The following is a 115,343-nucleotide window of genomic DNA, read 5'->3' on the forward strand; positions in this document are numbered from 1 at the left end:
GACCTGGTGAAAGCCGCCTCAATGAGGTTGCCCAAGATTGCCCCCAACCAACTAGACGAGGGCAGCCAGGGCGTTAGCGATCAGAGCGCGGGCGGCCTGCCCGTACACGGCGGCGTCCGCCAGGCCGGTGAACACCCGCACGTAGGCTTCGACCTCGTTTGGCTGCATGAGCTTCAAGTAGCCGGAGATGAGTTCCACCGATACCTGTTCATGGTCGAAGATGGCGAATCCTTCAGCGGGTCTCGCCTGCACACGGTCGGCATCCAGCGGGATAATCCCAAGTGACACCGCTGGAAGCTTCATCACTTCGAGTAGATGGCCAAGTTGTTCGGCGTGCGCGGCCGGTCCTGTAAGGCGGTAGTGGAGCACGGCCTCTTCGAGAATGAAGACGAAGCGGCGGTTGCCCTCCCTCAGGACACGTTGACGGTTCATCCTCTCCGCTACGGCGGCGGCCACGTCGTCAATGTGGACTCCTTGCCGTAGACGTACCTGTTGCAGCGTCGTGGTAGTGAACGCTGCGGTTTGGATCAGCCCCGGGAACGTTCTCGACTGGTAAGCACGAATGACGGAGGCACGCTCATAGATCGGCCTGACCGATCGCTGCGCCTGTTTTAGTCCGGCGCGGTTGAGCTGCTGATAGGTGACCCACATTCCGGCGACTGAACGCTGCTCGGCAAGCAGCTCCTCAGTTCGCTGCTCGGAGACACCACAGATATTGCACCAAGTTTGGACGTCCTCAGCCGAGGCCGGCCGAGTACCGTGCTCGATCTTGCTTACCTTGGAGTTCCCATGCCAGCCCGCACGCTGGGCAAGCTCCTTGGCGGTCAGGCCCGCGCTTTGGCGGATCTCCCGAAGTTGGCCGGCCAATGCCTGGCGGGCCCGCTGAGCGCTGGAGGATGAAGAGGACGGCACTGTTTCGCGAATCAGTCGAGCCTGTAGTCCTCGTGGTCGGTGGCAAGGTCCCATGCCACCGCGAAAGCCGAGGAGCAGAGCGAAGTCACCTCAGGGGCGTCGCTGAACTGGTGGCCTACGACATTTCCGTTTCCATCGAAGATGGAGAAGCGAACGAGTCGGCCGTCAAAGATCCAGAACGGGTTACCGGGGAGCGCCAGCGTGGAGGCGAGTGAACGAGGAAGCCAACGAACAGCTTCGCCTATGGCGATGTTGTGTTCAGCCGTGATGCTGTGCTCCCAGCGCACATACTCGTTTACGGGTTCGGAGACGACCCGGACGCGACGCACCTGCACCCCTTGTGCCACCGCAATCTGGACAGCCTTTTGAAACGCGTTGCCTGTCGGCACCTCCGGTTGGGGACGCCCCTCCTTCCACGCCAGGAACCGTGGGTCGTCCGTGATATGCCAGTCATGGATTTCCAGGTGGAACGCCGAAGACGTGCATTCCCCGATCAGTTCAGCGAAGCTCGGCTTGCTCTCGTCGCGTCCGTACGTCCTCAGCCGGGCGGGGGTGTTTCTCGGGTGTGAAGCGCCGCTTGCCACGCTCGTATTGCCCACTGGCCGCCTCCATGATGATCTGCGCCATTGCGGGGGGAAGCCGTACGACTGACTCCGTGTCCTTGAGCCGACTGTCAGAGTTGATCCACGCCAAGGTGTCGGGCTCGGTGACGGTCTCGCCCTGGAAGTAGAAGTCCCCCGTCTAGGCGTCCACCCACACGGCCGGGCAGTCGTCCAACCGCTTGTAGGGCTCCTACAGGGAGAGCAAGCGTAAGGTCCGCGTTGCCCGCATCGTCGCGCGGTGGGCCGGTCACCGCCCTAGAGGCCCTGGACATCACAGCGGGTTTCACCAAAGACCATGCGGTGTCCGCGGGCGGTGTCCATGTACTCGCGTACGCGGTGGATCAATCCGTCCCGCAGTTCGAAGACGAAGCAGTAGTCATTGACGTAGGTGTTTCCGTTCGCCAGCGTCGCGCTCATCGTCTCCTCCACGATCACACGGTCACCATCTGCGTAGAAGCCGTGGAAGGTGATGGCCACGTCGCGCGCGAAGAGTCGGGGAAAGTCGTCGGCGATGAAGGTGGCGATCGCCTTCCTGCCGATCATGTGGCTGGGGACGTCGAGTGCCACAGCGGTGGCGTTGCCCGGCGGCGCCAACCACTCGGCATCCTCGGCGAAGAAGGCCGATATCTGGTCGGCGTCATGGTCGGCGAAGGCCCGCCAGGCGCCTTGGACTACATCCCGGTTCTCTTGGGTCACATGGGTGACTCTAGGCGGGCTCGACTTGGAGGGCTGGCGGGAATGCGACCTCACCACGCCCCTTCGCGCCCCGGTGCGTGGACGTGGATTTTGAAGAGGTGGGGGTCTGAGGGCGGAGCCCCCGGCTTGCTAGATCTCGGGGGTGTAGTGGCGGAGGACTTCGGGGTTGGCCAGGGAGTCGGGGTTGGCGGCCTGGTCGATCGGGGTGCCTAGGAGGATCTTGCGCACGGGGACTTCCAGCTTCTTGCCGGAGAGGGTGCGCGGGATGCCGGGGACCTCGTGGATCTCGTCGGGGACGTGGCGTGGAGAGAGGGCTGAGCGGAGCTTTGATTTGAGGCGGGTGGTCAGGTCGTCGGTCAGGGCGGCGTTCTCGGCGAGCTGGATGTAGAGGATCAGGCGGCCCTCCTGGCCCAGCCGGCCGGTGTCGATGACCAGGCTGTCGGCGATCTCGTCGAAGGCCTCCACGACGCGGTAGAAGTCGGAGGTGCCCATGCGGATGCCGCCGCGGTTGAGGGTGGAGTCGGAACGGCCGTAGATGACGCTGCCGCCGTCTTCGAGGATCTTGATCCAGTCACCGTGGCGCCAGACGCCTGGGAACGTGTCGAAATAGGACTCGCGGTAGCGCGTCATGTGCGGGTCGTTCCAGAAGAAGACGGGCATGGACGGCATGGGTTCGGTGAGGACGAGCTCTCCGACCTCGTTCACGACGGGTTTGCCGTCGTCGCCGTAGGCCTCGACCTTGGCGCCCAGTCCACGGCACTGGATGACGCCGGCGCGGAGGGGCAGGAGGACGGACGGCCCGACGAAGCCCGTGCAGATGTCGGTGCCGCCGGAGAAGGAGCCCAGGAGGAGGTCTTTGCCGATTGCCTCATAGACCCAGGTGAAACCTTCGGGCGGGAGGGGGGAGCCGGTGGAACCCATGCCCCGGAGGGATGACAGGTCGAGGGTCTTGCCCGGCTGCTCGCCTGCCTTCAGCGAGGCCATGATGTACGGGGCGCCCACACCGAAGTAGGTGACGTTGGTGTCGGCCGCGAGCTTCCAGAGGTCGGTGGGCGCTCCGTCGTACATGACGACGGTGGAGCCCACGAGCAGGCCGCCGATGAGGTAGTTCCACATCATCCAGCCGGTCGTGGTGTACCAGAAGAACACGTCGCCGTGGCCGAGGTCCTGGTGGAACGAGAGCGCCTTCAGGTGCTCCAGGACGACGCCGCCGTGGCCGTGGACGATCGGTTTGGGGAGGCCGGTGGTGCCCGAGGAGTAGACCACCCAGAGCGGATGGTCGAACGGGACGTCCTCGAAGGCGAGCGGGTGGCCTTCGCGAGGAAGGTCGCTGTAGGGCACCCCCACGCGGAGGTCAGCGGCCGAAGAGGCCGGGTCGAGGTACGGGATGAGGACGGTCGCGGCGAGGGTCGGGAGGGAGGCCTCGATCTCCCGAACGGTGTCGAGACGGCTGAAGTGCTTGCCGTTGTACGCGTAGCCGTCGACGGCGATCAGGACCTTGGGCTCGATCTGTGCGAAGCGGTCGATGACGCTGGACGAGCCGAAGTCCGGGGAGCAGGAGGACCAGATGGCGCCGAGCGAGGCGGTCGCGAGGAAGCAGACCAGCGCCTCGGGGATGTTGGGCAGGTAGGCCGCGACCCGGTCGCCCTTGCCGACGCCCAGCTCGGCCAGCCCGGCCCGTACCTCCGCCACGTGGAGGGCCAGCTCGCGATAACTGAGGATGCGGTGGCCGCCCGCCTCCGAACGGAAGACCACGGCGGTTTCGTCCGGGGTCTCGTCAGCGCGGCGAAGGGCGTTGGCGGCGTAGTTGAGGGTGGCGCCGTCGAACCAGCGCAGCCCGTCGACCGGCATGCGGCCCTCGGAGCGGACCGGACCGTCACCGCGGTGGCCGACCACCTTGAAGTAGTCCCAGATCGAGTCCCAGAACGCGTCCACCTCGGTGACCGACCAGCGCCACAGCTCGTCGTACGTCTCGGCAAGAATGCCGCGGTCCCACAGCCAGTGCAGGTAGTGCGTCACCTTGGCGTTGGCCACGACTTCTTCGGAAGGCTCCCAGAGCGGAGCACCCTCGGGGGTCAGTTCGTCTTTCGACATTGGACCGGCCTCCTCATCCCTACCCGCGCCGCACTGCACGGTTCCCCCAGCATCAAGCCAGCATGCACGCCGCCGCAACTCGGCGTGAACTCGGGGTCGCAGATCAGACCACGTGGTCCAGTGCCGCGATGCGTCGAGTCACCCGCGTCCACTCGTTCAAGATCGCCTTCGGCTAGCGCCCTGCCGCCGGCCCTTCGGCAAGGGACGTCACCGCTCGGAGGACCGCGTCGGTGTCGGCAAGGGTCGGTAGGACCACCTCGGCGCCGGCAGCGCGGAGTTCGGTCTCGGTGGCACTGCCGGTGGCCACGGCAATGATCGGTGAACCCGCGATGTGGGCTGCCTGGACGTCACGCGGGGAGTCCGCGATGAACACCGTGGTCGACTCGGTGAAGCGGGCGCCGTGCTTCTCCCCCGCCCGGGTACGGGCCAGCTCCAGCAGGGCGGCTTTGCTGTAGACGCCGTTCTCATAGCCGCCGATCTCCAAGTCGAGAGCGTCGGCCAGACCGAGCTCGAAGACCTTGAGTACGGCGTTCGGCTGGATGGAGCCCGTCAGCACGGATTGCACGGTGCCGGGGAGGCGGGAAAGGGCGGAGACGGCCTCGTAGGCCCCCGGCAGCACCCGGCCCTGGGTCTTGATGTCCGCGCGGCGGGCCGCGAAGGCCTCGGCGAGCGCGGGTATGAACGCCGGCAGGTGATCGTCGGTGGTGACGATGTCGTTGAACGCGAGCGTCTCGAAGATGATCTCCGACTCGGTCCGGCCGGGGGTCGGTGCCAGCCGTACCAGTGGCCGTCCGGTGGTCCGCTGGAACGCCTCGGCGTAGGCCTCCCGGGTGACCCGCCCCACGTCCACCAGCGTGTGATCGATGTTCCACAGCACCAGGCGGTTCAGCGTTGCCATCCCGTTCCTTGCTCGACGTCCGTGAACCCGCGTCATGCGGCTCGCCCGCCGGTGCGGGCGAGCTAATCGTCGGCCCTCAGCCCCGTTCCCCGCAAGCCGACCGGGATCTGACCCATCGCGGGCCGGCGACAGGTCCACCGTCTACCGCGTCCACACAGCCAGGGCGGTGTCACCGTCGCCGCACCCCGGGATGCGGCAACTGCACTACGCACTCATCCGAGTGCTGATAGTAGTGGCAGTCGAACTCGCCGATGGTGGAGGTCACGTGGGCACGACTGTAGGTCAGGTGGTGCGAAGTATCGTCGCCGACGTCGCACCCGAAGAGCTGCCGTTGCTCGACGACCTGTCATGGATGGACGAAGCCCGCTTCGCGCGGCAGCTCAAACGTCAGGGACGGCGTCGGCCGCTGGGCTTCGGAGTCGAACAGACCATCGTTCTGGTCACGCCCATCGTGTGGATCGTGGTCGAGGACCTGGCCGGTCGCGCGGCAGGCTCCCTCATCACCCGCATGTGCGCGCGGACTCGGAACTCCGTCCGCAGACTGCTGCGGAGGCCACCTCCTCCCCCTCCCGCCATCCCGCCCCTGACGCCGCAACAGCTCGACATAGTGCTGAACCAGGTACGCGTGGCGGGAGATGCGGCCGGCCTCGAGCCGCATGTCGCCTCAAGCCTGGCCACCGCCGTGGTGGCCCATCTGGCGATCGACGACGGGCGCCACGAGACCACAGACCGGTAGATCCGCACCTTTGCCCGCGAACATCTCCCGCAGCCACGACTTCATCAGACTCGGCTCGACCCGCCGGTTCCTGCTCCTGCTGCTGTTCGTCCTGGCGTGGTCGCTGCGCATGATGTACGAGCTCGCGCTGGCGGCGAGCGATCCTTCGATCTACACCGAGTGCCTGCGTGCGGCCGGTCCGGTCCCGGGCGAACGGCTCGGCGGTATCGATCTCCAAGTGAAGGCGGAGCGATGCCGGTCGGAGACCTTCCACGCGGCGTTCTCGGCGGCCTTGAACGGTGTCGGAGTCGTGGCCGTCCTGGCAGGCGCCCTGTTCGCCTGCTTGCCGCTGCGGGCCCCGCGCCGCCACGCTCGGCGAGTCCTCCTCGACACGGGGATCACCGAGCCCGCCAACGAGAGGTGCAGGCCAGGAGCGCTGGAAGACCACTTGCGCGCGCTGGTGAAGATCTCCGGCCTCCCGTACTGCCGGATCGTCTTCGTCGCCGACCTGTCGGCGCGCCGGTCCTGTTCCGGCCGGACGTACCGGCGGCCGAGCCGGTACGTGGTGTGCCTGGATCAGGCGTTGGTCCTCAGCCGCCTCAAGCATCCAGAGCTGTTCCAGGCAGTGGTGCTGCACGAACTGGCGCACATCCGCAACCGCGATGTGAGCGTCGGCTACGCAGCCCAGGCCCTGTGGCGGACGTTCGTGGTTGCCGTACTAGCGCCGTACACGGCGCTGCAAGGGTGGGCAGTCCTGAACGGTGGCTTTCCCGGAGCCCACGGCGTCCTGGGGTCAGCGCAGCCCATGAACGCGGCTGCACTCGGCGTACTTGCCGCAGCACAGACCTACCTGCTCTACACCGTGGTGCTGCGGATGCGTGAGCATCTCGCCGACTTCGACGCGGTGCGCCTGGGCGCCGCTCCCTACGTGTGGGGCATCGATGCCCCGGCCCGCGGAGCGCTGTGGGCGATGATGCGGCGCGCATGGCAGACACTGACCGAGCCGTGGCGGGTGCACCCCAGTAACGCCTGGCGGCGACGCATGCTGGCCGATGCCGGATCGGTCGGCAAGGGCAGGAGTCAGCTGTTTCCGGTTCTGCTGGCCATCGGCGGAGCCATCGTCTTCGCCATCACGTTGCCCAAAGGTTCCGGATCCCAGTCGTGGCCCGTAGTCGTCCTCTTTTCGATGTTCTTCGCCGTCTTGGCGATGGCCGACGAACTCGGGCGCCCGAATCATCCAGGCAGGCACAAGTGGTCAGGCCATCATTCTCGAGGGTGCGCGGAAGGCTGCCAGCCCGAAGCCCTGGGCAAACTCAACCTTCTCGATGTCGAAAAGACCGTTAACTGCCGCCGATGCGAAGTACCCATCTGCCCTTACTGTTACGCTCCGCTGCCGGAAGGCAGCATATTCCTGTGTTCTCGGTGTGGCAGCGTCCCCGATGCGCGGCGCATCGACATCAACCTCTGGAACGAACACCGGGCCAGGTGTGCGAACGGCTGTTCGATCAACGGCACCTTCGGCCAGCCCCGCGAACCGACCAGCAGCTGCGACCGTTGTGGCCAGCTGCTCTGCCTCGGCTGCTCCCGCCGGTCATCTCCCAACATCTGCTTTCTCTGCTCCATGGGTCTGCCCAAGGAGCCGATGCCCATCATGAGCGACTCGAAAATCCAGTCCGGTCGCACTGCCCCTGGCGAGGGCTGGCGAATCCAGGGCCCAGGCATAATGTCGATCCACGTCGACACCTCGGTCGCAGGCTTCACCGGCACTCCCGTCTACTTCTGGGCCATATGCAACGCGCCACGCGACCTGAACGGTCGAGCAATCGTCAAGCACGAAACCGAAACCGGCTTCACTCTGTCCATCTTTTTCCGGGACGCTGACATTTCACTCGCGCAAGCCGATGCCGCAGAGAACGGCTGGTATGTCGAGTGGACGGCCTGCGATTCACGGCCTTAGACGGCGCGCGACGGCTCCGCTGGAAGAGGCGTTTGAGCGGAGCTGGTCCCCCGGCCCGCTGCCGGGGCCGGGGAACCAGTGGGTGACCACGGCGGGCGCGGGGGTCAGCCCATGTGGGGGTAGCGGTAGTCGGTCGGGGGAACGAATGTTTCCTTGATCGAGCGGGTGTTGATCCAGCGGATCAGGTTGAAGATCGAGCCGGCCTTGTCGTTGGTGCCGCTGGCTCGGGCGCCGCCGAAGGGCTGCTGGCCGACGACCGCGCCGGTCGGCTTGTCGTTGATGTAGAAGTTGCCCGCCGCGAAACGCAGCTTTTCGGTCGCGGCGGCCGCCGCGGCCCGGTCCTGCGAGATCACCGCGCCGGTGAGCGCGTAGTGCGCGACGCTCTCCATCTGGTCGAGCATCGTGTCGTAGTCGCGGTCCTCGTAGACGTGCACGCCGAGGATGGGGCCGAAGTACTCCTTGGTGAAGAGGTCGTCGGTCGGGTCGGCGGACTCCAGCACGGTCGGGCGGACGAACCAGCCCTCGGAGTCGTCCAGGCCGCCGCCCGCCAGGACCTTGATCGAGTCGAGGGCCTGGGCGCGTTCGATCGCCTCCCGGTGCTTGGCGAACGCCCGTTCGTCGATGACCGCGCCCATGAACGCCGACAGGTCCCCGGCGACGTCTCCCATGGTGAGCGCCTCGACCTCGTCGCAGAACTCGTCGCGCATCCGTTCCCAGATCGAACGCGGGACGTACGCGCGTGAGGCGGCCGAGCACTTCTGGCCCTGGTACTCGAACGCGCCCCGCACCATCGCGGTCCTGAGAACCGACGGGTCGGCCGACGGGTGGGCCACGATGAAGTCCTTGCCGCCGGTCTCGCCCACGAGGCGCGGGTAGCCCTTGTAGCCCGAGATGTTCTCGCCGACGGTCCGCCAGAGGTGCTGGAACGTCCCGGTGCTGCCGGTGAAGTGGATGCCGGCGAGCTCGGGATGCGTCAGCGCCACGTTCGACACCGCCTGGCCGTCCCCGGTGACCAGGTTGATCACGCCGGGCGGCAGGCCTGCCTCTTCCAGCAGCCGCATCGTGAAGTGCGCGGCGAACTGCTGCGTCGGCGACGGCTTCCAGACCACGACGTTGCCCATGAGCGCGGCGGACGTGGGCAGGTTGCCCGCGATGGCGGTGAAGTTGAACGGGGTGATCGCGAGCACGAAGCCCTCGAGCGGGCGGTACTCCATCCGGTTCCACACGCCCGGGGAGGAGCCCGGCTGCTGGGTGTAGAGCTGCCGCGCGTAGTCCACGTTGAAGCGCCAGAAGTCGATCAGCTCGCAGGCCGAGTCGATCTCCGCCTGCTGCACGGACTTGGACTGCCCCATGATGGTCGCGGCGTTCAGCGTCGCCCGCCACGGCCCCGACAGCAGCTCGGCCGCCCTGAGCAGGATCGCGGCCCGGTCGTCGAACGCCATCGCACGCCAGCCGGGGGCGGCCTCGCGCGCGGCGTCGATCGCGGCCCGCACGTCGTCGTCGGTCGCGTTCTTCAGCTGACCGAGCACATGGCCGCGGTTGTGGGGCTCCACCACGTCGATGGGCGCGCCGCCGCCGAGGCGCTGCTCGCCGCCGATCGTCATGGTCAGGTCGATCTGCTCGCCGCCGAGTTCCTTGATCTTGGCCTCGAGCGCGGCCCGCTCACCGCTGCCCGGCGCATAGGTCTTGACCGGCTCGTTCACCGGTACGGGCACGTTCGTGACGGCATCCATGTGATCGCTCCCAGAGAATCCGACATCGTTGTCGATACGCACGCATCGTCGCACGGGACGGGTGCCGCATCGCGGGGCTGACGACCGAGATCTACCCGTTGGGCGACGATGCCTACCAGGCACCTTAATCACCCATTTCGGGGATTAAGCGGTCAGATCACCCAGCTCCTGTGTGGCGTACCACATCAGTTCGTGCCCCTCCGCGCCGTCGACGGTGAACCGGGCGTCCTCGTCGCCCGCGTCGGCGGCGGCCAGGGCCTCGACGGCCGCGCGGACGTCGGCCTCGGCGTCGGCATCGTCCATATGCCCGGAAGCGATCTTCTGCCACGGAACGGCGGCGGTCACCCGTACCAGCGCGCGGGAATCGTCCGCCAGGGACACGCCACCGCGGGCCCATTCGACCTGCTGGTCGGGCACCTCGGCGGCCAGCACCACCCGGCGGGCGGGCACTTTGGGATCGTCGGCGAGCAGCCGCAGCGACGCCCTGGCGGCGGCGGTCATCGCCGCGTACTCCAGCTCCTCCAGGTCGCCGCCGGCGTACCACTCGCGGAGCGCGGGGGTCACCGCGTAGGCGGTGAGCGGCGCGGGACCGGCCTCGCGGGCCTCCAGCAGGCGGGCGAGTCCGGCGAGGGTGGACGGCAGGTAGACGCGCATGACGATCAGCCAGTCTGCCAGACCGGGGATCCCCGGGTCAGACCGACAGGCCCAGTCGGCTGAGGGCGTCGAGGGTCTCCGCCGGGCCGGTGTGCAGGATGCCCCGCATGCCAAGGGCTTCGGCGGCGGTGATGTTGTGCTCGATGTCGTCGATGAAGACGCAGTCTGCGGGCGTCAGGCCCAGGAGGTCGACGGCGTGCTGGAAGATCGCCTCGTCGGGCTTGCGCAGCCCCACCTCGCAGGAGATGACGACCGCGTCGAACAGGTCCGCGAAGAGGTCGCGCGGGTAGTCGTTGCCCCAGGAGTTGGAGAGCAGGGCGGTACGGATCCCGCCGGCGCGCAGAGTGCGCAGCGCGTCGTACATCGGCTCGACCGGCGTGAACGCGGTGAACATGCGGGCGATCATGCCCTCCGCCACGACCGGGCCGCCGTCCACGGTGAGCAGCTCGGCCGCCAGCAGGCGTTCGAACTCGGCAGGGGCGAGCGTGCCGTCCTCCAGGCCGTGGATCGGGTTGGTGCCCTCCCCGTCGTACGCCTGCCTGACCCAGGCGCGCATCACCGTCCGGTAGAGGTCGGCATCGATCTGGTCGGCGTCCAGCCATGTGGCGATGGCGTCGTTGAGTGGCGAGGTCAGGACCCCGCCCCAGTCGGTGATCACAGCTTTGACGGTCACGGCCCGATACTAGAGGCTTCCGGCCGGTCCAACCGAATGGCGTTCTGCCAGACGGCGTTCTGCCAGGTTGGCCATCTGGTCCGATCCGGACGCCCGGTTTGATCATGCAATCGGCGGAGGGATGCCGATCACATGATCACCGGACTGTGGACCTCAGGTCGGGAGCGTTCGGATTCGGGAGCGTTCGGGTCGAGGGACGGTTCGGATCATCGAGGGACGTTCGGATCAGGGAACGCGGAGCAGCGCCTCAGCCGGCACGCGCGCGAGCGCGCGCTGACCAGGCGGGGCTACGCGGATCTCAGACGCTGTAGCGCCTCTCGTACTCCTCCGTGGGACTCCTCCAACGCGACTGTGGCGCGCGCGGCCGGGACCTCGCCCAGGAGCGAGACCAGGGCGACGCGGGTGTCGCCCCCGGCCTCGGCGAGCGCGTTCTCACAGGTGAGGGCGTCCAGTCCGGTCGCCTCGGTGAGAATGCGCACCAGCCGGGCGCGGAGCTTGGCATTGAGCGCGTTCACGCTGACCATCAGGTTGGAGTAGGTCCTACCCAGCCTGATCATCAAGGTGGTGGAGAAGGAGTTCAGCACCAGTTTGGTGGCGGTGCCCGCCTTCATCCGGGTGGAGCCGCTGATCACCTCGGGTCCGGTGGCCAGCCCGATGTGCACATCGACCTCGTCGCCGTACGGTGTGTGGGGATTGCAGCTGATGAGCGCCGTGTGCGCCCCGGCGGCCGTGGCGGCGCGCAGGGCGCCGACGACGTAGGGAGTGCGGCCGCTCGCGGCGATGCCGATGGCGACATCGCCGGGCTGGACCTCGGCGGCGTCCCGGGCGCCCTGCTCGTGGTCGTCCTCGACCTCCGAGACCGCCTGGGACAGTGCGCGCGGTCCGCCCGCGTGGTGTGCGACGACCCGGCCCCAGATGCCGAACGTCGGGGGAAGCTCCGCCGCGTCGAGCGCGGCCAGCCGTCCGGACGTTCCGGCGCCGAAGTAGTGCACTCTGCCGCCCGCCCGCAGGGAGTCCACCGCGAGGTCCACCAGCCGTGCCAGCTCTGGCAGCACGTCCGCCACCACCAGGTGGACCGTGGCGTCCTCGGTGTTGATGCGGCGCAGCACCTCGAGGGTGGGCAGCGTGTCGACGTCAATGGTCCGTGGGTTCCGCCCCTCTGTGGGGAGTTCCAAGTCGATCACCGACGCCTCCGGTCGGGTCGCACGGTCCGCCCACGGACCGCCTCGTACGTGGCCTCCAGGGCCTTGCGGGTCTGCCCGAACGTCCGCTGCGCCACCCCGACGAAGACGCAGTCGACCACGGTCAACTGCGCCAGCCGGCTGGCGGTCGCGCCCGATCGGAACGTGGTCTCCCGCGCCGCCGTCGTCAGAATCAGATCGGCTACTTCGGCTATCGGGGACTTGGGGAAATTGGTCAGGGCTACCGTCGTCACCCCCTTGCTCTTGGCTACCTCCAGCGCGTCGATGGTCTCCACCGTCGCGCCCGTGTGCGAGATCCCGATCGCGACGTCCCCGCTGCCCAGCACCGCGGCGCTGGTCAGCATGATGTGGGCGTCCGACCAGGCGTAGCAGACTCTTCCGATGCGATGCATCTTCTGCTGGAAGTCCTTGGCGACGAAGGCGCTGGCACCGACGCCGTAGACGTCGACGCGTTCCGCGCCCACGACCGCGTCGACGACCTGCTCGAGCACCTTGATGTCGAGTTGGGCCGCGGTCTCCTCGACGGCCCGGGCGTCGGCGAAGGTCACCTTCTCCACGATCTGTTCGAGAGAGTCGTCAGGACTGATGTCGCTGCCGATGACCCGGCCGCCGGAGGCGCTCTGTGCCCTCCCCGCCTCCGTCGCCAGGGTCAACCGCAGCTCTGGGTATCCATGAAACCCGATCGCCCGGCAGAACCTGATGACAGTGGTCTCTGAGGTGCCACAGGTTTGGGCGAGTTCGGTGATGGTGGAGTTGGCGACCCCTTCGGGATCGTCGATGACGCGTTGCGCGACGCGGCGCTCTGCGGGGGGAAGCGATGGAAGCAGTGAACGCACCCTGACCACGGTGCTCAGCGGCGTCGTCTCCTTGACCGCCGCGTCGACCCCGGATGCTCTGGTCTCCCCTATGCCCCCTGGCTCTGAGCCGGTGGGTTTCCTCATGGAAGAAATTTTCTTACTTGTCGGATGTCACGTCAACGGTAGAAAGGGCTACGGTCGCCATGTGTTGACCCATTTGGCCGGTCCTTACGTGATCGGCATAGACGCGGGTGGCACGAAGACCCGCTGTGTCGTACTAACGCTCGGGGGCGCCCTGGCCGGTTCCGGAACCGGTCCTGGAGCCAACCCCAACTCCGGCGGCGATACCGCGGGTGCGCTCACCACCGCTCTCCAGACGGCGCTTGGTGACCTGGATCGTTCTCACATCCTCGCCGGCGTCTTCGGGATCGCCGGGGCCGGGTCGGCCGGCCGCCCCGCCGCCGTCAGCGCGGCGCGGCGCGCCTGGCAGGCCGTCGGGCTGCGCGGCTCGCCCGCCGTCGTGACCGACATCGCGGTGGCCTTCGCCGCCGGCACCAGCGCACCGAAGGGCATCGTGGTGTTCTCCGGTACCGGTGCCGGGGCCGCGGTGATCAGCGACGGCGCGATCGTGCAGCGCGCCGACGGCTACGGCTGGCTGGTCGGCGACGAGGGCTCGGCCGTGTGGCTGGGCCGGGAGGCGGTCCGGGCCGCTCTGGCGGCCTACGACGGACGGGGGTCACCGACCCTGCTCACCGAGTCGGTGCCCCGCGCGCTGCTCGGCGCGGCCGTCGTCACGGAGATCAACTCCAGTCGTCCGCGGCCACGGCACGAACGGCCCCTGGCGCTGGCCGGCGCACCCGCTCTCGCCTCCAGACCCGCACCCAGGAGCACTCCGGCGACCGTCCCCAGACCCGCCCCGCCCGGGGCGGTGGCGGTGACGCTCGATCCGGAGCACGATCTCCCGCCGCCCGCCCAGGCGACGCCGAACCCGCACCTAGCCCAGGCGATCATCAAGGAGGTGTACGGCCGCCCGCCCGCCGCGCTGGGCCGTCTCGGCCCGGTCGTCGCGGCCGCCGCGGCCGCGGGTGATCCGGTGGCCCGGCGGATCACCGAGGAGGCCGCCCAGTGGTTGCTGCGCGACGTCGACGCCGTCCGGCCGGCGCTGGCCGATCCGTACGCCCCGGTCGTCATGCACGGCTCGGTGCTGCGCGACGGCCCGGTGGCCGAGGCCGTCCGCGACGGGCTGCGCGACCGGTTCGCCGCCGATCCGCGGCGGGCCGGCGACGGTGCCGTGGGCGCCGCCGCCCTGGCCTTGCGCCGCCTCGGCCACGCTCTGCCGTAGTCCCGCCATTGGTCTGCGGCGGATCCGACACAGATCCGCCATGGACCGCCCTGGCCTGCGGCAGACCCGAGGCAGATCCGGCGCGTCATGTGCTCAAGATCACCAATTTCGGCATGACGCTGAAAATCCCGCTTCGCCGTGACTAAGCTGTGATCAAAGGTGGAGCGAACTCCGCCGGGCCGATGCGCCTTCGCGGATCCGGCCCCGGTGGTACCACCGGCCACAGACGTGGCATGTACCGATATTTGGCTGCGTTTCTCCGCAGCGTTGCCCGGCCGGTCTCCTCCGCGACCCTTTTTCGCGGCGGGCCTCAGTGTGTCCTCTCGTCATGCCGTGAGGACCCTCGACGCGCCCCAGACAGCCGGGTGACGGCCGATTCCGTACACCCACGTCGAATGAGGCTGCATGCGTCGCCGAACGCCGTCCCGCCATCGCCTGGTGCCCACCCGCTCGTTCCTCCGGCGCCTTTCCCGGACCTCCATCTCCGGCCAGAGGTCCCGCCGGGGATCGGGCCGGGGCTCCCGCCGGGCCCCCCGCCGAGTTCTCAGCCGAGTCTTCCGCCGTCCGGCCGTGCTCTGGGCCAAACGGCCGAGGATGCTGCGCGGCATACGCGGCTTCCTGGCCGCCTGCCTCGCCTTCTGTCTCGTGCTGATCGGCGCGGTCGTCGTCACGTACATCCGGACACCGCTGCCCACGGAGCCCCAGGACGGGGTGACCGACGAGGGCTCGGCGGTCTACTACGCCGACGGCCGTACGCCCGCGTTCCGGCTGGGAGCCAACCGTGAAGTGGTCCGCCATGAGCAGATCCCGGAGCACGTGCGCTGGGCCGTCATCGCGGCCGAGGATCGCGGCTTCTACAGCGGCCACGGCGTCTCGCCCATGGGGATGGCCCGGGCCCTGGTGAAGGGCGCGTCCGGCGGCGAGACCCAGGGCGGCTCCACGATCACCCAGCAGCTGGCCCGCAACTACTTCAAGGGGCTCAGCCAAAAACGCAGCTTTGACCGGAAGTTCAAGGAGATCTTCGTCGCGCTCAAGCTGGACGAGCACCGGAGCAAGAAGGAGATCCTGACGCTCTATCTCAACACCGTCTTCTTCGGCCGCCAGACCTCTGGGATCCAGGCCGCGGCTCGCGCGTACTTCGACAAGGACGTCTGGCAGCTGACCGTGGCCGAGGGCGCCCTGCTCGCCGCGATGATCCAGCGCCCCATGTACTTCCACACCCAGGGCGACACCCCGCCGGCGCGCGCCCTGCGAGCCAGATGGCAGTACGTGATCAACGGAATGGTGACGTTGGGCAAGCTGAGCCGCGCCCAGGCCGATCGGGAGCGGTTCCCGCAGACCCGGGACGAGTGGCGGGGCGTGGACGTCTCCGGGCAGACGCTGCTCGTCCGGCAGCGGGTCCTGGACGAACTGCGCGAGCTCGACGTGCCGATCCAGAGCGTGGTGAACGGGAAGCTGAAGATCTATACGAGCCTCGACCAGCGCTGGATGCGGTACGCGGAACAGGCGATGAAGGCCGCCGGGGAGCCCCGCTGGCCCGGCACCGTCCGCGCCGGGCTGATCGCGGTCGATCCGCGGGACGGCGCCGTGAAGGCGTTCTACGGCGGCGATCCGAAGCGCAGCCAGTACGACAGTGTCTTCAACCCGGTGGCGCAGGCCGGCTCGACCTTCAAGCCGTACGTGCTGGCAGCGGCGCTGCGGCGCGGCTACAGCGCCCGGTCGATCGTGAACGGCAGGTCCCCGCAGAAGTTCGCGCCGGACGGGCAGCTGACTCCGATGACCGCGCCCGGCTATCTGGTGGAGAACGACGAGAAGATCGGCTCGCTCGGCCCGGTCGACCTCGTCGAGGCGACCGCGCAGTCGGTCAACACCGGCTACGTCAAGCTGGGCTTCGAGGCCGGGCTGGACAACGTCGCGCGGACGGCCACCGACCTCGGCGTCCCGGCGGCCGCGCTCGCCCCGTTCAAGAACCAGGCCGGCATCACGCTGGGCACCGCCACCATCCCGGCGGCGGACCAGGCGGCCGGGTACGCGGCGTTCGCCAACGGCGGCCTCGCCGTCCGGCCCCATGTCATCACGAAGATCGTCGACGCGTGGGGCCGGGAGATCCCGCTGCCGTGGCGCCGCCCCGGACGCCGCGTGCTGACCACGGAGCAGGCGGCCCAGGTGACCTATTCACTCCGCCAGACCGTCCAGAAGGGAACCGGACGCCGCGCAGCGCTCACCGACCACGAGGCGGCGGGCAAGACGGGCACCACCGACCGCAACCGCGCCGCCTGGTTCGTCGGCTTCATCCCGCAGCTGTCGACCGCGGTGATGATGACCGACACCAAGGGCGCGCCGCTGAAGGGCCTGTACAAGCAGCGCGGCACGGTCTCCGGGGAGACCACTCCGGCGATGATCTGGCGGGCGTTCATGGCCAAGGCGGGCCGCGATCTGACGTTCGAGCCGCACGCCGAACCGGCCTTCACCGGTCAGGTCAGGAACTGGGCGCAGCCGTCGCCCGACAACCCGGCCGAACTCGCACAATGGTGCAGCCTGCCCGCCAACCGCAAGGCGCCCGCCTGCCTGAAGGCACAGGTCGGCCGTGGAACGTCACCGCTCGGCAGTGCGACAACGCCGCCCCGTGGTGCGACACGGCCGTCCGCTCGCCCGACGCCGACGCGAGTCGACACGCGGCTCCGGAACGGCTAACGTCGCGAGGTCAGATCACAAGACCGTAACGAGCGACCACGTCGGGGAGCCTGGTCCAGTGCGAGCTCCACGTTCATCCGCCATCGCAGTGGCCGCGGCGGCGCTTGCCGTGCCGCTCTTCGCGGGCTGCGGCGGCGACCCCGCGAAGGAGGGCTCGCCGGGCGGTGACCGGGCGACCGGCGGCGCCACGGGCGGGGCGACGGGCGGGTCGGCGGCCCCCGCCCGCCCGCAGGCCTCCTGGATCCCCGGCTTCGTCGCCGGCATGAGCCTGCCCGAGAAGGTCGGCCAGCTCTTCGTGCCGACGTTCTCCACCCAGGCCGCCGCACAGTCGATGATCAAGCGCTACAAGGTCGGCGGGCTCATCTACTTCCCCGGCAACATGCGCACCCCGGCGCAGACGGCGGCGCAGTCCAACGCCCTGCAGAAGTCCTCCAAGGTCCCGCTGCTGCTCGGCGTGGACGAGGAGCAGGGCATCGTCTCGCGCACCCCGTTCATCACCGCGTTCCCCGGCAACATGGCGCTCGGCGCGACCCGCCGCCCCGCCGACGCCCAGGCGGCCGCCCAGGTCACGGGCACGGAGCTGCGCGCGGTCGGGATCAACCAGAACTACGCGCCGGTGGCCGACGTCAACGTCAACCCGGCCAATCCGGTGATCGGCGTACGGTCCTTCGGCTCGGATCCGGCGCTGGTGTCGCAGATGCTCCGGGCCGCCATCGCGGGTTACCAGGCGGCCGGAGTCGCCGCCACCGCCAAGCACTTCCCCGGGCACGGCGACACCGACACCGACAGCCACACGGGCCTGCCGGTGATCAAGCACTCGCGGGCGGAATGGGAGCGGCTGGACGCGCCGCCGTTCAAGGCCGCGGTCGCCGGCGACGTGGACGCCATCATGTCCGCGCACATCGTGGTGCCGAAGCTGGACGGCTCCGGCGACCCCTCGACGCTCTCGCGCAAGGTCCTGACCGGGCTGCTCCGAGACTCCCTCGGCTACAAGGGCGTCGTCGTCACCGACTCCCTCCTGATGGCGGGCGCGCGCAAGAAGTACGGCGACTCGGTGGTCCCCGTACGGGCGATCAACGCCAGCGCCGACCAGCTCCTCATGCCGCCGAGCCTGCCGCGCGCCTACGACGCCGTGCTGAAGGCCGTGCGCGACGGCAGGATCTCCGAGCGGCGCCTGAATGAGGCGGTGACGCGCATCCTGCAGCTCAAGGAGCGGCGTGGCCTGTTCCGCGGCACCCGTGTCGACCCCGGCCGCGCCGACCAGGTCGTCGGCTCCAAGGGCAACAAGGCCACGGTCCGGCAGGTCGCCGAGCACGCGGTCACGCTCATCCGGAACGAGGGCGGCGTGCTGCCGCTCAAGCGCAGGCCCGTCTACGTGTCAGGCCCCCAGAGCGGCGTCCTGGCCGCCGCCCTGCGCCGCGAGGGCGTCCGCACCGTCGGCTCGGTCAACGCCGCCGGCGCCGCCGTTCTCACGACCCTCGACTCTGGCGCCGCCACCACCGCCGCAAGGGTCCGCACCCTCGCCTCCAAGCCGGTGATCGTCGCCGCGCTCGGCCGCCCGTACGACCTGGACAAGGCCGGCCAGGCCAAGGCCGCCCTGGCGACCTACTCCTCGGGCTCGCCCGCCCTCAACGCCCTCGCCAAGGCTCTGGCAGGCACGATCAAACCGACCGGCAAACTCCCTGTCCCCGCCGCCGGCAAACCCCCAGGCACCGGCCTGACCTACTGAGCCCACAGCCCCTACTGAGCCCGAGCACTTACTGAGCCCCAGCACCTACTGAGGCCCCAGCACTTACTGAGCCCGCAGCGGCGGCGCGGCATCCTCGGTGACGGCGGTGAGGCGGCCTTCGCAGGGGCGCCTCACCGCCGGTCGGGCCAGAGTGTGTCCTACAGGCCCAGCTCGGCCAGGGCGGGCAGGTGGATCCGGGCTGCGGCGCGGGCGGCCTGGGCGGTACGGGCGGCGCGGGCGGCCTCGGCGGCCTGGCGGCATTCAGCCAGGGTGTGCCGGGCGAGGGCGGCTCGTACGAGCGGCAGGGACGGAGCGCTCATCGACAGGGACGTGACGCCCAGGCCGGTGAGCACGCAGGCCAGGGCGGGGTCTCCCCCGGCCTCGCCGCAGACGCCGCAGCTCTTGCCCGCCTCGGCGGCGGCCGCGGCGGTGATCGCCATGAGGTCGAGCACGGCGGGCTGCCAAGGGTCCTGCAGGTGCGAGAGGCCGCCGATCTGGCGGTCGGCGGCGCAGGCGTACTGCGTGAGGTCGTTGGTGCCGAGGCTGAAGAACTCCACCTCGGGCGCCAGATCGCGGGCGCGCAGGGCGGCGGCGGGCACCTCGATCATGATGCCGGGGTGGTCGATCCCGGCGTCGCGGCAGGCCTGGGCGAAGTAGGCGGCCTCCTCCGCGTCGGTCACCATCGGCGCCATGACCTCCAGCTTGGCGGACTGGCCCGCGGCGGCCCGGGCGAGGGCACCGAGCTGGGCCGCCTGGAAGCCAGGGTGGTGGCGCATCATGCGCAGGCCGCGTTCGCCGAGGGCCGGGTTGGGCTCCTCACCGGGAGGCGGGAGGAACGCCAGGGGCTTGTCGGCGCCGGCGTCGAGCGTGCGCACGACCACGCGGCCGTCCGGGAACGCTTCGAGGACCTTGCGATAGGCCTCTTCCTGCTCGTCGTCGGTGGGCGGCGTCGAACGGTCGAGGAAAAGGAACTCCGTCCGGTAGAGGCCCACACCCTCGGCGCCGTTGGCCAGGGCGGCCTCGACGTCCTGGGGCCCGCCGATGTTGGCCAGCAGCGGGACCCGGTGGCCGTCCTTCGTGGCGCCCGGACCGGTGGCTTTGCCGAGCGCCGCCGCCTGGGCCGCCGCCGCGGCCAGGGCGGCCGCGACCTCGGTCTCGGTCGGGTCGACCTGAACGGTGCCTGCGGCTCCGTCCACGAGGACGCGGGTGCCGTCGGCGAGGCCGGTGGCGCCGGGCAGGGCGACCACGGCGGGGACGCCCATCGTGCGGGCGATGATCGCCGTGTGGCTGGTCGGGCCGCCCTCCTCGGTGACGAACGCGACGACCAGCTGGGGGTCGAGCACGGCGGTGTCGGCGGGCGCCAGGTCCCGGGCGACAAGAACGAACGGCTCTGCCGACTCCGGTACGCCCGGCATGGGGAGGCCCAGCAGGCGCGCGATCGTACGGTCCCGGATGTCGTCGAGGTCGGTCACCCGGGCGGCCATGTACTCGCCGGCACCGGCCAGCAGCTCCCGGTAGACGCCGAACGCCTCGAAGACCGCACGGGCCGCCCCGACGCCCTCGCCGATCTTGGCCTGGACGCCGTCGGCAAGGCCGGGGTCGCGAGCCATCAGGGCCTGGGCGTTGAGCACGTCCTGACCCTCCTTGTTGCCGGCGTCGGCGGCGCGGACGCCGCGCGACTCCAGGTCCGCGGCCACGGCGGCGAGAGCGCCGAGGGCCCGTTCGGTCTCCGCCACCGCGTCCCCCGCATGGCGGGAATCCCGTTCAGGCTCGGGCACCGCGCCCGCGATGGCGCGTACAGGCCCGACACCGACACCCGGGCTGACTCCGGCTCCCCGCAACACGCTGGGACTCATCTCGCGCACCTTCCGGCGATCGAATTCAGGTTCAGGACGACGTTCAATGCCTGGTCAGGCTTGCTCTCAGGCAGGGATGGCTGGGCCCGAGTCTGCTCAGGTAGGGCCCGAGCCCGCTCAGGTAGCACCCAAGACTGCTCAGGTATGGCCTGTGCCTGCTCGGACGTGGCTGGGGTCAGGGACCGGAGCTCAGACGGGCTCGGGCGTAGGTCGTGTCGGGGATGAAACTCAAGTCTGGTTAGGCCAACTCTGACCCGACCAGGCCCGGTCAAGCCAGCCCTGTTCGGGGCCAGGCCGGGCCCTTCGGGCTGACTCAAACCTGGTCAGGGCTGGTCAGAGCTGGCTAGGGCGGGTCAGGGAGCTGCCCGCCCGACGGAAGGGGGATGATCAGGCCTGCTCGGGCTCGGGCTTGGAAAGAAGGGCTTCGAGTTCGTCCAGGAGGGCGTCTGCGCCGTCACCGTCGGCGGAGATGACGATCTCCTCGCCATGGCGGGCGTCCAGGCCGAGCACCGACAGGATGCTCTTGGCGTTGACCGGATCACCGCCGCCGCGCTTGGCCACCGTGACGTCGCCGGCGGCCCTGGCGGCGGTCTGGACGAACATCGCGGCAGGACGGGCGTGCAGTCCCACCTTGGATTCGATCTTGACATTACGCTGTGTCACTGAAACAACTCCTCATATTCACCCCGTGCCCGGGAGACCCCAGACACGGAGATCGACTTCGGTCATGTCCGCCACCACCCGGTCGGCCGCGGCGAGGGCGGCCGCGGGCTGGGTGGTGGTTATCCCCACGCAGGTCATACCCGCGGCCTTCACCGCGGCCACCCCGGCGGGAGCGTCCTCGAACCCAAGAGCGTCCCGCGGCGCCACATCGAGGGCGTCGCAGGCCGCCAGGAAACCCTCGGGGTCGGGTTTCCCGTTGGCCACGTCGTCGGCCGTGACCAGCACGTCCAGCAGGCCCTTGATGCCGAGCTCGTCCAGCAGGCCCTCCGCGTACCGCCGTACCCCCGAGGTCACCACCGCCAGAGGTACACCCCCGGCGTGCAGCGCCCGGACGAGCTCGACCGCGCCCGGCACCGGCTGGACCGGCGGCATGTCCGGCCCCGTCTCGTACGAGACGACCTCGTGGAACAGGTCCTCGACGGTGCGCCCCGGGAAAAGGTGCAGCAGCTCGGCGAGCACCTCCCGGCCGCGCCGCCCGGCGAATGAGGCGATCAGCGCCTCGTCGTGGGGGATGCCGTTGGCGGCGAACATCCGTGCCCACATCTCGCGGTTGCGCGGCTCGGTGTCGATCAGCGTCCCGTCGAGGTCGAAGACGGCCGCCTTCAGGTCCGTACGGTCGTGGTCGGCGGAACCGGCGGCCCTCAACTCCATGTGAAGAGCTCGGCCCCCTTGTCGACCTCACCGGACTCGACCACGTCGGACAGCGCGTCCGCGTTCGCGTCCAGCGCCACCACCGCACAGATCGGCGAGCGCCCGCCCGCCTCGATCGCGGCGGGATTCCAGCCGACGAGCGGCTGGCCGGCGGTCACCGCGTCGCCCTCGGCGGCCAGCAGCTCGAAGCCCTCGCCCTTGAGCTGGACGGTGTCGATGCCCAGGTGCACCAGCACGCCGTGGCCCTCGCCGTCGACGACGACGTACGCGTGCGGGTGCAGCTTGACGATCGTGCCGGTGACCGGGGCGAGCGCGTGCCCGGGCGCGCGCTCGGGATCGACCGCGGTGCCCGGCCCCACCATGGCCTGGGCGAACACCGGGTCCGGCACGCCGGCAAGGCCGACGACGCGCCCGCTCACGGGCGCCAGAACTCGCGTCATGAGAACACTCCTTGTCCTGCCCGGCCGGGCGTCAGTCGAGAATGTCCTCGATGTCGCTGGCGATGGTGTCGGCCTCGGGGCCCACGACGACCTGGACGACCCTGCCGCTGCGCATGACACCGAAGGCGCCGGCGGCCTTCAGCGCGGCCTCGTCGACCTTGCCCGGGTCCGAGACCTCGGTGCGCAGCCGGGTGGCGCAGGGCTCGATCTCTTCGATGTTGTCGGCGCCGCCCAGCGCCGCGATGATGGCCTCGGCCTTGTCCATGATCAGTTCCTGCTTTCGGTCAGTCCTGTGTGGTGGGGTTCGACGGTCACTATGCCCGGGGCGTGGTGGTCACCGTGCGATGGGGTGTGGCGGTCGGGGTCAGTCGGGTCGGCGGTCGGAATCAGTCGGTCTGGGTGACCTTGTTGAGCCCGCGTGGCACGTCGGGGTCGATGCCGAGCCGGCGGGCCAGGTTCTCGACCAGGATCTGGCCGGGCACGATGAGGCCGAGCGGCGCGACCCACTCGGCCAGCGCGGGGCCGGGCAGGGCGAGCGAGGACGACTCGGCGAGCCCCTTTCCGCCGCCGATCCCGTACGCGCGAGCCCCGGCGGTCGTGACGCGGCGGGCCAGTGCGACGGTGCCGGGCAGGGTCGGGCCCTCCTCGGCGGCGACCAGCAGGGCCGGCGTCTGCGCGTCCACGACGGCGATCGGGCCGTGCAGCAAGTCGGCGTACGAGAGGCCCATGGCGTGCAGGTAGCACGCCTCCTTGATCTTGAGGGCCAGCTCCAGCGCGGTGCCGAACGCGATGCCGCGGCCGGACACCACGGCACCCGGCACCTGGGCGAGCTCCTCGACGATCTCGGGCAGCGCCGGAGCCGACTCGGTGATCGCGATGAGCCGCTGCACCTCGTCCGGCACCGCGCGCAGGTCGTCCAGCTCGACGTCGGCGCCCAGGCCGAGGCCCAGCACCGACAGCGCGGCCAACTGGGTGGTGTAGGTCTTGGTGGCCGGCACCGCGAGCTCGTCGCCCGCATCCGTCACGAGCGCGACCTCGGCGGCCTCCGCGAGTGGCGACCCGGCGCCGTTGGTGATCGCCACGGTGCGGGCACCGTTGCCGGTGGCCCAGTCCAGGGTCTCGACGATCTCCTCGGTCTTCCCGGACTGGCTGATCGCCACGGCGAGCACACCGGACAGATCGACCTTGCGCTTGTAGGTGGTCGCGATGGACGGCGCGGCCAGCGTGGCGAGGCGCCCGGTGTGCGACTCGACCAGGTACCGCCCGTACACGGCGGCGTTGTCGGACGAACCGCGCGCGATGAACAGCACCTGGCGCGTCTCGCGCGCGAGCTGTGCGATGTCGGCCGTCCGTGGCAGCAGGGCCTCGAGAGTGCGGCGCAGCGCCTCGGGCTGCTCGCCGATCTCAGCCCGCATCCGGCTGGTGCTCATGATCCCCCTCAGAAGGCTTTCTGCCCGTTGATCCATGTCGTACGCGCCCGGAGGTCGTCCCCGAGCCAGACCAGATCGGCGGCTGCGCCGGGGGCGATGCGGCCGAGGTCCGTACGTTCGATGAGGTCGGCCGGGACGCGGGTGGCGGCGTCCACGGCGGTGACCAGGTCGATGCCGATCCGCACCGCGTTCCCGACCGCCTCGTCCAGGCGCAGGCCGGAACCGGCGATCGTGCCGTCGGCGCGCAGCGGCGGGCCGGACTCGGGCATCTCGATGGGTTCGCCGCCCAGCTCGTAGGTGCCGGGCGGCATCCCGGCGGCCGCGGCGGCGTCGGTGACGAGCACGACCCGGCCGGGCGCGGCCTGGAACACCAGCTTGCACACCGCGGGAGCGACATGGTGCAGGTCGGCGATGAGGCCGGGGTGCAGCCGGTGGTCGATGAGCGCCTGCACGGCGACGCCGGGATCGCGGTGGTTGATACCGCTCTGGGCATTGAAGATGTGGGTGACCATGCGGGCGCCCGCGTCGGCGGCACGTTCGACCTGCTCGGCGGTGGCGTCGCTGTGGCCGACGCTGACCAGCACGCCGTGGCGGGTCAGGGTCTCGATCGCCTCGGGTGCGCCGTTCCGCTCGGGGGCCAGGGTCACCAGCTTGACCAGGCCGGTCTCCAGCAGCGTCGCGATCGCCCCGGGAGCCGGGTCGGTGAGGAAGCCGGCGTTGTGCGCGCCCTTGCGCTTCTCGGAGAGGAACGGGCCTTCGAGATGGACGCCGAGGACCTTGGCGCCGGTCGCGGGCAGGCCGGGCAGCAGCTCCATGGCGTGCCGCAGGGCCTTGGCCTGGACGTCGACGGGGGCCGTGATGAACGTGGGGAGGAACGAGGTCACGCCGGTCTCGGGCAGGCGGCGCACGACGGTGTGCCAGCCGTCCTCGCCGGCGTCGGCCATGTCGTGCCCGAAGAACCCGTTGACCTGAAGATCGACCAGCCCGGGGGCGAGCACGCCGTCACGAAGGTCCAGGTCAGGGGCCGTTGTCGGCCGCCCTTCGCCGACTTCGGTGATCACGCCGTTCTCGATGCGGACGAATCCCGGAGAGAGTACGCGGGTAGGACCACCATCGGCGGGGGATGTGATCAAGCTGTTCGCGGTGATCAGAAGTGATGCCATGTATGCGTACTCTCCGTGATGCTTGAGCCGCCCTCTGCTGTCGTGCACGTACTGGTCTAGTCCGGACTAGACCAGTACGAACCATACTCCACACATCGGATAGAGCGAAGATGTCGGGCCGAACTTCATGTGATCGGGCCCACTCGGGGGAGGTCATCCGCTCATGAGTTCAACGGCGGCCACGACGGGCGGCGGGGCGCATGGTGCCTGGTCAGCCACGTTCGCGGTCCTGCAGCGCATCGGCCGGAGCCTCATGCTCCCGATCGCGGTGCTGCCCGCGGCCGGCATCCTGCTCCGCCTCGGCCAGGACGATCTGCTCGGCAAGGACGGCCTCGGCCTGTCGCGTATCGCCGAGGTCTTCGCGGCCGCCGGCGGCGCCCTCCTCGACAACCTGGCGATGCTCTTCGCGGTCGGCGTCGCGATCGGCTTCGCCAGAAAGGCCGACGGCTCCACGGCGTTGTCGGCGGTGGTCGCCTATCTGGTGTTCGACCGCGTGACCAAGGTGATGTTCGCGCACACCGAGACGCTGAAAGCCAACGTCGTCCAGACGGTGACGCAGGACGGCGCGGCCAGGGAAGTGATCAACTACGGCGCCAAGAACCCCACGCAGGTGCTGGGCGGGATCGTGGTCGGCCTCATGGTCGCCGTGCTCTACCAGCGCTTCTACAGGATCAAGCTGCCGACCTGGCTGGCGTTCTTCGGCGGCCGCCGCTTCGTGCCCATCATCAGCGCGGGGGCCGCGCTGCTGCTCGGGGTGGTCTTCGGTTTCATCTGGCCGACGCTGGGCGGGTGGATCGACGACTTCGGTGACTGGATCACCGGGCTGGGCGCGGCGGGCGCCGGGGTCTACGGCATGGCCAACCGCCTCCTGCTGCCGTTCGGGTTGCACCACATCCTCAACACGCTCGTGTGGTTCACGTTCGGGTCGTACAGGGCGCCGGACGGGGTGCTCTCGCACGGTGAGATCAACCGCTACCTGGCCGGCGACCCGGACGCGGGCACCTTCCTTGCGGGGTTCTTCCCGGTCCTGATGCTGGGACTGCCCGGCGCGGCGGCGGCCATCTGGATGGCCGCGCCGAAGCACAAGCGGAGCGCGGTGGGCGGCCTGATGGTCTCGGCGGGCCTGACCGCGTTCGTCTGCGGGGTGACCGAGCCGATCGAGTTCTCGTTCATGTTCGTGGCGCCGCTGCTCTACGTCGTCCACGTGCTGCTGACCGGCGTCTCGATGTTCCTGCTGGCCGCGATCGACGCCCAGCTCGGCTTCTCGTTCTCCGCGGGCCTGATCGACATGTTGCTGAACGCGACGAAGAGCAACACCCGGCATCTCTGGGCCATCATCGGCCTGGGCGTGATCTATTTCTTCCTCTACTTCGCGATCTTCTACTTCGCGATCACCAAGTTCAACCTGCCCACCCCCGGCCGCGAACGCGAAGAAGCCGCCGCCGACGGCACCATGGGCGGCCTCATCGACCAGCCCACCGATACACCCGCAGCCGAACCGGGAGCTCCCCGCCAACGCCCCGACTAGAGCGGCCCGCCAGACCGCCGCAGGGGCGACCTCTCGGGCTGGTGGGCCGCGTGATGGAGGTGGGTTTGGGCACTGGTCTAGGAGCTGACCTCGGGAAGCACTGTTCGGAGGGGTGGGGGTGCCGGTGTTTCGCGGTCTCCGGGTTTTTGATCTTCCAGTGGTCTGACCTGCGGCTTTGCTGATCGTGACGTAATCCGGCCGTTATTCATCTGTGCATTGACAGACGTTAATTTTGTGTGGTCTAGTCCGGCCTAGACCAGTACTGACCTGACTTGACCAGTACTACCGACCGGACTCCCCGGCACACGAGGATTTCCGTGACAGCGATCGATCCACACAGTCCCGTACCGAAGTACTTCCAGCTTCGCGCCATCTTGCTCGACCTCATCGAGACGGCGGAACTGCCCGTCGACGCGCCGATCCCCTCGGAGCGGGAGCTGTGCGCGGAGTACGGCCTGTCCCGGATGACCGTGCGCCAAGGTGTCGACCAGCTGGTGACCGAGGGACGGCTCTACCGGGTGCCGGGCAAGGGCACGTTCGTCGCCCGGCCCAAGATCGAGATGCCGTTGCGGCTCGTCTCGTTCACCGAGGACATGCTCAGCCGCGGGCTGCGGCCGGGCGCGATCGACCTGGCCCGGCGCACCGTCGCGGCCGACGCACGGCTGGCCCGCCTCTTCGAGGTCCAGGCCGGTACCGCCATCCATGTGATCGAACGTCTCCGGACCGCCGACGGCGAGCCGATGGCGTTGGAACGTTCACACATCCTCGCCTCCCTCGCCCCCGATCTGCTCGACCGGCGTCTTGCGGACCGCTCCCTCTACGGCGTGCTCGAGGCGGTGTACGGGCTGGTCTTCGACGCCGGAGACCAGACCATAGACGCCGCGGTCGCCGACGCGACGGAGGCCAAGCAGCTCCACATCCCCAGGGGCAGCGCCGTGCTGCTCCTTCAGCGGCGCTCCTATGCCGGGGGCGTCTGCGCGGAACTGGGCGTGTCGACCTACCGGGCCGACCGCTACCAAGTCCACACGGCCCTCGGAAACCCCCCGACGCGCTCTTAGCGCAGCCCCCCGGTAAAACGAGGAGGAAACCCCTGATGAGTTCGACAACCGCCGTGGGCAGCGTGCCCGGCGGAAGCTCCAAGACACTCGCCGTCCTGCAACGCATCGGCCGCAGCCTCATGCTGCCGATCGCCGTCCTGCCCGCTGCCGGCCTGTTGCTGCGCCTCGGCCAGCCCGACGTCATCGGTGTCGACGAGACCAAGGATCCGTGGATCAGCTTCTCCGGCGCCGACCGGGTCGCCGAGATCTTCGCCGCCGCCGGCGGTGCGCTCTTCGACTGGCTTCCGCTGCTGTTCGCCGTGGGTGTGGCTGTCGGCTTCGCGAAGAAGTCCGACGGCTCGACCGGCCTGGCCGCCGTGGTCGGCTACCTGGTGTTCCACTACGTCAGCATGACGATGTTCTTCCACACCTTCGCCGACGACAAGCTGATCTTCCCGAGGATCACCAAGTCGCTGTTCGACCCGGACAACCCGGGCACACCGAAGGTCGTCGTAGACCTGGCCGCCGCAAACCCGACCCGGGCGCTGGGCGGCATCGTCATCGGCATCGTGACCGCGCTGCTCTACCAGCGCTTCTACCGGATCAAGCTGCCGACCTGGCTGGCGTTCTTCGGTGGCCGCCGGTTCGTGCCGATCATCACCTCGTTCGCCGCGATCCTGCTCGGCCTGCTCTTCGGCTGGATCTGGCCGGTCCTCGGCAAGTGGATCTCCAACGGCGGCGAGTGGATGGCCGACCACAGTGAGATCGGCGCGGGTGTGTACGGCGTCATCAACCGCCTGCTCCTGCCGCTCGGCCTGCACCACATCCCCAACAACGTGGTGTGGTTCCAGATCCCCGACTGCACCGTCGGCGGCAAGTCCTACAGCGGCGACCTCAACTGCTACCTGCAGGGCGCGGACGGTGCCGGCTGGTCCATGACCGGCTACTTCCCCGTCCTGATGTTCGGCCTGCCCGCCGCCGCGATCGCCATCTGGCGCGCCGCTCCGAAGCACCGCCGTCCGGCCGTCGGCGGCATCATGATCTCCGCTGCGCTGACCGCGTTCGTCACCGGCATCACCGAGCCGATCGAGTTCGCGTTCGTCTTCATCGCCCCGGTGCTCTTCGGCATCCACGCGATCCTGACCGGCATCTCCATGGCCGTCGCGGATCTCCTCGGCATGAAGCTGGGCTTCAGCTTCTCGGCGGGCGCGATCGACATGTTGATCAACGGATCCAAGGACAACACCCACAAGCTGATCCCATTGATCATCATGGGCCTGATCTACGCGGTCATCTACTACGCGCTCTTCACGTTCATGATCAAGAAGTTCAACCTCGCCACCCCGGGCCGCGAGCCCGAAGGCCAGGAGTCGGTGGCCGCCGACCCGGCCGCCGACCCGGAGCTGGCCGCCGGCGAGAAGAAGAGCCGGTCACGGCGTGAGAGCGAGGCCGCGGCAACGACCACGGACAAACCGGCCACATAGCAAAATCCGGGATCTCCAGCCCACAGGTCCCACCCCGGGTCTTCTCCTGACTCCCTGAGGAGACTCACCCCGCGGCGGGGGGGGGGGGGGGGGCGGCCCCCCCCCCCCCCCCCCCCGGGGCCCGAGCGGCGGGTGTGGGGGGGGGCGGGGGGGGGATCGCCCGCCCACCGGCCCCACCCCGGGTCTCCGCCGGCCGCCGTGAGGAGACTCACCCCGCGGCGGCGGGGCGTCCATCACGACGCCCCGCCGCCGCTCTTTCGTCTCCACGCTTCTTGGCTGCGCGACGCGCATTGGTGCGGGGTTGTGTTACGGCGGTGGCCGTAGGTGGCCATGGTGTATTCGTGCGCGGTGCTGGGGCTCTTGTTGTCGACGCCGGACGACAGGAGGTCTGCAGCATGGCGAGGCGTTACATCCGTACTCCAGCCGTTCAGAGCAGCGGCTATGCGTTCGACGGGGCGCTTGCTCTTCGGCCCGAAGCCGTGCGGGAGATGGGTCGGGTGCCGGGGCCGCCGGGGCTTCGGCATACCGCTGAGGCGACGTTACAGCTGGTCGCCGAGGTGCTGGCCGGGACGCGTCCCGTGCGACAGCTCACCCGGGGTGCACTGCCTGAGGTCTGCCTCGCGATCGCCGCGCATCGGGCTCCGGTGGCGGCGGGAGTGCGGATCGTTCCGCCGCGGATCCTGACGTCGTGGATGCAGCAACCCGCACCGGGCGCGGCCGAGGTGGGAGCGGTCGTCGTCATCGGGGGGCGGGTGCGGGCGTTGGCGCTGCGGCTCGAACTCCGTCGGGGACGCTGGCGCTGCGTCACGGTCGAGACCGCCGACGATGGGAGAACGCGGCGGCAGTTCTCGTGAAACAGCGAAGCGGCCTCCCGGTCCGGGAGGCCGCTTCGGTGTGCGTTACTTGTTGCGCGGGTCGCCGTGGCAGCGCTTGAACTTCTTGCCCGAACCGCAGGGGCACGGGTCGTTGCGCGAGACGCCGGCGTACTCGTCCTCGGGCTCCTCGCTGTGGTGCTCCACGCCGCCCTCACCGTCAACGGTGGGGCCGGAGTAGTCCAGCTTGGACGGGCGCTTGGGCTCGTTCAGGCCCTTCGCCTTGATGTGCGGCGCCTCGTCCTCGGGGACCTCGTCCACCTCGACGTCGTCGACGGGCTCGGCGGTCTTGGAGACCTCGACCGGCGCGGCACCGACGGTGGGCGTCGCGGGCTGGTCCTCGACCTCGACCTCGAGGTTGAAGAGGTAGCCGACCGACTCCTCCTTGATGCCGTCGAGCATCGCGTTGAACATGTCGAAGCCCTCGCGCTGGTACTCGACCAGCGGGTCGCGCTGCGCCATGGCCCGCAGGCCGATGCCCTCCTGGAGGTAGTCCATCTCGTAGAGGTGCTCGCGCCACTTGCGGTCGAGCACCGAGAGGACCACGCGGCGCTCGAGCTCGCGCATGACCTCGGCGCCGAGCTCCTCCTCGCGGTTGTCGTACGCGGCGTTGGCGTCGTCGCGGATCCGCTCGGCCAGCGTCTCGGCGTCCAGGCCGGAGATGTCGCCGCCGACCTCCTCGGTCAGGTCCTCGACCGTGATGGAGATCGGGTAGAGCTGCTTGAACGCCTTCCACAGCTTGTCGAGGTCCCACTCTTCGGCGAAGCCCTCGCCGGTGGCGCCCGCGACGTAGCCGTCCACCACCTCGTTGATCATCCGGCGGACCTGATCGTGCAGGTCGGCGCCCTCGAGCACGCGGCGGCGCTCGGCGTAGATGACCGTGCGCTGGCGGTTGAGCACCTCGTCGTACTTCAAGACGTTCTTGCGCATCTCGAAGTTCTGCTGCTCGACCTGGCTCTGCGCCGACTTGATGGCGTTCGAGACGATCTTGGACTCGATCGGCACGTCGTCCGGGATGTTGAGGCGCGTCATGATCGCCTCAACGCGGGCGGAGTTGAACAGCCGCATCAGGTCGTCCTCGAGGGACAGGTAGAAGCGGGACTCGCCCGGGTCGCCCTGACGGCCGGAACGGCCGCGCAGCTGGTTGTCGATACGGCGCGACTCGTGGCGTTCGGTGCCGAGCACGTAGAGCCCGCCGGCCTCGACGACCTCCTCGTGCTCGCCCTTGACGTCGTCCTTGGCCTTGTCGAGGGCCTCGGGCCACGCGGCCTCGTACTCGTCGGGCGTCTCCAGCGGGCTCAGCCCGCGCTGGTGCAGCTCCAGGTCGGCACGGAAGTCGGGGTTGCCGCCGAGCATGATGTCGGTGCCTCGACCGGCCATGTTGGTGGCGACGGTGACGGCGCCCTTGCGGCCCGCCTCGGCGACGATCGCCGACTCCTGCTCGTGGTGCTTGGCGTTCAGCACCTGGTGCGGGATGCCGCGCCGCTTGAGCATCTTGCTCAGCCGCTCGGACTTCTCGACCGAGGTGGTGCCGACCAGGACCGGCTGGCCCTTCTCGTGCCGCTCGGCGATGTCCTCGACGCACGCCTCGAACTTGGCCTGCTCGGTCTTGTAGACGACGTCGGCGACGTCCTCGCGGATCATCGGCTTGTTCGTCGGGATCGGCACGACGTTGACCTTGTAGGTCTTGTTGAACTCGGCCGCCTCGGTGTCGGCCGTACCGGTCATGCCGGACAGCTTGGAGTAGAGGCGGAAGTAGTTCTGGAGGGTGATCGTGGCGAGAGTCTGGTTCTCGTCCTTGATCGCCACGCCTTCCTTGGCCTCGATGGCCTGGTGCATGCCCTCGTTGTAGCGGCGCCCGTGCAGGATGCGGCCGGTGAACTCGTCGACGATCAGGACCTCGCCGTTCATGACGACGTAGTCCTTGTCCTTCTTGTAGAGCTCCTTGGCCTTGAGCGCGTTGTTGAGGAACGAGACGAGCGGCGTGTTCTCGGGCGCGTAGAGGTTGTCGATGCCGAGCCAGTCTTCGACCTTCTCGACACCGGCCTCGGTGATGCCGACGGTGCGCTTCTTCTCGTTCACCTCGTAGTCGCCGGGGCCGTACTCGTCGACCTGCCCGGCGGTGCTGATCAGCTCGGCGCGCTTGAGCCGCGGGGTGATCTTGGCGAACTCGCCGAACCACTTGGAGTTCTGCTCGGCCGGGCCGGAGATGATCAGCGGCGTCCGGGCCTCGTCGATCAGGATCGAGTCGACCTCGTCGACGATGGCGAAGTTGTGGCCGCGCTGGACGCACTCCTCCAGGCTCCACGCCATGTTGTCGCGCAGGTAGTCGAAACCGAACTCGTTGTTGGTCCCATAGGTGATGTCGGCGTTGTACGCGGCACGTCGCTCTTCCGGCGTCATCTGCGGGACGATGACACCTACCTCGAGCCCCAGGAACTGGTGAATGCGCCCCATCCACTCGGCGTCACGCTTGGCCAGGTAGTCGTTCACCGTGACCACATGGACGCCGTCGCCGGACAGCGCGTTCAGATAAGCGGGGAGCACACAGGTGAGGGTCTTGCCCTCACCGGTCTTCATTTCTGCGATATTGCCCAGATGCAGCGCGGCGCCACCCATGACCTGAACGTCATAGTGGCGCTGGCCGAGCACCCGCTTGGCGGCTTCACGCGCCGTCGCGAACGCCTCGGGCAACAGCTCGTCCAGGGTCTCGCCCTCGGCGATACGCTCCCGGTACTTGTCGGTCAGCTCGCGCAACTCGGCGTCGCTCATCTCGAGGAAGTCTTCCTCGATCGAGTTGACCTGATCCGCGAGCTTCTTGAGCTTGCGCAGGGTCTTGCCTTCGCCCGCGCGAAGGATCTTATCGATGACTGGCGGCACTCTCGGAGGCTCCTTGCAGATCGTGGTTCACCGCGACCAGCGGCACGCACACCACACGTACGATGCCATCGTAGGCGAGTCCAAGGATGGTCTAGCTCACGCGACGGCGCAATCCAGGCCGCATTCTGTTTGACCGGCGCGTTACGCGGAAGATCTAGACGTGCACCTGAGGGGAGGCGCTCGATGTCAGATGAGTCGCTCGGATCGCACGCCGGCAGGGCCAGCTCATGGGTCGCCGTCACGGTGGTCTTCATAGGCTTCGTGGTCGGCGGGGTGGCCCTGACCATTGGCCCCAACTGGATCGTGTTCTGGATCGGCGTGGCGATCGTGGTGATCGGTAGCGTGATCATGGGCGCCGTCCACATCTTCTCCGACGTGGTGGTCGACGCCCCGCGTGTCATCCCGGAGATCGTGGACTACTCGCTTTTCGGCACCCGCACGGAAAGACGCCGCGGCGGCCTGGCGGGCGAAACGCTGGACAAGCCCAAAGCCACCGATCCCCACCAGACCCCACACGGCTAAAGAAGCCCCGCCAGCCCGTCTTGCCACCAGCGCAAGGCGGGCTGTCGCATAGCTGCGCTCAGATACCCATGCTCAGCGGCCGCTGCCTGCCGTTGGGGGCGGCGCGGTCGAGCGGCAGCGTGCGGTGGCGTGGCCGGCAGTCGGCGCCGTGCTCGGTCGACTGGCCGGGGAGATGGGTCAGGTGGTCGGCGACAGGTCGAGGGTGGGGAGGAGGTGGGACGGGTTGAGCTTTTCCACTCGGACGTCGTCGCAGGCGACCCAGGTGGCGGCCTGCCAGAGGGCGGTGCGGAGGGCTTGGAGGGTGGTCTCGGTGCGGGCGGGGGTCGCGGTGGCCCACGGTTCGAGGGAGACCTGGCGGGCGACGAGGGTCTTGCCCTCGCGGGCTGGGTCGACGCGACCCAGGAGCCGGCCGCCGGCCAGGAGCGGCATGGCGAAGTAGCCGTGCACGCGCTTGGCCTTGGGCACGTAGGCCTCCAGCCGGTGGTCGAAGCCGAAAACCCGGGACGTGCGGGCGCGATCCCAGACCAGGGAGTCGAACGGGGAGAGCAGCGTGGTGGTGTGCCTGCCGCGAGGCGGCTTGGCCAGGGCCTCCGGATCGGCCCAGGCAGGATGCTTCCAGCCCTGGACCTCAACAGGGACGAGATCCGTGGCCTCGATGACGGAGGACACCTGGTCGCCCCTCACACGGAAGTAGTCGGCCAGGTCGGCGCGGGTGGCCACGCCCAGGGCGCGGCCTGCGTGGGACACGAGGCGGGTCAGGCACGTCGAGTCGTCCGGATCCTGGGCGAGAAGGTCAGCGGGAACGGCCCGTTCGGCCAGGTCGTAGACGCGCCGCCAGCCCACCCGCTGAACGCAGACCACCTCGCCGATGTCCAGCAGCCACTCGATCGCGATCTTCGCGTCGCTCCACTGCCACCAGTCGGCGCCCGACTTGGCGCCGCCGAGCTCCTTGGTGGTGAGCGGGCCGTCGGCGCGCAGGCGTTCGAGGATGTCCTCGCAGGCCCCGTCGGGGACCTTGTGCCAGCGCACCCCCCGGGCGCGGAACGCGCGGCGGCGGAAGGCGAACGACGGCCACTCGGAGATGGGCAGGATGCTGGCGGCGTGCGCCCAGTATTCGAAGGTCGCTCCGTCGCCCCAGTAGGCGTCCTCGACGGCGGCGCGCCCGACCGCGCCCAGACGGGCGTAGGGAACGAGCTCGTGGGAACGCGCGAGCACGGAGATCGTGTCGAGTTGGACGGCGCCCAGATGCTCGAGAAGAGCCGGCACTCCCCCGTCGCGATGGCCCTGCCCGGCGGCGCCCAGGAGACCCTGAGCGCGCAGCTGGAGGCGGCGGGCTTCGTCGGCTGTCAGTTGAACGTGGCTCACGGCGCGATCGTAGGACACGACACCGACAAAACGCCTTCGGCGGTGACACCGCCGTCCTCGGCCGTTTAATGATCGCCGCCCCGGTGATGGCCCCGCGGCGGGCGTTGCTGCGGCCGCTGGTCGCCGTCCGTTGGCGCTCGCGGGGTGGGTGGCCCCCTGTCGGTTGTGGCCCCGTCGCTGCTCAACGACGGGGATGGGGATGAGCGGCCTTGGGGGGTTGGGCGCTCGGCGGGGGCAGGCCTCGTAGCGGCATCGGTGGACGGGTGTGGTGTGGGGGACGGTGTGGTGTGGGGGCGCGGGCTTTGGCCGCTGGTCGGGGGTCAGGTGATTTCGAGGAGTTTCTCTCGGACTGCGTAGACCACTGCTTCCATCCGGGAATGCAGTTGGAGCTTCTCCAGGATGTTGCGGACGTGGTTTTTCACGGTGTTCTCGGAGATGAAGAGCTCCTTGGCGATCTCCCGGTTGCCCAGGCCGCGGGCCACCAGGCGGAGCACTTCCATCTCGCGTTCGGTCAGGCGGGGTGCCGGTACCTGCTGGGTGCGCTCCTCGCTGCGTTTGGCGAGGGAGGCGAACTCGGTGATCAGCTTGGACGCCATTGAGGGGCTGATCAGGGACTGGCCGCCGTGCACGGCGCGCACCGCCTGCGGGACCTCGTCGATCGAGATCTCCTTGAGCAGGTAGCCGCTGGCCCCCGCTTTGATCGCCTCGAAGAGGTCTTCCTCCTCGTCGCTGATGGTCAGCATCACGATCTTGGCGCTGGGGGCGGCCTCCTTGATCGCCGTGCAGGCCTCGATGCCGGAGCGGCGGGGCATGCGGATGTCCATCAGGACGACGTCGGGGAGCAGGTCGCCCGCCATCTGGACGGCCTCGTGACCGTCGCCGCCCTCTCCGATGACCTCGATGTCGGGCTCGCTCTGCAGGACCATCTCCAGGCCACGCCGGAAGAGCGCGTGATCGTCGACGATCAGGACTCTGATCGGATCGGCCTCGCCCGACGCGGCGGAGTCGCCGGCGGCGGCCTGACGGGGTACCGCCGCGGCGCCGCGAGTCTCGGGATTCTCGCTCACCTGAGTCGCGACGTGGAGGAGACGCCGCTTCCCCCCTTCACTGTGCGTGATCTTGGGTCATGTGGAGCGCGGTGGTGGGGGGGCGGGGGGGGCCCCCCCCCCCCCCCCCCCGGCGGGGGGTGGTGGTGAGTAAAATGGGGTGGGGGGGGTGGGGGGGGGGCGGGCCCCCCCCCCCCCCCCCGCGTCCGCGGCTTGCTTTCTAGATCATGACATGCTCGGCGGGGTGACGTGACGCATGTGCCACATCACTCTTCGACAAGGCGGATGACGCCGTAGTCCCAGCCCCGTCGCCGGTAGACGACGGAGGGCTGTCCGCTGGCCTTGTCGCGGAACAGGAAGAAGTCGTGGCCCACCAGCTCCATTTCGAAGAGGGCCTGCTCAATGCCCATGGGCTCGGCCTTGTGGAACTTCTCTCGGACGACGATGGGGCCGTCGCCCTCCATGGAGATCGGGACAAGATGCTCGTCCGCCGCGAGGTCGGCGGGCTCGTAGCCGTCGAGTTCCGGCTCGGCGACCTCGGTGACGGTGGTCGCGGCCACCGGCTCGGGCAGGGGCTCGGGCGGGAGCTGTTCCATGGTGGCCAGCTTCGCCGGGGACTTGCCGTGATGGGCCTTGTGGACCTTGCGCCGGTCACTGTCGCGGCGCAACCGGGACTCGAGCTTGTCGAGCGCCAGGTCGAGGGCTCCGTATCGATCATCGGCCGCGGCCTCGGCCCGGATGACAGGCCCGCTCTGGTGGATGGTGAGCTCGACACGTTCCCGCCGGTCGGCCTGGCGCGGATTACGCTCCTGCGACACCTCCACATCAACGCGGATGACCTTGTGGTTCAGCTTCTCGATCTTGGCCAGTTTGTTGTCGACATGCCGCCGAAACCTGTCGTTGACGTCCGTACGGCGGCCCTTCACGATGATGTCCACGCGGGACCCCCCTTCTCCCGGAAATAACGGGCTCCCGTTGTTCGGGGTCGCACCCGCCCGGCCGACCTGGTCTTCGTCCCCACATCCGCCTGCTGAGAGGCTCGCGGCGCTCTCGCCACTACTACCCTTCTCTCGCTTCGGGGGATGTCGGATCCCCCGATGAGGCAGGACTTACCTCTAAGGCGCACCGTGATCGGTCGACGAGAAGTCGCCTTACGTGGGCCGTTTCGCCTGCGCCTGGCATCGGCTAGCCGGACCGCCTGTCGTGCCCTCACAGAGCACAGCGATCCGACGCAACCACGGACCCGGGCGGGTGCCATGTCAGGAACGCTAACCCCTTAAGCCACGAATGTCAGGGGGGTGAACGGAGGAAAAACTCACACACCGTCATCGCTCGGGGTCGCATTGCCACTCTCGAACGTCCCGGGGCACCGCTCACGTGCCGTGAATCGCCGCGAGCACAGGGGGTGCGAGCCACGGCCTCGATGCAGGTCACCGGCATCTGACCGCTCGGTGAGTTTGAAAAGATCCGACGGGCGCGATGACGGCACGTGACTGTCGATAGAGCAAGCTTCCCACCCAGACCAGACATCTCGGACAAGACTCTGTGACTGAGGGTAACTAGTTGCCACACCGGCGCCCTTCAGTGAAGAAAGTCACCATCCCCGGCCGGTCACCATTTCCGTGGCGTCGCGGCGACGGTCGCGACACCCACGACGTCAGCACCGGCGGCCCGCAGTGCCCGGGCCGCCTCCGCCGATGTCGCCCCACTGGTGATCACGTCGTCGACCACCACGACCCGCCTTCCGGCCATCGGCGCCACCACTTCGAACGCCCCCACCAGATTGACTGCGCGCGCGGCCGACGACAGACCCGCCTGATCGGCGACCCGCCGTCGCTGACGCAACGCGTCCACCCGCGTGACCCGGACCCCTGCCGCTCGGAGCTCCCGCACCGCGAAGGAGGCCATCCGGCGGGTCGCGTCATGTCCCCGCTCCCGCACCGCCATGGCCGAGGACGGCACCGGCACCAAGACCGCCACACCCAAGCCCTCCACGGCGCTGTGAGAGCCGCTGAAGCCCCTCTCACGGCCCGCCGACCCTGGGGATCCGGCCTCCAGAGCCGCGAGAGCGCTCATGGCGAGTGCTTGGCCCAGCGGACGTGCCAGGCCCGTCCGGCCCCGCTCCTTGTGAGCGACGATCAAGGCCTGCACGGGGCCCTCGTACGCGGAAACGGTCCAGGGCGGCGGAAGCCCAGGTGGAACGGGCACGGGCGCGGCCCTATGGGCGGGGCCGCTCAGAAGGGCCGCGCAGACCGTGCAGATGGGCTGATCAAGGACGCCGCCAGGCTGGTCACGGGTGCCACAGCCTGCGCACCGTTGAGGCAGGGCCAAGTCGAGCAGGGTGTCGAATAAGCGCATGCGGACGACGATGCCCGAAGGCCTCGGGCCAAGGCCAGACCCCGCGCAAACTGTGGATGACTCTCAGCGGTAGTAGTTCGGATCCGAGCCGTTGATCGGGCACGTCCACTCGCTGAACTGGTCACGGGCCGACTGCTGATGGCAGATCAGGTTGTGCGTACCGTTGCGAGTGCCGATGTAGACCGGGGCGCCAGGAGAAGCGGCGATCGAGTTGGGCTCGCCCTGGATGCCGCCGCCCAGCGGGCTGATCGCGCTGCCGCTGACCGGGACGAGGTACGGCAGGACCTGCGATTCGGACCGCCGGCGCCCGAGCACGGCGAGGGTGCCGTAGTCGCGCCAGGACAGGTCGATGGCGTCTACCAGCTCCGAGCTGACCGGCAGGAAGACACCCGCGTCGATGGCGCCCTTGGCGTCGTAGGCGATGCGCCCGAGCTGCACCTGGGTGCGGTTGTCGACCTTGACGATCGCGGCGGCCCGCACGCCGTCGCGGGCCACCCGGAGCGCGAGGACCTCGCGGCCGCCGAGCCCCCAGTGCTCGACCCGCTGGAACGGCTGGCCGCGCTTACGCACCCACAGCCAGGACTTCTTCTTGGCCGTCTCGACGACCCACAGCTGGTTGTTGCGATCCCAGGTGGGCGCGGTGAAGCGCGAGCCGGGCTGCTGATGCGTCAGCAGCGTCTGCACCTCGCGCGCCCCGATCAGGCTCTTGGTCAGGAGCACCTGGCTGCGGTCAGGGCTCAGACCGGCCGCCTCCATTTTGTCCGGCGCGACCGCGGGACGTACGAGCCGATAGGCAAGGCTTTGGGTGAGGGGGTTCGCCTCGCCGGAGGACAACCCGCTCAGCAGGCCCTTTTCCCCGATGAAGTAGGGGGTCTCGACGCTCTGCAGCTCCTCGCTCAGGTTCCCGTCCGGGGCGTACTCCTGCCAGGACCGGATCGGCTGGACGCCCTCGTGGCCATCAGGCGCGACCTCGTCGCCATCGATCTTCAGCCGCCACTGCTTGATCTCGGAGAGCTGCCGCAACGTCCAGCTGAGCTGGGCCGACATGCGTTCGGGATCGCCGCCGGCGGCCTCGCGGCTGATATTGACCGTGGCGACGTCCTTGTCGATGTCGACGCCGCCGCCGAGCAGCTTGGTGTTGGCCGGGAAGGCGCTCTTCACCGCCGGGCTCAGCCAGGACGTCGGACCGGACAACAACGCCCGGACCAGGTGGGTCGCCAGGTGCCGCCGGTTGGCCAGTGGCAGGAAGACCCCGTTGGGCACCAGCCGCCTCTGGTCGGGCGTGAAGAAGTACAGGTTCATCGAACGGAACGCGCGGTCGACGTCGGCCTTGGTGAGCAGGAGGCCGACCTGGCCCTCCGTGGGCAGCCCGGTGATCCGCCACGTTCCCGGCTGCGTCCGGGTGAGCTGGAAGCTGACGACGACATCCCTGGGGTCCGCGGTGTACTGGCCATCGGTGTTGATCGCACCGAGCTGCTTGCCCGCGAGTTTCACGGTGGCCTGCGTGTCGCTCATCTTCTCGATCCGCGGCTCGAACCGGGCGTCGCCGAAGACGGTGACCGCGGGCCGGGTGCCGAGCTTCCAGCCGGTGTTGCCGGCGAGGTACTCGCGGGCCACCTTCTGACCGTCGTCGAAGCTCGCCGAGGCGTACAGGAAGCCCGAGACGATCTGTGCCGGCGACCAGCCCGGCCGCGGCCGGACCGGGATGAGCCGGACATACGGGTCGTCGGCCTGCTCGGCCCGGTCGGCGGACTTGCCGGACACCACCCGGCCACCGCTGGGCACGGTCGCGCAAGCGGTCGCGCCGGCGCTGACGCAGACCATCAGCAGTGCCGCAGTCACGATGGACGGACGGCGCGTGCGGCGGGAGGGTGCGGTCATTCGCCTACCTCCAGCTCCACGAACAGCGGGCGCGACGTGCCGGCACCCGGCGGGACGAGCGGCAGCGGCGAGCCGCGCAACTCGGCCCCGGCGATCCGCGGCAGCGACAGGCGGAACTGCGAGCCCACCCCCGGCTCGCCCCAGGCCTGCAGCCAGCCGCCGTGCAGCTGGGCGTCCTCGCGTGAGATCGACAGGCCCAGGCCGGTCCCGCCGGTGGTGCGTGCGCGGGCGGGGTCGGCCCGCCAGAAACGGTCGAACACCATCTGCCCCTCCCCCGGTTTCAGCCCGACGCCGTGGTCGCGCACGGCCACCGCCACCGCGTCGCGGTCGGCGGCCACCGACACCACGATGTCCTCTCCCTCGCCGTGTTCGACCGCGTTGACCAGCAGGTTTCGCAGGATGCGTTCGACCCGGCGGCGGTCGACCTCGGCCATGCACGGCTCGCCCGGCAGCTGGAGCACGACCTTGCTGCCCTTGCGTTCGGCCAGCGTCTGGGAGTCGCCCACGGCGCGCAGCACCAGGTCGCGCACGTCCACCGACTCGGCGTCGAGCGTCGCCGCTCCGGCGTCGTGGCGGCTGATCTCCAGCAGGTCGGCCAGGAGCGACTCGAACCGTTCCAGCTGGCTCTGCAGCAGCTCCGCGGACCGCCCCACCGACGGGTCGTCGAACGTGTCGCGGTGCTCGTAGAGCATGTCGGCGGCGATGCGGATCGTGGTCAGCGGCGTGCGCAGCTCGTGCGACACGTCCGAGACGAACTGCCGCTGCACCTGCGACAGGTCCTCCAGCTCGCCGATCTTGTCCTGGAGGTTGGCGGCCATGTCGTTGAACGAGGTGGCCAGGCGGGCCAGATCGTCCTCGCCGCGTACCCGCATCCGCTCTTCGAGCCGCCCCGCCGCCAGCCGCTGGGCACCCTGCGCCGCCAGCCGCACCGGGATGACGACCTGCCGGGTGACCAGCGAGGCGATGGCCGCCAGCAGCAGCACCAGGACGGCACCGACGCCGACCAGGGTCCGCTGCACAACGGTCAGCGTCCGCTCTTCCTGGGTGAGCGGGAACAGGTAGTAGAGCTCGAACTGCCCGGCCTTGCCACCCACGATGAGACCGCGCTGCGGCGGACGTTCGGGATCGGTGTACTTCAGCGTCCCGTACGTGCTGGCGGTCGTGAAGCTGGAACTGGCCGTCGCCTGCTTGAGCTGCTCGCGCAGCCGCCGCGGCACGCTCTCCGGCCCCAGCCCGTTGGTGCCCCAGCCGTCGACGAACATGTTGGAGGTGTCGCGGATGTAGACCTCGTACAGCCCGGACGGGCCACTGCGCGCCCGAAGCCCGTTGACCACGCTCTCGACGCGGCCGCCGGTCTCGGCGGAGCTGGCGAGCTCGCGCCGGACCGCGGCGAGGCCCTCGTCGAGCTGGCCGGTCGCCGTCTTGGTCTTGGCCTCCAGGAGCGCGGAGCTGATCCGCAGCTGGAGGAAGGCACCGAGGATCGCCACCACGATCGCGGAGATGACCAGCGTGGACGTGACCACCCGGACCTGGATGGAACGCCGCCAACGCGTGTAGAGACGCCGCGCCACGCCGCGCACGACCCGGCGGAACGTGACGAGCCCGCGCCGCACGTTCCGCCTGATCGCGGTCATGTTGATCGTGGTCATGGCCGGCATGGCCGTGGTTTCCTGCTGCTCACCGGGCGTCCGGATGGGGCCGGGCTATGCCGGACCCGCCTTGTAGCCGACACCGCGCACGGTGACGACGATCTCCGGCCGCTCCGGATCTTTTTCGATCTTGGCCCGGAGCCGCTGCACGTGCACGTTGACCAGGCGGGTGTCGGCGGCGTGCCGGTAGCCCCAGACCTGCTCCAGCAGCACCTCGCGGGTGAACACCTGGCGCGGCTTGCGGGCCAGGGCGACCAGCAGGTCGAACTCCAGCGGGGTGAGCGGGATGTGCTTGTCGCCCCGCTTCACCGAGTGGCCCGCCACGTCGATCGTGATGTCGCCGATCAGCAGGGTCTCGGGCGCCGGCTCGTCGGTGCGCCGCAGGCGGGCCCGGACGCGCGCCACGAGCTCCTTGGGCTTGAACGGTTTGACGATGTAGTCGTCGGCGCCCGATTCCAGGCCGAGGACCACGTCGACGGTGTCGCTCTTGGCCGTCAGCATGACGATCGGTATGCCGGATTCGGCGCGGATCTGGCGGCAGACGTCGATGCCGTCCGCGCCGGGAAGCATCAGGTCGAGCAGCACGAGGTCGGGCCGCGTCTCCCGGAACGCTTCGAGCGCCTTGTCGCCGTCGTGGACGAACGACGGCTCGAAGCCCTCGCCCCTCAGCACGATGCCAAGCATTTCGGCGAGCGCGAGGTCGTCATCGACGACCAGTACACGTCCTCTCATGGCCCTCATCGTCACAAAGTCGGGGTGCGGTGGAGTGGAGTGGCAAGAATTACACCTAGGGCTGCAAGGTTACCCGCGTTTGCCTTGTACATGACCCCTCCTGGCCACCGGGCACCGGCCTCTGCCTCACAGATGACGATGTTCAAAGGCCGGATGGTCGACAGCGACCACCCACTACCACCCGATAACTGGCAACGTTCGCCTTCCGCAGCTTGCACCCACGCACGCTTTAGGCGGACAAGGCTCGCTTAGCTCATGACAGGATGACGAGAACTGCGAGAGATCCGTTCGTTTGCACGTCGGCCGCCGTACTGGGAGCAGAGAGATGCCGGGACCGAAGGGCTGGGAGCCTGACGACGCCCCTCTGCTGGGTGGCGACGTCCCGTTCCGGCCGATGTCGATCTCGGAGATGATGGACGGCGCCATCGCCGGGATCCGCCGCCACCCGCGGGCCGCGCTGGGCCTCTCGGTGGCCGTGACCACGGTGATCCAGGTGCTCGGTTCGCTCGCCGCGTACTACCTGCTGGGCCCGGAGGCGAGCGGCGGCTTCACGCGCAGCAAGTTCTGGGAGTCGGTGGGCACCCAGCTGTGGCTCGGCGCGCTCGGCATGACCCTGTCGGCGTACGGGATCCTCCTGCTCTCGGGATTTCTCGGCCCGGTGCTGGGGCGCAGCATGTTCGAGAGGCCGGCCTCGTTGCGGCAGGCGTGGCGGGACACCCGGCCCCGGCTGGGCCGCCTGGCCGCCGTGTCGGCCGTGGTCATCCTCGCCGCGCTGCTCGGCCTGATCCTGCCGCTCGCCCCGTTCGCCCTGCTCGTCGCCACCGAGGCGCATCCGGCGCTGAGCGTGCTGGCCGGGGTCGTCGCGATCCCGGCGGGCCTGGCCCTCATGATCTGGCTGTACGTCCTGCTGGTGCTGGGCGCGCCCGCCGTGGTCCTGGAACGGCAGACGTTCACCGGGGCCCTGCGGCGCGCCACCGCGCTGTCCCGGGGCCGCTGGTGGCGGACCTGCGGCACGCTGCTGCTCACCATGATGATCACGGTCTTCATGGGCTTCTTCGCGCTGCGGATCCCGTTCCTGGTCGCTGACCTGATCTTCTTCGAGCGCGACCCGCACGGCACCGAGCTGGTCCTGAAGATCGCCGTCGACACGGTCGGACGCATCGTCAGCTGGTCGGTGGTGCTGCCGTTCGACGCGGGCGTGATCGCGCTGCTCTACTTCGACCGCCGCATGCGGCGCGAGGGCCTCGACCTCGACCTGCGCACCCGTCCCGCCGAGGATTCGATCCCCGCACCGGTGCACGTCCCGGCCACCGACGACGGCTTCTTCGACCTCTGGCGGCCCAGCCCGCTGATCACCTCCCCCTACCCTGGGGATCCTCATGATCATTGATCCGATCGGGCGGGACGAGGCCCGGGAGCTGGCCCGCCGCGAGCTCGAAAAGCCGATCTACAACCAGGACAACCCGTCCTGGTTGGAAAAGTTGTGGGATCGGTTCACCGAATGGCTGAACGGCCTGTTCGAGGACGCGTCGGCGCCGCAGGCGCACGGCAACGGCGGCGGATGGATCTCGATCGTCATCATCCTGGTGATCCTGGCGGCGGCGATCGCGATCATCGCGTGGCTCATGCGCGGCCGCCGCCTCACCCGTTCCCGCAAGGCTCCGCTCCTTGAGGAGAGGCCCTCGGCCTCGCGCGACCACCGCACCGCCGCCGAACGGCACGCCGCCGCGGGCCAGTGGGCGGAGGCGATCCGCGAGCGGCTGCGCGCCATCGCCCGTGATCTGGAGGAACGAGCCATACTCGGACCGAGACCGGGCCGTACCGCCGACGAGCTGGCGGCCGAGGCCGGGCAGGCGCTGCCGGAGCTGGCCGCCGACCTCCTCGCGGGCGTACGGATCTTCGACGACGTCTGGTACGGCGACCGGCCGGGCACCGCGGAGGGCTACGCCACGCTCACCACGCTTGACGAACGAGTACGGGCCGCACGCCCACGGCCGCTTGACGGCGACGGCAAGGGCGGCGACGACGAGACCGGCGACCAGGGCGTTCTCCAAGGCGCCGGTGCCGGTGCCGACGCCGCAGGCACCGGGTGGCGGTCGCCGTACATCCCGGCTGAGACGGGCGGTGAGGGGCGATGACGGACACGATCAGCGCGCCCACGCAGCCCTCCCCGGCACCCGCAGGTGACAACGGCAACGGCGGAGGCGACACGACGGCACGGCAGGTGGCCCAGCGCCGCTGGCGGGCGTCGCGCGGCATCGTCCTCGTGATCTTCGCGACGGTGCTCGTGGCGATCATCCTGGCCGCGCTCAAGCCCACGGTCACGCCGGGGTACCTCGACCCCACCGAGCCGGGCCGCGACGGCACCCGGGCCCTCGCCGAGGTCCTCAAGCAGCGCGGCACGCCCGTCACGGTGACGCGCCGCGCGGCCGACGCCGTGTCCCAGAGCAATCCCTCCTCCGTCCTCGTGATCACCAAGCCGGAGAACCTCACGCCCGCCGACGTGGGCCGCCTGCGCGCCGCGTCCGGCGACCTCCTGCTGGTCACGCCGAGCCGCGAGCTCCTGGAGGCGCTGGCTCCCGGGGTGTTCCCGGCGGCCAAGTCACTTGAGGAAGTGGCCGAGCCGGGCTGCTCGCTGCCGGCGGCGACGCTCGCGGGCCGGGTCGACTTCGGCAGATCCTCGGAGACCTACGAGCTCCCGTCCGGCGCGGCCGGCTGCTACCGCGCCGACGAGTTCGCGCGGGTCGTCCAGCTTCCGCCCACCTCGGCCGCCGGCCGGACGGTCACGATCATCGGCTCCGCCACGCCCCTCACCAACGAGAACCTCACCAAAGAGGGCAACGCGGCGCTGGCGATGAACCTCGCGGGCGCACGTTCGTCCGTGGTCTGGCTGATCCCCGACCGCCCGCGCGCGGGCAGCGGCGGCGACAAGTCGCTCGGCGATCTGATCCCGTTCGGCGTGAATCTCTTCTTCTTCCAGCTGGCCGTCGCGGTCGTGCTGATCGCGCTGTGGCGGGCACGGCGGCTCGGCCCGGTGGTGGCCGAGGCGCTGCCCGTCGCCGTCCGCTCCGCCGAGACGGTCGAGGGACGCGCCCGGCTGTACCGCGCCCACCACGCCCGGGAGCGCGCCGCCGCGGCCCTGCGCGCCGGCGCGATCGAACGGCTCGTTCCGCTGCTCGGCCTGCCGCGCAGCGCCGCACAGGATCCGGCGGCCGCGCATGAGATCGTCGCGGCGGTCGCCCGCCGCACGAACGCCGGCGAGGCGGCGGTCGGCGCGGCGCTGTACGGTCCTGAGCCTGCGGACGACGCGCAGCTGGTGGGGCTCACCGACTTTCTCGACGACCTGGAAAGGCAGGTTCGCGAATCGTGAACAATCCCGTGGAGCTCGCCAAGGACGGCGAATCACCTGTCGATACGCCAGAATCCACAAGAGCTTCAGTCGCGGTGGACGCCGAGCAGGCCGCGGGCGCGCGGGCGGCGTTGACCGCGCTGCGCGCCGAGGTGGCCAAGACGGTCGTCGGCCAGGACTCGGTGGTGACCGGCCTGGTCATCGCGCTGCTCTGCCGGGGCCACGTGCTGCTGGAGGGCGTGCCGGGCACGGCCAAGACGCTGATGATCCGGACGCTGTCGCAGGCGCTCGACCTGGACTTCAAGCGGGTGCAGTTCACGCCCGACCTGATGCCCGGCGACGTCACCGGCTCGCTGATCTACGACAACCGGACCGCGGAGTTCGAGTTCCGCGAGGGCCCGGTGTTCACCAATCTGCTGCTGGCTGACGAGATCAACCGGACGCCGCCCAAGACGCAGGCCTCGCTGCTGGAGGCGATGGAGGAACGGCAGGTGTCGGTCGAGGGCACCGGCCGTCCGCTGCCCGACCCGTTCGTCGTCTGCGCCACGCAGAACCCGATCGAGTACGAGGGCACCTATCCGCTGCCCGAGGCCCAGCTCGACCGGTTCCTGCTGAAGCTGACCGTCCCGGTGCCGTCCCGGGACGATGAGATCTCGATGTTGCAGCGGCACGCCGCCGGGTTCGACCCGCGCGACCTGTCGGAGGTCACCGCGGTGGCGGGCGCCGCCGAGCTGGCCGCCGGCCGGGCCGCGGTGCGCGGCGTCCACCTCGATCCCAAGGTCGCCGCCTACGTCGTCGACATCTGCCGGGCCACCCGGCAGTCCCCGTCGCTCCAGCTGGGCGTCTCGCCGCGTGGCGCCACCGCGCTCCTGGCGACGTCGCGCGCGTGGGCCTGGCTGTCCGGCCGTGACTATGTGACGCCGGACGACGTGAAGGCTCTGGCCCGCCCGACGCTCCGCCACCGGACGCAGCTGCGTCCCGAGGCCGAGCTGGAGGGCGCGACCGCGGACGGCGTGCTGGAGGGCATCCTCGCCCACGTCCCCGCCCCGCGCTGATGGCGCTGACCGGGCGCCTGGGGCTCCTCGCGCTGCTCGGCGCGGTCGTGCCGATCTTCCTGCCGAGCTGGTGGACGATGCTCGCGATCTGGGGCGTCCTGCTGCTCGGGGTGCTGCTCGACTTGGCGCTGGCGGGGAACGTGCGCGCGCTGCGCTTCCACCGGACCGGCGACACGAACGTACGGCTCGGCCAGACCGCGCATGTGGCCCTCATCGTGGAGAACCTCGGCGACCGCAAGGTGAAGGCCAGGCTGCGCGACGTTTGGCCGCCGAGCGCCAACGCCACCCCGGACGGCTCTGGCGACGGGCGCACCGTCACCATCAACGTGCCCCCAGGGGAACGCCGCCGCGTCGACATGACGCTCGTGCCGTCACGGCGTGGCGACCGCAAGGCGGTGACCGTCACGGTCCGTTCGGTCGGCCCCCTCGGACTGGCCGCCCGGCAGCTGTCGCGTGCCGCGCCCTGGACGCTGCGCGTGCTGCCGGCGTTCCCGTCCCGCCGCCATCTGCCCGCGAAACTCGCCAGGCTGCGCGAGCTGACCGGGCAGCACGTGGCGCTCATCCGTGGCCAGGGCACCGAGTTCGACTCGCTGCGGGAGTACGTGGACGGCGACGACGTGCGTTCGATCGACTGGCGGGCCACCGCGCGCCGGGCCGACGTGGTCGTACGGACGTGGCGGCCCGAGCGCGACCGCCGGATCTACCTCGTCCTCGACACGGGCCGCACGTCCGCCGGGCGGGTGGGCGACATCCCGCGCCTGGACTGCTCGATGGACGCGGCACTGCTGCTCGGCGCCCTGGCGTCCCGCGCCGGTGACCGGGTCGACCTGCTCGCGTACGACCGCCGCGTTCGGGCCCGGGTCGAGGGCGCCTCGCGCACCGACCTGCTGCCCGCCATGGTGCAGGCCCTGGCGCCGATCGAGCCCGAGCTGATCGAGTGCGACGCCGCCGGGATGGTCTCCACGCTCATGTCGCGCGTCCGGCAGCGCTGCCTGGTGGTGCTGCTGACCGAGCTCAACACGGCCGCGATCGAGGAGGGCCTGCTGCCGGTACTGCCGCAGCTCACCGCACGGCACCTGCTGATGATCGCCTCGGTGTCCGACCCGCGCGTCGACGAGATGGCCGCCGCGCGGGGCGATCTGGCCGCCGTGTACGACGCGGCCGCCGCCGAACGCGCCCGCGCCGAACGCCGCCGCCTCACCGCCGAGCTGCGCAAGTACGGAGTCGAAGTCGTCGACGCCCCACCAGACGAACTGGCCCCCGCCCTGGCCGACGCCTACCTGGCCCTGAAGGCGGGCGGCCGCCTCTAACGAAGCCGCCTCTAACGAAACGGCGGCCTGTGGCACTCAGCCCGCGGTGGGGACCACGTCGGGGCGTTCGGGGCTTTCGCCGGTCTCGCCCTCGCGGACGGCGCGGCGGCCCAGCACGATGACGTACGCGAGGAACGTGACCTCGGCGACGACACCGATACCGATGCGCAGCCAGGTGGTGTGGACCCAGCCGGTCACGAAGCCCTCGATCAGGCCGGAGACCAGCAGGACGACGATCAGGCCGAGGGCGATGCTCATCATCGCCCGGCCCTCCTCGGCGAGCGCCTGCGCGCGCGGGCGGCGGCCCGGGTCGATGATGGTCCAGCCGATCTTCAGTCCGGCGGCGCAGGCCAGGTAGACCGCGGTCAGCTCCAGGAGGCCGTGCGGCAGGATCAGCCCGAAGAACACGTCTCCCTTGCCGTTGGCGATCATCAGCCCGGCCATCACGCCGAGATTGAGCTGGTTCATGACCAGCACCATGATCGTCGGTATGCCCAGCAGGATGCCGAAGATCAGGGCGACCGCGGAGACCCAGGCGTTGTTGATCCAGACCTTGAACGCGAACGACGACGCCGAATGTTCGGTGTAGTAGTTGGCGAACTCGTTGTCGACGATGTCCTGGATCTGGCTCGGCGTCCCGATCGTGGCCTGGACCTCCGGGTTCTTGATGATCCAGACCGCCAGGGCGAAGGCGAGCAGGTTCCCGAGCAGTGCGTTGCCCATCCACCACCAGCGCAGCCGGTAGGCGGCGGCCGGGAACGACGCGCTGAAGAATCGGGAGAAGTCCCGCCACATCGGCGCCTGGGCACCCGCCACCGCCGCACGGCCGCGCGCCACCAGGGACGTCAGACGTCCGACGAGCAGCGGGTCGGGCGAGCCGGACCGGACCACCGAGAGGTGGGTCGCGGTGCGCTGGTAGAGCTCGACCAGCTCGTCGACCTCCGCGCCGGTCAGCTTGCGGCTGTTGTTGATCAGCCGTTCCAGGCGCTGCCATTCGTCGTTATGGGCGGCCACATAGGCATCGACGTCCACCTGGGGAGAGTAACGTGTCCGGTCACCGACCGGGCAAAATGGACCTCCCCAGCGCCCGACGCAGGAGGAGTACATGGCCGAGCTCGTCACCGGTGAGGCCGTCGCGGTCGAGATCAAGGTCGCGCGGCTGGCCAGCCGGGCTTGCGCGCTCCTCCTGGACCTGATGATCCAGCTGGTGATCCTCAACTTCGCGCTGATCCCGGCCCGCATGACGGAGCTGGTCGCCGACGACGCCTGGTCTGCCGGACTCGTCATCCTGACGACCGTCCTGGTGCAGGTGGGCTATCCCTGCATCTTCGAGACCATGACCCGGGGCCGTACGATCGGCAAGCTCGCGCTGGGGCTGCGGGTGGTCTCCGACGACGGCGGGCCGATCCGGTTCCGGCAGGCGCTGGTCCGCGCGCTGGCGGGCTATGTGGAGTTCTGGGCCTTCGCGGGCGCGCCCGCGTTGATCACGTCGCTCTTCAGCAAGCGCGGCAAGCGCCTGGGCGACCTCTTCGCGGGAACGGTGGTCATCCAGGAACGGGCGTCCGGCACGTCGATCTACGGCCCGATCGCGGTGATGCCGCCGCAGCTGGCCGGCTGGGCGCAGACGCTGGAGCTGTCGCAGCTGTCGGACGAGCTCGCGATGACCGCGCGGCAGTACCTCGCTCGCTTCTGGGATCTGCTGCCCGAGGTACGGGACGCGCTGGGCCAGCGCATCACCGACCAGGTCACCGCCGTAGTCAGCCCGCCCCCGCCGCCGGGTGTGCGCCCCGAGATCCTTTTGTCGGCCATCCTGGCCGAGCGGCGCCGCCGTGACGAATGGCGGCTCGCGCAACGCAAGGCCCGCCGGATGCGGATCGCCGGACAGCAACTGACCGCATGGCCGGGTCCGGCCACCCCTGCTCCGGCGCCCGCGATGGCCATGGCGGGCCCGGCACCCGCTCCCGCTCCGCGTCAGGGCCCTCCGGCTCCCCCGCCGTTCAGCGGCCCGGTGCCAGGCAGGCCCACGTTCGTGCCACCCGTGAACTACGGCTCCGGCCCGTACCAGGACGTCCTCAACCGGCCGCTGCCGCCCGGACAAGGCCCAGGCCCATACCAGCCGCCGCAACGCGGCCCGCAGCCTCAGCCGCCGCCGTACGCCTACCCGTACGGAAGTCAGCCGCCGCCCCACCAACCTCCCTACCCTCGACAGGGACCTCCCCAGGGCCCACCGCCCGGACCGCCCCAAGGGCCGCCGCAGGGAACCCATCCATGGCCGCAGGGTCCACCGCCTGGACCACCGCAGGGCGCTCCCCCTGGGCCGCCGCAGGCGCCGCCTCCACCGGAGGACTCACCTCCGCCGCCACTGTGAAGCCCTCGCCAGGAACGTGCCTGCTCGACGCCCATACCTGGCCCCGCTGAAGGCCCGCACCATAGGCACGCCGACCGTTCCCACCGGAGCGTGGCTCCGGTGGGAATCGGCCGGCGGGGGTTCCTGATTCGCTAAGGCGTGCCGCAGTACTGCTGCTGCTTGCCGATGGCCCGGTAGGGGCAGTCGGCGTACTCGGTCAGGGTGAGCAGAGCGTCCCGGTTGCGGGAGGTCTCTCGTTCGATGACGGACGGCGACGGGTAGAAGCTGCTGCCGTACATCTCGAACGTGTAGGAGAAGATGCGCTGGTTGCCCCAGAACCAGTCATCCGTCGTGCCGTCGGTGATGTAGAGGTCGCTGGCCTGCTGGGGCGTGTAGCCGTTGGAGTTCGCCATCTGGCGCCCGATGGTGCGATGGGTCGCCTCCTCGTCCGCCGACAGGGCGCCGGGCACCGTGTTGGCGTAGGTGTAGCCGAACGGCCAGAGCACGAGTTCGCCGTACGAGTGGATGTCCAGGAAGATCTTCAGCTGCTGGACGCCGCCCACGACGCGGCTGCGGGCGAAGTTGGCCAGGACCTTGGTCTCCGGCTCGGACTCCGCCGACGGCCCGCGGTAGGTCTCGCTGGCGCCGTTGCCCGACGAGCCGCCGCAGCAGCCCCACCGGTAGGCGAAGTTGCGGTTGAGGTCGGTGCCGGTCGAGGTCGAGTTGGGCCTGCGGTTCTTGCGCCACATGCGGCCCGCCGACGTGTCGCTGGTCATGTCGTAGACCTGGCCGTCGGGGTTGGAGATCGGGATGATCCAGATCTCCCGGCTGTTCACGATGTTGGTGATGCGGCTGGTGGCGTTGTACTCCTTGGTGAGGATGCCGATCAGGTAGAGCGCCTGCTCGTTGGTGAGCCGCTCCCGCGCGTGGATGTTGGCGATGTAGAGCACCTCGGGCTCGGCCTCGTCGGCGGCGACGTTGTCACTGATCTTGACGCCGACGATGTCCCTGCCCTGGTACGACTTGCCCGCGACGAACTTGCGCGCGATCTGCGGATAGTTGGCGACGACCTGGTCGATCTCGGCCAGCGTTTCGGCATAGGTGTGGTACGAGGTGGCGGCGCGCGGTTGCGGGGCGGGGGCGGGGAGCAAGCTGACCTTGAGTCCGAGCCGCTTGATGGCGCTGACCTCGGACGGGATGGCGCTGACCTCGACCGAGCCGTCGGCGCGCACGTTGTCGATCGCCGCGCCCGTCCGGGCCAGTTGGGACCGCTGCTGGGCCGTGGCCGCGCCGGTCACCAGGTACTGCTTGGACGGCGAGTCGGGAGCGGGCGCGGCCGCCCCCGCGCCGGACTGCCCGGCCAGGACCATGAGGAAGGCCGCGAGAACCGCGGCGACGGGAGCGAGTCTCCGGGGGATCACCATGTGACGGGACACCTGCCATTCGCATGTGCGGGGTTTCCACAGGAAGTCCACGAGCGCTCGCGGTGCCGTCACGATGACTGTTGCGGCGTCCTTTTACAATGGCGGCCGCTGCCCGCCGACAGAAAGAGTAACCACCTGTCGACGCAGGTCAGCAGCGCTTTGCACGCCCATGTTCAGTCACAATCAAAATCGGACTGAAATTTCAACGACGTCCATTGAAAATGGGTGATCAGCCGAGATTGGGCGGTGACCCGAGCTCGGTCAGCTCGATTCCCGGGGCGGCCACCACCACGTCTCCGGCCAGGTGCACCATGTCCACCTCGCCGGTCGCCAGATCGGTCACCTCATACCGTTCCACCGGCAGCGGGGCGGTCTCGGTCTCGTGCGTCTCGATCTCCGCCAGCCGCCAGCGCCACAGGCCGGTCAGCGCGGACAGCGCCGGGCCGCTCAGCCGAACGAGGCGCACGTCGGCCTGCTCGCCCTTCTGGAGCCGCAGCGTCCGGGCCACCGAGACAAGGAAGCCCGGCGAATCCCCGATGAACGCCGCGGCGCGTTCACCGTGCTCGGTCACGGTCTCGGCACCCGAGGCCGCCCGTACCCACGCGAGTTCGTGACCGGTCACGCCACCGCGGATCCACCAGTCGGGAGCGACCAACTCCATCCGGATCTGCCGCCACCGCCCGTCCACGACGAGGTCGAGCCGCATCCCGTCGGAGCGCTCCCCCACATACCGCCACCCGCCCGCGCCGGGCGCGCACTGAAAGCGTTCCTCTAGCTCTTCGTCCAGGTGAAGGTAAGTTCCGCGCGGCACGCGAAGGACGTTACCTCAGGAGCCCAGGCGCCAGGAGTGGAGGTAGTCCTCCTGCTCGGGGGTGAGGGTGTCGATGCCGATCGACATGGAGGCCAGCTTCAGGCGGGCCACTTCGGTGTCGATCTCCTTGGGCACGTCGTGGAGGGCGGGCGCGAGGTCGGCGTGCTCCTTGGCCAGCCAGGCGCAGGTGAGTGCCTGGTCGGCGAACGACATGTCCATGACGGCCGCCGGGTGGCCCTCGGCGGCGGCGAGGTTGACCAGCCGCCCTTCGGCCAGCAACACCAGGCGCCGGCCGTCGGCGAGAACGTACTCGTCCGCCTGGGGGCGGACACCGTGATGGACCTCGACGGCCAGCTCTCCCAGGGCACGGACGTCGATCTCGACGTCGAAGTGGCCGGAGTTCGCCAGGATCGCGCCGTCCTTCATCACCGCGAGATGCTCGGCGGCGATCACATCGCGGTTGCCGGTGACGGTGATGAAGACGTCGCCGTGCTCGGCGGCCTGGGCCATCGGCTGTACGGCGAAGCCCTGCAGCGCGGCGTCCAGGGCCTTCACAGGGTCGATCTCGGTGATGACGACGCGGGCGCCGAGGCCGCGGGCACGTTCGGCCAGGCCACGCCCGCAGTAGCCGAAGCCCGCGATGACGATCGTCTTGCCCGCCAGCAAGGTGTTGGTGGCCCGGATGATGCCGTCGAGCGTGGACTGCCCGGTGCCGTAGCGGTTGTCGAACATGTGCTTGGTGTCGGTGTCGTTCACCGCCACCATCGGAAACCGCAGCACGCCCTCGCGCGCCATCTGGTGGAGCCGGATGACCCCGGTGGTGGTCTCCTCGCAGCCGCCCTTGACCGTGGCGAGCAGGTCGGTGCGTTCGATGTGCAGGGTGTTGACCAGGTCGCAGCCGTCGTCGAGCACCAGATCAGGAGCCGTCTCCAGCGCCTGGTGGATATGCCGGTAATACCCCTCGCGGTCGATGCCCGAGCGGGCGAAGACCTCGGCGCCGTACTCGTGGACGAGCGCGGCGGCGGTGTCGTCCTGCGTGGACAGCGGGTTGGACGCGGCCAGCGCGACGCTGGCGCCGCCCGCCTGCAGGGTACGGATGAGGTTCGCGGTCTCGGTCGTCACGTGCATGCACGCCGCGATCTTGAAGCCGTCCAGCGGCCGTTCGACCGCGAAGCGCTCCCGGATCTGCCGGAGCACCGGCATGGTCCGGTCGGCCCACTCGATCCGCTTCACGCCCTCGTACGCCAGCGAGGCGTCCGCGATGTCGCTCAACAACACTCCTCATAACACTGCCGGGCGGGCACGAGCCCGCCCGGCAGTATCACCTCATCAAGATCACGGCATCAACCACCGACCGGCGCTGCGATCGCGTCCGAAGGCAGTTCCGAGCCTGCGAGGAACTGATCGCGGAGCGAGCCGCCAGGCGAGTCGGGCGCGATGCCAGCGAGCGCCGCGTTGCCCGTTGAAGGAGGGCGCTCAGCGCCCGACGCCGAGGGCGACGCAATAAAATCAGTACCTGTAGTGGTCGGGCTTGTAGGGGCCCTCGACGTCGACGCCGATGTACTCGGCCTGCTCCTTGGTGAGCTTGGTCAGCTTCACGCCGAGCGCGTCCAGGTGTAGGCGCGCGACCTTCTCGTCCAGGTGCTTGGGCAGGACGTAGACGCCGACCGGGTACTCCTCGGTCTTGGTGAACAGCTCGATCTGAGCGATCACCTGGTTGGTGAACGAGTTGGACATGACGAACGAGGGGTGGCCGGTGGCGCAGCCCAGGTTCATCAGACGGCCCTCGGCGAGCACCAGGATGGTGTGGCCGTCCGGGAAGCGCCACTCGTGCACCTGCGGCTTGATCTCGGTCTTGACGATGCCCGGGACGCGGGCGAGACCGGCCATGTCGATCTCGTTGTCGAAGTGCCCGATGTTGGACACGATCGCCTGGTGCTTCATCCTGGCCATGTGGTCGGCCGTGATGATGTTGAAGTTGCCGGTCGTGGTCACGAAGATGTCGACCGTGTCGACCACGTCGTCCAGCGTGGCGACCTGGAAGCCGTCCATCGCGGCCTGCAGGGCGCAGATCGGGTCGATCTCGGTGACGATCACGCGGGCGCCCTGACCCTTGAGCGCCTCGGCGCAGCCCTTGCCCACGTCGCCGTAGCCGGCCACGAGCGCGACCTTGCCGCCGATCAGCACGTCGGTGGCGCGGTTGAGGCCGTCGATCACCGAGTGCCGGCAGCCGTACTTGTTGTCGAACTTGGACTTGGTCACCGAGTCGTTGACGTTGATCGCCGGGAATGCGAGCGTGCCCGCCTTGGCCATCTCGTACAGCCGGTGCACACCGGTCGTGGTCTCCTCGGTCACGCCCTTGATCGCGGCGGCCGCCTCGGTCCAGCGCCCGGGACGCTCAGCGATCGTGCGGCGCAGCGTCTCGAGGATGATCCCCCACTCCTCCGGGTCGCCCTCGCCCGCCGACGGCACCGCGCCGGCCTTCTCGTACTCGGCGCCCTTGTGAACGAGCAGCGTCGCGTCACCGCCGTCGTCGAGGATCATGTTCGGCGGGGTGCCGTCGGGCCAGGACAGCGCCTGGTCGGTGCACCACCAGTACTCCTCCAGCGTCTCGCCCTTCCAGGCGAACACCGGGACGCCCTTCGGGTCCTCGACGGTGCCCTCCCGGCCCACGACGACCGCGGCCGCGGCGTGGTCCTGGGTGGAGAAGATGTTGCACGACACCCAGCGAACGTCGGCGCCCAGCTCCACCAGCGTCTCGATCAGCACGGCGGTCTGGATCGTCATGTGCAGCGAGCCCATGATCTTCGCACCGCGCAGCGGCTTGGCCTCGGCGTACTCCTTGCGTACGGCCATCAGACCGGGCATCTCATGCTCGGCGAGCCGGATCTCCCGGCGCCCGAAGTCGGCCAGCGACAGATCGGCGACCTTGTAGTCCATGCTTACGTTGCTCCTTGCGTCCACGTGGAGGATCGGCGCCCACCGCGCCCATGACTGTGGGTCCGCCCGCGAGTCTAGGCGCGGCCGTGCGGCCAAGGCACGCCAGAGGGCGACTTTCTTACACTAATTTGTCAGAATCACCCCATGCGCATCACGGAGGCCGCCCGGCGGCTCGGCACCTCACCCCGCATGCTCCGCTATCGCGAGGCCCTTGGACTGCTGCCGCCCACCCGCGAGCAGAGCGGCCACCGCCGCTTCGGCGACACCGAACTCCGCGCGGTCGCCCTCGCCCTGGCTCTGGAGAAACGCTACGACATAGGCCCGGCCGAGCTGGCTTTCGGCCTCCGGGTACTCGCCGAGCCCGAGGTCCAGGCCCGCGTCCGGGAGCTGGGCGAACGAATCGGCCGCCTTTCCGCCCCGCCCACCCGGGCCCTCGACTTCGAGAAGGAGAAAGCCCTCCGCCTCCTCCGCCGCCGCTGACCCACCGGTCGACCGGCCGCTGAACGACCTGGAGCAGCTTGCAGGGCAAGGGCACTCATCGCCCGTCAGCATGGTTGCTCCAGGCGGTGACGTCGACGTCGCCGGGGTGCAGCGGCTCGGACAGTACTACCGAGGTGGTGGTCTCGCCGAGCGCACTGAGTTGCTCGATGACCTCCTCCAGTTGCCCGGCGTCACGCACGGCGATGGCGAGCTCGTAGCAGTTCTGGCCGGTGACGTGGACGCAGGACAGAACGTGCCCGATGGACAGCAGCCGTTCCTGCAGCCAGGCGGCGCCCTTGACCGAGCGGTGCCGGGGGCGCAGCGAGACCCGTGCCTGCAGGGACAGGCCGAGACGGTTCAGGTCGAGCCGGGTCGTGTAGCCGATGATCACCCCGGCGTCCTCCAGGCGACGGACCCGTTCGGCCACGGCGGGCCTGCTGAGCGAGACCCGGCGGCCTAGCTCGGCCAGGCTGATCCGGGCATCAGCCGTCAACTCCCGGACGATCCTCAAGTCGGTGGTATCGAGTGACGAATCGAAGGTTGACAGGGCTGCTCGCCTCCCAAGCGCTGATGGACAGCGGTGATGACTGTCGCAATCGTATGGGCCATGCGTGGCATTCCGGCATAGCGTCGTCGGTCATGAGAGCGACCGTCTTGGAAGATGTCGGCACGGTGCGGGTCGTCGAGGTCCCTGACCCTGTGCTCGTCGAGCCCACCGACGCGGTGGTGCGCGTGATGCTGGCCGCCGTGTGCGGATCCGACCTGTGGCCGTACCGCGGCCAGGAGAAGTTCACGCCCGGCGATCGGATGGGCCACGAATGGATCGGAATCGTCGAGGATGTCGGTGCCGCGGTCGGCAGCGTGCGCCGCGGCGACTTGGTACTGGCGCCGTTCGCCTTCGCCGACGGCACCTGCGCGTACTGCCGTGATGGCCTGTTCACTTCCTGCCCGCATGGGGGGTTCTGGGGCGGCGGCCATGACGGCGGTCAGGCCGAGGCGGTGCGTGTTCCCTTCGCCGACGCCACGCTCGTGCCGGTACAGACCGACGCCGACCCCGTTCTGCTGCGCCGCCTGCTACCGCTGACCGACGTCATGGCGACCGGCGTGCACGCCATCACGCTGGCGGGCGTACGGCCCAGCGGAACCGTTGTGGTGATCGGCGACGGCGCGGTCGGGCTGTGCGCGGTGCTGGCAGCCAAGGCGGCCGGGGCCGAGCGGATCCTGGCGGTCGGCCGCCATCGCGACCGCGGGCAACTGGCCCAACGGCTGGGCGCCACCGACGTACTGGATGCGAGCCACTCCGGCACCGCGGCGGACCTCCTGGAACGGACCGGCGGAGGCGCCGCCTGCATCGCCGAATGCGCCGGAACCCAGTCAGCGCTGGATCTGGCGGTGACCGTGGCAAGGCCAGGCGGCACCATCGGCTCGGTTGGCGTCCCCAACGGCGTCCACTCGGTGGACCTCTACCGCTTCTTTCGCCACAACATCACGCTGCGGGCGGGAGTGACCCCGGCGCGCCGATACCTCCAAACCCTGGTCGAACAAGTACTGGCCGGGACCCTGGACCCCTCGCCCGTGCTCACCTGCGATGTGCCGCTGGACGAGGTCGCCTCGGCCTACCGGGCCATGGACGAACGCCGCGCCATCAAGGCCGTGGTGCAGACCGCCTGAGTGCCTGTGCCACGGCCTCGGAGATCGACCCGTTGCCACCGTGGGCCTCCACACCTACCCCGGAGTCACCTACCGCCCGATCGCGGACGCATCACCCGTTCCGGTCCAGCTCGTTTGGACCGATCCGCCAAGCCACCCAGCAGTCGCAGACCTGATCACACTCGCCCGCGATGTCATCCAGGATGGATGCGGTTTCCCCGAGGGATCGGTTTGATCGCGCGTGGGTCAGGTGCTGTTGGCTCCTGGGACCACCAGGCCTGACTCGTACGCGAGCATGACGGCTTGGGCACGGTCGCGCAGGCTCAGCTTGGTGAAGACGCGGGCCACGTGCGTTTTGACGGTGTGCTCGCTGACGACGAGACGAGCGGCGATCTCGCCGTTCGACAGGCCGCCGGCGATCAGCACCAGCACCTCGGTCTCGCGGGCGGTCAGTGTCGCCAGCTCTGCGGGTGCCTGGGGACGGTTGCGGCGCTGTGTTGTGAACTCGCGGATCAGGCGTCCGGTGACCTGGGGCGCCAGGAGGGAGTCTCCGCGCGCCACGACCCGTACGGCTGAAACCAGTTCGTCGGCAGTGGCGTCCTTGAGAAGGAAGCCGCTGGCGCCCACTGACAGGGCCTCGTAGACGTACTCGTCCACGTCGAACGTGGTCAGCACCAGGACCCGGACGCCGTCGGCGCCTGGCCGGCCCAGGATGCGCCTGGTGGCCTCGATGCCGTCCATGCCGGGCATCCGGATGTCCATGACGACGACGTCCGGCCGGTTGGCCTCGGCCATCTGGACCGCCTCGCGGCCGTCTCCGGCCTCGCCGATGACGGAGATGTCGGGCTGCGCGTCCAGAAGTGCGGCAAAGCCCGCACGCACGATCGTCTGATCGTCGACGATCATAACCTTGATCATCGTGCCGGCTCCATGCGGAGCTCAGCGACGGCCGGATGCCTCAGAACCGGGATCACGGGTCGGGTTTCCTTCCCTCGACAGCGGGAGCTCGGCCTCCACCAGGAAACCGCCCGCTACGGCCGGTCCTGCGGAGAAACGTCCGCCCAGCATGGTCGCACGTTCCCGCATTCCGACCAGACCGTGTCCGCTGCCGGAGTCCGCGGGAGGCGCGGCTTGGAGACGAGTCTGCCCGGTATGACGCTGCACCGCGCCGCCGGGTTCCCCATCGTCTCTACGGGTGGCGGAGGGGTCACGGTTCAGAACCATGGTCGGTGCCGAGCCGCCGTCGTCCCGTACCCGTACGGCCAGCCGATCCGGCAGGTAGGTCAGGTCCACGTGCACCTCGGCGCCGGGCGCGTGCCGCCGCGCGTTGGTGAGGGCCTCCTGAACGATGCGGTACGCCGACAGCTCGACCGTCGTGGACAGCGTGCGCGGGTCGCCGTGCACCTCCAGGTCCACCCGGCCGCCGGCGCCGCGGTGCTGGTCGATCAGGTCCGGCAGCCGGTCCAGCCGGGGCTGCGGCGCCGTCTGCGACTCCGGCTCCGGCTTGGCGTCGGCGCGCAGCACGCTGAGCAGCCGCCGCATCTCGACGAGGGCGTCCCGTGCGGTCTTGGCGATCTCGGTGTAGCCCGCGCGGGCCTCCGGAGACAGGTTCTCCATGGTGTACGGGGCGGTCTCGGCCTGAACGGCGATCATCGACACCGAGTGGGCGACCACGTCGTGCAGCTCGCGGGCGATGCGGGCGCGTTCCCGCATGACCGCCTGTTCACGCTGGACGGCGGTGAGGCGCGTGAGGGTCTCGTTGTTGCGCTCCTCGGCCTCGGCCTCCGTACGCCCCGCGCTCTCCACCGCGCGGCGGGCGTCACCGAGCCCGATCGCGGCCAGCACCGCGACCACGGGCGCCGGCCAGGGGATCTCGTCCAGCGTGTTGGTCGCGAAGTAGACCACCGCGACGGTGACCAGGCTGCCCACCGCGAGCGCGCCCGCAGACTGGCGGGGCAGCTGCCGCCCCAGCGCGTAAAGCGTGTAGAGGGCCGCGAACGTGGTGGTGATCAGCAGGCCCTGGCCGGTCAGCAGGCTCGCCGCGAACGCCCCGAGCGCCACCGCCGCCACCGGCCGCAGGTACTCCTGGCGCCACACCAGCGGCAGTGTGGCGGCCACCGCGAATCCACCGGCCACGCTCAACGGCGATACGGTACGCGGCGCGAGCTCGGCGACGGCGGCGATCGTCAACGCCAGCCCGGTGAGCGGCGCGAAGTACCAGGACGCCATGAACTCCGCCCACGCATTGATCCACCGTGGCAGCGGGGCGGTACGCGTCGTGAAGCCCGGCAGGACGGCGGTCCCGTCGGGGGTGCCACCGTGCTGGCGCCGGCCCGAGCCGTACAGCTTCGCGCCGAGCCTCTTCCCGACCGGGCTCAGCAGCCGGCCGAGAGCCGTGATGATCCACAACAGCAGCTGCCCGAGACCGGCGACGACCCGTCCGGACAACCGCCAGGCATGATGGGCCAGCGCCGGTCCGAACTCAGCGGCCATCGGCGCGGACGGCTCCCCGCGCCCTGGCGGCTCCCCGTGCGCGGCCGCGTCGGCGGGGGGCGGTGGATGCCCGCGCGTACGGTGCGGGGCGCTGCCGGGATGGTTGCTGCTGGTCACTCATCAATACTGTCCCTTTTACCCTGATGCTCACCTCACCGTGCGGTGTTATGCGTGCGCCGGATGTCCCCCTAGAGGACGACCCCGTTTCCCTCCTTTTGGGGGACGTAAGGAGGATGCACGCGAACGTAGTGTCTTAACCGTGACCTACGCGGCAGCCCCACCGACATAGGGGGTTCGGCGGAGCTGCCGCGGTCACGCCAGAACCGTCCGGCTTCAGGGGTCCGGACGGGGAGCATGGGAAGGCGCCCTCGCTGGTCGTCCGTGGGCGTGTCTCTCCGAGACACGGCCGGTCTTGCCTGGGCTGGGGTCGATCGGCGCGAAACGGCCGGCCGGCGAGGGAAACGCCTCCCAACAGGGACAAGTTCCGCTTGTGACCTCTGCAGCACGGCATCGAACGAGATCGAGTGCCTCTTCTTATACGTCACCGTGGCCCGCGCGTAGAGATGGTCTTGTAGCCGCCGGGAAACAAAAAAGTCGGCCCCAGGCGAAATTTCGCCTGGGGCCGCGTGATTGTGCAGGGATCAGGAGGAGGGCGTCGGGCTCTCCGGGGCGGCGGGGGCGTTCTTGAGGGCGACCTCGTCGAGGGCGGGCTCCAGGTAGATGAGCCGAGCCTCGGGGAACTGAGCGCGGATCTTGGCCTCGGCCGCGTCGATGCCGCGGGCGACCTCGGCGGCCGTGTCGTCGTGCTGCACGGCGATCTTGGCCGCGATCAGCAGTTCCTCCGGGCCGACGTACTGGGTCCGGATGTGGATGACGTGTTCGACCTCCTCGACCGACTCGAGCGCCTTGACGATCTGCTCCTCGGCCTCCGGGTCCGCGCCCTCACCGATCAGCAGGCTCTTGGTCTCGATGGCCAGGATGATCGCGATGGTCGCCAGCAGCACGCCGATGGCGATGGTGCCGACGCCGTCCCAGACGAGGTTGCCGGTCAGGACGGCCATGGTCACGCCGAGCAGGGCCAGGATCAGGCCGACGAGGGCGCCCAGGTCCTCCAGCAGGATCACCGGCAGTTCGGGCGCCTTGGACCGGCGGATGAAATCCCACCATCCCCGCTCACCGCGGACGGCGTTGGACTCCTGGATGGCGGTGCGGAAGGAGAAGGACTCCATGATGATCGCGACGATCAGCACGCCGAACGCCCAGCCCGGGGCGCTCATCGTCTCGTCCTTGTTGTGAAGGGCGTGATCGATCTTGTGGTAGCCCTCGTACAGGGAGAACACCGCGCCGATCGTGAACAGCACGACGGCGACGACGAACGCGTAGAAGTACCGCTCCCGGCCGTACCCGAAGGGGTGCTGAGGGGTGCGCGCCCGCTTGGCGCGCTTGCCGCCCAGGAGCAGGAGGCCCTGGTTGCCGGAGTCGGCGACCGAGTGGATGCCCTCTGCCAGCATCGAGGACGAACCAGTGAAGGCGAACGCCACGAACTTGGCGGTCGCGATCCCCAAGTTGGCGACCAGCGCGGCGACGATCGCCTTGGTTCCGCCTTCTGCACTCATCTACGCAATCCTCGCCTTGAGCTCCTGGATGGCCGACACGGGCGTGGGGTCCACGCCCAGCGCGATGGCCAAGTAAACCGTCACATAGTCCCCGAGCGCGATCAGCGTAGCGATCCTTTCCAGCGGATGCTCCCCCTCGGCTGCGATTTCGGTCACCGCGACGCCCCGCGCGCGGGCCAGTTCGACCGAGACCTCGCGGCGCTTGAGCACCTGCGGATGCTCGTCGAGATCGCGCAGCACGACCAGATGGAGCCCGTGGTCGGCATCGTCGGTCCGGTCCCGGAAGAAGTCGTCGGGATCGTCGGAGCCGCTGGAACGCGCGAAGAAGCCGTCGAACGCCACGACCTGGTTGTGGTCGGCTTCGGGGAGGTCGCCGTAGACACCGGGGTACTTGGCGTTCTCGTTGAGCTGGCAGCAGAAGCGGTAAGCGGCGGTGCCGGCGAGCGACGACGTGCCCCAGACCATCGGGACGTCTCCGGCCAGCTCCAGCGCGATGCGCTTGGCCGGGTTGACGAACGCCTCGCTCGCCGGACGGCAGCGATGGGAGACGTCCTCCAGGAGCGTGGCCGTGGATTCCAGGGTGTCATCCGGAATGTCGGCCAGCCCCAGCGTGCGGGCCGCCAGCAGCAGCGGCACGGTCAGCCCCCACAGCGTCGCGCGTGGCTGGCCGACCGAACGCACCGGAACGAACAGTGCGCGGGTCTGGGCGGCCATCGCGGCGAGCGGGGAGTCGGCGCCGCCCACGAAGAGCAGCCGGGCTCCCCGGCGGGCGGCCTCGGTGGCGACGGCGAGCGTCTCCTCCGTACCTCCCGAGCAGGAGACCGCGATCACCAGATCGGCGGCGCCGACCCAGCCCGGCAGCCGGTAGCCGCGCACGGTCACGATGGGGACCGGGCAGCCCAGGCCGCAGACCGCGGCCAGGACGTCGCCGGAGATGCCCGAACCACCCATGCCGGTGACGACGATCGAGCGCGGACGGCCGTCCTCAGCCAGGCGGTCGATGCCCGCTTCGACGGTGGCGCGCACGGCCTCGCGAATCTGCGCCGCCGCCGACGCGACCTGGCGGAGCATCCCACCCGGGTCGGCCGCCTCGATGGCCGCGGGATCGTCCAGTACGGCCGGATCGACCGCGTCACTCACCGTCGACCCCATTCACGAGACGCAAGCCCACCATTAGCGCCGTCAACCGCATGCGTACACCCATCCGCCCCATTCACCGCGCGGGAACGACCGTCCGCCGCGTTCATCACGCGAGAGGCATCGCCCGCCGCGTTCACCACGCGAGGACGACCGTCAGCCGCGTTGGCGGTCCGAGACGTGCCGCGTGCCTCGTTCACCACGCGGGAACGATCGGCCGCCGCGTTCACGATCCGGGACGCATCTTGTGCCCCATTCACCGGGCGGAACGCGCCGTCTGGCCCGTTCGCCCGGAATGCACCGCCCGCCGCGTTCACCATGCGGTGCGCATCGTCTGTCTTGGGCGCCACGCGGGTGTCTGCTGCGTTCTCGGCGCGCGGGGGCGCCGTTCGCCTGTTCACGGGGCCGGGGTGCGGGCCTCGTCGACGAGGAGCACCGGGATGTCGTCGCGGACGGGGTAGGCGTAGCCGCAGGAGCCGGTGCAAACGAGCTCGGTCGTCTGCTCGTCGGCCCGCAAGCCGCCGCCGCAGTTGGGGCAGGCCAGGATCTCCAGCAGCCAGGAGTCGAGCTTCACGGTCATTTCCCCCTCACGATCGCCAGGACTTCGTCGCGGACGGCCGCCATGGTCTGCTCGTCGGAGGCCTCGGTGTTGAGGCGGAGCAGCGGCTCGGTGTTGGAGGGGCGCAGGTTGAACCACCAGTCGTCGGTGCCGACGGTCAGTCCGTCGAGCTCGTCGATCGTCACGCCGGGCCGCTCGGCGAACGCCGCCCGGACCTGCTCGGTGGCGGCCTCCTGGTCGGCCACCTCGCTGTTGATCTCCCCGGAGGCCGCGTACCGGTCGTAGGAGGTCAGCAGCTCCGAGAGAGGTCCGTTCTGCTCGCCGAGCGCGGCCAGGACGTGCATCGCGGCCAGCATTCCGGAGTCGGCGAACCAGAAGTCGCGGAAGTAGAAGTGGGCCGAGTGCTCACCGCCGAACACCGCGCCGGTCTCGGCCATCGTCTGCTTGATGAACGAGTGGCCGACCCGCGTGCGCACGGGGGTGCCGCCGTGCTCGGTGACGACCTCCGGCACGGACTTGGACGTGATCAGGTTGTGCACGATCTTGGAGCCGGGATGCTTGGCCAGCTCGCGGGTGGCCACCAGGGCGGTGATCGCGGACGGGGAGACGATCTCGCCTCGCTCGTCCACCACGAAACAGCGGTCGGCGTCGCCGTCGAACGCCAGGCCGATGTCGGCGCCGGTCTCGCGGACCTTGGCCTGCAGGTCGCGGAGGTTCTCCGGCTCGATCGGGTTGGCCTCGTGGTTGGGGAACGTGCCGTCCAGCTCGAAGTAGAGCGGCACCAGATCGATCGGCAGGCCCTCGAACACCGACGGCACCGTGTGGCCGCCCATGCCGTTGCCCGCGTCCACGACGACCTTGAGCGAGCGCATGCCGGACAGGTCGACCAGCGTCTTGAGGTGGTCGGCGTAGCCCTTGAGCAGGTCCCGCTGCGTGACCGTGCCGGGCTCGCCGTCGTAGGCGGGCACGCCCTTCTCGACCAGCTCGCGGATCTCGGTGAGGCCGGTGTCGCGGCCGATCGGCTTGGCGCCCGTCCGGCACAGCTTGAGGCCGTTGTACTTGGCCGGGTTGTGACTGGCGGTGAACATCGCGCCGGGCAGGTCGAGGCTGCCGCTGGCGTAGTAGAGCAGGTCGGTGGAGCCGAGCCCCGCCTCGACGACGTCCGCCCCCTGGCCGGTCGCGCCGCGCGCGAAGGCCTCGGCCAGCGGGCCGGAGGACTCTCGCATGTCGTGGGCGGTGACGACCGCGGTGGCGCCGGTCACGCGCACGAACGCGGCGCCGATCGCCTCGGCGGTCTCGGCGTCGAGCTCCTCCGGCACGATGCCGCGGATGTCGTACGCCTTGAAGATCTTGGCGAGGTCGCCCACTCCTGCTCCCTATCCGAAAGGCTCTGCCGCGTTCGGCACTCCTCGTACGAGTTCCGAGCCTACCGGTGACCGCCCCCGCGCCCGGCCACGCCTGGGCGAACGCGCGTGGTCACGGCCGACAACGGTCAGTGGCCCCCGCAGAGCCTCGCTTGCGCTGGGCGGTCAGTCTTGGGGGGTGGGGGTTCCCGTGGAGTCGGAGCGCAGGACTCTCAGGTGGCCGCGGCGGCCCACTTCGGTGCCTTGGCCGACGGGCTCCTGGCGGCCGCCGGCGGCGGGCTTGGCGGCCTCTCGCACCGCGTCCGCGAGCGCTTCGAGGTCGTCGTCGCTGGGCTCGGTCTCGGCGCCGACGGGCAGCCGGACGAGCTCCCATCCCATGGGGGCGGTGAGCCGTTCGGAGTGCTCCGCGCACAGGTCATAGCAATGCGGCTCGGCGTACGTGGCGAGCGGCCCCAGTACCGCAGTGGAGTCGCGGTAGACGTACGTGAGCGTGAAGACTGCGGGCGCCTTGCAGGCGGTGCGGGAGCAGATGCGGACGGGGCTCACGATGGCCGACCGTACCCCCCTCCCGCCGCCTCCGCCACCACCCGCGTGCACGTGTCGCCGTTACCGGGCCGTTTCCGACGTAACAACTACATACCGTGCGGGGTCCGGAGCGCTGTGCCGCCGGGTCGGGTAAGGGTGCTCTCACTCCCGGGGCGGTGAGTCCGCAGTGCCGAGCCAGCAGGCGATCGCGGCGCCCCGGGCACGGACGCCCAGCTTGGCGAAGATGCGGTTGACGTGGTTCTTGACGGTGTACTCCGAGACGACCAGCATCGCGGCGATCTCGCCGTTGGAACGGCCGCGCGCGATGAGGTCCATCACCTCGGCCTCGCGCCGGGAGAGCCCGAGTTCCGCCCGCCGGTCGACGGCCGGGGTCTCCGCGTGGCGGTCCGCGGGCCCTTCGCGCAGCGCCGCCACGACGGCGCGGCTCGCCTGCGGCGACAGGGGGCTGCTGCGGTCCGCGACCGTGTCCGCGATGGCGGCGACGAGCTCCTCCGCGCCGAACGCGCCGTGCACGAGATAGCCCGCCGCGCCGTTGCGGATCGCGGCACCGATCACTTCGGCGTCCGAGTCGTACGACAGCATGAGCACCTTGGCAAGCCCGCTCAATGGCCCGGCCGCCGCCACGCCGTCCATCACCGGCATGCGCACGTCCAGCAGAACGAGATCGGGGCATGCGCGCCGGGCCAGTTCGATCGCCTGGGCGCCGTCGGACGCCTCCCCGACCACCTGGACGCCCCCCGACTCCAGCAAGGTCGTCAGGCCCGTACGCACCACGGGATTGTCGTCCACCACGAGCACCCGGATCGGGCGCGGATCCTTTGAGGTCATGAGGCTCGTCTTTCTGGCGGGGGCGTCTCCGCGACGGAGGACGGCACCGAGGGGACAGTGATCACAATGCTCGTCCCGGCCCCAGGGCGAGAGTCGACGGTGAGCCTGCCGCCCACCTGACGTGCGCGTTCCTCCATTCCGACCAGCCCGTAGTGGCCCTCACGCGCGAAGAGGCGCAGCCGTTCCCCCGCAGGCGCGGCGAATCCCCTGCCGTCGTCCCGTACGACCAGTTCGATCCCCGCCGCCCGGCAGGCCAGGTGGACGTCCACCTGGCTCGCGCCGGAGTGCCTGGCCACGTTGGTGAGGGCCTCCTTCATGATCGAGATGACCTCGTACCGGACCATCAGCGGCACGTCATGGTCGCCGGGCGGTCCGGGTGCGATGTCGAGCCGGATCGGGATCCCGTGGCTCGCGCTCCATTCGGCGGCGGTCCGCTGCACCCCCACGTCCAGCGGCAGCGTGCAGGCCTCGTCCCTCAGGTCGGCGATGAGCCCGCGGGCCTCGCGCGTGGCGACCTGGAGGGCGGCGACGATGTCGCGCGCGGTGTGCTCGGCCCTGTCGGGCGAACGGCGGATCCAGGTCGGCAGCGCGGTGGCCGACATCGTGATGCCGTGCAGGGTCTTGGCCAGCGAGTCGTGCATCTCGCGGGCCAGCCGGTTGCGCTCTTCGGCGGCGGCGGCAGCGGTCCTGGCGTTCCGCAGAGCCGCCTCGGCGTCCGCGTACTGGTCGAGCAGCCGCCGCAGGCACACGCCGGCACAGGCCGCGACCGGATAGAAGCCGGACAGGAGGATCGCCGTGTCCGGACGTCCCGTGACCGGCTCCCCCAGGGCCACGGCCGCGTAGCTGAGAACGATCTGGGTCACGCAGACCACCAGCACGGGGCGCCACGAGTAGAGGACCCCTGCGATGGCCGACGTCGACACCGTGAACACGAAGGCCGCCCCGAAGACCCCGCTCTGGACGAGCACGGCGGCGGCCAGAAGGGCGTCCAGGCAGCACAGAGCGGGCCACCGCACCAGCCAGGCCAGAACCGGCCGCCAGGCGAAGATCGCCGCGGTGGACAGCAGGGCGAGCCCCGCCGCAGTGAGCGCCAGGCCCGCGTCCAGCCGGGCGGCGGGCGTCAGAGCCACCGCCATGGCGAGCCCGAGCAACCGCAGCGAGAGGAGCAACCGGAACGCGACGCCCAGCCGCACCCAGGTGGTCGAGCCGTTCATGAGCCGCACATCGCGTTGCCGTCGGCTATGCGCATGCTGTCCGAGCGCTGGAAGAGGCCCATGATCCGGCGGAAGTTGTCGATCTTGAAGGCGCAACCGCCGGTGGCCTGGGCCGCCGTCCGCAGCTCGGGCGCGATCGTGCCGTCGAAGTCGAGCACGATCACGTTCACCGGGTGCTTGCGGTCGTAGGACTGCCTGACCTTCCGCAACGCCGCGGGACCGGCGGACCCACCGCCCTTGTCCGCTCCGGAGGTGAGCACCAGCACGACGTTGAGCTTGTCCGGGACATGGGTGCGCGTCACCTCCCGCTGGGCCGCCCGGATCGCCTCGTACAGGCGCGCCGTGCCGTCCTGCCGGGGCTGGAGCTTCCGCAGCGCCTCCTGGAGGCGCAACCGGTGGGCCACGCCGTCCGGATCGGTGTCGCCGAGCTCACGGACGGGCGCCAGCGGGACGTACGGGCGACCGCGGCCGGTCGACACCTTCCAGAGCCCGAACGCGCTGCTGTCCGCCATGGACGCGAAACCCGCACCCAGCGCGGTCATCATCTTGGACAGCGGCTGGGCGGCCGGGTCGGCGAGCCCCGCCGCCGGACCCGAACGGGCGATCTTCGGGGGATCGACCACGACCAGGATGTTGGTGACCCGTGCGAAGGCCTGCCAGACCCTCTGGATGCGCGCCGCCGCGCCCTTCTTGGCGACCGCCATCCCGCTGGACGCGGGCGCGGAGAGCTCCTTACCCGACAGCAGCAGGGAGCTACGGCCTCCGCCGTCACGCAAGGCGGGAACCGTGCCGACGGGCCCGCGCAGCCCCGTCCGCTGAAGATCACCAGCGGTCCGGGCGGAACGCAGGGCGGTCCGGAAGTCCTGGGCGATCCGCTTCTTGTCCGGGTTGGTCGTGACCACCGTGAAGGGGAAGTCCAGGTAGGGCGTACGGTCTGCGGGATAGATGGCTCGCATTCTGGAGCCCGTGCCGCGATTCTGCGACCACACCGCTTGCTCCGGCAGAACGGCCACATGCACGTGCCCGTCGTTCTTCTTCTCGGCCTGCATTCGTTCTCCGGCCCCCGCCGCAGGGAGGAGTTTGGTCGTACGGAGCATCCGGGCGAAACCCTCGAGCCCGCCGGACGACTCCTCCAGCGCGAGCAGGGTCGCGATTCCGGCACCGGTCCGGTCCGGGTCGAGCATTCGGAGGCGCAACGTTCCGCCTGTACCACCGCCAGGCCCGGCCCCACGGCCGGCCCCCGCCCCACCGCCGGGCCCGGCGCCACCGTCATGGCTGGCGCCGCCCTTCCGGGACCGGGCACCCGCCGTGAGCCCGCGCCAGCTCAGGTCCTCCAGCTCCAGCTCCGGCTCGGCCCCGCCGCCCTGCGCCGGCAGCGCGAAGACCAGCGGCGAGGAGGCGACCGAGGCGACGTCCGTGCTCGGGCCCGCCGTGCGCTTCGCCTTGCCGCGCGCGAGGTCGATCCACAACGACGAGTCGGGAATCCAGGCGTCAGGCGGGGTCTGGCCGGTCGCAAAGGACGCCGATGTGCGGTCGGAGTCTCCAGCCGTGACCCGCACCAGCGCGCATCGTGCCTTCGCCCGCTGGGCGGCGTTGTAACGCTCGGCCACGATGGTGGCGGCGGGAGCGATGGCCGGATCGACCGTGACGGCGAGCCATTGTGTGCGGCCGTCGCAGTCGGGCCCGCCGCGCGTCAGCGCCCAGCCGCCGGCACCGAGCAGTAGCCCGGCCGCCAGCGCGATGGCCGCCGCGACCGTCAGCCGGTCATGGTTGCGCCGGGCCTCGGGGGCAGGGTCGCCCCCCGGCGGGGACCATGGGGATGATCCATCCATGTCAGTCTCCCCGGACAGCGCCGTAGAAGCGTGGAACGAGTGTCATCCTCGCGCCGACCTACTGTGGCATAGCTCCATGAACAAGATCGTACGATTGCGCTCAATTTCTGACGAAAGCGCCCAACTCTCCTTGGACCAATTGTCAATGGACGGACTGTCAATGCCCCGGGTAGGAGGAACAAGGGGGCCGGGCGGGTAGTCTGGTCAATGTGCGATCCCGTGTGGCACGCGTGCGTCGTCGCGACCGGTACGGCCGCGGCCTCCGTGGCCCTCTGACACCCCCTCAGGCTCCGGTCTCCCGCACCCGCGCGGAGCGCTTCGACGACCTCGTCCGCGACGAGGTGCGCCGGCTGGAGCAGCGCTGGGGCCGCGAACTCGCGCAGGTCGAGTTCGCCGTCGAAGAGGTCCCCGACCTCGAACCCTGGTTCGACGGCCCCGTTCCGCTCGGCCAGACCGTGCCCGGCGACAACGGCCGGCCCGTCCGCATCGCCGTCTTCCGCCGCCCGGTCGAGGCCCGCGCCAACGGCGAACGAGACCTGGGCAGGCTCATCCGCGACCTCCTCGTCGAGGAGGTGGCCGACCTGCTCGGCCTCTCCCCCGAATCCGTAGACCCGAGCTACGACACCCCCGACGACTGACCCATGTGATCACTCTCACCCCGGACCGGGCCTACGGTCCGGGGTGATGGCGTACGCGCGCCCGCGACGCATGCCCGCGTGACCGCTGGAGGGCTTGGGTCACGTGGGTGCTCAGAGGTTTGCGCCCCCGCCTCTGGTGCGTGAGGTGTCGAGCGGTCATGATCATGGCAGCGTCATGATCATTGGGATCATGACCGTGTCATGAAGGGCCCTCGCGCATGCCCCCCACAGCGCGCAAGATGGCCGGCACGGCGATCGTCATGCTGGCCGCCGTCGGCACACTGAACCTCCCCGCTCCAGCCCAGGCGGCCTCTTCCGGAACCGTCTACTTCATCCATGGGATCGACTGGAACCACGCCGTCGCGGGTGACGCACAGATCAACTGTGAGAGCGCCTGGAAGGCGGCCAAGGCCGCGCTCACCGAGCGCGGCTGGACCGGCAGCCTGGTCACTTGGGGCTTCTACGCCAAGGACACCCGTTGCACTCGCAAGTTCAACGGGAACCTCAACACGCGCGTCCAGGAGCTGGGCCGCAGGCTCGCCTGGGACATCCACGACCACTACTCGAAGCAAGGCAAGCCCGTCGACGTGGTGGCCCACTCGATGGGCGGCGTGGTCGTCCGTGCGGCCATCGAAGGCGTCCGGCGGTACGGGCAGAACGCGGACTGGCCCGACAGTCTTCAGATCGAGGACGTCGTCACGTTCAGCGCACCTCACACGGGCACCAGCTGGGCCACGACATGCACGGCACTCCGTGGCTGGAAGCAGTGCAGCGACCTGCGGCCCGGCAGTGGGTTCCTCAAGTGGGCCAGGCAGAATCCCCAGGCGGACGGGGGAACGGACTGGACCCTCGTCGGCGCGAGCGACGACGACATGATCACCAGCGGCTCGGCGACCGGGATGCGGGCGAAGCACAAGTCGGTCTACGCGTCGGGGCAGGGCCTGGAGCACAGCACGATCAAGAACAAGGGCACCGACGACGGCTGGACGGCGCGGTACACCGACGACTACGGGGAGACCTGGCGGACCCGCACCGGCCCGGGACCTCTGCGGCTGATGTACAACGCACTTTCGTCGTCCGCCTACTGACAGGCCTCTCACTGGCAATAGATCCCAGGCACTAGCCGGAATGGCCCCAGAGCATCTTCAGGGGGCGCCGCGGCGGCGTGATGATTGGAGCGTTCGCCACGTTCGGCCTGAATCTCGGAGAGCATGGCGGATCGCGGAGACGGGAGTGGACCGACCCTTTCCACTCCCGGTGGGCCCCGCCCGAGGGGACGGGGCTCACATCCGCGCTCAGGGAATGAGCGCGGTCTGGGAGTCGCCCACGGTCGGCAGGATGACGGTGCTGAGGGCCGGGCCGATGGGCAGGATCGTGAAGAGCCCCTTGTCGCCCTTGCCTGTGGCCAGGGTGCGCGCGGCGTGCACGGGGCCCGAGCCCGGTCTCGGAACGATCAGCGTGCCATAGCCCCCTTCGCCCGGACCGGCGAGCTTGATCTCGACCGTCCGGCCCGCTCCGACCTTGATGTCCTGCGGCGGGCCCTGCCCCTGCGGGTCCACCGAGGTCACCCGGACGGTGGCGGCACCGGCGGGCGCGGTCAGCTGGAGGTACGCCGAGAAACGGTTGTCGGTTATCAGGCCGCCGTGCGGGCCCAGCTGCGGTGTGGCGGTGCCGAACGCGACGTCGGCGCCGCGCTGGGCGGACAGGCCCGTGACGATCGGCCGGTCGGACACCAGCCGGACCGCGGCGGGCTTGCCCGACAGGGCACGGTCGAGGTCGAACGGGGTCACCGTCTCGGCGGGGGCGTCCAGTACGTCCTGTCCCTGCGGGGCGAACGCGCCGCTGGCCGTGATCACCTGGATCCGGATCCGGGCGTCCTGCTCGCCGGGCACGCCGACCAGCAGCTGCCGCCGCCCGCTGCCGCCGGGCACGCCCGGCACCACGAGCGAGGTCGCGGGCGCCGGCGACAAGGGCACCCACTCGATGCCCTTCTTGTCGTCGATCCGCACCCGGACGGAGGCCGCCACCCGGCCGGTGCTGGCGCGCACGTGCAACGCCAGGTCGCGCGCGGTGGTCACGATGTCGCCGAGCCCCTCGGCCGACTTTCCGATGCGCACGATCTTGGTGCTGTACGGCTTGACCGGGATGCCGAGGCCGTCCACGGTGTCCAGCGGTCCCTCGCCGGACATCGCGGTGACGTCGACCGAGGCCGGCTGGGCGTCCACGTTGGTGAGGTAGAGGTCGATGCGCTCGGCGGCGACCGGCCCGGGGCCGAGGAACCACAGGTCTGTTCCCGGGCGGGCGCAGCGGGTCCCGGCCAGCCCGCGATCCGGTCCGCCGGGCCAGTGGATCGTCCGCTCGGCCTCAAGCCCGGCCGCGAGCGGCCCGCTGCCCCGGACGGTGTACGAGTCGTTCTCGTCACGGCGCAGGTCCTTGGCCCAGGACGTTCCCGCGTTGGGCACCGAGGCGAGCGGCTTGCCGTTCGTGGTCTGGACGACGTCCACCCGACCCTTGCCGGACGCGCTCATGCCGGACGCGCCCTGGGGAGGCGTCAGCAGGCTGAGGCGCCCGTCCTCGCCACCCCAGGGGCAGACGAGGGACGCCCACGTCACCGGCGCCTCAACGTGCTTCGCCGCGGCCCGCGTGCGGTCTTCGGGCCGGGACAGGGTCGCGGCGCCGTACAGCGCCAGCAGTGCCACCAGCACGAGGCCGGCGGTGGCGTAGCGGAAGCCCAGCAAGCGGAGGATCTTGTCCATCTACGAACGCTCCTCGGACGCGGCCCGCGGCGCTTCCAGGGTCTCGTCCGGCCGCGCGCCTTCGGACTTCGCGCCTTCGAACTCCGCGCTTTCGGACTCCGAGGACTCTCTCGGCGCCGGCACACCCTCGGGCTGGGCGCCTCGGCGGCGGAGGGACTCCGCCCGGCGGGCCAGCGAGCCCGCGGCGGCCCGTGCCCGGCGCCCGCGCGTCCGGCCGTGACGCCCTGGACCGCCCGAGGCTACCTGGCCTTCCAGCTGCACGCCCGGCAGCGCCAGGGCGGCGACCAGCAGGACCGCGATCCCCTGAACGCCGACCCACAGGTGCCGCGTCAGCATGCCGCGCGACAGCTCGAACTCGCCGCCGCCCGCCGGCAGCTCGTAGCCCTGTGCCCAGCCGTCCACGGTCTTGGCCCTCACCTCGGTGCCGTTGAAGGCGGCGCGCCAGCCGCCGTCGGCGGGTTCGGCGAGGAGCAGCGTGCGGGGGCCGGTCCCCGCCGGGACGGTCACGGTCGCCGAGACGGCCGGGGTCTGCCCGACGGTCAGCGGCGTCACGTCCTCGCCGTCCAGCAACATCAGGCGGCCCGCTGACGACGGGAGGCGCCAGGCACCGAAAGTACGCGTGCGGCTGAGCCGGGTGAGCTCGGGGTTCGCGTCCAGCACGGCGGTCAGGGCATCGCGTTCGGGCCGGGGGACGAGGACGTACTGGACGCCCATCCGGGTGAGCGCACGGCCGTCGCCGACCCGGCCGCCCGCGAGCCCGGCGACGAAACCGTCCATCCTGCGCCTGGCCGTCTCGTTCACCGGCGTCTCGGCCTCGCCGAGCATCGGCTCGCGGCCGCGCACGACGGTGTAGGCGACGCGGCCCGAGGCCTCACGGTGCATGACCAGCGTCCGCGGCCCGGTCGGCGCGTTCACGAACGCGGGGACGACGTCCGGGTCGACCTTGCCGAGCGGGCCGCCGGCGCCCTGAGCGATCCAGACACCGGCCGCGAGCACGGGCACGCTGAGGGCGGCGAGCACGACCACGGCCCCGCCCGCCTGGTACGTGAGGTGGCGGCCGGCGAGGACCTCCACGCCGCGCTGCACCGCCGCGGTGGCGGCCAGGAGCACGCCCGCGGCGGCGAAGACGAGCGCCACGCCCGGCCAGGCGGGTGCCTCGTCGGCGCCCTTGGACACCGTGGCCATGCTGACCAGGATCGCGGTGACGCCACCGAAGATGGCCAGCATCCAGCCGGCCAGCACGGCGGTCCGGCGGCCGCGCAGCGGAAGGGCGCAGATCGCGATGAGGAGCAGCCCGTACATCGTCCAGCGGGCTGGGGTGCCCGGGCCGCCGGGGTTGAGCGCGAGCAGGTCGCGGGCGGCGGCAGGCGTGACCGCGGTGTGCAGCCCCGCTTCGAGCAGGAACCGGGACGGATGCAGCAGCAGGCCCACCGTCCACGGCAACAGGAGCAGCGGGGGCGTCGCCAGCGCGATGACCAGATTGCGGCGACCACCGCCACGAGCCCGGCTCTCAAAGAGCAACCACGTCAGGGCACCCGCGACGACCGCGAAAGGCCAGGTCAGCGGAACGAACGCCATCGCCACCGTGAGCAGCAGCGCGACGCACCAGGCCGCACGCCGCGCGCGCTTGCGCCGCAGCACCGGATCGGCGGGCCTGGCCTTCCGCGGGAGGCCGTACATCCGCGCCACCTGGACGGCGATCAGCGGGAGCAGCACGATCACCACGGCGGTGCCGAGCCTGCCGCCCGCGACGGCGCCGGTGGCGGTGGGCAGCAGCGCGTACACCGCCGCGAACCAGGCCCGGACGTACGGCGCGGGGATGCGGCGGCGCGGGTGGTGGACACGGCGGCCCGACACCGGGTCGTCGCTGATGACGAGCCGGGCCGCGAGGTAGGCCGCGAGCCCGGCCATCGGAACGCTCCCGAGCAGCAGCACCGAGACGGCGATCCAGGGCTTGCCGAACGTGATCGTGGACAGCAGCGCCAGCACGGCCACGTACGGCGGGCTGCCCTCGTCCGATCCGAGACCCACCGGATGCCAGCCCGAGACGTACTGGGCCCACAGCTCGTCCGCGCCGCCCCAGGCCGGCACGAGCGCGCCGCCGCCCAGCCGCCCGGCGGCGGTGATCAGCGAACGCTCGGCGGCGACCGAGATGACGACGAGGCCGAGCACGAGCACGAGCCCCGGGTGCGCGAGCAACCGGCGGACCACGCTCGGCCTGTCGGGGATCACGGCGTCCTCGTCGTCGTGGCGGCGGCCGGCCGCGTTCTTGGCGGCGACGTGGTTCGCCAGCGCCTCGAAGGTCCGGCGCAGCGCCACCCAGCGAGGCTGGTAGCGCTTGATGGTGTGGTAGACGTGGCGGCGGCCGTCGGCTCGCGCGCGGCGTGCGCGCATCAACCTGCGCGGGCTCCGCAGCACATCACCGAGCGCGGCCAGCTCGTCCCTGGCCGCCTGTTGCTGCTTGACCACGAGCAGGAAGAGGACGCGGGCGAACGTCGACCAGATGTTGCGCACCAGCGCCCGCACCATCGGGAACGCGGGCAGGTTGGCCAGCAGGGTGTAGAGCGCGTTGCGCCGGTCGCGCCGCCGCGGCGACTCGGCCGACATGCCGATCTCGCGCACCCCGCGCCGGGACGCCTCGGCGTGGAAGACCACGGCGTCGCTGACCGCGACCACGCGGTGCCCGGCCGCGTGTGCCCGCCAGCAGAAGTCGAGGTCGTCACGGAAAAGCCCGAACTCGGCGTCGAAGCCGCCCAGCCGTTCCCACACGTCCCGGCGCACCAGCATCCCGGCGCTGCTGATGGAGAGCACGTCCTTGACGCCGTCGTGCTGGCCCTGGTCGAACTCGCTGTTGTCGAGGCCCGTCTCGCGGCGGCCGGCGCCGTCGACGGTGACGCCGAGTTCGAGCAGGACCCGGCGGTCGGTCCAGTCGCGGAGCTTGGGGCCGAGGACGGTCGCGTTGGGGTCGGCGTCGGCCACCCGCAGCAGCAGCGCGAGCGCGTCGTGCGCGGGCGCCGAGTCATCGTGGAGCAGCCAGATCCAGTCGGTGCGGGGTTCACCCGGTGCGTCGTCGGGGACGGGCACCGAGGCCGCGGGATGCTTCAGCGCCTCGGCCAGCGCCGCACCGTACGCGGTCGTCCGGGGCAGCGTGACCACGTTGCCGGGGCCCACCACCTCCGCCAGCACGGCGGGACCGCGGTCCCGGCTGCCGGTGTCGACCGCGACGAGACGCTGCACCGGCCGGGTCTGGGTCAGCAGGGCCTTGAGCGTCTCCGGCAGCCAGCGAGCACCCTCGTGCGCGACGAGGACGGCCGTGACGACGTGGCGATCGGCTGGGCGAGAGAGTGGAGGCGACAAGGGGCGCTCGCGGGGTCGACGGGCAGCAGCCGTGCCGGCCATGGGCCGGCACGGCTGACCACTGTACGCGTGCCCTGGGAGACCCGCCCTGGGATCCCCCTAGATCGGGGACGTCCCCCGAATCGGGGAGGTCCCTCGAAAGAGGGGGCCAGGACTCACCCTTGTCAGACGGCCTGGCGCTTCAGCTTCCGGCGTTCGCGCTCCGACAGTCCTCCCCAAATACCGAAACGTTCATCGTGCTGAAGCGCGTACTCCAAGCACTCTGCCCGCACCTCGCATGCCCGGCACACCTTCTTGGCCTCGCGAGTGGAGCCGCCCTTCTCCGGAAAAAATGCCTCCGGGTCCGTCTGCGCGCACAGCGCGCGCTCCTGCCAGCCCAACTCTTCACCGTCTGTGCCGTGCGCCAGCGGGATCACTACCTCGCTCACAGCGCACCTCCTAGCCCGTGGAGCCCCCTGGTCAATGCCTTCCCTCAGCTCCATCCCCCGAGAAGGCATAGAACTACACGCACGAAATTACACGCGTGTAAGCCCCGGTCCGTCAAGCGGAACAAGTTTCGGGGGTGACTTAGGCGGCTATTTGGGGATCGAAACGATCGAGATTGACCAGTGATCAGTTCCGGCCGTCAGATATTCACTGCGGCGGGCGGTTGTCCCGGTACCAGTCGCCACCCTCTTCAGGGCCCTGCTCTCCCTGCTGCCCCGATTGGCCCGGCTGGCCCGGCTGCCCATATCCGGGCTGACCGTATCCACCGGCCTGGCCGCTGTCGTCGGAGGAACCACCGTAGGCACGGGTCCACTCCCCGGCGCCTTCCTCCTCGGCGGCGGGCTGCTGGTAACCGGCCTGCCCGCCGTACTGCTGCTGGCCCGGCTGGTCGTAGCCCGCCTGCTGGCCGTACTGCTGCTGCCCGTACTGCTGCTGGTCGCCATAACCTTGCTGAGCCTGGTCGCCATAGCCCTGCTGGCCGTACGCCTGCTGGCCGTACTGCTGCTGGCCATAGCCCTGCTGCTGGTCGTAGCCTGCCTGCTGGCCGTATTGCTGCTGCTCGTAGCCCTGCTGCTGACCGTACTGCTGCTGGCCCTGCTGGTAGCCGTAGTCGGGGTACGGGCCGGGCACCTGGCCGGGCGCTGCCGCCTTCGGACGCGCCGGCTGCATGCCCTGGAAGACCGTGAAAACGAGCCAGCCGCCGATGCCGATCACGGCGAGCTTGGCGACACCGATCAGGAACGCGGCGAGCTTGGCCGAAGCACTGATCTTGACCTCGTTCACGCCGTCCCCGCCCGCGAGCATGCCCGCCAGCCAGGAGATCACGGTGAACAGCGCGATACCGCCGAGCACGCCGAGGGCGCCCATCACGATGGTGCGCGCCTGCGGGGTGGGCGGGTCCTGCCAAGTGACGAGAAACACGGCGAGCACCAGAAGGCCGACGACGGCGACGCTGGTGAAAGTGCCGCCGGAGATCTCCGAGAACGCGTTGTACTTGAAGCTGTTTCCGGACAAGAGGCCGATGATGCCGGCGAGCAGTTGCAGGCCGGCAGAGGCGACCAGTACCCAGGCGGCCGGTTCACGCAAACGCTGGACGGCTTCCTTATTCACGACCATCTCTCCAGACAGAGGGAATCGGTTTCCTACCCAAAGCTTTGCACATCGCGCAGCCCGGCGTCCGCCGGGCAATGATCGTCCAGGCACGTGTTTACCGGCGGTGTGTCTCATCGGCGTCTCCCCGGACCACGGAGCGGCCAAGTGCGGTCCAAGAGCCGGACCGGCGTCGGGGGCGGAGGCCCGGGCGCCCTAGGCTGGCCCGCATGAGGATCGTGGCGCTGGCGGGCGGCATCGGCGGGGCCCGCTTCCTGCGCGGACTGCAGGCGGCCGCCCCCGCGGCCGAGATCACAGTGATCGGTAACACCGGCGACGACATCACGCTGTTCGGCCTCCGGGTCTGTCCCGATCTGGACACCGTGATGTACACGCTCGGCGGCGGCATCAACGAGGCCCAGGGCTGGGGCCGGACCGACGAGAGCTTCACCGTCAAGGAGGAGTTGCTGGAGTACGGGGTCGGGCCAAGCTGGTTCGGCCTCGGCGACCGCGACTTCGCGACCCACATCGTGCGCACCCAGATGCTCGCGGCCGGCTATCCGCTGTCGGCCGTCACCGAGGCGCTGTGCGACCGCTGGCAGCCGGGCGTCCGGCTGATCCCGATGACCGACGACCAGGTCGAGACGCATGTCGTGATCGACGAGCTGGACACCGGGAGGTCGGACGGGGCGGGTTGGTCGGGTGCGAAACGGCGGCGCGCGATCCACTTCCAGGAGTGGTGGGTGCGGCTGCGCGCCTCGATCCCGGCCGAGTCGATCGCGCTCGTCGGCGCCGAGGACGCCAAGCCCGCGCCGGGCGTGCTGGAGGCGATCGAGGCCGCCGACGTCGTGCTCTTCCCGCCGTCCAACCCGGTCGTGAGCATCGGCACCATCCTGTCCGTGCCGGGCGTCCGCGCGGCCGTCGCGGCCAAGACCGTGGTCGGGGTCTCCCCGATCATCGGCGGCGCGCCGGTGCGCGGCATGGCCGACGCGTGCCTCACCGCGATCGGCGTGGAGACCTCCGCCCAGGCCGTCGCCGAGCTGTACGGACCGGAGCTGGTGAACGGCTGGCTGGTGGCCGAGGCGGACTCCGGCGTACGGGTCGACGGCATGGAGGTGCGGTCCCGTCCGCTGTTGATGAGCGACCCGGAAGCCACCGCGGCCATCGCCCGCGCCGCGCTCGACCTCGCCGAGGAGCTCGCGTGACGTTGCAGGTGTTCGGGCTCCAGGGCCTGCCGGAGGTCCAGGAGGGCGACGACATCGCCGCCCTCGTCCCGGCTGAGACGATCGAGGACGGCGACATCCTCGTCATCACGTCCAAGATCGTGAGCAAGGCCGAGGGCCGCGTGCTCGTCGCCGACGATCGCGAGAAGGCGATCGAGGCCGAGACCGTGCGGGTGGTGGCCCGCCGGGCCCACGCCCACGGCGAGACGCGGATCGTCGAGACGCGGCAGGGGCTCGTGCTCGCCGCCGCCGGCGTCGACGCCTCCAACACCGCGCCCGGCACCGTGCTGCTCCTGCCCGCCGACCCGGACGAGTCGGCCCGGCGGATCCGCGCCGCGCTGCGCGAGCGCACCGGGGTGAACGCCGCCGTCATCGTGTCCGACACGCTCGGCCGCCCCTGGCGGATCGGCCTGACCGACGCCGCGATCGGAGTGGCGGGGCTGGCGCCGCTGGACGACCTGCGCGGCCGGGACGACGCGTACGGCAACCGGCTGGAGGCCACCGTCACGGCGGTCGCCGACGAGCTCGCGTCGGCCGCCGAGCTGGTCAAGGGCAAGCTGGACGGCGTGCCGATCGCCGTGGTCCGCGGCATGGGCGGGCTGGTCACCGAGGAGGACGGCCCGGGGGCCCGAGCTCTGGTGCGGCCGTCGTCGGAGGACATGTTCCGGTACGGATCGGCCGATGTGCTGCACGCGCGACGGACGATCCGGGAGTTCACCGACGAGCCGGTGGACCCGGCGGCGGTCCGCCGGGCGGTCGCCGCCGCGATCACCGCCCCCGCCCCGCACCACACGACGCCCTGGCGATTCGTCCTGCTGGAGTCCGCCGGCGCCCGGATCGAGCTGCTGGACGCGATGCGCGACGCCTGGGAGGCGGACCTGCGCCGCGACGGCTTCTCCGAGGAGTCGATCACCAAGCGGCTGCGGCGCGGCGACGTGCTCCGGCGGGCCCCGTACCTGATCGTGCCGTGCCTGGTGATGGACGGCTCGCACGACTACCCGGACGCGCGCCGGGCGGGCGCCGAGCGCGAGATGTTCGTGGTCGCGATGGGCGCGGGCGTGGAGAACCTGCTGGTCGGCCTGGCGGTGGAGGGGCTCGGCTCCTGCTGGGTGTCGAGCACGATGTTCTGCCGCGACGTCGTTCGCGAGGCTCTGGACATCCCGGACGAGTGGGATCCCATGGGGGCGATCGGCGTCGGGCACGCCGCCGCGCCGCCGCGCGACCGCCCGCCGCGCAGCCCCGACACCTTCATCGAGGTGCGCTAGCCGCGTCGCAGCGCGGATTCAGCGACTGGACCAGGAGCGGAGTGCCTGGTCGATCTCCTTCTGGGTGGGCAGGCGCAGGACGCGCGGCGCGGTCTCGGTGAGGCCGTGCTCGCGCGCGTACGCCGCTCCCATCGCCCCCTCGGGCGTACGGAAGCCGAAGCGCTGCAGCGTGTCGCGGGCCGACCGAGAACCGAGCGCCGACAGGAAGGCCGCCGCGCCGTCGTGCCGGAGCGGGTCCCGGGCGGTGATCGCGAACGGATGGTCGAGCATCAGCGTCCCCTCCCGGGGCGGCAGCGCCACCACGGGATTGGGCCGGTGTGCGTCGTTGTGGGCGACCACGGCCTGCTCGGAGGTCACCGCCAGTGGGCGTACGAAGCGTTCCATGCCGGCGAGGTCGTGCAACGGGGTGACGTCCGCGCCGCGCCGCAGTTCGCCGACGGTCCGCCCGTTGACCGGCTTCTTCTGCACCTGCGCGAGGGCGATCATGGCGACGGTGCCGGTCATGCCCTTCGCGGGGTCGGTCGTGCGGCGCGCCAGCGTGATCCCCTCAGTCCTCCGTCCGAGCAGCAACCGCCAGGTGGGCACGACACCGGCGTTGCGGAACTCGGCGTCCACGGGACGGGTGGTCGCGAGCACCACGGCCGAAGTCGCGAAAGAGGGCGCGCCCGCAGGGACCGTCTGGTGCCCCGCGCGGCGCGCGACGCCCAGCCACAGCGACGACTCGGGGATCCACGCGTCGCTGCGCTGAGCGTTCGTGTTCGCGGGCGTACGGACGTACTCGGCAGGAGCGATCGCCGCGATCTGAGCCCGGACACAGCGGCCGCCCACCCGGCGCGACTCCACGTTGAAGCGCTCCGCCACGTTCCGCAGGGCCGGGACGATCTCGGGCTGCGCGGCGATCGTCACCTCCAGCGGCGCACCGCTGCACGTCTCGGAGAACGCACCGAGCGCCCAGGCGCCTCCACCGCCGACGCCGACGGCGACGAGGGCTCCGACAGCCAGAAGGACGGGCAGCCGGCGACGGCGCGGGGGCACCGCCGAGGGCCCTCCGGCAGACCGGTCATTGGCCGTTCTCTCCACAGAAGCACTCATCCGTCGCATAAGTCATGACAAGATCGTTACGGCTCCCCTCCGGGGAGTCACCGGAAGAGATCCACCCAAAGATTACGAGTAATGCCGGCGGCGACGACCGACCGGCTTGTCATAAGGGCGGCGGTGGAGCGATCCACCACCGCTCACCCCCGCTGGGCGCGGCGGCCATGTCGGCGTGCCCGAAAGGAGTTCGCTCTCCGATATGAAGCAGCGAGCACGACTCATCATCGCTTCGGCGATCGCCATAGCGTGCGGGACGGCGGCGCTCCTCGCCGCCGTCCTCGGCACCGGAAACAACTCCGCGACCGCTGGGAAGGTCAGCGCGGACGCGGCGCGCGAGTTCCCGACCACCGCTGCCCTCGGCGGCCGGATGGCCAAGGACCTCAAGGCCAAGCCGTACAAGCAGTACCCCAAGGGCACCAGGATCAAGATCAAGTGCCAGGCCTGGGGCACGCTGGCCTACGAGTCGTATGTCTGGGACAAGACCACGGACAACCTGTGGATCCCCGACCACTACGTCAAGACGGGCTACAGCAAGTTCACGCCCGGCATACCGAAGTGCGACAACGACAAGCCGACGGCCGGACCCGGCTACGGCAAGCCCGTCTTCGAAGACCCCCGCTGCACCCAGCCGGGGGCGCACCACGGCCGGCAGAGCCAGGCCGCCGCGCGCAAGGTGAAGGGCTCCACCAAGGGCACCTCCAAGCAGAAGATCGAACGGGTCATCTCGGCGGCCCTCTCCCAGACCGGCAAGAAGATCCCGTACTCCTGGGGCGGCGGCGGCCTGGGCGGCCCGAGCTGCGGCAACCCCAAGAACCACTACCGCGAGAGCGCGGACGACTACCACCGCTACGGGTACGACTGCTCGGGCTTCACGGCGTACGCGTTCTGGAAGGGCGCCGGCAAGGACATCGGCCCGGCCACCGGATTCCAGTTCACCAAGGGCAAGAAGGTCTCCTACAAGAACCTCCGCCGCGGCGACATGATCTTCTGGGGCGGCGGCGAGAACGGCTGGAAGACCACCCACGTCGCGATCTACCTCGGCAAGGGCAAGATCGTCGAGGCCAAGTGGCCGCGCACCACGACCAGCGTGCACGTCCGCAAGTTCACCAGGTCGGCGGAGAAGAACCTCGCCGCGCACGCGATCCGGGTCTTCGCCTGACCCCCGAGAGAGCTGATCAGAAAGGCCTCCGAGCGCAGCTTGCCCGTTGAAAGGGCGGCTGGGCAGGGGCTGAGGAAGGCGCCCTGGCCGGGCGATCCCCGGCTGGGGCGCCTCTCCTCTGGTGGTGGCACACTTGCGGTGCGATGTTGGAACGAGAGTGGCGGCCGCCGTGGCAGGTCGACGTGCGGCGGACGTTGAAACCGCACCGGCGCGGATCCGGCGACCCGGCGTTCCGGATCGACCGCGACGGCACGATCTGGCGCGCCTCGTTCACCCCCGACGGGCCCGGAACGCTCAGCCTGCGCGAGTCCGGATCGGTCATCAAGGCGGCGGCGTGGGGTCCGGGAGCCGCGTGGCTGCTGGACGGGCTGCCCGACCTCCTCGGAGCCCAGGACACCCCCGAGGACTTCGCCCCGGACCTGCCGCTCCTCCGTGACCTGATCGTTCGGAGTCCCGGCCTGCGGATCAGCCGGACCAACCGGGTCTTCGAGGCGCTCGTGCCCGGTGTCCTGGAACAGAAGGTGCTCGGCATGGAGGCCTGGCGCGCGTGGCGCTATCTCCTGCGACGCTTCGGGCAGCCCGCGCCCGGGGCCCCGGACATGCGAGTGCCCCCGCCACCTGAGGTGTGGGCGCGCATCCCGTCATGGGAGTGGCACCGCTCAGGTGCGGAGGCGGTACGGGCTCGTACGATCATCGGCGCCGCCCGGGTGGCGGCCCGTCTGGAGGCCGATCCCACCGAGAGCAAGCTGCGTTCGCTGCCGGGCATCGGGGTCTGGACGGCCGCGGAGATCCGGCAGCGGGCGCTCGGCGATCCCGACGCCGTCTCGGTCGGCGACTACCACCTGCCCGGAATCGTGGGCTGGGCGTTCACCGGCCGTAAGGTCGACGACGACGGGATGCTCGAGCTACTGGAGCCGTACGCGGGACATAGGCACCGGGTCACCCGGCTGCTGGAATCGTCCGGCGCCGGGCCTCCGCGACGCGGGCCGCGTCTGGCTGTGCGTGACTATCGCCGCTTCTAGACTGCCTGCGGCGCATCCAGAAGTTGTCGCGGGCCCAGTCGAGGCCGTCACGCGAGTCGGCACCGAAGAGCGGGCCCAGGACGGCGAGTGCGGCGAAGAGAACGAGGAACGTGAGCATGGGATTGTCCTTTGGTGGTGAAGGGTGAGCCCTGGCCGGGGCTCGGGGGACGTTCCCGCGCGGTGCACCTCTAGTTTGACCCAGGTCGAACATTCAGGTCCAGCGACCTTTTCTGCATGGAATGTGTAAGAATCGCTTCACTATGTTGGACCTCGGCCGGCTGCGGATCCTGCGTGAGCTCAAGCAGCTCGGGACTGTGGGAGCCGTCGCCGACACCCTCGGCTACAGCCCCTCGGCGGTCTCCCAGCAGCTGGCCCAGCTCCAAAAAGAGGTGAGCGTCCCCCTCGTCGAGAAGGTCGGCCGGCGCCTGCGCCTCACGGCCGCGGGCGAAGTCCTCGCCGAGCACGCCGAATCCCTCCTGGCCCAGGCCCAGCGCGCCGAGGAGGCAACGGTCGCCGCAGCCGGCCGCGTAGCCGGCAGGGTCAAAGTCGTGGGCTTCCAGACGGCTCTTCTCCATGTCCTGGCGCCCGCCCTGCCCGCCCTCGAAACGGACTACCCGGACCTGTACGTGGACATCCTCGACGAGGAGTTCAGCCGCGTGCTCCAAGCCCTCGTCCTGCAGGACATCGACATCGTCATGACGGACGAGTACTCGCATCTTCCCCGGCCCAACCGTCCCGAGCTGACCGCCGAAGTCCTCATCACCGAGCACATGCGGCTCGCCATGCCCGAGAAACATCCCTTGGCCGCGACCGGCGAGCCCGTCCGCCTCGCCGACCTCGCGGACGCCACCTGGGCGACCGGCCACATCGGCACCAACCACTCCGACCTCCTGGAACGCACCTGCGTGGACGTCGCCGGCTTCCGCCCCGACATCCGTCACCGTTCCAACGACGTCCTGGTCATCTTCGCGATGATCGCCCATGGCGCCATCGCACTCGCCCCCGACCTGGCCCTCGCCGAACGCGAACCCGGCATCGTCGTCCGCGAGATCGCCGAAACCGACGTCCTCCGCCGCATGGTCATGTGGACCCGGACCGGCACCGAGTCCCCGCGCAACGGCCGTCCCGCCGTCCGCGCCGTCATGCAGGCCCTCCGCCACTCCGCCGACGCCCTGGCCGAAGCCCGCCCGAGCCTCATCCGAGGTCCCGCCTGACCAGCCCCCCTGCACTGCTCTTCGAGCATCAACCCAGGGCCCTCATCCGGCATTGGGGGAATAAGGACGGGGTTGGGGTGAGCTGTAGGGGAACGTCAGTGGACGGGCGGGGGCGGCTGACAAAAAATATGACGTTTGGCATAGAGTGCGAGCATGGACGCTGGTGTGACGGACTCCGCGCTTCGCCGGGCGTTGGCTCGCGCGCGGGACGGCAAGACGCTCGATGTTTCCGAGGCCACCACTCTGCTGCACGCGCGCGGCGCGCAGCTCGACGATCTGCTGACGTACGCGTCGCGCGTGCGGGACTCCGGGCTGGAGGCCGTGGGCCGGTCCGGGATCATCACCTATAGCCGCGGGGTGTTCATCCCGCTGACGCGGCTGTGCCGGGACAGGTGCGGCTACTGCACGTTCGCGACCGTTCCGCACAAGGTGGAATCGCCTTATCTGAGCCCCGACGAGGTGCTGGAGATCGCGCGGCAGGGGGCGGCGCTGGGGTGCAAGGAAGCGCTGTTCACGCTGGGCGACAAGCCGGAGGACCGGTGGAAACCGGCGCGGGAGTGGCTTGACGCCCATGGGTACGACGACACGATCTCGTACGTGCGCGCTATGGCGATCCGGGTGCTGGAGGAGACGGGGTTGCTGCCCCATCTGAATCCCGGGGTGATGAGCTGGCGCGACTTCCAGCGGCTCAAGCCTGTGTCGGCGTCCATGGGGATGATGCTGGAGACCACTGCCACGCGGTTGTTCAGCGAGCGGGGCGGGCCGCACTTCGGGTCGCCGGACAAGGATCCCGCGGTCAGGTTGCGGGTGCTGGAAGACGCCGGACGGACCAATACGCCGTTCACGACGGGGATTCTGATCGGGATCGGTGAGACGCTCCAGGAGCGGGCCGAGTCCATCTTCGCCATCCGGAAGACGATGCGGGAGTACGGGGCGATCCAGGAGGTCATCGTCCAGAACTTCCGCGCCAAGCCCGACACCAAGATGCGGGCCACGCCGGACGCCGGGCCGGAAGAACTCGCGGCGACCATCGCCGTGACGCGGCTGGTGCTCGGGACCAAGGCCCGCATCCAGGCGCCGCCCAATCTCGTGGGCGGCGAGTTCGCGTTGATGCTCCGCGCGGGGATCGACGACTGGGGCGGTGTCTCGCCGGTCACCATCGACCATGTGAATCCGGAACGGCCGTGGCCGCAGATCGACGAGCTGACGGCCAAGACGGCGGAGCTGGGCTTCACGCTCAGGGAACGGCTGCCGGTATATCCGGAGTACGTCAAGCGCGGCGAGCCGTGGCTCGACCCGCGCATGATGGGGCACGTCGCCGCGCTGGCCGAACGCTCGACAGGTCTCGCGGACGACGAGAAGATGCCGGAAGGACGGCCCTGGCAGGAGCCGGACGGGGGCTTCGAGGCGTTCGGGCGCACGGACCTCCATGTCGAGATCGACACGACCGGGCGGACCAGCGACCGGCGGGACGACTTCGACGAGGTCTACGGCGACTGGGACGCGCTGAAGGACCGGATGTCGGCGCCGCAGCGCTTCGACGCCGACATCAAGGCGGCACTGGCGAAGGCGGAGGCCGACCCGGCCGGGCTCTCCGACGACGAGGCGCTGGCACTCCTCCACGCGGACGGGCCCGAGCTGGAGACGCTGACCAAGCTGGCCGATGACCTGCGGCGCGACGCGGTCGGCGACGAGGTCACCTATGTGGTGACGCGCAACATCAACTTCACGAACGTCTGCTACACGGGCTGCCGGTTCTGCGCGTTCGCCCAGCGCCGGACGGACGCGGACGCCTACACGCTCTCGCTGGAGCAGGTCGGCGACCGGGTCGACCAGGCCTGGGCGGCGGGCGCCACCGAGATCTGCATGCAGGGCGGCATCCACCCCGACCTGCCGGGCACGGCCTACTTCGACCTCGCTCGCGAGGTCAAGAAGCGGGCCCCGGAGATCCACCTCCATTCGTACAGCCCGATGGAGGTCGTCAACGGCGCCAGCCGGACCGACATGTCGATCCGGGAGTGGCTGCAGGAGGCCAAGGCCGCCGGCGTCGGCTCGCTCCCCGGAACGGCCGCCGAGATCCTCGACGACGAGGTCCGGTGGGTGCTGACGAAGGGCAAGCTGCCGACCGAGCAGTGGATCGAGGTCGTCACCACCGCGCACGAGGTGGGCCTGCCGACCACGTCCACGATGATGTACGGGCACGTCGACAACCCGTCGCACTGGGTCGCGCACATCAAGCTGCTGCGTTCACTGCAGGAGCGGACGGGCGGGTTCACCGAGTTCGTGCTGCTGCCGTTCGTGCACCACAACTCGCCGATCTACCTGGCCGGTCTGGCCCGCCCCGGTCCCACCGTCCGCGAGAACATCGCGGTGCACGCGCTGGCGCGGATCCTTCTCCACGGCGCCATCCACAACATCCAGACCTCGTGGGTGAAGCTGGGCGACGAGGTCGCGACCCGCGTCCTGCAGGGCGGCGTGAACGACCTGGGCGGAACGCTGATGGAGGAGACCATCAGCCGCATGGCGGGGTCGGAGAACGGCTCGTTCAAGACCATCAGCTCGCTGGAGGCCATCGCCGCCGCGGCCGGGAGGCCGGCGGTGCAGCGGACGACCGAATACGGCCGTCCCTCGCCCGAACGCATCGAGGCCGCCCGCAAGACCGACGGCGTCGGCCACTTCGGCAAGGGCCTCCCCCTCCTGACCACCTGACCGCAGAGGGGCTCCCCACCAGGGAGCCCCTCTCATCCGATCCAGACGATGTCGGTAATGCGAAGTGTCTCGGACTCGTCATCGACGAGGATGGCCAGCATGCCTTCACCGCGCTTGCCGAAGAACGCGTGACTGCTCGCGATACAGCTCCGGGAGAGCATCGAAGATCGCAGCAGGGTCCTCGCCAGGATCGTATGGGCCTGCGGGCTCAGTGGGCTGGGCGGTCATGGCGTCAGCGTCCCCATGAGGGGTCAGGCATCGGTGGAGAAGCGGACGGCGGTGGGGGGGAGGGCGATGCCGGGCCACAGGCGGAGGCCGTCGCGCAGCTCGTTGCCCGGGCCGACCATGGCGCCGTCACCGAGGATGACGCCGTCGAGGACCGCGCCGGCGCCGACGCGGGCGCCGCGGCCGACGACCGAGTCGCGGACCGTCGCTCCTTCGGCGACGAACGCGCCGTCCTGCAGGACACTGCCGATCACGGTGGCGCCGGGCTCGACCTCGGCGCCGCGGCCGACGGTGGTGCCGCCGCGGACGACGGCGCCGGGCGACACGATCGCGCCGTGGAGGGTGAGGCGCTCGCCGGGCTCGCCCGGCATGGCGGACGAGGCGATCTTGCCGAGGACCAGGTCGCGGGAGCCCTGGACGAAGGCCTGGGGAGTACCGACGTCGAGCCAGTACGCGGTCTCGACGTAGCCCATGACGACTGCGCCGGAGGAGATGAGTGAGGGGAACGTCTCGCGCTCGACGGAGACGACCTCGTGCTCGGGGATCGTGTCGATGGCCGAGCGGCGGAAGACGTAGCAGCCCGCGTTGATCTGGTCGGTCACCGGGTGCGGGGTCTTCTCCAGGAACGCGGCGACGCGGCCGTCGGGATCGGTCGGCACGCAGCCGAAGCGGGAGGGGTCCTCGACCCTGGTCAGGTGGAGGGTCACGGCGGCGGACGACTTCTCGTGCAGGGCGACCTGGGCGGTGACGTCATGGCCGGACAGGATGTCGCCGTTGAGGATGAGCACGGGCTCGTCGGGGTCGCACGTCAGCGCGCGGGCCGCGTTGCGGATGGCGCCGCCGGTGCCGAGCGGCTCGGCCTCGCTCACGTAGGCGAGGTCGACGCCGTGCGCGTGCGTGCCGAACGCCGCCTCGAACATCTCCGCGCGGTACGAGGTCGCGAACACGATGCGGTCGACCCCGGCCGCCTGGGCGCGGGCGAGCTGATGGGCGAGGAAGGCGACCCCGGCCGTGGGGAGCAGCGGTTTGGGCGTGGAGATCGTCAACGGTCGCAGCCGGGTCCCCTGGCCCCCGACCAGAAGAATCGCTTCCACAAGGCCCCTTCCTCGAATGGTCCAGCCGAGCCTACTGGTCTAGCGGGGGGACGCGTGTGCCGCGACGGCTCGTTCGTACGAGGCCATGTGCGCCTCGGCGGAGGCCTTCCAGCTGAACTGCCGCGATCGTTCGTAGGCCGCCTCGGAGAGGGTGCGGCGGCTCGCCGGATCCTCGATCAGACCGGACAGCGCGTGGCAGATGCCCCAGGGGTCCGGGTCGGTGTAGGCCACGGCGTCGCCACCCACCTCTGGCAGCGGGCCGCGCCGCGTGGTCAGCACCGGCGCACCGCAGGCCATCGCCTCCAGCACGGGCAGGCCGAAGCCCTCTCCCCGGCTGGGCAGCGCCACGACGAGCGCGCCGCCGAGGAACCCGGGCAGCGAGGTCCGGGGCAGGTAACCGGGACGGACGACCTTCAGGTTGAGCGGGACCGTCGCGAGTGCCGCGTCGACCTCGTCGTCCCAGCCGCCGCTGCCGGCCAGCACCAGCGCGGGCGGGTCGGGGTGGTCGGACACGGCGCGGGCCCAGCCGCGGATGAGGTTGGGCACGTTCTTGCGCGGCTCCAGCGCCCCGAGATAGGCGATGTAGGGACGGCCGTGCAGGCCGAGCCGGTCCGACACCTTCTTGATCTCGATCTCGTCGGGCCGGTGGAACACGTCGTGGTCGACGCCGTGGTACGCCACGTCGATGTGCGTGGGGTCGGCGCCGAGCAGCCGCACCAGCTCGTCGCGGGTGGCCATGGACGGGGCGATCAGCCGGGTGGCGCGGCGGGCGGCGGTGCGGGTGGCGGACTTGATGTAGGTCGACCGCACCGGATCGTGGATCTCCGGCTCCGCGAACACCGTCACGTCGTGGATCGTGACGACCGTGGGCCGCCCGGCCCGGGTCGGGAGGATGTACGCGGGCAGGTGGATGACGTCGGCGGCCACCTGCTGCGCCACGTACGGCAGGCCGGTCTGTTCCCACGCAAGCCGGGAGTCACGGTGCGCCAGGGCCGCCGGGCCCGCCACGATCCGCGCGTTCGGCGCCAGCGTGCCGTAGCGCTGTTCGTCCGCACGCTGGCAGGCGATGGCCAGGTCGGCGCCGAGCCGGTCCAGCGCGACGAGCAGCCCGTCGCAGTAACGGCCGAGCCCGCCGCGGTCGGCGGGTACGGCAGTGGCATCAACGAGGATCCGAGGTGCCACGTTGCCCCCTTTTGTGTCCCGATCTCGCGGCATACGGCAGGGATCACCCCCCGCCTCTTCAGAGCCTACGCCGATCGTGCCCCAGCGGAAGTCAGACCGCCGCTCCAACACGGATCAACATCGATTGTGAGCACACGCCGGGGCGTCAGGCGCGCTTGCGGGCGTGGATGAGGACGATGCTGCCGCGCTCGTTGGGCGCCCGGCGGTCGGCTAGGGCGACCAGGGGCGCCAGCGGGGCGGCGGCGTTGAAGCCGACCTTGCCGCCGTACGTCGACAGCGACAGGTAGAGCCGCTCGGCCGCCGGAGTCCGGAACTGGTAGGAGTGGCGGACCAGGTCGAGGCCGCGCTCGTCCATCAGCTTGCCGAGCGTCTCGTGCGTGTACGTGTGCTGGACGTGGTACTTGGCCTTGTGCGCGTCGCGCAGCTTGGGCCAGGCGTCGGCGCGGCTCAGCACGTCCGCCGACATGAAGATCTCGCCGCCCGGCTTGAGCACCCGGGCCATCTCGTCGAGGGACTTGCCGCCGTCGTCGAAGTGCTCGATCGCGCAGACCGACAGGACGGCGTCGAACGAACCCTCGCCGAACGGCAGCCGCAGCGCGTCACATTCGATCAACGCGGGCGGGTGCGCGAGCGTCTGCCCGTACAACATCTTCTTTCGCGCAAGGTCGATCGAGACCGCCTGCGCGCCGCGCTTGCGGGCCTGCCCGGCCCAGTAGCCGTCGCCGCCGGCGACGTCGAGGACCCGCTTGCCGCGGAGATCGCGGCCCATCCAGGCCAGCAGCGTCCCGGCCTCGCGGTACCGGCAGACATGCACCTGGTGCCCCATGAAGGCGACCACATCCGAGAGTTTCATTGCCGACCACTCTAGGACGTGTCTCGAAGTCGGCTGGCCTAACCTGGGGCACGTGATTTCGAAGGCCGCGGCGATGCGGATCGGGCGCGTACTGCTCGTGCTACTCGCGCTCGGGTTCTGCGCGTACAGCCTGATCGACCAGTGGGACGCCACCGTGCGGGCGTTCGAGCAGATGTCGGTGGCGACACTGCTCGGCGCGTTCGCGGCCGGGCTCGCCGGGCTCTTCGCGTGGACCCTGAGCTGGCGGGTCTTCCTCGCCGGGCTCGGTTCGCCACTCCCGGTCAAGGCGATGTACCGGATCTCCTCCATCTCCCAGCTCGGCAAGTACGTGCCGGGCAAGGTGTGGGCGCTCGTCACCCAGATGGAGCTCGCCCGCGAGTACGAGGTGCCGCGGGCCCGCAGCTTCGGCTCCACGCTGCTGGCCATGGCCGCCTCCCAGGCGACCGGGCTGGCGATCGCGGCGAGCACGCTGCCGCTGACCTCGGCGACCGCCAGGAGCCGGTACTGGTGGCTGTTCCTGCTGACCCCGGTGGTGCTGGCCTGCCTGCACCCGAAGATCGTCACCTGGGCGCTGAACACGCTGCTCAAGCTCGTGCGGCGGCCGTCCCTGGAACATCCGGTGAGCCTGCCCGCAACGTTGCTCGGGGCGTTCTGGGCGGTGCTGGGCTGGGTGTTCTTCGGCGTCCACCTGTGGCTGCTGTGCGCGGCGGCCGGCGGCGACGGGACGGGCCTGCCGTTCCTCGCCACCGGGGCCTACGCGCTCGCCTTCGTCGCCGGGTTCCTGGTCTTCATCGCGCCGGGCGGGATCGGCGCCCGCGAGGCGGCGATGGTGCTGGTCCTGACGCCGGTGCTGCCCGCGGGCGCGCCGATCGTGGTCGCGCTCGCCTCCCGCGTGGTGCTGACGCTGGCCGACCTCACGAACGCCGGGCTCGCCGTGCTCATCGGCGGCCGGCCGCCCAAAGCGCCGGTGAAGCAGGCCCCCGGTGAGGGGAATGAAGACAGCGGGAATGAACCGGCACCCGGCACACTTGTCACGGGTACGCAGCCGAATAAGGAGTGATCGTGACCGCCCCGATTACCATCACCGACGCCACGTTCGAAGAGCAGGTACTGAAGAGCGAAACCCCGGTCCTGGTGGACTTCTGGGCGGAATGGTGCGGGCCGTGCAAGATGATCGCGCCCGTGCTGGAGGAGATCGCCCAGGAGTACGCGGGCAAGCTCACGATCGCCAAGCTCGACACCGACGCCAACCCGACCACCATGGCCTCGCAGGGCGTGATGGGCCTGCCCACGCTGAACCTCTACAAGAACGGCGAGGTCGTCCAGCAGATCGTCGGCGCCAAGCCCAAGCGCGCGCTGCTCAAGCTGATCGACGAGCACCTGTAAGCGCGTCGAGGTAGGCGGTCCAGAGGGGTTCGTGGTCGACCGGGCGCACGCCCGCACGGAGCCTCTCTGGCTCGCCCGGCGCGTAGAAGCGCTTGAGGGCATCGGCAAGCGAGCCCACATCGTCCGGCTCGCAGACCAGCCCGTCCACGCCGTCCCGGATCTGGTCGGCGAATCCGCCGACCCGCGTGGCGATGACCGGCACCCCGTGCTCGTAGGCCATCCACACGTTCTGCGAGGCCGTGGCGGCTCGGTAGGGCAGGACGAGCGCGTCCGCCGCCTCGAACAGCCCGGGCACGTCGGCCGCCGGAACGTAGCCCGGCCGTAGCTCGACTCTTCCTGCCAGTCCCAGCTCGGCGATCAGCCGTTCGGTCTCGTCGAGCCCACCCCAGAACTCCCCCGCCACGGTGAGCGAGACGTCCTCGGGACCCGCGGCCAGCGCCCGGAGCAGAACGTCCAGCCCCTTGTAGGGCCGGACGATCCCGAAGAACAGCAGCTGATTCCGCACACCCGCCGCTCGCCCGCCGCGCTCGGTGACGCCGCCTGACGGGGTCGGCAGGTGGGCGGGCATCTCGGCGACGCGGACCGGATGGGCCGTCAGCCCCCTGGCCAGCTCAGCCTGCTGCTCAGAGTGAACGAGAACACCGTTCACGCGACGCAGCAGGGCCTTCATGAGCGGCCGGTCGTACGGCTTGCGCTCATGCGGGAGCACGTTGTGGCACAGCGCCACCACGGGCGTCCCGCCGCGCAGACCGGCGAGGATCCCCAGATATGAGGGGACCTGGACGGGGCTGAGCACCGCCAGCACCACGAGGTCGTACGCGCGCAGGGACCGGCCGGTGCGCCACCAGCCGTCCGGGCGGCGCCAGTCGAGCTCGTGCCGGGTGCCGGGGAACGGTTCGCCCTCCGGCTCGGAGATCGTCTGCTGCCCGGGGTAGAGGAATGCGGGGTACTGGGCGCGCCACGACTCGATGGCGACCTGGTGTCCGGCCCCGGCCAGCCGGTGCGCCAGCTCGGTGGTGTGGTGCGCGCCGCCGCCCTTGTAGGGGAACGCCGGGCCGATGATCGCGATCCGCATCGGATGCCGCCGCCTAGGTGTCGTTGCGCGAACGGACGATCAGGTCGGCCAGCAACGCCAGCGAGGCGATGATCATCCCGGTAATGAAGATCATCACGGTGTTGTTGGCGAAGTAGCCGAAGTGCACGATCATGTCGAACACGCCCTTGACCAGGCCGATTCCCAGCAGCCACAGCGCCGGCGGCATCAGCACCTTGAGCGGGTTGAAGTACATGACCATCCGCAGCACCTGCAGGATGTAGCGGTAGGCGTCCTTGGTGAAGTGGAACTTGGACTTGCCCGCCCGCTTGTAGTAGTCGATCGGCACGTACCGCACGTCGTGCTGGTTCGACAGGAACGCGATGGTGATCGTCGTGACGCAGGAGAAACCGGGCGGCAGCAGCCGCAGATAGGGCAGCGAGACCTGGCGGCGGAACGCCCGCAGCCCCGAGTTGAGATCGGGGATCCTGGTGTTGGTGAGCCGCTCGGCGATCTTACGGATGAACCACTTGGCGGGCACCCGCAGCAGCTTGTGCGTGCCCTCCTCGCTCTTGCGCGCGCCGACCACCTGGTCCACCGTGGGGTCGGTGTCGAGGATCTCGACCAGGTCGGGGATCCGCTCGTTCGGGTACGTCATGTCGGCGTCGGTCCACACGACGATCTCGCCGCGGGCCTGCTGGGTGCCGATCCGCCGCACCGTGCCCGAGCCGCTGTTGTGGTGGAACGCGATGATCCGCATATTGGGGAAGCGTGGCGCGGCCTCCTCCAGCCGGGCCAGCGTCGCGTCGGTCGAGCAGTCGTCGACGGCCAGCAGCTCGTAGCTCTTGCCGCTGTTGTCCATCGCCTTGCAGATGCGCTCGACCTCTTCGAGGACATGGTCCTGCTCGTTGTAACACGGCAGAACGATCGTCACATGCACGGCACTGTCGGTGGGCTGGGTACTCACGCAGGGCGAGAATACTCGCCCCACGCCCCTTACGAGGCCAGTCGCCCTTAGGGCGCCTTCAAGACACGCCCTTGGCGAACGCCCGCTAACGGGGCGGCTCGGACATCCAGACGTTGACGTTGAGAGTCCAGGAGCCGTTCGGCGACTCCACGAGGGTCCGCTCGTCCTGGCGGGTGCGCAGTTCGACGATCTGGACAGGCTGGCCGTACGGCGACACCTGCCGGGCCTCGGCGCCGAGGATCACCGGGTGCCGCCCGGCGGCCTGGATCTTGCCGATCACCCGCCGGATGTCGGCGGGCCGGGCCCCGTCCACGGTGCGGGCGGCGGGCAGGCCGCACATGCTGCGGATCACCTGGAGGAAACGGTCCGCGGTGACGCGCTCGACCACCACGATCGAACGTCCCGGGCCGAACTTCTCGCACATCCCGCGCAGCGCCGCGACCTCGTCCTGGTCGGTCCTGGTGAACATGAGCCCGGCTGAGCTGATCGCGATCGGCGTCGCCAGCACGAGCACCCCCACGACCGCGGCCGTGTTGGTGAGGCGCCGCCCGTACCCGAGCCGCCGCACCCTCCGGAACGACCAGGCCAGCCCCCACACCGCGAAGAGCAGGAGACCGGGGATCACCAGGCCGATGAGGCGCCGGGTCGCCCACGGGTGGTCGGGGGTGATGCCGGGACGCCACAACACCTGAACCGTGGTGAAGACGGTCACCGCGTACGGCAGCAGCCACTCCGGGGAGCCGCGCCGCAGCAGGCGCCGCACCAGCAGGGCCGCGCCGAACGTGGCGAGCAGCATCGCCGGGACGCCGATGTACCAGATCACCCAGTAGAGGGAGAGCTCGGAGTACTGCCGGGTGCCGTCGAGCGGCAGCCCGGCGAGCTTCTGCGTCGCCTCGATGAACTCGGCGTTGAGCTTGTCGTCGTCGTTCGTCGGCACCCGCCGCACCGTCTGCACGTACGGCCGGACGGCGAACGCGGTCACCACCAGGACGGTCAGCACCGCCGCCGCGTTCGGCAGCCGTCCGGCCGAGACCCGCACGCCGAGCCGCCGGAGCCGCTTGCCGCTCCATGGCAGGCGCAGCACGACGACCATGACCGCGGTGAGCGCGATCAGGACCGCGGTGGCGAGCAGCAGCGGATCGAGCGAGGTGTGCAGGTACTCCAGGTAGGGCCGGGACAGCGTGAAGCCCTCGATCAGGCCCGCGCCGACGCCGATGGTCAGGCCGAGCATCAGCGGCAGGCCGGTCCGGCGGCGGCGCGCGATCAGGAGCCCGGCGATCACCACCACCGGCAGCACGTCGCGCAGCCCGTCGATCCGGACGAGGACGATCAACCCCAGCGCCAGCCCGGCGAGGAATGCCTTGACCCGCGCCGACTGCGGCAAGCCCCGGGTGGCCTCCGCACGCACGTCGTACATCAGCGACAGGCCGCCCAGCAGCAGGATCAGCGCGGGCAGCTCGCTGTACGTGGAGCGGGAGATCCACAACATGGGCAGGGTCAGCGCGAGGAAGAGGGCGCCGGCCGGCGCCCAGCGCGGGCCCACCAGGCGGGCGGTGAGGCCCGCGAACGCCAGCACCGCACACGCGCCGAGGAGGGGGGCCATGGCCAGCATGGCGTACGTGCCGCCGATCCAGCCGCCGAGCGCGAGGAGCATCGGGAGCCCGGCCATGAACTGGGGCCAGATGACGTCGTCACGCTGGTAGAAGGCGGGGCTCTTGTACTCCAGCGCCGGGTCGCCGCCGCCGAACGCCCAGCGCATCTGCGGGATCGGCAGGGAGCCGTGATCGTTCAACCAGGTGGCGAACTGCACGTACGAGGCCGGATCGCGCCGGACGATGATCTGCTCGGAAGACATGATCATCTGGAAGACCAGGAAGACCAGCACGATCGACAGCACCGACACCGTCACCCAGCGGGGCACCGGCATGGGCCCTCCCGCCGGGCCCTTCCCTTCCAGGTCATCCCTGTCCGGATCGCCCCGGCGGTCCCGCAGCCCCAGCCAGACGACGACGGCGGCCACCGGCACGAACAGCGCGATCGCCGGGCCCGGCGAGAACATGCCGGCCAGCAGCAACGGCAACGACACCATCAGCCACGCCACGATCAGCAGGGCAGGGGCCACGCTGATCCTGGCGAGCAGGCGGCCCGTGCTCATCGTCCCGCTCTGCCTTGCCCCCATGCCTACGCCCCGCCACCTCCTCGGTCGTGCCCCCATGCCTACACCCCGCCACCCCCTTTGTTGCGCCCCCATGGCTACGTCCCGCCACCCCCGGTCTCGTCGTTCGACGATGCGGAGCGTAGCGGTCCTGAGCCACGGCCCAGCCGTGACCGGGTAGCGAGTCGGACACTTCCTCCGGGCGGGCCGGATGGCCGCGCGGGGCGCGGCGTACTGTCTGGTCTCATGCCCGACCTCGAACCTGATCTCGAATCCGGCCCCGGACATGACGCGGGACCTGCGGACCTGCTCCGGCGGCGGGTCGCGGCCGACCCGTCGCGCCCGTTCGTGACCTTCTACGACGACAAGACCGGCGAACGCGTGGAGCTGTCGGCCAGGACGTTCGACAACTGGGTGGCCAAGACCGCCAACCTGCTGGTCGACGGGCTGGCCGCGGAGGCCGGCGGCCGTGCCGTGCTCGTGCTGCCGCCGCACTGGCAGAGCGCGGTGTGGCTGATGGCCTGCTGGTCGGCCGGACTCCACGTCGAGGTGGTCGATCCGGAAAGTGCCGGTTTTGGCGAAAGGGTCAGATCCGGCGAACCGGTCGGCGGTACCGGGCCGTATCTCCTAGCGGCTGCCGAGGAGGTGCTGGGGGATGTCATCGACGATCAGGAGGCCGATGAGGTCATCGGGCTCTCGCTGCACGCGCTGGGCGGACCGCTCACGGAGGTCCCCGGCGGGGTGATCGACTACGCAGTGGAGGTGCGCGCTTACGGAGACAGGTTCGTCCCAGGGCCGGAGGTGACGCCGCAGTTGCCCGCGGCCTCCCTGATGCAAGGAAGCACTGTGACAAAGACCACATTCACTGGGGCCGAACTGGTGCGTGCGGCGCACGATGCCGCCGTGAAATGGGGGCTTGACGCGCAGGACAGGGTCCTCGTTGACATGTCGTACGCCACACTCGACGGGGTTCTGACTGGCCTGCTTGCACCACTAGCCTCGGGTGCTTCCGTCATAATCCAACGAAACTTCCACAAAGACGCCCTAGATCATCGAGTGAGCCTGGAACATGTGACCGTGGTGGCCGGCGTGTCCGGATGGAATGACGAATCCGGGTCCGTGCGCCGGCTCGCCTGACCTAGTCTCTGTCTCTGCTCGCCAGCCGACACGTTTGTCAGTCCGACCTGTTCGCTTCCCCGACCCCTGAGAGCGCGGGCCTGCCCCCACCCACGGAGCCGATGAACAGCAACCCCATGTACATGGAGTACGTCGACGACGCCGATCCCAGCGGACCGGCGCCGGAGCGGCGTGGCTGGCGCATCCTCGGATGGGTGTCGATCGGCCTGTCCGCCGTGATGGTCGTGGGCAGCCTGGCCGCCTACGGCGTCTACTACAAGACGATGGGCAACATCGCTCACGAGGACGTCAACGCCAACGTCGGCCCCAACCGCCCCAAGAAGCTCAACAACGCGCTCAACATCCTGCTTCTCGGATCGGACACCCGCGCGGGAGGCAACGCCAAGTACGGCCGGCGCATGAAGAACGAGCCGCCGCGCTCGGACACCATGATCCTGCTGCACCTGTCACCCGGCGGCGGGCAGGCCATGGGCATCAGCTTCCCGCGCGACCTGATGGTCCCGATCCCGTCCTGCAAGACCAAGAACGGATCGACCCCCGCGACGAGCCGGGGACAGATCAACTCCGCGTTCACCAACGGCGGCGCCTCCTGCGTCATCAAGACGATCGAGGGCATCTCCAACATCAAGATCGACCACTTCATGCAGGTCGACTTCAACGGCTTCAAGGCGATCACCAACGCCGTCGGCGGCGTCGACGTCTGCCTGTCCAAGGCCGTCAACGACAAGAAGTCCCACCTCAAGCTGGGCAAGGGCCGGCACACCATCAAGGGTGAGACCGCGCTGGCCTACGTACGCATGCGCTACGGCCTGGGCGACGGCTCCGACACCGACCGCATCAAGCGCCAGCAGAAGTTCATGGGCTCCCTCGCCAACAAGGCGATGAGCGCCGGAGTGCTGAGCAACCCGAGCAAGCTGCTCTCGCTGATGAACGCCACCACCAAGTCGCTGACCACCGACGAGGACCTCACGCCCCGGGTGATGATGCAGATCGCGCAGGGCATGCAGGGAATGACCTCCGGCAAGCTGCGCTTCGTCACGGTGCCGTCCGGCCCCGACCCGGCGGACCCCAACCGGGTGGCGCTCACCCAGCCCACCGCCAACACCTTCTTCAGCGCGGTCCGCAACGACAAGACCGTGCCCAGCGAGCCCAAGGCGGCCGCTTCCAAGATCTCCCCGAGCCAGGTGCGGGTACGGGTCTACAACGCCAGCGGGATCGAGGGCCAGGCTGGGCGGGTCATCACCGCGCTGGAGGCCCAGGGCTTCCACGCGAGCCTCGGCGGCAACATGAGCGGCACGGCGACCACCAAGGTGCTGTACGGCTCCGGCGCCGACCAGCAGGCCTCCTTCCTCGCCAAGCTGGTCCCCAGCGGACCCAAGCCGACCGCCCGCACCAGCGGCGGCACTCCGGGCGTCGTCGACCTCGTGGTCGGCAAGGACTGGACCGCCCTCAAGAACGTCAAGGCCGGTATCCCCAAGCAGCAGGGGGAGATCCGCGCGACCGACGACATCTGCAAGGGGAGCTGACCCAACCCCCGGGAAATCAATGACGTACACCGCCAGGCCCTCAGCCGTATCCCAGCCCGCCTCCGCACCGGCTCTGCCCCAGGGCCCCGATCAGGCGCCGCACGCCGCTGCCGGCGACCCGGCCGCCCGGGGGGACGGCGCGCCTGCGGCCGAGGGCGCTCCTGCCGCCGCCAAGCCCGCCCGCAAGGAACGAGACCCGTTCTTCGACAACGCGAAGTTCCTGGCGATCCTGCTCGTTGTGGTGGGCCACGCCCTCGGGGGTGTGTTGCGCTCTCCGCTGGCCGAGAGCGTGTACATGTTCATCTACATGTTCCACATGCCGCTGTTCATCGTGGTCACCGGCTACTTCTCGCGGAACTGGACCTTCTCCTCCGGCAAGGCGCGCAAGCTGATCGCCACCGTGGGCGTACCGTACGTGATCTTCGAGTTCGCGTACTCGGCCTACGACTGGCTGGTCGGCGGGAACGAGCTGAAGGTCACCCTGCTGGACCCGTACTACCTGACGTGGTTCCTGTGCGCGTTGTTCCTGTGGCGGCTGTCCACCCCGGTCTGGCAGCAGATCCGCTGGCCGCTGGCGGTGGCGGCGCTCTTCTCGCTGCTGTCCTACATGACCGACCTGGGCGCCACGCTCAACCTCCACCGCGTGATCGGGCTGCTGCCGTTCTACGTGATGGGCCTGATGCTCAAGCCGCAGCACTTCGAACTCATCAAGAAGCCGCAGGCGCGCCTCCTCGGCATCGTCGTGCTGATCGGCGGCTTCGCCGTGGCATATCTGACCATGAACCACATGGCCAGGGGGTGGGTCTATTGGGACCACTCGTTCAGGCATTTCGGCGTCGATAACATCACCGGCATCGCGATGCGGCTGGCGATGTTCGCGTGTGCCACCACGCTGCTGTTCGCCTTCTTGACAATTGTTCCCCGGCGCAAGACCTGGTTCACCGCACTCGGCGCCTACACCCTGTATGCGTATTTGCTGCACGGCTTCTTCACCAAGCTGCTGAGCTTCGCCGGTGTGTGGAAGACCGACTGGGCGGCCTCCGTACCGGGGGTTTTGACGCTGATCGTCGGCTCGCTGGTGCTGGGCACGCTCCTGTGCACGCTGCCGGTGGTGCGCTCTACCAAGTGGCTGCTTGAACCGAATACGACCTGGGTGTTCACCAAATTGCGGCGGCCGGGCGGCGGCCGGGCCAAGCGCCAGGCCAAAGCCACACCAGGTGAAGACAGAGGCACCGTAAGTGCCGAGATGGGCCGGTAACGAGCCACTCGAACCAGGCGTGTCAGATAGTCTGCTGGAAGCTGCGAATCCGAGCCGTCCGCCCGAGCCGTCCGTTCGGTGGCCGCGCGGCAGCGCCGCGACGGCGCAGATGTCAGATGGAGGACCGTGTCACCGCTGCTAAGCGTCGTTGTGCCCTTTTACAACGTCGAAGAATATCTCGAGGCATGCCTGGAGTCGCTTGAGCAGCAGACGCTGCGCGACATCGAGGTGATCATGGTCGACGACGGCTCCCCCGACGGCAGCGCGGCCATCGCCAAGGATTTCACCCAGCGGGATTCGCGATTCCGGCTGATACAGCAGCAGAACCAGGGCCTCGGGCCGGCCCGCAACACCGGCGCCCGGCTGGCCAAGGGGCGTTACCTGGCCTTCCTCGACTCCGACGACATCCTCCCCCGCTACGCCTACGAGCTCCTGATCGCCTCCCTGGAGGAGACCGGCTCGGATCTGGCGTGCGGCGGGGTGCGCAGGTTCACCGCTGCGGGCCCCGCCAAATCACCGCTGCACACGCAGATCTTCAAGGCCACCGACAAGCAGACCCACATCACCAGGCGACCGGATCTGCTCGGCGACCGCACCGCCTGGAACAAGGTCTTCCGCAAGTCGTTCTGGGACACGCACGCCTTCGAATTCCCGCCCGGGCTGTACGAGGACAGCCCGGTGACCATTCCGGCGCATTTCCTTGCCTCGTCCGTCGATGTGCTCAGCGACGTGGTCTATTACTGGCGCGAGCGCGAGGGCGAGTCCCAGTCGATCACCCAGCGGCGCACCGAGCCCGGCAACCTCGAAGACCGTGTCCGGACCATCAAGGTGGTGACGGCCTTCCTCCACGAGCGGTCACCCGAGCTGTGGCACGCCCAGCTCTACTCCGTGCTCGCCACCGAGCTGTCGCTCTACGTCGACGCGGCCCTCGACGGTGGCGCCGAATACCACGAGCGCCTGCTGCCGCTGGTCAACGAGGCCCTCGCCGAGGCCGACGACTCGATCCTCGCGGAGCTGACCGCCCTCAAGCGGCTGAAGTACCACCTGGTCCAGCGCGGGCTGATCGACGAACTGCTCGAGGTCCTCGCCTACCAGCAGGCTAGGATCTTCACCGCCGATGTGGAACGCCAGGGCGAGCGGTGGTACGCCGACTACCCCTTCTTCCGCGACCCCGCGTACGGCATTCCGGACCGGGTCTACGACGTCACCGACGAGCTGACCCTGCAGACCCGTGTCGACAACGCCTGGTGGGAGGACGGCAGACTCCGCATCTCCGGAGAGGCGCACATCACGCGGATCCCCATGACCGACCCGGCCACCGACCGGGACGCGTGCCAGATGCGAGTGTGGCTCCAGCACACGGGTCGTGGGACTGTGGTGGAGCTGCCCGTCACCCGCGTTTACCGGCCCGATGTCACCGCCAAGGCGAGCCGTGCCGCCGCCGACTATGACTGGGCCGGGTTCACGGTCGAGATCGACCCGGCGCTGCTCCAGGTCAACAAATACCGCGCCCTGCGCCTGTTCAAGCAGCGGATCCTCCCGTCGTTCCGATCGGCCAACTGGGAGTTGCACGCCGAGGTCACAGCGCCCGGCGGGCTGACCCTGAGCGGTCCGATGCGAGGCCCGGTGCGCAGCGACGTCCAGTGGGCCGCCGGCCGCGACGTCGCTCCCGGGGTCGTGGTCCGGCCGGTGACCGCGTCGGGCAACCGCTTCACCGTGCAGGTGAAGCAGCTGGTGGCGCAGGTCACCGACGCCCGCGTCGAAGGGCCGACCCTGGTCCTGGCCGGACGTGTCGCCAACGCCAAGTCCGCCAACGGGGAAGTGGTCCTGGCACGCCGCCTCGGCATGGCCGAGACCCGGGTGCCGGTGACCTTGGACGACCGGGGCGTCTTCACGGCCAACGTACCGCTCGACGTGCTGGTCTCCCACGAGTCGGACACCGCCGACACCATCCATACCTGGATGGCCGGCGGGCTGGACTGGGACGCCTCGATCAAGCTGGGCGGCGGCAAGCCCATCCGGCTCTCGGTCTCCGACAACGTCGAGATCCGGCATCCCGTCGGCACCAACGAGATCGTCGTCACCCGGACCAGGTTCGGCAACCTGCGGCTGCTCGAACGCCCACGCCGTTGCGTGGTGACCACGGCGGAGTGGACGCAGGACGGCGAGCTCGTTCTCACCGGCGAGCTGGCGGCCGGTGACGGCGACGGCGACCGTCCAGACAGCATGCTCCTCCGCCTGCGCACGGGTGGAGACACTCACTCGCTGCCGCTTCGCTGGGCCGACGACGGCACCTTCTCCCTCGTCTTCTCCCCGGCACGGATCCCGCGGTTCGGCGAGGTGCTGCCGCTCGCCGCCGGACCTTGGGACTTCTTCACCCAGTTCGACAACGGTGAGGTCGCGGTGGCGATCTCCCGGTCCTCCCTGGCCGACCTCCCGCCGCCGCAGCAGCTGGGGCAGCACGAGTTCACTCTGCGCGCCCATCAGACCGACGCGCTGCGGCTGACCTCCCGGACCGCGCTGAAGGACGACGAACGCGGCGTCTACGGGCTCAAGCGCATGGCCCAGCGCGACTACCCGGGCTTCCTGGCCTCTCCACTGCGGGACATGGCCGTCTTCGAGAGCTTCCGCGGCCGCCAGTACTCCGACAGCCCGCGGGCCGTCTACGAGGAGATGGCCCGGCGCCTGCCCGACATGGAATACGTCTGGATCACTCGGGACAGCCAGTTCCAGCCGCCGGAAGGGGCGCGGACGGTTCTGCTGGGCAGCCGGGAACACTTCCAGGTCCTCGCCCAGGCACGTTTCCTCGTCGGCAACGACCCGATGCCTGAATGGTTCCGGCGCCGCGACGGCCAGTTCTACTTGCAGACCTGGCACGGTACGCCGCTCAAGCGCATCGGCTACGACATCGAACGCCCCAAGTTCAAGAACGCGCAGGACTACCTGCGGCGTTTCAGCGCCGACGTCGCCCAGTGGTCAGCGATGATTTCGCCGAACCCCTTCAGCACGCCGATCATGCGACGGGCCTTCCGGTACGAGGGCGAAGTCCTCGAGTCCGGCTATCCGCGCAACGACCTGCTCGCCAAGCCGGACACCGCGTTCGAGGTCTCGCAGCGCGCGGCCAGGGTGCGGTCCCTGCTGGGTGTGCCGGACGGCAAGACCATCGTCCTGTACGCCCCCACCTGGCGCGACGACCAGGCCAAGTCCGGTGGTTACCGGATGGAGCTGCAGCTCGATCTGGAGGCGGCGCGCGAGGCCCTCGGCGACGACCACGTGCTCCTGGTCCGCGGCCACTTCAACCTGGGCGGCGGAGTCGAGGGGACGGACGGCGAGTTCGCCATCGACGTGAGCCGCTATCCCGACATCGCCGAGCTCTACCTGATCGCCGACATGTTGATCACCGACTACTCGTCGGTGATGTTCGACTACGCGGTCACCGGCCGTCCTCAGCTCTTCTTCACCTACGACCTGGAGCGATACCGGGACGAGCTGCGTGGCTTCTACTTCGACTTCGAGGCGGAGGCGCCCGGGCCGCTGGCCCGCACCTCACCGGAGCTGATCGAGATGATCCGCGATGCCGGCTCGCTGAAGTCCGCGTACGCCGACCGGTACGAGGCCTTCCGCGCCAAGTTCTGCGCGTGGGACGACGGCGGGGCCGCCGCCCGTGCGGTGGACCGCATGCTTCGCGACGCCTGACGGATCCGGCCACACGAGAGTTTCAGCCGGGAGCCCGGGGCGGGAGTCCGGAGGCAGGCTCAGGCTTGGACCAGCCGGCGGACACGCCTGAGCAGACCGGCTCTGATCTCGACGGACAGGTTGTCCTTGACCGTCCGGAACGCCTGGGCCCGCTGACCGAGCCTGCCGTCGGGCCGATCGTCCGGCAGGTCCGCCGTCGGGGACAGCCCAGCGCGGAGCAGACCGTCGACACCGTCACTCACCTCGCACCAGACGTCCCACTTGCCCGGCGCGAGGCCGCGCAGGCCGATCATGCCGGTGAAGGCGAGCGTGTCAACGTCGCGCGAGACCTCCAGTCCCGCTGAGCGTGTCTGCCCCGAGCTCCGGTGCTTCAGGACGGTGCGCAAGGTGACCGGAACGGCGACCGCGGCCGCCACGCGGCCCTCCAGCCGGAGGGTCCGGCCCTCCACGGCGGCGCGGTCGATCTGGACCACCCGTCCCGACCCCACGTGCAGGGCGAGGGCACCGCTCGCCTTGGTCAGGTACGGCGTCACACAGGGCGTGCCCTCCTCCACGGCGACCATGCGTGGCTCTGGAGGAGTCACCTTGACGCCCTTGGCGGGCACCAGGGCCCCGTTGCGGACGATCCCACCCACTCGGATGGTCGCGCTCATGTCCCAGCGGCCGCCGGTGAAGCGGGCGTCGCCGAAGTCGATCTCCGCGATCAGCTCGCCGCCTTCGTCGGGTTCGAGCTGCAGGCGGTGCTCTCCACGTTCCCCTCGCCGGCGGACGACCAGCTCGGCATGCTGAGCCTTCGGGTCCACACGCTCGATCCGCGCCGCGACGCGGACCGCGAGCCGGTGCTCCCTCCACTCCACCGCGACGAGCTCGACGCGCTGGTGCAGCTCCGTGACCTCGAACACCGCGTCCGGGATCTGGACCCGTTCGTCACGGAAGCCGGGATAGGCCACGTAGGCGTGCTCGCCGTCCACCACGATGGGCGGAGGCTCGGTGGCATGGACGCGGGCCGCCTCGTCGATGAGGCTCTCCGGGCCGTTCCGCAGCAGATGATCGAGAAGCCTCATGTAGGGCGACAGCTCGGCCATCACCTCCGGATTGCCATAGGTGCGTACGAGCTCACGGGCCGCCGCCTTGGTCTCCTCGCGCTCGGCCTGGTCGAAGCGCGCATATCTCGGGTCGAACCGGGAGAACACCTCGATGGCGAAGTGCCGGCACAGCAGGCGGTTGCGCACCGCGCCCGGCTCCGTGTGCGCGGTCACGTAGGCGAGGAGCTCGGCGATCTGCGGGAAGTACGTGGCGGCTGGAGCCCCGCCCTTCTGGAGGGCGCTCGTGCCGTCCTGGCGCTCGACCCAGTAGTAGTAGTCGTAGTCGGCCAGCACGGTCACGCCGGTCGCCTCGAAGTATCCGCGGACCGCGAAGATCTGGTCTTCACCGGACAGCACGCCCTCAGGGAACCTGATCTTGCCTTCCTCGAGCAGCCGGCGCCGGTAGAGCTTGAGGACCGTGAGGCTGCCATAGAGGTTGGGCAAATCATTGTAAATTGTGGTAAAGGGGACCGTTTCTCGAAACAGCTGGGCATTCACCTTGCGGCCGATGCCGACGTACTTCGGAACGACCACATCGGTGCCGTGTTCATCCGCGGCGGCGACCATCCGTTCCAGTGCTTCCGGGCCAAGATGGTCATCCGCGTCAAGGAAGAAGACGTATTCACCGGTGGCCCGGTCGAGCCCGACATTGCGCGGGCGGCCCGGGCCGCCCGAAGCAGCCTGATGAATCACCTGCAGTCCGGCATGCTCAGCGGCCAGGCGATCCAGTTCCTCGCCACTTCCGTCGGTGGACCCGTCGTCGATGGCGATGATCTCGATTTCCTCCGCGGGAAGCGTCTGGTCGAGCACCGACCGTACGGCACGTCCCACCGTCGCCACGCAGTTGTGCACGGGCACGACGACACTGACCCTGGGCGCGATCATCCTGTCTCCACTTCACCCGGACGTGCCGGCCTGATGATGGCATCCGTGCCGTGCATCAACAGACTCAGCATCAACCGACCCTCGCCGGCGAACGTCCGAACAGATGCGAGGCAAACGGTTCCACAAAAGGTCTGGATATTGGAATGATAGGGCGTCTTTTCACCTGTGTGAGCGTTCTGGCAGACGCGAACCTGTCCCTTCCTGGCCATCTTCATTTCGGGCTTCCTGGACTTCCGCGGCCGGACTCGGCACTTCGGCCGCCGGACTCGGCACTTCCGCGACCGGACCCGGGGCCTCCGCGGCCGGACTGGGTACCTCCGCGCGCCGCGCGCGGCCGAGCGCCACGGTGAGCAACGGCGCCGCCATCAAACCGACCAGCATCGGTGCGGCCACATAGCGGAACAGCTGCGCGGGGTTGGCCGCCAGGACGGCCAGCTGGACTCCCGCGATCATCGCCGCCAGGGCCCACGCGCCCGGGACACGGCGACGCCAGGCGAAGAGCCCGATGGCCGCATACCCCACGTACGACCAGAATGCACCTCGCCAGAGCAGCCATTCGAACTGGGGCGCACGGCTGAGGCGCCGGGCGAACTCGGCTCCGCCGCGCACCGGTCCCGCGAGCGGCCTGGTCTTGAGGACGGGAAGGTAGCGGCTGTCCGCCATCCGCCCGCCGGGCAGGGACCAGGTGAACCGGTCGGGGGTGGTCGTGCCGCCCGCGATCGCCGTCCGGCCGTCAAGCGACTTGGGTCCGGGCCAGATCGCCCATGCGACCGAACCGCGGCAGAACCGCGCCCCGGCCACCAGGTCCGGAGAGCGTCTGATGGTCTTCTTCCAGAGCGCCAGCAGCTGATCGCTGAGCGGATCGGCCTTCGTCTTGCTGAATCCCGGCCGGTTGGTCAGCCAGTCGGCGTTGTAACAGCTCGAACCGGCGGTGTCCCAATGCGAGAGCGGAGCCACCCGCTGCATCAACGCCTTGTCGCCCTTCGTGAAATCCTCAGGGCGTTCGTGATAAGCGACCGCCACGTCCGCATAGGCCGTCGCGTAGGTCAGGCTGGGCTGCGGGCCTTCGATGTCCAGCGCGGGATAGAGCCCGGCGGTGAGCGCCACCGAGATCCCGACGACGCCGACGCAGGTCGCGGCCACTTTCCAGCGGATACCCGACAGCGCCACGATGAGGATCGGGGCCGCGACCATGACGGTGAGAAAGCCGTTGTTACGGAAGAGGACCAGACCGGCGAGCCCAAGGGCCAGCAGGCCGATGAGCGTCCAGGACGCCTTCTCCCCGGCCCGGCGGCGCGCCACCAGGCGGCCGGTCACGGCGAAGATGAACAGCGCGGAAATGGTGAAAGGGACGTCCTTCCACAGAAAGGACGGAAACTGTCCCAGTGCCGGCAGCGCGACGGACACGACGGCGGCCAGTGCCGCCCACCGCGCACGCACCCCCAACTCGTGCAGCACATCGGCCGTATAGGCCAAAGTCGCCGCCCAGAACACGGTCTGCAGAAAAGTCAGCAGAGCCACGTCTCCGGTCAGCTGGAGAGACAGCCAGACCAGTCCGTCGTAGGGGACCGAATGATTGGCCATCCAGTGGTCGGTCGTGACGTGCCACACGTAAGAGATGGAGTCATAGCTCATCGCGCCGGGGTAGTACGCCGCCCACCAGAGCAGCAGCACGAACTGGCAGACCACAAAGACGAACACCGGCAGGCGCAGCCGCACCGGCACACGCCGAAGCGGCCTTGAAACAGTGGTGATCACAACCTCAGCCCATCCTTGGATGTCTTCGAGCCGCGACTTCTGAGCCGCACAGATGAGGGACTCCTGGATGCCAGGCCCCGGGACCGGCGAGGCCGACCCGCCACCCGATCGTACCGGCCGGGGCTTGTTGCCGATCGCCGCGACCATGGCAGCGCACAGTTTCACATCGCCGCATTCTTTCGGCAATCATTCTTTGCGCACGGCCAGCGGCATTGACATGCGATCGCAGGTAGGTATCACTCGCATCAGTGTCCGCGCCCCTGTGATCGACATCGGGAATCCGGCTCACCGCCCGCAAGGTGTCACACGGTCCGGCGTGGGCACTGGAGCACGTGCGGTGCGGGTCTCCGCCCCTACCGACCGTTACCCCGAAACAGCACAAGGTGGGCATGGTAGATCAAGGGTGTATCACTGGGAACGTCCGTGTAAATTTCAGACAACTGATCCCAGGGTCAAGACGTCTCTCTCGATGAGAGATCGACGTCCAGCCGAGGTCGGTCCGTGGTCGCCCGCCGGCGCCAGGGGACCGGCTGCCCTGGACCACACATCATCATCTGCTGAACCGCACAACATCACTTGGACGAAAGGCCGGAGGGTGCGTGGTCAACGTGCCGGCCAGAAACACGAGGGGGCCGTCATCACCGAGGTAGCTCTGCGCCCGGAACACGGCGCGGGACAACTCGCGTCGACACTCGTCGTGATTCCCGCGCTCAACGAGGAACTGGCCATCGGCGGAGTGATCAAGGATCTGCTCGCCAGCTGCCCGGAGGTCGACATCCTCGTCATCGACGACGGCTCGACCGACGGCACCGCCGCCGAGGCCGAGGCGCTCGGGGTCCCGGTCGTCCGGCTGCCGTTCAACCTGGGTGTCGGCGGTGCCATGCGCGCCGGCTACCGGCACGCGCAGCGCCTCGGCTACCAGGCCGTGGTCCAGGTGGACGCCGACGGGCAGCACGACGCGTTCTACCTCCCCCGGCTGGTGGAGTCGCTCGACAGCGCGGACCTGGTGATCGGTGCCCGGTTCGCCGGCGAGGGCGAGTACCTGGCCGGACGCGGACCGCGCCGGTGGGCGATGGGACTGCTGGCCACCGTGCTCTCCCGGCTCTCCGGTACCCGCCTCACCGACACCACCAGCGGCTTCCGGGCCGCCGGGCCACGCGCCATCGAGGTGTTCGCGGAGCACTACCCCGCCGAGTACCTGGGTGACACGGTCGAGTCCATGGTGATCGCCCTGCGGTCCGGTTGCCGGGTCAAGCAGATCCCGGTGGCGATGCGGCCGCGGGCCGCCGGGCAGGCCAGCCAGTCCCCGATCCGGGCCACGATCTACCTGGTCCGCGCGATCGTCGCGCTGGGCCTGGCGCTGGTGCGCCGCTGGACGCCGAGGTCATCCGCGGCATGAAGGCCTACCATCTGGGGCTCATCGGCGCCGCGATCGCCCTCCTCGTCATCTTCGAGATGTTGCGCCGGCGCCGCATGCGCGAGAAGTACGCGATCACCTGGGTCGTCCTGGCCGTCTTCATCGTGCTCATCGCGGCATTCCCCGGCATCCTCACCTGGGCCGCCGACCTCACCGGGGTCGAGGTCCCCGCGAACCTGCTGTTCTTCGGCGCGAGCCTGCTCCTACTCGCCATGAACGTGCAACTCAGCTCCGAAGTGAGCCGCCTGGAGGACAAGGTCCGCACCCTCGCCGAAGAACTCGGCCTCCAACGACTGCGCATCGAACAGGTCGAACACGTCGAGAAGTCCGGCGCGGCGGAGCACGAGCCCGCGCATGACGGCACTTCCGGCGACGTCTCGTGAGACCGCAGGGATCCGCGACGGCCGACGGCGTTCCGGCGTCTCCGCGCCCTTCGGGTTCGGTGGCCTCGGGGACGCTGACCGTCGGGATCGGCCTCGTGCTCCTCGGCCTGTCGGCCACCGTCTACCTCGTCCTGTCGGCGCGAGCGGTCGGGCCCCGCGAGTTCGCCTCCGTCTCGACGTTGTGGACGCTGGTCTACACGTTCGGAATCGGTGCGTTCCTCCCGTTCGAGCAGGAACTGGGCCGTGCCCTCGCCGGCCGTACGGAGCTGGGCCGCGGCGGGGGGCCGGTGATCATACGGACCGTGCAGGCGGCGACCATCACCCTCGTGATCCTGCTGGCGGTCGGGGCGGTGCTGTCCCCGGCTCTGGTCGACCGGCTCTTCGACGGCCAGTGGACCCTGCTGTTCGCGCTGGCCGTGGCGGTGGCCGCGATGGCGGCGCAATACCTCACCCGCGGGATGTTCTCCGGCTCGGGACGCTTCGGCTGGTACTCGGCGCAGCTCGGCATCGAGGGCGGCGTGCGGATCGTCGGCTGCGTCGCGCTCTTCGTGATCGGCCTGGACGTCGCCGGGCCCTACGCCTGGTTGCTGGCCGCGGCACCGCTGATCTCGGTCGTGGCCACCGCGCCCGGTGCCACGCGGGCGATACAGCCGGGACCGCCGTCACCCTGGGCCGAGATCTCCGCCAACCTCGGCTGGCTGCTCCTCGCCGCCGTGTGCGCCCAGGGCGTCGCCAACGCCGCCATGGTCGCGGTGGCCCTGCTGGCCCCGGAGAGCGACGCGGCCGGGCAGTTCCTCGCCGCCTTCGTGATCGCCAGGGTCCCGTTGTTCCTCTTCCAAGCCGTTCAGGCGGTGCTGCTGCCAGGGCTGGCCCGCGCCCTCGCGGCCGAGGACAGGGCGCGGTTCCGGCGCGAGCTGCGACGCGTGCTGGCGGCCACCGGCGCGGTCGCCGCGGTGGGCGTGGCCGGAGCCGCCGCGGTGGGGCCACAGGTGCTCCGGCTGGCGTTCGGCGACGAGTTCGCCCTCGGCCGTTTCGACATCGTCGTCCTGGCCGCCGCGACCGGCATCTACATGATCGCCCTCGTCTTCCAGTCCGGGCTGGTCGCCCTCGAACGCCACCGCGACAACGGCCTCGGCTGGGCGGTGGCCCTGGCCACCTTCGTGCTCGCCTGCCTGGTCCCCCTGTCGGCGCTGCACAGGGTCGAGCTGGCTCTCGTCCTGTCCTGCGTCGTGGCGGCCGTCCTGATGGGCGCCCGGCTGCTCGCCTCGCCCACCCGGACGGCATCGTGACGGTGTGCAACGAGCAGGTCACATCCGATTAACGTCTTTCCTTCGCCCGGTAATATCCTTCCGCTTCTGATCGCGCCGATACCATGAAGAGATCATCTTGGGATTTCACGCGTCCGGCGCGGGGAACCTCGTCAACCGTCAATGAAAGGACCTCTCACCATGTCGAATTTCACGCTCGATGACGTTCGCGAGCGAACGTACAAAGCGCGTGACGCATGGTGGACGGTCTTGCTGGTGGACCCGCTCGCGGCGCGGCTGGTCCGCTTCACCGCCAACCGCACCAACGTCACTCCCAACCAGCTGACGGTCGGCTCGCTGATCCTCGGCCTGGGCGCTGCCGCGAGCTTCGCGGCGGCGTCCTGGCAGTACCTGCTGCTGGGGGCGCTGCTCTACCACCTGTCGTTCACACTCGACTGCATGGACGGCAAGATCGCCCGGTTGAAGGGCACCGGCTCGGTCTTCGGCGCCTGGCTCGACTACATCTTCGACCGCGTGCGCGTGCTCATCTGCGCGATCGCGCTGATGGGCGGGCAGTACGCGGCCACCGGCAACGTCGCCTACATCTGGGCCGCCGTCGCTGTGGTCTTCCTCGACATGCTGCGCTACATGGACGCGCTGGAGATCTACAAGGTGCGCTCCCAGATGCGCGCCCAGCTCCGCAAGCTCCAGGAGGAGGCGGAGCTGCTCGAACTGGCGCACAGGCGCGCCAACGGCGAAGAGGCGACCGCCATCGACCCGGTCGACCGCATCCTGCGCCCCGATCCCGAAGCCGACATGGAAGACCAGGTCATCGGCGACCAGCCGACCCCGGCGGCGATCCTCCAGGAGGGCTTCTACCAGAAGTTCCCGTGGTACATCCGCATCCGCAACGTCCTCACCCGCGGACGCATCCGCCCGCACCTGGTCAGCGGCATCGAGTTCCAGATGGGCGTTTTCATCGTCGCCCCGCTGGCCGCCGCCGCCGTGGCCGGCGCCATCATCCCGGTCGCCGCGCTGGCCGGTGCCGGCATGATGGCCTTCGAGCTGTTCATCATCTACAAGTTCTGGCTGTCCAGCCGCGACTACGGCCGCAGTCTGATCAAGCTCGAACGCAAGGTCGCCGACCTGCGCGCCGAGGTCGCCCAGCAGCAGCTGACCGCCGCCGACAGCGTCTGAGAACCCCCTGCTCCGCCGGAGCGCCTCGAGCCTCAGCGCCGGGGCGCTCCGGCGTTCTTAGCCCGCACCCGAGGCTTACCGGCAACAGGCGCACGCTCAGCTCCCGGCTCAGGCTCAGACTCGGTCTCAGGCGCGGCGTCCGGCTCGGCCTCAGGCTCAGACTCGACCTCCGGCTCAGCCTCGGGCTCACCCTCGTCCTCCGGCTCAGCCTCGTCCTCCGGTTCGGGCGCGGCCTCGGGCTCGGGTTCTACCTCCGGCTCGGGCTCGGCCTCCGGCTCAGGATCTTGAGCGGCTGTTCTTGGTTCGGGTTCGGTTTCGGCTTGGGGGTTGTGGCCTTGACCAAGGAGACGGGTTCGGGTGGTGCGATGGTCGGTTTGGGGGTGCGGGCCAGAGTGAGGCCGGCTGCCATGACCGCGAAGGGGAGCGCGGGGAGGATGTAGCGGTAGTCGAAGTCGGCGGTGGCGGCTGGGATCACCAGAAGGGCCAGACCTGTGCCGAGCGGCAGCAGCACTTCGCCGCCGAGCCGGCGGATTCGGAGCAGCACTCCCAGCAGCCCTACGGCCATGAAGGCGCCCAGATATGGGCCGCGAACGAAGTACCGGTCCTGGTAGTCGCGGACCCAGGCGGCCTGCGGCTCGACGACCCGGGCGTCGGCGGTCGATCCGCCGTACGGGTAGGCGTGGAGTGCCTGCCAGTTCGAGAGGGAGGCGCCGACCGGGAACTCGTACAGGTCGACGATCCCCCGTGACGGGTAGTTGGCGCGCTCCCACTCGAAGCAGCGGACGGTGTCGCGCCAGATCACCTTGAGGTAGTCCCCCGGCTGCTTGGTGATCGCCGCCATGGCGAACTCGCCGGCCAGCTTGTTGGCCTGCGGGTCGTACAGGCCATCGGGCAGCGTGCTGAAGCCGGAATTCCCGCCCCACAACGCGCCCAGGGCCGGGGCCACTTCCGGATTGCGGGGCAGCCCGTCGCGGCAGAACGGGGCGACCTCGGGCCGGGGTTTGATGATCGAGCAGTCGGCGAAGTCGACGGTCCTCCCGTACAACCAGACCTTGTCGGTGTTGGTGAGGGCGAACCTGCCGTGCACCGAGTCGAACCACGACATGTAGATCAGGATGGGAATGGCCGCGCCGACCATGGCGGCCGCGATGGCACGCCATCCGACCCGCCGGATCAGCATGCACAGCAGCACGACGAGCAGGAGCGGCAGCCCGGTCGACCGCACCAGGGTGGCGAACGCCATCAGCACACCCGCGAGCGCGCCCATCCACCAGCTCATACGGCGACGCCACAGCACCACGGTGACGGCCGCCAGGAGCAGGAACGTGAAGAGCCCATCCGACATCAGCATGTGCTCGAGCTCGATCTGGTACGCGTCGTACAGCACCGGGACCGTGAGCGCCGTGGCGATGACCCCGGGGACCCAGCTCCACCACCGTGGCCAGCCCGCCCTCAGCCCGCGCCAGACCAGCAGGTAGACCAGGACGCCCGTCAGCACACCGATCGCGTGCTGGACGCTCAACGTCACGGTGAAGCTCTCGAACGGCTTGAGCAGCCACAGGAAGACCGAATAACCGCTCGGCCGGAGCCGCGAAGGCTCGAACGACAGCGCACCCTGCAGATACGTCGTCGAATCACCGAACCACAGGGGCGACGGATAACCGATCATCACGATCCACCGCACCGCGACGGACCCGCCGAGCACGATCAGGAAAAGGCCGTGGGCCAGGAGGAATCGGCCCCCTCCACGTGTGACCGTCGCGAGAACACGTGCGACCGGGAGAAGCCGCCCGCCATCAGCACCCACCGTGGTGGCACTGTCACTCAAACCGTCTCCGAAATTTCCAAGGCGGCCACGAACGGGGTTGACGCATTCACCCCGTCGGGCGCAACCACACCTGGCAACATGACCACGTCACCAAAGTCGCCGCACATCAGGACGCTCCGTGCACGACAAGGGTTTACCGCAACCTCACCCGCCGGACCTTCGCTTCGACCTTTCCCCCGAGTCGCATTCTGATCACATTGTCCGTGACGCCGCCGCGCAGCAGGCCACCGAGGACGGCTGCCGGCCACTCGTCCGGCCACTTCGGTTCAGTGGCTCCCCACGGGAAACAACAGGTAAAGCATCGCCATCCGGCAGATGGCCTCCATCACCCCAAATGTGCCGTTACAGTCGATCCTTACAGCAGCGACCCCCCTGAGTCCCGACCTGTTCCCGGAGCCATGGCCGACAACCCGAACCCCTCGCCGCCCGCCGACTGGCGGTCCGCCAGCACCACGACCCCGTCACTGAGCGTCATCGTCCCGGCGCATCGCGTCCAGGGATATATCCGACAGTGCCTTGAGTCGATCCTTGCCTGCGATCTGCCGAACCTCGAAGTGATCGCCGTGAACGACGCCTCGCCGGACCGGTGCGGGGAGATCCTCGATGAGATCGCCGCACGTGACCCGCGGGTGCGGGTACGCCATCTCACCGAGAACGTGGGACTGGGCGAGGCGCGCAACATCGGCCTCGACATGGCGACCGGCGACTACGTCTGGTTCTTCGACAGCGACGACTACGCCACCGAGGGGGCGGTGCAGGCGATCGTCGAGCGGCTGGCGCAGACCCGGCCGGACGTGCTGCTCTTCGACTACGCGCGCGAGTACTGGCACGGCAAGGTCAAGCGCAGCGTCATCAACGACCTGTTCCGGGTGCCCCCGGCGCCGGACGTCTTCACCTGCGCGGAGCGCCCGAGCGTCCTGCGCCTCATGATGACCGCCTGGAACCGCGCCATCCGCCGCGAGTTCCTGCTCGGGCTCGGGCTGCGGTTCAGCCGCGGCCACTACGAGGACTTCAACCTCACCTACCCGATTCTCATGGTCGCCGAGCGGATCTCCCTGCTCGACCAGGTCTGCTACATCTACCGGCAGCGCCGCCGCGGTGCGATCACCAAGACGCGCAGCCAGAAGCATTTCGACGCGTTCGCCCAGTACGACCGCGTGTTCGCGTTCATGGACCAGATGGGTCCCGAGGCCGACCAGTTCCGCGCCCGGATGTTCGACCGCACGATCTGGCACCTGCTGGTGATCATCGAGGCGGACGACCGGGTGCCGGAGGCCGACCGGGCACGCTTCTTCGCCGGCATGTCCGAGGTCTACCGCCGCTACCGGCCGTCCGACCACGTCATGCCGGACGACGAGCTGCTCGCCAAGAAGTACCGGCTGATCGTCAAGAACGACTACAAGGGCTTCGAACGCCTGCACAAGAAGATCCGCGCCCGCAAGGCGGCGGGCAAGGCCAAGCGCAAGGTCAAGGCGTTCGCCAACAACTCCAAGCGGCGCGGCATGCAGGTCTACTACCAGACGCAGCTGCGCCGCCCGATCGACGAGAACCTCGCGGTGTACGCGGCCTACTGGCACCGCGGCTACGCGTGCAACCCCGCCGCGATCTACGAGAAGGCCAAGGAGCTCGCGCCGCACATCAAGGGTGTGTGGGTCGTCAAGCCGGAGAACGTCGGCGACATGCCCAAGGGCGTGCCCTACGTCGTGCACAACTCGAAGGACTACTGGCGCCTCATCGCCCGCGCGAAG

Annotated in this window: 91 protein-coding genes and 1 pseudogene (1 of these 92 running past the window's edge); 37 read left to right on the forward strand and 55 right to left on the reverse strand. The window is 69.8% G+C overall.

Annotated features, from left to right (window positions below; translation table 11 throughout):
• Positions 1-51 precede the first annotated feature (51 nt).
• From F8566_RS04340 to F8566_RS04365, 5 genes are all read right to left on the reverse strand, one after another.
• On the reverse strand, positions 52-912 hold the full coding sequence (locus F8566_RS04340) for a helix-turn-helix domain-containing protein (protein WP_151558248.1): 861 nt from the start codon (positions 910-912) through the stop codon (positions 52-54).
• An 11-nt stretch (positions 913-923) separates the two neighbouring features.
• Positions 924-1,511, reverse strand: a complete 588-nt coding sequence (locus tag F8566_RS04345) for a DUF6879 family protein (protein WP_225992870.1) — start codon at positions 1,509-1,511, stop codon at positions 924-926.
• Positions 1,512-1,769: 258 nt separating this feature from the next.
• Positions 1,770-2,210 (reverse strand): nuclear transport factor 2 family protein, encoded by a 441-nt coding sequence (locus F8566_RS04355; RefSeq protein WP_151558251.1) that lies wholly within the window; start codon positions 2,208-2,210, stop codon positions 1,770-1,772.
• Between the two features lie 129 nt (positions 2,211-2,339).
• The gene (locus F8566_RS04360) at positions 2,340-4,304 is read right to left on the reverse strand and encodes an acetoacetate--CoA ligase (RefSeq protein WP_151558253.1); all 1,965 of its coding nucleotides are present in this window, start codon (positions 4,302-4,304) and stop codon (positions 2,340-2,342) included.
• A gap of 172 nt (positions 4,305-4,476) precedes the next feature.
• Entirely contained in the window at positions 4,477-5,202 is a 726-nt protein-coding gene (locus F8566_RS04365; RefSeq protein ID WP_151558255.1) for an HAD family hydrolase, read from the reverse strand.
• A 265-nt stretch (positions 5,203-5,467) separates the two neighbouring features.
• Between F8566_RS04365 and F8566_RS04370 the strand changes: the two genes are divergently transcribed.
• The gene (locus tag F8566_RS04370) at positions 5,468-5,938 is read left to right on the forward strand and encodes a hypothetical protein (protein WP_151558257.1); all 471 of its coding nucleotides are present in this window, start codon (positions 5,468-5,470) and stop codon (positions 5,936-5,938) included.
• A gap of 109 nt (positions 5,939-6,047) precedes the next feature.
• Positions 6,048-7,874 carry a M48 family metalloprotease gene (locus tag F8566_RS04375; protein WP_151558259.1) on the forward strand — a complete coding sequence of 609 codons (1,827 nt, stop codon included), beginning with the start codon at positions 6,048-6,050 and terminating at the stop codon, positions 7,872-7,874.
• Positions 7,875-7,978: 104 nt separating this feature from the next.
• Here the strand turns inward: F8566_RS04375 and pruA are convergent, their stop codons facing one another.
• The 5 genes from pruA to F8566_RS04400 all read right to left on the reverse strand — a co-directional run bounded on the left by pruA (position 7,979) and on the right by F8566_RS04400 (position 13,077).
• Positions 7,979-9,607 carry an L-glutamate gamma-semialdehyde dehydrogenase gene (gene pruA / locus F8566_RS04380; protein ID WP_151558261.1) on the reverse strand — a complete coding sequence of 543 codons (1,629 nt, stop codon included), beginning with the start codon at positions 9,605-9,607 and terminating at the stop codon, positions 7,979-7,981.
• A 144-nt stretch (positions 9,608-9,751) separates the two neighbouring features.
• Positions 9,752-10,261: a DUF6912 family protein gene (locus F8566_RS04385; RefSeq protein WP_151558263.1), complete on the reverse strand. Its 510-nt coding sequence runs from the start codon at positions 10,259-10,261 to the stop codon at positions 9,752-9,754.
• A 37-nt stretch (positions 10,262-10,298) separates the two neighbouring features.
• Complete coding sequence (locus F8566_RS04390) at positions 10,299-10,934, reverse strand: HAD family hydrolase (RefSeq protein WP_225992871.1); 636 nt, start codon at positions 10,932-10,934, stop codon at positions 10,299-10,301.
• A 287-nt stretch (positions 10,935-11,221) separates the two neighbouring features.
• The gene (locus F8566_RS04395) at positions 11,222-12,118 is read right to left on the reverse strand and encodes an N-acetylmuramic acid 6-phosphate etherase (RefSeq protein WP_192809511.1); all 897 of its coding nucleotides are present in this window, start codon (positions 12,116-12,118) and stop codon (positions 11,222-11,224) included.
• A complete protein-coding gene (locus F8566_RS04400; protein WP_225992872.1) occupies positions 12,115-13,077 on the reverse strand; it encodes a MurR/RpiR family transcriptional regulator in 963 nt (320 codons plus the stop codon). The genes F8566_RS04395 and F8566_RS04400 overlap by 4 nt, the downstream gene beginning before the upstream one ends.
• Before the next feature lie 61 nt (positions 13,078-13,138).
• Here F8566_RS04400 and F8566_RS04405 point away from each other — a divergent pair, with 61 nt between their 5' ends.
• From F8566_RS04405 to F8566_RS52180, 3 genes are all read left to right on the forward strand, one after another.
• Positions 13,139-14,275: an N-acetylglucosamine kinase gene (locus tag F8566_RS04405; protein WP_225992873.1), complete on the forward strand. Its 1,137-nt coding sequence runs from the start codon at positions 13,139-13,141 to the stop codon at positions 14,273-14,275.
• A 405-nt stretch (positions 14,276-14,680) separates the two neighbouring features.
• Complete coding sequence (locus tag F8566_RS04410; RefSeq protein ID WP_151558267.1) at positions 14,681-16,969, forward strand: transglycosylase domain-containing protein; 2,289 nt, start codon at positions 14,681-14,683, stop codon at positions 16,967-16,969.
• Between the two features lie 58 nt (positions 16,970-17,027).
• Positions 17,028-18,698 carry a glycoside hydrolase family 3 protein gene (locus tag F8566_RS52180; RefSeq protein WP_151558269.1) on the forward strand — a complete coding sequence of 557 codons (1,671 nt, stop codon included), beginning with the start codon at positions 17,028-17,030 and terminating at the stop codon, positions 18,696-18,698.
• A 158-nt stretch (positions 18,699-18,856) separates the two neighbouring features.
• Here F8566_RS52180 and ptsP read toward each other — a convergent pair whose 3' ends face one another.
• The 7 genes and pseudogenes from ptsP to nagA form a co-directional block, all read right to left on the reverse strand.
• Complete coding sequence (ptsP, locus tag F8566_RS04420) at positions 18,857-20,554, reverse strand: phosphoenolpyruvate--protein phosphotransferase (protein WP_151558272.1); 1,698 nt, start codon at positions 20,552-20,554, stop codon at positions 18,857-18,859.
• Between the two features lie 387 nt (positions 20,555-20,941).
• The gene (locus tag F8566_RS04425) at positions 20,942-21,217 is read right to left on the reverse strand and encodes an HPr family phosphocarrier protein (protein WP_151558274.1); all 276 of its coding nucleotides are present in this window, start codon (positions 21,215-21,217) and stop codon (positions 20,942-20,944) included.
• 18 nt (positions 21,218-21,235) lie between these two features.
• Positions 21,236-21,928, reverse strand: coding sequence for an HAD family hydrolase (locus F8566_RS04430; protein ID WP_151558276.1), 693 nt, complete (start codon positions 21,926-21,928; stop codon positions 21,236-21,238).
• A complete protein-coding gene (locus F8566_RS04435; RefSeq protein ID WP_151558278.1) occupies positions 21,919-22,368 on the reverse strand; it encodes a PTS sugar transporter subunit IIA in 450 nt (149 codons plus the stop codon). The genes F8566_RS04430 and F8566_RS04435 overlap by 10 nt, the downstream gene beginning before the upstream one ends.
• 31 nt (positions 22,369-22,399) lie before the next feature.
• A pseudogene (locus tag F8566_RS04440) lies at positions 22,400-22,645 on the reverse strand (glucose PTS transporter subunit EIIB); the annotation flags it as partial.
• Positions 22,646-22,754: 109 nt separating this feature from the next.
• Positions 22,755-23,798, reverse strand: a complete 1,044-nt coding sequence (locus F8566_RS04445) for an SIS domain-containing protein (protein ID WP_151558282.1) — start codon at positions 23,796-23,798, stop codon at positions 22,755-22,757.
• A gap of 8 nt (positions 23,799-23,806) precedes the next feature.
• Positions 23,807-24,961 (reverse strand): N-acetylglucosamine-6-phosphate deacetylase, encoded by a 1,155-nt coding sequence (gene nagA / locus F8566_RS04450; RefSeq protein WP_151558284.1) that lies wholly within the window; start codon positions 24,959-24,961, stop codon positions 23,807-23,809.
• A gap of 163 nt (positions 24,962-25,124) precedes the next feature.
• Here nagA and F8566_RS04455 point away from each other — a divergent pair, with 163 nt between their 5' ends.
• From F8566_RS04455 to F8566_RS04475, 4 genes are all read left to right on the forward strand, one after another.
• The gene (locus F8566_RS04455; protein ID WP_151558286.1) at positions 25,125-26,489 is read left to right on the forward strand and encodes a PTS transporter subunit EIIC; all 1,365 of its coding nucleotides are present in this window, start codon (positions 25,125-25,127) and stop codon (positions 26,487-26,489) included.
• A 317-nt stretch (positions 26,490-26,806) separates the two neighbouring features.
• Entirely contained in the window at positions 26,807-27,547 is a 741-nt protein-coding gene (locus tag F8566_RS04460) for a GntR family transcriptional regulator (RefSeq protein ID WP_151558288.1), read from the forward strand.
• 35 nt (positions 27,548-27,582) lie between these two features.
• Entirely contained in the window at positions 27,583-29,010 is a 1,428-nt protein-coding gene (locus F8566_RS04465) for a PTS transporter subunit EIIC (protein ID WP_151558290.1), read from the forward strand.
• A 395-nt stretch (positions 29,011-29,405) separates the two neighbouring features.
• Positions 29,406-29,864 (forward strand): Rv3235 family protein, encoded by a 459-nt coding sequence (locus tag F8566_RS04475; RefSeq protein WP_151558292.1) that lies wholly within the window; start codon positions 29,406-29,408, stop codon positions 29,862-29,864.
• A 45-nt stretch (positions 29,865-29,909) separates the two neighbouring features.
• On the opposite strand, the gene secA is transcribed toward F8566_RS04475, so the two are convergent.
• Positions 29,910-32,762, reverse strand: coding sequence for a preprotein translocase subunit SecA (gene secA, locus F8566_RS04480; protein WP_151558294.1), 2,853 nt, complete (start codon positions 32,760-32,762; stop codon positions 29,910-29,912).
• Positions 32,763-32,945: 183 nt separating this feature from the next.
• Between secA and F8566_RS04485 the strand changes: the two genes are divergently transcribed.
• Positions 32,946-33,284 (forward strand): HGxxPAAW family protein, encoded by a 339-nt coding sequence (locus tag F8566_RS04485; protein ID WP_151558296.1) that lies wholly within the window; start codon positions 32,946-32,948, stop codon positions 33,282-33,284.
• Positions 33,285-33,461: 177 nt separating this feature from the next.
• On the opposite strand, the gene F8566_RS04490 is transcribed toward F8566_RS04485, so the two are convergent.
• From F8566_RS04490 to mtrA, 7 genes are all read right to left on the reverse strand, one after another.
• Complete coding sequence (locus F8566_RS04490; protein ID WP_225992874.1) at positions 33,462-34,649, reverse strand: winged helix-turn-helix domain-containing protein; 1,188 nt, start codon at positions 34,647-34,649, stop codon at positions 33,462-33,464.
• Between the two features lie 320 nt (positions 34,650-34,969).
• On the reverse strand, positions 34,970-35,716 hold the full coding sequence (locus F8566_RS04495; RefSeq protein WP_151558300.1) for a response regulator: 747 nt from the start codon (positions 35,714-35,716) through the stop codon (positions 34,970-34,972).
• 245 nt (positions 35,717-35,961) lie between these two features.
• Complete coding sequence (gene hpf, locus F8566_RS04500) at positions 35,962-36,633, reverse strand: ribosome hibernation-promoting factor, HPF/YfiA family (protein WP_151558302.1); 672 nt, start codon at positions 36,631-36,633, stop codon at positions 35,962-35,964.
• A gap of 673 nt (positions 36,634-37,306) precedes the next feature.
• Positions 37,307-37,903 (reverse strand): ComF family protein, encoded by a 597-nt coding sequence (locus tag F8566_RS04505; RefSeq protein WP_225992875.1) that lies wholly within the window; start codon positions 37,901-37,903, stop codon positions 37,307-37,309.
• Positions 37,904-38,116: 213 nt separating this feature from the next.
• The gene (locus F8566_RS04510; RefSeq protein WP_151558306.1) at positions 38,117-39,934 is read right to left on the reverse strand and encodes an LpqB family beta-propeller domain-containing protein; all 1,818 of its coding nucleotides are present in this window, start codon (positions 39,932-39,934) and stop codon (positions 38,117-38,119) included.
• Positions 39,931-41,583, reverse strand: coding sequence for an MtrAB system histidine kinase MtrB (gene mtrB, locus F8566_RS04515; protein WP_225992876.1), 1,653 nt, complete (start codon positions 41,581-41,583; stop codon positions 39,931-39,933). The genes F8566_RS04510 and mtrB overlap by 4 nt, the downstream gene beginning before the upstream one ends.
• Positions 41,584-41,637: 54 nt before the next feature.
• Positions 41,638-42,315 (reverse strand): MtrAB system response regulator MtrA, encoded by a 678-nt coding sequence (mtrA, locus tag F8566_RS04520; RefSeq protein WP_151558308.1) that lies wholly within the window; start codon positions 42,313-42,315, stop codon positions 41,638-41,640.
• 325 nt (positions 42,316-42,640) lie between these two features.
• On the opposite strand from mtrA, the gene F8566_RS04525 reads away from it, so the two are divergent.
• The 5 genes from F8566_RS04525 (at position 42,641) to F8566_RS04545 (ending at position 48,029) form a co-directional block, all read left to right on the forward strand.
• Positions 42,641-43,705 (forward strand): hypothetical protein, encoded by a 1,065-nt coding sequence (locus tag F8566_RS04525; protein ID WP_151558310.1) that lies wholly within the window; start codon positions 42,641-42,643, stop codon positions 43,703-43,705.
• Positions 43,695-44,453, forward strand: coding sequence for a DUF4129 domain-containing protein (locus tag F8566_RS04530; protein WP_151558312.1), 759 nt, complete (start codon positions 43,695-43,697; stop codon positions 44,451-44,453). Before F8566_RS04525 ends, F8566_RS04530 begins: the two co-directional genes overlap by 11 nt.
• Positions 44,450-45,685: a DUF4350 domain-containing protein gene (locus F8566_RS04535; protein WP_151558314.1), complete on the forward strand. Its 1,236-nt coding sequence runs from the start codon at positions 44,450-44,452 to the stop codon at positions 45,683-45,685. Before F8566_RS04530 ends, F8566_RS04535 begins: the two co-directional genes overlap by 4 nt.
• Positions 45,686-45,759: 74 nt before the next feature.
• Positions 45,760-46,719 (forward strand): AAA family ATPase, encoded by a 960-nt coding sequence (locus F8566_RS04540; RefSeq protein ID WP_151559010.1) that lies wholly within the window; start codon positions 45,760-45,762, stop codon positions 46,717-46,719.
• On the forward strand, positions 46,719-48,029 hold the full coding sequence (locus F8566_RS04545) for a DUF58 domain-containing protein (RefSeq protein WP_151558316.1): 1,311 nt from the start codon (positions 46,719-46,721) through the stop codon (positions 48,027-48,029). The genes F8566_RS04540 and F8566_RS04545 overlap by 1 nt, the downstream gene beginning before the upstream one ends.
• 36 nt (positions 48,030-48,065) lie before the next feature.
• On the opposite strand, the gene F8566_RS04550 is transcribed toward F8566_RS04545, so the two are convergent.
• Positions 48,066-49,061 carry a stage II sporulation protein M gene (locus tag F8566_RS04550; RefSeq protein ID WP_151558318.1) on the reverse strand — a complete coding sequence of 332 codons (996 nt, stop codon included), beginning with the start codon at positions 49,059-49,061 and terminating at the stop codon, positions 48,066-48,068.
• Between the two features lie 73 nt (positions 49,062-49,134).
• Between F8566_RS04550 and F8566_RS04555 the strand changes: the two genes are divergently transcribed.
• Positions 49,135-50,397 (forward strand): RDD family protein, encoded by a 1,263-nt coding sequence (locus F8566_RS04555; RefSeq protein WP_151558320.1) that lies wholly within the window; start codon positions 49,135-49,137, stop codon positions 50,395-50,397.
• A gap of 131 nt (positions 50,398-50,528) precedes the next feature.
• Here the strand turns inward: F8566_RS04555 and F8566_RS04560 are convergent, their stop codons facing one another.
• The 4 genes from F8566_RS04560 to ahcY (F8566_RS04575) all read right to left on the reverse strand — a co-directional run bounded on the left by F8566_RS04560 (position 50,529) and on the right by ahcY (F8566_RS04575) (position 55,551).
• Positions 50,529-51,800: a M14 family metallopeptidase gene (locus F8566_RS04560; protein WP_151558322.1), complete on the reverse strand. Its 1,272-nt coding sequence runs from the start codon at positions 51,798-51,800 to the stop codon at positions 50,529-50,531.
• Positions 51,801-52,029: 229 nt separating this feature from the next.
• Positions 52,030-52,611 (reverse strand): hypothetical protein, encoded by a 582-nt coding sequence (locus F8566_RS04565; protein WP_151558324.1) that lies wholly within the window; start codon positions 52,609-52,611, stop codon positions 52,030-52,032.
• A gap of 15 nt (positions 52,612-52,626) precedes the next feature.
• Positions 52,627-53,883 (reverse strand): adenosylhomocysteinase, encoded by a 1,257-nt coding sequence (gene ahcY / locus F8566_RS04570; protein ID WP_225992877.1) that lies wholly within the window; start codon positions 53,881-53,883, stop codon positions 52,627-52,629.
• Positions 53,884-54,120: 237 nt separating this feature from the next.
• Positions 54,121-55,551, reverse strand: a complete 1,431-nt coding sequence (gene ahcY, locus F8566_RS04575) for an adenosylhomocysteinase (protein WP_151558328.1) — start codon at positions 55,549-55,551, stop codon at positions 54,121-54,123.
• Between the two features lie 144 nt (positions 55,552-55,695).
• Here ahcY (F8566_RS04575) and F8566_RS04580 point away from each other — a divergent pair, with 144 nt between their 5' ends.
• On the forward strand, positions 55,696-56,031 hold the full coding sequence (locus F8566_RS04580) for a MerR family DNA-binding transcriptional regulator (RefSeq protein ID WP_151558330.1): 336 nt from the start codon (positions 55,696-55,698) through the stop codon (positions 56,029-56,031).
• A 55-nt stretch (positions 56,032-56,086) separates the two neighbouring features.
• On the opposite strand, the gene F8566_RS04585 is transcribed toward F8566_RS04580, so the two are convergent.
• On the reverse strand, positions 56,087-56,578 hold the full coding sequence (locus F8566_RS04585) for an Lrp/AsnC family transcriptional regulator (RefSeq protein ID WP_151558332.1): 492 nt from the start codon (positions 56,576-56,578) through the stop codon (positions 56,087-56,089).
• 92 nt (positions 56,579-56,670) lie between these two features.
• Between F8566_RS04585 and F8566_RS04590 the strand changes: the two genes are divergently transcribed.
• Positions 56,671-57,702, forward strand: a complete 1,032-nt coding sequence (locus tag F8566_RS04590) for a zinc-binding dehydrogenase (RefSeq protein ID WP_151558334.1) — start codon at positions 56,671-56,673, stop codon at positions 57,700-57,702.
• 225 nt (positions 57,703-57,927) lie between these two features.
• On the opposite strand, the gene F8566_RS04595 is transcribed toward F8566_RS04590, so the two are convergent.
• The 10 genes from F8566_RS04595 to F8566_RS04640 all read right to left on the reverse strand — a co-directional run bounded on the left by F8566_RS04595 (position 57,928) and on the right by F8566_RS04640 (position 69,270).
• The gene (locus F8566_RS04595) at positions 57,928-58,599 is read right to left on the reverse strand and encodes a response regulator (RefSeq protein ID WP_151558336.1); all 672 of its coding nucleotides are present in this window, start codon (positions 58,597-58,599) and stop codon (positions 57,928-57,930) included.
• 21 nt (positions 58,600-58,620) lie between these two features.
• On the reverse strand, positions 58,621-60,291 hold the full coding sequence (locus F8566_RS04600; protein WP_225992879.1) for a sensor histidine kinase: 1,671 nt from the start codon (positions 60,289-60,291) through the stop codon (positions 58,621-58,623).
• A gap of 524 nt (positions 60,292-60,815) precedes the next feature.
• Complete coding sequence (locus F8566_RS04605) at positions 60,816-61,790, reverse strand: cation diffusion facilitator family transporter (RefSeq protein WP_151558338.1); 975 nt, start codon at positions 61,788-61,790, stop codon at positions 60,816-60,818.
• Positions 61,791-62,930 carry a bifunctional phosphoglucose/phosphomannose isomerase gene (locus tag F8566_RS04610; RefSeq protein ID WP_151558340.1) on the reverse strand — a complete coding sequence of 380 codons (1,140 nt, stop codon included), beginning with the start codon at positions 62,928-62,930 and terminating at the stop codon, positions 61,791-61,793.
• Positions 62,931-63,324: 394 nt separating this feature from the next.
• Positions 63,325-63,507 (reverse strand): Trm112 family protein, encoded by a 183-nt coding sequence (locus F8566_RS04615; protein WP_225992880.1) that lies wholly within the window; start codon positions 63,505-63,507, stop codon positions 63,325-63,327.
• Positions 63,504-64,853: a phosphomannomutase/phosphoglucomutase gene (locus F8566_RS04620; protein ID WP_151558342.1), complete on the reverse strand. Its 1,350-nt coding sequence runs from the start codon at positions 64,851-64,853 to the stop codon at positions 63,504-63,506. The genes F8566_RS04615 and F8566_RS04620 overlap by 4 nt, the downstream gene beginning before the upstream one ends.
• A 162-nt stretch (positions 64,854-65,015) precedes the next feature.
• Positions 65,016-65,396, reverse strand: coding sequence for a DUF3499 domain-containing protein (locus F8566_RS04625; protein WP_192809514.1), 381 nt, complete (start codon positions 65,394-65,396; stop codon positions 65,016-65,018).
• A gap of 141 nt (positions 65,397-65,537) precedes the next feature.
• Positions 65,538-66,224, reverse strand: a complete 687-nt coding sequence (locus F8566_RS04630) for a response regulator (protein ID WP_151558344.1) — start codon at positions 66,222-66,224, stop codon at positions 65,538-65,540.
• Positions 66,221-67,438, reverse strand: coding sequence for a sensor histidine kinase (locus F8566_RS04635; RefSeq protein ID WP_151558347.1), 1,218 nt, complete (start codon positions 67,436-67,438; stop codon positions 66,221-66,223). Before F8566_RS04635 ends, F8566_RS04630 begins: the two co-directional genes overlap by 4 nt.
• Entirely contained in the window at positions 67,435-69,270 is a 1,836-nt protein-coding gene (locus F8566_RS04640) for a VWA domain-containing protein (RefSeq protein ID WP_151558349.1), read from the reverse strand. Before F8566_RS04640 ends, F8566_RS04635 begins: the two co-directional genes overlap by 4 nt.
• 209 nt (positions 69,271-69,479) lie before the next feature.
• Between F8566_RS04640 and F8566_RS04645 the strand changes: the two genes are divergently transcribed.
• A complete protein-coding gene (locus tag F8566_RS04645) occupies positions 69,480-69,908 on the forward strand; it encodes a metallopeptidase family protein (protein WP_404800261.1) in 429 nt (142 codons plus the stop codon).
• Positions 69,909-70,126: 218 nt separating this feature from the next.
• On the forward strand, positions 70,127-70,996 hold the full coding sequence (locus tag F8566_RS04650) for an esterase/lipase family protein (RefSeq protein ID WP_151558351.1): 870 nt from the start codon (positions 70,127-70,129) through the stop codon (positions 70,994-70,996).
• Positions 70,997-71,203: 207 nt separating this feature from the next.
• Here the strand turns inward: F8566_RS04650 and F8566_RS04655 are convergent, their stop codons facing one another.
• From F8566_RS04655 to F8566_RS49655, 4 genes are all read right to left on the reverse strand, one after another.
• Entirely contained in the window at positions 71,204-72,664 is a 1,461-nt protein-coding gene (locus tag F8566_RS04655) for a DUF5719 family protein (RefSeq protein ID WP_151558353.1), read from the reverse strand.
• Positions 72,665-76,021 carry a glycosyltransferase family 2 protein gene (locus tag F8566_RS04660; protein ID WP_225992881.1) on the reverse strand — a complete coding sequence of 1,119 codons (3,357 nt, stop codon included), beginning with the start codon at positions 76,019-76,021 and terminating at the stop codon, positions 72,665-72,667.
• 164 nt (positions 76,022-76,185) lie between these two features.
• The gene (locus F8566_RS04665) at positions 76,186-76,449 is read right to left on the reverse strand and encodes a WhiB family transcriptional regulator (protein WP_067487041.1); all 264 of its coding nucleotides are present in this window, start codon (positions 76,447-76,449) and stop codon (positions 76,186-76,188) included.
• 205 nt (positions 76,450-76,654) lie between these two features.
• Positions 76,655-77,617: a hypothetical protein gene (locus F8566_RS49655; protein ID WP_192809515.1), complete on the reverse strand. Its 963-nt coding sequence runs from the start codon at positions 77,615-77,617 to the stop codon at positions 76,655-76,657.
• A 209-nt stretch (positions 77,618-77,826) separates the two neighbouring features.
• Between F8566_RS49655 and cofD the strand changes: the two genes are divergently transcribed.
• Both cofD and F8566_RS04680 read left to right on the forward strand, forming a co-directional pair.
• Complete coding sequence (gene cofD / locus F8566_RS04675) at positions 77,827-78,801, forward strand: 2-phospho-L-lactate transferase (RefSeq protein WP_151558357.1); 975 nt, start codon at positions 77,827-77,829, stop codon at positions 78,799-78,801.
• Positions 78,798-80,084 carry a coenzyme F420-0:L-glutamate ligase gene (locus F8566_RS04680; protein WP_151558359.1) on the forward strand — a complete coding sequence of 429 codons (1,287 nt, stop codon included), beginning with the start codon at positions 78,798-78,800 and terminating at the stop codon, positions 80,082-80,084. Before cofD ends, F8566_RS04680 begins: the two co-directional genes overlap by 4 nt.
• An 18-nt stretch (positions 80,085-80,102) precedes the next feature.
• On the opposite strand, the gene F8566_RS04685 is transcribed toward F8566_RS04680, so the two are convergent.
• A complete protein-coding gene (locus F8566_RS04685) occupies positions 80,103-81,119 on the reverse strand; it encodes a substrate-binding domain-containing protein (protein WP_192809516.1) in 1,017 nt (338 codons plus the stop codon).
• Positions 81,120-81,378: 259 nt separating this feature from the next.
• Here F8566_RS04685 and F8566_RS04690 point away from each other — a divergent pair, with 259 nt between their 5' ends.
• The 4 genes from F8566_RS04690 (at position 81,379) to F8566_RS04705 (ending at position 87,283) form a co-directional block, all read left to right on the forward strand.
• Positions 81,379-82,338, forward strand: a complete 960-nt coding sequence (locus F8566_RS04690; RefSeq protein WP_151558364.1) for a C40 family peptidase — start codon at positions 81,379-81,381, stop codon at positions 82,336-82,338.
• A gap of 143 nt (positions 82,339-82,481) precedes the next feature.
• Entirely contained in the window at positions 82,482-83,360 is an 879-nt protein-coding gene (locus F8566_RS04695) for a DNA-3-methyladenine glycosylase family protein (RefSeq protein ID WP_151558366.1), read from the forward strand.
• Positions 83,361-83,620: 260 nt separating this feature from the next.
• The gene (locus tag F8566_RS04700) at positions 83,621-84,574 is read left to right on the forward strand and encodes a LysR family transcriptional regulator (RefSeq protein WP_151558368.1); all 954 of its coding nucleotides are present in this window, start codon (positions 83,621-83,623) and stop codon (positions 84,572-84,574) included.
• A gap of 153 nt (positions 84,575-84,727) precedes the next feature.
• On the forward strand, positions 84,728-87,283 hold the full coding sequence (locus tag F8566_RS04705; protein ID WP_151558370.1) for a bifunctional FO biosynthesis protein CofGH: 2,556 nt from the start codon (positions 84,728-84,730) through the stop codon (positions 87,281-87,283).
• Between the two features lie 251 nt (positions 87,284-87,534).
• Here F8566_RS04705 and F8566_RS04710 read toward each other — a convergent pair whose 3' ends face one another.
• From F8566_RS04710 to F8566_RS04720, 3 genes are all read right to left on the reverse strand, one after another.
• Positions 87,535-88,602 (reverse strand): mannose-1-phosphate guanylyltransferase, encoded by a 1,068-nt coding sequence (locus tag F8566_RS04710; protein ID WP_151558372.1) that lies wholly within the window; start codon positions 88,600-88,602, stop codon positions 87,535-87,537.
• Between the two features lie 39 nt (positions 88,603-88,641).
• The gene (locus tag F8566_RS04715; RefSeq protein WP_151558374.1) at positions 88,642-89,784 is read right to left on the reverse strand and encodes a glycosyltransferase family 4 protein; all 1,143 of its coding nucleotides are present in this window, start codon (positions 89,782-89,784) and stop codon (positions 88,642-88,644) included.
• Between the two features lie 145 nt (positions 89,785-89,929).
• On the reverse strand, positions 89,930-90,637 hold the full coding sequence (locus F8566_RS04720; protein WP_151558376.1) for a class I SAM-dependent methyltransferase: 708 nt from the start codon (positions 90,635-90,637) through the stop codon (positions 89,930-89,932).
• Positions 90,638-90,689: 52 nt separating this feature from the next.
• Between F8566_RS04720 and F8566_RS04725 the strand changes: the two genes are divergently transcribed.
• The gene (locus tag F8566_RS04725) at positions 90,690-91,697 is read left to right on the forward strand and encodes a lysylphosphatidylglycerol synthase transmembrane domain-containing protein (RefSeq protein ID WP_225992882.1); all 1,008 of its coding nucleotides are present in this window, start codon (positions 90,690-90,692) and stop codon (positions 91,695-91,697) included.
• A 2-nt stretch (positions 91,698-91,699) separates the two neighbouring features.
• The gene (gene trxA / locus F8566_RS04730; RefSeq protein WP_151558378.1) at positions 91,700-92,023 is read left to right on the forward strand and encodes a thioredoxin; all 324 of its coding nucleotides are present in this window, start codon (positions 91,700-91,702) and stop codon (positions 92,021-92,023) included.
• Here trxA and F8566_RS04735 read toward each other — a convergent pair.
• From F8566_RS04735 to F8566_RS04745, 3 genes are all read right to left on the reverse strand, one after another.
• Entirely contained in the window at positions 91,998-93,098 is a 1,101-nt protein-coding gene (locus F8566_RS04735; RefSeq protein ID WP_151558380.1) for a glycosyltransferase family 4 protein, read from the reverse strand. The two genes, trxA and F8566_RS04735, sit on opposite strands and share 26 nt — an antisense overlap.
• Before the next feature lie 13 nt (positions 93,099-93,111).
• Positions 93,112-94,023 carry a glycosyltransferase family 2 protein gene (locus F8566_RS04740; RefSeq protein WP_192809518.1) on the reverse strand — a complete coding sequence of 304 codons (912 nt, stop codon included), beginning with the start codon at positions 94,021-94,023 and terminating at the stop codon, positions 93,112-93,114.
• Positions 94,024-94,108: 85 nt separating this feature from the next.
• Positions 94,109-96,178 carry a hypothetical protein gene (locus tag F8566_RS04745; protein WP_151558384.1) on the reverse strand — a complete coding sequence of 690 codons (2,070 nt, stop codon included), beginning with the start codon at positions 96,176-96,178 and terminating at the stop codon, positions 94,109-94,111.
• A 246-nt stretch (positions 96,179-96,424) separates the two neighbouring features.
• Here F8566_RS04745 and F8566_RS04750 point away from each other — a divergent pair, with 246 nt between their 5' ends.
• The 4 genes from F8566_RS04750 (at position 96,425) to F8566_RS04765 (ending at position 103,795) form a co-directional block, all read left to right on the forward strand.
• Positions 96,425-97,315, forward strand: coding sequence for a TIGR03089 family protein (locus F8566_RS04750; RefSeq protein WP_151558387.1), 891 nt, complete (start codon positions 96,425-96,427; stop codon positions 97,313-97,315).
• A 101-nt stretch (positions 97,316-97,416) separates the two neighbouring features.
• Positions 97,417-98,841 (forward strand): LCP family protein, encoded by a 1,425-nt coding sequence (locus tag F8566_RS04755; RefSeq protein WP_151558389.1) that lies wholly within the window; start codon positions 97,417-97,419, stop codon positions 98,839-98,841.
• A gap of 19 nt (positions 98,842-98,860) precedes the next feature.
• Positions 98,861-100,099, forward strand: a complete 1,239-nt coding sequence (locus F8566_RS04760) for an acyltransferase family protein (protein ID WP_151558391.1) — start codon at positions 98,861-98,863, stop codon at positions 100,097-100,099.
• A 126-nt stretch (positions 100,100-100,225) separates the two neighbouring features.
• Positions 100,226-103,795 carry a bifunctional glycosyltransferase/CDP-glycerol:glycerophosphate glycerophosphotransferase gene (locus tag F8566_RS04765; RefSeq protein ID WP_192809519.1) on the forward strand — a complete coding sequence of 1,190 codons (3,570 nt, stop codon included), beginning with the start codon at positions 100,226-100,228 and terminating at the stop codon, positions 103,793-103,795.
• Between the two features lie 59 nt (positions 103,796-103,854).
• On the opposite strand, the gene F8566_RS04770 is transcribed toward F8566_RS04765, so the two are convergent.
• Together F8566_RS04770 and F8566_RS04775 are read right to left on the reverse strand one after the other, a co-directional pair.
• On the reverse strand, positions 103,855-105,765 hold the full coding sequence (locus F8566_RS04770; protein WP_151558395.1) for a glycosyltransferase family 2 protein: 1,911 nt from the start codon (positions 105,763-105,765) through the stop codon (positions 103,855-103,857).
• A gap of 159 nt (positions 105,766-105,924) precedes the next feature.
• The gene (locus F8566_RS04775; RefSeq protein WP_151558397.1) at positions 105,925-107,523 is read right to left on the reverse strand and encodes a DUF6020 family protein; all 1,599 of its coding nucleotides are present in this window, start codon (positions 107,521-107,523) and stop codon (positions 105,925-105,927) included.
• Between the two features lie 595 nt (positions 107,524-108,118).
• Here F8566_RS04775 and F8566_RS04780 point away from each other — a divergent pair.
• From F8566_RS04780 to F8566_RS04795, 4 genes are all read left to right on the forward strand, one after another.
• Positions 108,119-108,922, forward strand: coding sequence for a glycosyltransferase family 2 protein (locus tag F8566_RS04780; RefSeq protein WP_225992883.1), 804 nt, complete (start codon positions 108,119-108,121; stop codon positions 108,920-108,922).
• Positions 108,919-109,323, forward strand: a complete 405-nt coding sequence (locus F8566_RS04785; protein ID WP_151558401.1) for a DUF2304 domain-containing protein — start codon at positions 108,919-108,921, stop codon at positions 109,321-109,323. Before F8566_RS04780 ends, F8566_RS04785 begins: the two co-directional genes overlap by 4 nt.
• Positions 109,320-110,612: a lipopolysaccharide biosynthesis protein gene (locus F8566_RS04790; RefSeq protein WP_151558403.1), complete on the forward strand. Its 1,293-nt coding sequence runs from the start codon at positions 109,320-109,322 to the stop codon at positions 110,610-110,612. The genes F8566_RS04785 and F8566_RS04790 overlap by 4 nt, the downstream gene beginning before the upstream one ends.
• 159 nt (positions 110,613-110,771) lie before the next feature.
• Positions 110,772-111,767 carry a CDP-alcohol phosphatidyltransferase family protein gene (locus tag F8566_RS04795; RefSeq protein WP_151558405.1) on the forward strand — a complete coding sequence of 332 codons (996 nt, stop codon included), beginning with the start codon at positions 110,772-110,774 and terminating at the stop codon, positions 111,765-111,767.
• Between the two features lie 247 nt (positions 111,768-112,014).
• Here F8566_RS04795 and F8566_RS04800 read toward each other — a convergent pair whose 3' ends face one another.
• Positions 112,015-113,436, reverse strand: coding sequence for a hypothetical protein (locus F8566_RS04800; RefSeq protein WP_151558407.1), 1,422 nt, complete (start codon positions 113,434-113,436; stop codon positions 112,015-112,017).
• 557 nt (positions 113,437-113,993) lie between these two features.
• On the opposite strand from F8566_RS04800, the gene F8566_RS04805 reads away from it, so the two are divergent.
• A protein-coding gene (locus F8566_RS04805; RefSeq protein WP_151558409.1) for a bifunctional glycosyltransferase/CDP-glycerol:glycerophosphate glycerophosphotransferase crosses the window boundary here: on the forward strand, positions 113,994-115,343 show its 5' portion. Its footprint extends 888 nt past the window's final position; the window shows 1,350 of its 2,238 coding nt (coding positions 1-1,350); the start codon lies at positions 113,994-113,996; its stop codon lies off the right edge, out of view.

It is taken from the genome of Actinomadura rudentiformis (genome assembly GCF_008923185.1).
In the GTDB taxonomy this organism is placed as follows: domain Bacteria; phylum Actinomycetota; class Actinomycetes; order Streptosporangiales; family Streptosporangiaceae; genus Spirillospora; species Spirillospora rudentiformis.

Bases quoted from the DNA above. Each gene is read 5' to 3' on its own strand.
- F8566_RS04360 (WP_151558253.1), bottom strand. From the start codon at position 4,304: ATGTCGAAAGACGAACTGACCCCCGAGGGTGCTCCGCTCTGGGAGCCT.
- F8566_RS04365 (WP_151558255.1), bottom strand. From the start codon at position 5,202: ATGGCAACGCTGAACCGCCTGGTGCTGTGGAACATCGATCACACGCTG.
- F8566_RS04375 (WP_151558259.1), top strand. From the start codon at position 6,048: ATGATGTACGAGCTCGCGCTGGCGGCGAGCGATCCTTCGATCTACACC.
- pruA (WP_151558261.1), bottom strand. From the start codon at position 9,607: ATGGATGCCGTCACGAACGTGCCCGTACCGGTGAACGAGCCGGTCAAG.
- F8566_RS04385 (WP_151558263.1), bottom strand. From the start codon at position 10,261: ATGCGCGTCTACCTGCCGTCCACCCTCGCCGGACTCGCCCGCCTGCTG.
- F8566_RS04400 (WP_225992872.1), bottom strand. From the start codon at position 13,077: ATGAGGAAACCCACCGGCTCAGAGCCAGGGGGCATAGGGGAGACCAGA.
- F8566_RS04410 (WP_151558267.1), top strand. From the start codon at position 14,681: ATGCGTCGCCGAACGCCGTCCCGCCATCGCCTGGTGCCCACCCGCTCG.
- ptsP (WP_151558272.1), bottom strand. From the start codon at position 20,554: ATGAGTCCCAGCGTGTTGCGGGGAGCCGGAGTCAGCCCGGGTGTCGGT.
- F8566_RS04430 (WP_151558276.1), bottom strand. From the start codon at position 21,928: ATGGAGTTGAGGGCCGCCGGTTCCGCCGACCACGACCGTACGGACCTG.
- F8566_RS04435 (WP_151558278.1), bottom strand. From the start codon at position 22,368: ATGACGCGAGTTCTGGCGCCCGTGAGCGGGCGCGTCGTCGGCCTTGCC.
- F8566_RS04445 (WP_151558282.1), bottom strand. From the start codon at position 23,798: ATGAGCACCAGCCGGATGCGGGCTGAGATCGGCGAGCAGCCCGAGGCG.
- nagA (WP_151558284.1), bottom strand. From the start codon at position 24,961: ATGGCATCACTTCTGATCACCGCGAACAGCTTGATCACATCCCCCGCC.
- F8566_RS04455 (WP_151558286.1), top strand. From the start codon at position 25,125: ATGAGTTCAACGGCGGCCACGACGGGCGGCGGGGCGCATGGTGCCTGG.
- F8566_RS04465 (WP_151558290.1), top strand. From the start codon at position 27,583: ATGAGTTCGACAACCGCCGTGGGCAGCGTGCCCGGCGGAAGCTCCAAG.
- F8566_RS04475 (WP_151558292.1), top strand. From the start codon at position 29,406: ATGGCGAGGCGTTACATCCGTACTCCAGCCGTTCAGAGCAGCGGCTAT.
- F8566_RS04485 (WP_151558296.1), top strand. From the start codon at position 32,946: ATGTCAGATGAGTCGCTCGGATCGCACGCCGGCAGGGCCAGCTCATGG.
- F8566_RS04510 (WP_151558306.1), bottom strand. From the start codon at position 39,934: ATGACCGCACCCTCCCGCCGCACGCGCCGTCCGTCCATCGTGACTGCG.
- mtrB (WP_225992876.1), bottom strand. From the start codon at position 41,583: ATGACCACGATCAACATGACCGCGATCAGGCGGAACGTGCGGCGCGGG.
- mtrA (WP_151558308.1), bottom strand. From the start codon at position 42,315: ATGAGAGGACGTGTACTGGTCGTCGATGACGACCTCGCGCTCGCCGAA.
- F8566_RS04525 (WP_151558310.1), top strand. From the start codon at position 42,641: ATGCCGGGACCGAAGGGCTGGGAGCCTGACGACGCCCCTCTGCTGGGT.
- F8566_RS04530 (WP_151558312.1), top strand. From the start codon at position 43,695: ATGATCATTGATCCGATCGGGCGGGACGAGGCCCGGGAGCTGGCCCGC.
- F8566_RS04535 (WP_151558314.1), top strand. From the start codon at position 44,450: ATGACGGACACGATCAGCGCGCCCACGCAGCCCTCCCCGGCACCCGCA.
- F8566_RS04545 (WP_151558316.1), top strand. From the start codon at position 46,719: ATGGCGCTGACCGGGCGCCTGGGGCTCCTCGCGCTGCTCGGCGCGGTC.
- F8566_RS04555 (WP_151558320.1), top strand. From the start codon at position 49,135: ATGGCCGAGCTCGTCACCGGTGAGGCCGTCGCGGTCGAGATCAAGGTC.
- F8566_RS04560 (WP_151558322.1), bottom strand. From the start codon at position 51,800: ATGGTGATCCCCCGGAGACTCGCTCCCGTCGCCGCGGTTCTCGCGGCC.
- ahcY (WP_151558328.1), bottom strand. From the start codon at position 55,551: ATGGACTACAAGGTCGCCGATCTGTCGCTGGCCGACTTCGGGCGCCGG.
- F8566_RS04580 (WP_151558330.1), top strand. From the start codon at position 55,696: ATGCGCATCACGGAGGCCGCCCGGCGGCTCGGCACCTCACCCCGCATG.
- F8566_RS04590 (WP_151558334.1), top strand. From the start codon at position 56,671: ATGAGAGCGACCGTCTTGGAAGATGTCGGCACGGTGCGGGTCGTCGAG.
- F8566_RS04595 (WP_151558336.1), bottom strand. From the start codon at position 58,599: ATGATCAAGGTTATGATCGTCGACGATCAGACGATCGTGCGTGCGGGC.
- F8566_RS04605 (WP_151558338.1), bottom strand. From the start codon at position 61,790: ATGAGTGCAGAAGGCGGAACCAAGGCGATCGTCGCCGCGCTGGTCGCC.
- F8566_RS04615 (WP_225992880.1), bottom strand. From the start codon at position 63,507: ATGACCGTGAAGCTCGACTCCTGGCTGCTGGAGATCCTGGCCTGCCCC.
- F8566_RS04630 (WP_151558344.1), bottom strand. From the start codon at position 66,224: ATGACCTCAAAGGATCCGCGCCCGATCCGGGTGCTCGTGGTGGACGAC.
- F8566_RS04635 (WP_151558347.1), bottom strand. From the start codon at position 67,438: ATGAACGGCTCGACCACCTGGGTGCGGCTGGGCGTCGCGTTCCGGTTG.
- F8566_RS04640 (WP_151558349.1), bottom strand. From the start codon at position 69,270: ATGGATGGATCATCCCCATGGTCCCCGCCGGGGGGCGACCCTGCCCCC.
- F8566_RS04650 (WP_151558351.1), top strand. From the start codon at position 70,127: ATGCCCCCCACAGCGCGCAAGATGGCCGGCACGGCGATCGTCATGCTG.
- F8566_RS04655 (WP_151558353.1), bottom strand. From the start codon at position 72,664: ATGGACAAGATCCTCCGCTTGCTGGGCTTCCGCTACGCCACCGCCGGC.
- cofD (WP_151558357.1), top strand. From the start codon at position 77,827: ATGAGGATCGTGGCGCTGGCGGGCGGCATCGGCGGGGCCCGCTTCCTG.
- F8566_RS04690 (WP_151558364.1), top strand. From the start codon at position 81,379: ATGAAGCAGCGAGCACGACTCATCATCGCTTCGGCGATCGCCATAGCG.
- F8566_RS04695 (WP_151558366.1), top strand. From the start codon at position 82,482: ATGTTGGAACGAGAGTGGCGGCCGCCGTGGCAGGTCGACGTGCGGCGG.
- F8566_RS04700 (WP_151558368.1), top strand. From the start codon at position 83,621: ATGTTGGACCTCGGCCGGCTGCGGATCCTGCGTGAGCTCAAGCAGCTC.
- F8566_RS04705 (WP_151558370.1), top strand. From the start codon at position 84,728: ATGGACGCTGGTGTGACGGACTCCGCGCTTCGCCGGGCGTTGGCTCGC.
- F8566_RS04720 (WP_151558376.1), bottom strand. From the start codon at position 90,637: ATGAAACTCTCGGATGTGGTCGCCTTCATGGGGCACCAGGTGCATGTC.
- F8566_RS04735 (WP_151558380.1), bottom strand. From the start codon at position 93,098: ATGCGGATCGCGATCATCGGCCCGGCGTTCCCCTACAAGGGCGGCGGC.
- F8566_RS04745 (WP_151558384.1), bottom strand. From the start codon at position 96,178: ATGAGCACGGGCCGCCTGCTCGCCAGGATCAGCGTGGCCCCTGCCCTG.
- F8566_RS04750 (WP_151558387.1), top strand. From the start codon at position 96,425: ATGCCCGACCTCGAACCTGATCTCGAATCCGGCCCCGGACATGACGCG.
- F8566_RS04755 (WP_151558389.1), top strand. From the start codon at position 97,417: ATGAACAGCAACCCCATGTACATGGAGTACGTCGACGACGCCGATCCC.
- F8566_RS04760 (WP_151558391.1), top strand. From the start codon at position 98,861: ATGACGTACACCGCCAGGCCCTCAGCCGTATCCCAGCCCGCCTCCGCA.
- F8566_RS04770 (WP_151558395.1), bottom strand. From the start codon at position 105,765: ATGATCGCGCCCAGGGTCAGTGTCGTCGTGCCCGTGCACAACTGCGTG.
- F8566_RS04785 (WP_151558401.1), top strand. From the start codon at position 108,919: ATGAAGGCCTACCATCTGGGGCTCATCGGCGCCGCGATCGCCCTCCTC.
- F8566_RS04795 (WP_151558405.1), top strand. From the start codon at position 110,772: ATGTCGAATTTCACGCTCGATGACGTTCGCGAGCGAACGTACAAAGCG.
- F8566_RS04800 (WP_151558407.1), bottom strand. From the start codon at position 113,436: ATGATCGGTTATCCGTCGCCCCTGTGGTTCGGTGATTCGACGACGTAT.